General features: G+C 71.7%; 97 protein-coding genes (1 of these 97 running past the window's edge). 47 read left to right on the top strand and 50 right to left on the bottom strand.

Features of this window, described 5'->3' with window-relative positions; translation table 11 throughout:
- Positions 1-152 precede the first annotated feature (152 nt).
- Entirely contained in the window at positions 153-1,319 is a 1,167-nt protein-coding gene (locus JMJ55_RS08650; RefSeq protein WP_328702606.1) for an efflux RND transporter periplasmic adaptor subunit, read from the top strand.
- A gap of 14 nt (positions 1,320-1,333) precedes the next feature.
- Entirely contained in the window at positions 1,334-4,486 is a 3,153-nt protein-coding gene (locus JMJ55_RS08655; RefSeq protein WP_202825548.1) for an efflux RND transporter permease subunit, read from the top strand.
- A 10-nt stretch (positions 4,487-4,496) separates the two neighbouring features.
- Here the strand turns inward: JMJ55_RS08655 and JMJ55_RS08660 are convergent, their stop codons facing one another.
- From JMJ55_RS08660 to JMJ55_RS08680, 5 genes are read right to left on the bottom strand one after another with little or no spacing between them, the layout of a single operon-like run.
- The gene (locus tag JMJ55_RS08660; protein ID WP_202825131.1) at positions 4,497-5,477 is read right to left on the bottom strand and encodes a Bug family tripartite tricarboxylate transporter substrate binding protein; all 981 of its coding nucleotides are present in this window, start codon (positions 5,475-5,477) and stop codon (positions 4,497-4,499) included.
- Positions 5,478-5,527: 50 nt separating this feature from the next.
- Positions 5,528-6,697, bottom strand: a complete 1,170-nt coding sequence (locus JMJ55_RS08665; protein WP_202825132.1) for a mandelate racemase/muconate lactonizing enzyme family protein — start codon at positions 6,695-6,697, stop codon at positions 5,528-5,530.
- Positions 6,694-7,677, bottom strand: a complete 984-nt coding sequence (locus tag JMJ55_RS08670) for a hydroxyacid dehydrogenase (RefSeq protein ID WP_202825133.1) — start codon at positions 7,675-7,677, stop codon at positions 6,694-6,696. Before JMJ55_RS08670 ends, JMJ55_RS08665 begins: the two co-directional genes overlap by 4 nt.
- A gap of 2 nt (positions 7,678-7,679) precedes the next feature.
- The gene (locus JMJ55_RS08675) at positions 7,680-8,819 is read right to left on the bottom strand and encodes a mandelate racemase/muconate lactonizing enzyme family protein (RefSeq protein ID WP_202825134.1); all 1,140 of its coding nucleotides are present in this window, start codon (positions 8,817-8,819) and stop codon (positions 7,680-7,682) included.
- Positions 8,816-9,577 carry a FadR/GntR family transcriptional regulator gene (locus JMJ55_RS08680; RefSeq protein WP_202825135.1) on the bottom strand — a complete coding sequence of 254 codons (762 nt, stop codon included), beginning with the start codon at positions 9,575-9,577 and terminating at the stop codon, positions 8,816-8,818. The genes JMJ55_RS08675 and JMJ55_RS08680 overlap by 4 nt, the downstream gene beginning before the upstream one ends.
- Before the next feature lie 164 nt (positions 9,578-9,741).
- Here JMJ55_RS08680 and JMJ55_RS08685 point away from each other — a divergent pair, with 164 nt between their 5' ends.
- The 3 genes from JMJ55_RS08685 to JMJ55_RS08695 are packed head-to-tail and all read left to right on the top strand — an operon-like array spanning position 9,742 to position 12,880.
- Complete coding sequence (locus JMJ55_RS08685; RefSeq protein ID WP_202825136.1) at positions 9,742-10,200, top strand: (2Fe-2S)-binding protein; 459 nt, start codon at positions 9,742-9,744, stop codon at positions 10,198-10,200.
- Positions 10,197-12,467: a xanthine dehydrogenase family protein molybdopterin-binding subunit gene (locus JMJ55_RS08690; protein ID WP_202825137.1), complete on the top strand. Its 2,271-nt coding sequence runs from the start codon at positions 10,197-10,199 to the stop codon at positions 12,465-12,467. The genes JMJ55_RS08685 and JMJ55_RS08690 overlap by 4 nt, the downstream gene beginning before the upstream one ends.
- 11 nt (positions 12,468-12,478) lie before the next feature.
- Positions 12,479-12,880: a hypothetical protein gene (locus JMJ55_RS08695; RefSeq protein WP_202825138.1), complete on the top strand. Its 402-nt coding sequence runs from the start codon at positions 12,479-12,481 to the stop codon at positions 12,878-12,880.
- Here JMJ55_RS08695 and JMJ55_RS08700 read toward each other — a convergent pair.
- Positions 12,877-14,400 (bottom strand): sensor domain-containing diguanylate cyclase, encoded by a 1,524-nt coding sequence (locus tag JMJ55_RS08700; protein ID WP_202825139.1) that lies wholly within the window; start codon positions 14,398-14,400, stop codon positions 12,877-12,879. The two genes, JMJ55_RS08695 and JMJ55_RS08700, sit on opposite strands and share 4 nt — an antisense overlap.
- 136 nt (positions 14,401-14,536) lie before the next feature.
- Here JMJ55_RS08700 and JMJ55_RS08705 point away from each other — a divergent pair, with 136 nt between their 5' ends.
- The 3 genes from JMJ55_RS08705 to JMJ55_RS08715 all read left to right on the top strand — a co-directional run bounded on the left by JMJ55_RS08705 (position 14,537) and on the right by JMJ55_RS08715 (position 18,244).
- Positions 14,537-16,492 (top strand): molybdopterin biosynthesis protein, encoded by a 1,956-nt coding sequence (locus tag JMJ55_RS08705; RefSeq protein WP_202825140.1) that lies wholly within the window; start codon positions 14,537-14,539, stop codon positions 16,490-16,492.
- Positions 16,493-16,649: 157 nt separating this feature from the next.
- Positions 16,650-17,702 carry a catalase family peroxidase gene (locus JMJ55_RS08710; protein WP_202825141.1) on the top strand — a complete coding sequence of 351 codons (1,053 nt, stop codon included), beginning with the start codon at positions 16,650-16,652 and terminating at the stop codon, positions 17,700-17,702.
- On the top strand, positions 17,699-18,244 hold the full coding sequence (locus tag JMJ55_RS08715; RefSeq protein ID WP_202825142.1) for a cytochrome b: 546 nt from the start codon (positions 17,699-17,701) through the stop codon (positions 18,242-18,244). Before JMJ55_RS08710 ends, JMJ55_RS08715 begins: the two co-directional genes overlap by 4 nt.
- A gap of 1 nt (position 18,245) precedes the next feature.
- Here the strand turns inward: JMJ55_RS08715 and JMJ55_RS08720 are convergent, their stop codons facing one another.
- Genes JMJ55_RS08720 through JMJ55_RS08730 form a run of 3 tightly spaced genes read right to left on the bottom strand, consistent with a single transcriptional unit; the run spans position 18,246 to position 20,638 of the window.
- Entirely contained in the window at positions 18,246-18,806 is a 561-nt protein-coding gene (locus tag JMJ55_RS08720; RefSeq protein WP_202825143.1) for a cob(I)yrinic acid a,c-diamide adenosyltransferase, read from the bottom strand.
- A 12-nt stretch (positions 18,807-18,818) separates the two neighbouring features.
- Entirely contained in the window at positions 18,819-19,718 is a 900-nt protein-coding gene (locus tag JMJ55_RS08725; RefSeq protein WP_202825144.1) for an energy transducer TonB, read from the bottom strand.
- Between the two features lie 32 nt (positions 19,719-19,750).
- Positions 19,751-20,638, bottom strand: coding sequence for a cation diffusion facilitator family transporter (locus JMJ55_RS08730; protein ID WP_202825145.1), 888 nt, complete (start codon positions 20,636-20,638; stop codon positions 19,751-19,753).
- 169 nt (positions 20,639-20,807) lie between these two features.
- On the opposite strand from JMJ55_RS08730, the gene JMJ55_RS08735 reads away from it, so the two are divergent.
- Positions 20,808-21,383 (top strand): DUF2889 domain-containing protein, encoded by a 576-nt coding sequence (locus JMJ55_RS08735; RefSeq protein ID WP_202825146.1) that lies wholly within the window; start codon positions 20,808-20,810, stop codon positions 21,381-21,383.
- Between the two features lie 102 nt (positions 21,384-21,485).
- Positions 21,486-23,048 carry a glycosyltransferase family 39 protein gene (locus JMJ55_RS08740; RefSeq protein ID WP_202825147.1) on the top strand — a complete coding sequence of 521 codons (1,563 nt, stop codon included), beginning with the start codon at positions 21,486-21,488 and terminating at the stop codon, positions 23,046-23,048.
- A gap of 10 nt (positions 23,049-23,058) precedes the next feature.
- On the opposite strand, the gene JMJ55_RS08745 is transcribed toward JMJ55_RS08740, so the two are convergent.
- The 3 genes from JMJ55_RS08745 to JMJ55_RS08755 all read right to left on the bottom strand — a co-directional run bounded on the left by JMJ55_RS08745 (position 23,059) and on the right by JMJ55_RS08755 (position 26,513).
- Positions 23,059-23,451: a response regulator gene (locus JMJ55_RS08745; protein WP_202825148.1), complete on the bottom strand. Its 393-nt coding sequence runs from the start codon at positions 23,449-23,451 to the stop codon at positions 23,059-23,061.
- Positions 23,448-25,274, bottom strand: coding sequence for an MHYT domain-containing protein (locus tag JMJ55_RS08750; RefSeq protein WP_202825149.1), 1,827 nt, complete (start codon positions 25,272-25,274; stop codon positions 23,448-23,450). The genes JMJ55_RS08745 and JMJ55_RS08750 overlap by 4 nt, the downstream gene beginning before the upstream one ends.
- A gap of 96 nt (positions 25,275-25,370) precedes the next feature.
- Positions 25,371-26,513, bottom strand: coding sequence for an anhydro-N-acetylmuramic acid kinase (locus JMJ55_RS08755; RefSeq protein WP_202825150.1), 1,143 nt, complete (start codon positions 26,511-26,513; stop codon positions 25,371-25,373).
- 50 nt (positions 26,514-26,563) lie between these two features.
- Between JMJ55_RS08755 and tyrS the strand changes: the two genes are divergently transcribed.
- Both tyrS and JMJ55_RS08765 read left to right on the top strand, forming a co-directional pair.
- The gene (gene tyrS / locus JMJ55_RS08760; protein WP_202825151.1) at positions 26,564-27,799 is read left to right on the top strand and encodes a tyrosine--tRNA ligase; all 1,236 of its coding nucleotides are present in this window, start codon (positions 26,564-26,566) and stop codon (positions 27,797-27,799) included.
- An 86-nt stretch (positions 27,800-27,885) separates the two neighbouring features.
- Positions 27,886-29,430, top strand: a complete 1,545-nt coding sequence (locus JMJ55_RS08765; protein ID WP_202825152.1) for a sensor domain-containing diguanylate cyclase — start codon at positions 27,886-27,888, stop codon at positions 29,428-29,430.
- 5 nt (positions 29,431-29,435) lie between these two features.
- On the opposite strand, the gene JMJ55_RS08770 is transcribed toward JMJ55_RS08765, so the two are convergent.
- Positions 29,436-33,113: a YhdP family protein gene (locus JMJ55_RS08770; RefSeq protein WP_202825153.1), complete on the bottom strand. Its 3,678-nt coding sequence runs from the start codon at positions 33,111-33,113 to the stop codon at positions 29,436-29,438.
- A 23-nt stretch (positions 33,114-33,136) separates the two neighbouring features.
- Between JMJ55_RS08770 and JMJ55_RS08775 the strand changes: the two genes are divergently transcribed.
- Positions 33,137-36,094, top strand: a complete 2,958-nt coding sequence (locus tag JMJ55_RS08775) for a bifunctional [glutamine synthetase] adenylyltransferase/[glutamine synthetase]-adenylyl-L-tyrosine phosphorylase (protein ID WP_202825154.1) — start codon at positions 33,137-33,139, stop codon at positions 36,092-36,094.
- Positions 36,091-36,564 carry a thioredoxin-dependent thiol peroxidase gene (gene bcp / locus JMJ55_RS08780; protein ID WP_202825155.1) on the top strand — a complete coding sequence of 158 codons (474 nt, stop codon included), beginning with the start codon at positions 36,091-36,093 and terminating at the stop codon, positions 36,562-36,564. Before JMJ55_RS08775 ends, bcp begins: the two co-directional genes overlap by 4 nt.
- 1 nt (position 36,565) lies before the next feature.
- On the opposite strand, the gene JMJ55_RS08785 is transcribed toward bcp, so the two are convergent.
- From JMJ55_RS08785 to JMJ55_RS08795, 3 genes are read right to left on the bottom strand one after another with little or no spacing between them, the layout of a single operon-like run.
- Positions 36,566-36,829, bottom strand: a complete 264-nt coding sequence (locus tag JMJ55_RS08785; protein ID WP_202825156.1) for a hypothetical protein — start codon at positions 36,827-36,829, stop codon at positions 36,566-36,568.
- 31 nt (positions 36,830-36,860) lie between these two features.
- Positions 36,861-37,079 (bottom strand): DUF3126 family protein, encoded by a 219-nt coding sequence (locus JMJ55_RS08790; RefSeq protein WP_202825157.1) that lies wholly within the window; start codon positions 37,077-37,079, stop codon positions 36,861-36,863.
- Between the two features lie 59 nt (positions 37,080-37,138).
- Complete coding sequence (locus JMJ55_RS08795) at positions 37,139-37,423, bottom strand: BolA family protein (RefSeq protein ID WP_202825158.1); 285 nt, start codon at positions 37,421-37,423, stop codon at positions 37,139-37,141.
- Between the two features lie 95 nt (positions 37,424-37,518).
- On the opposite strand from JMJ55_RS08795, the gene JMJ55_RS08800 reads away from it, so the two are divergent.
- The 5 genes from JMJ55_RS08800 to JMJ55_RS08820 all read left to right on the top strand — a co-directional run bounded on the left by JMJ55_RS08800 (position 37,519) and on the right by JMJ55_RS08820 (position 42,943).
- Complete coding sequence (locus JMJ55_RS08800; protein ID WP_202825159.1) at positions 37,519-38,121, top strand: J domain-containing protein; 603 nt, start codon at positions 37,519-37,521, stop codon at positions 38,119-38,121.
- Positions 38,122-38,196: 75 nt separating this feature from the next.
- Positions 38,197-39,204, top strand: a complete 1,008-nt coding sequence (gene cobS, locus JMJ55_RS08805) for a cobaltochelatase subunit CobS (RefSeq protein ID WP_202825160.1) — start codon at positions 38,197-38,199, stop codon at positions 39,202-39,204.
- Between the two features lie 110 nt (positions 39,205-39,314).
- Entirely contained in the window at positions 39,315-41,183 is a 1,869-nt protein-coding gene (cobT, locus tag JMJ55_RS08810) for a cobaltochelatase subunit CobT (protein WP_202825161.1), read from the top strand.
- Between the two features lie 108 nt (positions 41,184-41,291).
- Entirely contained in the window at positions 41,292-42,257 is a 966-nt protein-coding gene (locus tag JMJ55_RS08815; RefSeq protein ID WP_202825162.1) for an esterase-like activity of phytase family protein, read from the top strand.
- A gap of 50 nt (positions 42,258-42,307) precedes the next feature.
- A complete protein-coding gene (locus tag JMJ55_RS08820) occupies positions 42,308-42,943 on the top strand; it encodes a YjbF family lipoprotein (protein WP_202825163.1) in 636 nt (211 codons plus the stop codon).
- Here the strand turns inward: JMJ55_RS08820 and JMJ55_RS08825 are convergent.
- Positions 42,927-43,982, bottom strand: a complete 1,056-nt coding sequence (locus tag JMJ55_RS08825) for a glycosyltransferase family 4 protein (RefSeq protein ID WP_202825164.1) — start codon at positions 43,980-43,982, stop codon at positions 42,927-42,929. The two genes, JMJ55_RS08820 and JMJ55_RS08825, sit on opposite strands and share 17 nt — an antisense overlap.
- 134 nt (positions 43,983-44,116) lie before the next feature.
- Here JMJ55_RS08825 and JMJ55_RS08830 point away from each other — a divergent pair, with 134 nt between their 5' ends.
- Positions 44,117-45,040, top strand: a complete 924-nt coding sequence (locus JMJ55_RS08830; protein WP_202825165.1) for a manganese catalase family protein — start codon at positions 44,117-44,119, stop codon at positions 45,038-45,040.
- Positions 45,041-45,056: 16 nt separating this feature from the next.
- On the opposite strand, the gene JMJ55_RS08835 is transcribed toward JMJ55_RS08830, so the two are convergent.
- Entirely contained in the window at positions 45,057-47,039 is a 1,983-nt protein-coding gene (locus JMJ55_RS08835) for a YjbH domain-containing protein (RefSeq protein ID WP_328702594.1), read from the bottom strand.
- Between the two features lie 190 nt (positions 47,040-47,229).
- Positions 47,230-50,040 carry an SLBB domain-containing protein gene (locus tag JMJ55_RS08840; protein WP_328702595.1) on the bottom strand — a complete coding sequence of 937 codons (2,811 nt, stop codon included), beginning with the start codon at positions 50,038-50,040 and terminating at the stop codon, positions 47,230-47,232.
- A 50-nt stretch (positions 50,041-50,090) separates the two neighbouring features.
- On the opposite strand from JMJ55_RS08840, the gene JMJ55_RS08845 reads away from it, so the two are divergent.
- From JMJ55_RS08845 to JMJ55_RS08860, 4 genes are read left to right on the top strand one after another with little or no spacing between them, the layout of a single operon-like run.
- Positions 50,091-51,800, top strand: coding sequence for a heparinase II/III family protein (locus JMJ55_RS08845; RefSeq protein ID WP_202825166.1), 1,710 nt, complete (start codon positions 50,091-50,093; stop codon positions 51,798-51,800).
- Between the two features lie 41 nt (positions 51,801-51,841).
- A complete protein-coding gene (locus tag JMJ55_RS08850) occupies positions 51,842-52,726 on the top strand; it encodes a hypothetical protein (RefSeq protein ID WP_202825167.1) in 885 nt (294 codons plus the stop codon).
- Positions 52,710-53,936, top strand: a complete 1,227-nt coding sequence (locus tag JMJ55_RS08855; protein WP_202825168.1) for an O-antigen ligase family protein — start codon at positions 52,710-52,712, stop codon at positions 53,934-53,936. The genes JMJ55_RS08850 and JMJ55_RS08855 overlap by 17 nt, the downstream gene beginning before the upstream one ends.
- Positions 53,929-54,516: a sugar transferase gene (locus JMJ55_RS08860; protein ID WP_202825169.1), complete on the top strand. Its 588-nt coding sequence runs from the start codon at positions 53,929-53,931 to the stop codon at positions 54,514-54,516. Before JMJ55_RS08855 ends, JMJ55_RS08860 begins: the two co-directional genes overlap by 8 nt.
- An 11-nt stretch (positions 54,517-54,527) precedes the next feature.
- On the opposite strand, the gene JMJ55_RS08865 is transcribed toward JMJ55_RS08860, so the two are convergent.
- From JMJ55_RS08865 to JMJ55_RS08880, 4 genes are read right to left on the bottom strand one after another with little or no spacing between them, the layout of a single operon-like run.
- Entirely contained in the window at positions 54,528-56,003 is a 1,476-nt protein-coding gene (locus tag JMJ55_RS08865; RefSeq protein ID WP_202825170.1) for a class I adenylate-forming enzyme family protein, read from the bottom strand.
- A complete protein-coding gene (locus JMJ55_RS08870; protein WP_202825171.1) occupies positions 56,000-57,241 on the bottom strand; it encodes an acyl-CoA dehydrogenase family protein in 1,242 nt (413 codons plus the stop codon). The genes JMJ55_RS08865 and JMJ55_RS08870 overlap by 4 nt, the downstream gene beginning before the upstream one ends.
- Before the next feature lies 1 nt (position 57,242).
- Positions 57,243-58,022 (bottom strand): alpha/beta fold hydrolase, encoded by a 780-nt coding sequence (locus JMJ55_RS08875; RefSeq protein WP_202825172.1) that lies wholly within the window; start codon positions 58,020-58,022, stop codon positions 57,243-57,245.
- Complete coding sequence (locus JMJ55_RS08880) at positions 58,019-59,056, bottom strand: M29 family metallopeptidase (protein ID WP_202825173.1); 1,038 nt, start codon at positions 59,054-59,056, stop codon at positions 58,019-58,021. The genes JMJ55_RS08875 and JMJ55_RS08880 overlap by 4 nt, the downstream gene beginning before the upstream one ends.
- Positions 59,057-59,242: 186 nt before the next feature.
- Between JMJ55_RS08880 and JMJ55_RS08885 the strand changes: the two genes are divergently transcribed.
- Positions 59,243-59,656, top strand: a complete 414-nt coding sequence (locus JMJ55_RS08885; protein ID WP_202825174.1) for a MarR family winged helix-turn-helix transcriptional regulator — start codon at positions 59,243-59,245, stop codon at positions 59,654-59,656.
- An 82-nt stretch (positions 59,657-59,738) separates the two neighbouring features.
- On the opposite strand, the gene JMJ55_RS08890 is transcribed toward JMJ55_RS08885, so the two are convergent.
- Positions 59,739-60,779 carry a hypothetical protein gene (locus tag JMJ55_RS08890; protein WP_202825175.1) on the bottom strand — a complete coding sequence of 347 codons (1,041 nt, stop codon included), beginning with the start codon at positions 60,777-60,779 and terminating at the stop codon, positions 59,739-59,741.
- An 89-nt stretch (positions 60,780-60,868) separates the two neighbouring features.
- Here JMJ55_RS08890 and JMJ55_RS08895 point away from each other — a divergent pair, with 89 nt between their 5' ends.
- Together JMJ55_RS08895 and JMJ55_RS08900 are read left to right on the top strand one after the other, a co-directional pair.
- Complete coding sequence (locus JMJ55_RS08895; protein WP_202825176.1) at positions 60,869-61,840, top strand: Bug family tripartite tricarboxylate transporter substrate binding protein; 972 nt, start codon at positions 60,869-60,871, stop codon at positions 61,838-61,840.
- Complete coding sequence (locus JMJ55_RS08900; RefSeq protein ID WP_202825177.1) at positions 61,837-63,006, top strand: MFS transporter; 1,170 nt, start codon at positions 61,837-61,839, stop codon at positions 63,004-63,006. The genes JMJ55_RS08895 and JMJ55_RS08900 overlap by 4 nt, the downstream gene beginning before the upstream one ends.
- On the opposite strand, the gene JMJ55_RS08905 is transcribed toward JMJ55_RS08900, so the two are convergent.
- Positions 62,990-64,597 (bottom strand): GMC family oxidoreductase, encoded by a 1,608-nt coding sequence (locus JMJ55_RS08905; RefSeq protein WP_202825178.1) that lies wholly within the window; start codon positions 64,595-64,597, stop codon positions 62,990-62,992. The genes JMJ55_RS08900 and JMJ55_RS08905 overlap by 17 nt on opposite strands.
- A gap of 107 nt (positions 64,598-64,704) precedes the next feature.
- On the opposite strand from JMJ55_RS08905, the gene JMJ55_RS08910 reads away from it, so the two are divergent.
- From JMJ55_RS08910 to JMJ55_RS08925, 4 genes are all read left to right on the top strand, one after another.
- Positions 64,705-65,673 (top strand): Bug family tripartite tricarboxylate transporter substrate binding protein, encoded by a 969-nt coding sequence (locus JMJ55_RS08910; RefSeq protein ID WP_202825179.1) that lies wholly within the window; start codon positions 64,705-64,707, stop codon positions 65,671-65,673.
- A 50-nt stretch (positions 65,674-65,723) separates the two neighbouring features.
- Complete coding sequence (gene mdoH / locus JMJ55_RS08915; RefSeq protein ID WP_202825180.1) at positions 65,724-67,388, top strand: glucans biosynthesis glucosyltransferase MdoH; 1,665 nt, start codon at positions 65,724-65,726, stop codon at positions 67,386-67,388.
- A gap of 23 nt (positions 67,389-67,411) precedes the next feature.
- Entirely contained in the window at positions 67,412-67,993 is a 582-nt protein-coding gene (locus tag JMJ55_RS08920; protein WP_202825181.1) for a Uma2 family endonuclease, read from the top strand.
- Positions 67,994-68,059: 66 nt separating this feature from the next.
- Positions 68,060-69,343 carry a phospholipase D-like domain-containing protein gene (locus tag JMJ55_RS08925; protein WP_202825182.1) on the top strand — a complete coding sequence of 428 codons (1,284 nt, stop codon included), beginning with the start codon at positions 68,060-68,062 and terminating at the stop codon, positions 69,341-69,343.
- A gap of 3 nt (positions 69,344-69,346) precedes the next feature.
- Here the strand turns inward: JMJ55_RS08925 and JMJ55_RS08930 are convergent, their stop codons facing one another.
- From JMJ55_RS08930 to JMJ55_RS08940, 3 genes are read right to left on the bottom strand one after another with little or no spacing between them, the layout of a single operon-like run.
- Positions 69,347-70,312, bottom strand: a complete 966-nt coding sequence (locus JMJ55_RS08930; RefSeq protein WP_202825183.1) for a Bug family tripartite tricarboxylate transporter substrate binding protein — start codon at positions 70,310-70,312, stop codon at positions 69,347-69,349.
- A 17-nt stretch (positions 70,313-70,329) separates the two neighbouring features.
- Positions 70,330-71,742, bottom strand: coding sequence for an enolase C-terminal domain-like protein (locus JMJ55_RS08935; RefSeq protein ID WP_202825184.1), 1,413 nt, complete (start codon positions 71,740-71,742; stop codon positions 70,330-70,332).
- Positions 71,739-72,560, bottom strand: a complete 822-nt coding sequence (locus JMJ55_RS08940) for a sugar phosphate isomerase/epimerase family protein (RefSeq protein ID WP_202825185.1) — start codon at positions 72,558-72,560, stop codon at positions 71,739-71,741. Before JMJ55_RS08940 ends, JMJ55_RS08935 begins: the two co-directional genes overlap by 4 nt.
- A 110-nt stretch (positions 72,561-72,670) precedes the next feature.
- Between JMJ55_RS08940 and JMJ55_RS08945 the strand changes: the two genes are divergently transcribed.
- From JMJ55_RS08945 to JMJ55_RS08960, 4 genes are read left to right on the top strand one after another with little or no spacing between them, the layout of a single operon-like run.
- Positions 72,671-74,029: an LLM class flavin-dependent oxidoreductase gene (locus JMJ55_RS08945; protein ID WP_202825186.1), complete on the top strand. Its 1,359-nt coding sequence runs from the start codon at positions 72,671-72,673 to the stop codon at positions 74,027-74,029.
- A gap of 2 nt (positions 74,030-74,031) precedes the next feature.
- Positions 74,032-74,676: a CDP-alcohol phosphatidyltransferase family protein gene (locus JMJ55_RS08950; protein WP_202825187.1), complete on the top strand. Its 645-nt coding sequence runs from the start codon at positions 74,032-74,034 to the stop codon at positions 74,674-74,676.
- Positions 74,673-75,647, top strand: coding sequence for a phosphatidate cytidylyltransferase (locus JMJ55_RS08955; RefSeq protein ID WP_202825188.1), 975 nt, complete (start codon positions 74,673-74,675; stop codon positions 75,645-75,647). Before JMJ55_RS08950 ends, JMJ55_RS08955 begins: the two co-directional genes overlap by 4 nt.
- Positions 75,647-76,354, top strand: coding sequence for a lysophospholipid acyltransferase family protein (locus tag JMJ55_RS08960; protein ID WP_202825189.1), 708 nt, complete (start codon positions 75,647-75,649; stop codon positions 76,352-76,354). The genes JMJ55_RS08955 and JMJ55_RS08960 overlap by 1 nt, the downstream gene beginning before the upstream one ends.
- Here JMJ55_RS08960 and JMJ55_RS08965 read toward each other — a convergent pair.
- The 4 genes from JMJ55_RS08965 to JMJ55_RS08980 form a co-directional block, all read right to left on the bottom strand.
- Positions 76,338-77,837, bottom strand: a complete 1,500-nt coding sequence (locus JMJ55_RS08965) for a tripartite tricarboxylate transporter permease (RefSeq protein ID WP_456237069.1) — start codon at positions 77,835-77,837, stop codon at positions 76,338-76,340. The genes JMJ55_RS08960 and JMJ55_RS08965 overlap by 17 nt on opposite strands.
- The gene (locus JMJ55_RS08970) at positions 77,837-78,346 is read right to left on the bottom strand and encodes a tripartite tricarboxylate transporter TctB family protein (protein WP_202825190.1); all 510 of its coding nucleotides are present in this window, start codon (positions 78,344-78,346) and stop codon (positions 77,837-77,839) included. Before JMJ55_RS08970 ends, JMJ55_RS08965 begins: the two co-directional genes overlap by 1 nt.
- Positions 78,343-79,308: a Bug family tripartite tricarboxylate transporter substrate binding protein gene (locus tag JMJ55_RS08975; RefSeq protein ID WP_202825191.1), complete on the bottom strand. Its 966-nt coding sequence runs from the start codon at positions 79,306-79,308 to the stop codon at positions 78,343-78,345. Before JMJ55_RS08975 ends, JMJ55_RS08970 begins: the two co-directional genes overlap by 4 nt.
- 67 nt (positions 79,309-79,375) lie before the next feature.
- Entirely contained in the window at positions 79,376-80,140 is a 765-nt protein-coding gene (locus JMJ55_RS08980; protein ID WP_202825192.1) for a SapC family protein, read from the bottom strand.
- Between the two features lie 102 nt (positions 80,141-80,242).
- Here JMJ55_RS08980 and JMJ55_RS08985 point away from each other — a divergent pair, with 102 nt between their 5' ends.
- Positions 80,243-80,710: a hypothetical protein gene (locus tag JMJ55_RS08985; RefSeq protein WP_202825193.1), complete on the top strand. Its 468-nt coding sequence runs from the start codon at positions 80,243-80,245 to the stop codon at positions 80,708-80,710.
- Positions 80,707-81,873, top strand: coding sequence for a JmjC domain-containing protein (locus JMJ55_RS08990; protein ID WP_202825194.1), 1,167 nt, complete (start codon positions 80,707-80,709; stop codon positions 81,871-81,873). The genes JMJ55_RS08985 and JMJ55_RS08990 overlap by 4 nt, the downstream gene beginning before the upstream one ends.
- Positions 81,874-82,061: 188 nt before the next feature.
- On the opposite strand, the gene JMJ55_RS08995 is transcribed toward JMJ55_RS08990, so the two are convergent.
- From JMJ55_RS08995 to JMJ55_RS09035, 9 genes are all read right to left on the bottom strand, one after another.
- The gene (locus JMJ55_RS08995) at positions 82,062-83,228 is read right to left on the bottom strand and encodes a beta-glucosidase (RefSeq protein WP_202825195.1); all 1,167 of its coding nucleotides are present in this window, start codon (positions 83,226-83,228) and stop codon (positions 82,062-82,064) included.
- A 20-nt stretch (positions 83,229-83,248) separates the two neighbouring features.
- Positions 83,249-84,466: a c-type cytochrome gene (locus tag JMJ55_RS09000; RefSeq protein ID WP_236033539.1), complete on the bottom strand. Its 1,218-nt coding sequence runs from the start codon at positions 84,464-84,466 to the stop codon at positions 83,249-83,251.
- Positions 84,463-86,226 carry a GMC family oxidoreductase gene (locus JMJ55_RS09005; protein ID WP_202825196.1) on the bottom strand — a complete coding sequence of 588 codons (1,764 nt, stop codon included), beginning with the start codon at positions 86,224-86,226 and terminating at the stop codon, positions 84,463-84,465. The genes JMJ55_RS09000 and JMJ55_RS09005 overlap by 4 nt, the downstream gene beginning before the upstream one ends.
- Positions 86,223-86,942, bottom strand: coding sequence for a gluconate 2-dehydrogenase subunit 3 family protein (locus JMJ55_RS09010; RefSeq protein WP_202825197.1), 720 nt, complete (start codon positions 86,940-86,942; stop codon positions 86,223-86,225). Before JMJ55_RS09010 ends, JMJ55_RS09005 begins: the two co-directional genes overlap by 4 nt.
- A 55-nt stretch (positions 86,943-86,997) precedes the next feature.
- On the bottom strand, positions 86,998-88,071 hold the full coding sequence (gene hrcA / locus JMJ55_RS09015; RefSeq protein ID WP_202825198.1) for a heat-inducible transcriptional repressor HrcA: 1,074 nt from the start codon (positions 88,069-88,071) through the stop codon (positions 86,998-87,000).
- Positions 88,072-88,144: 73 nt separating this feature from the next.
- Complete coding sequence (locus tag JMJ55_RS09020; protein WP_328702596.1) at positions 88,145-88,867, bottom strand: transposase; 723 nt, start codon at positions 88,865-88,867, stop codon at positions 88,145-88,147.
- A 182-nt stretch (positions 88,868-89,049) separates the two neighbouring features.
- Complete coding sequence (locus JMJ55_RS09025) at positions 89,050-89,619, bottom strand: cob(I)yrinic acid a,c-diamide adenosyltransferase (protein WP_202825199.1); 570 nt, start codon at positions 89,617-89,619, stop codon at positions 89,050-89,052.
- Positions 89,620-89,820: 201 nt separating this feature from the next.
- Complete coding sequence (locus JMJ55_RS09030; RefSeq protein WP_202825200.1) at positions 89,821-90,465, bottom strand: LysE family translocator; 645 nt, start codon at positions 90,463-90,465, stop codon at positions 89,821-89,823.
- Positions 90,466-90,524: 59 nt separating this feature from the next.
- Entirely contained in the window at positions 90,525-91,418 is an 894-nt protein-coding gene (locus JMJ55_RS09035) for a LysR family transcriptional regulator (RefSeq protein ID WP_202825201.1), read from the bottom strand.
- A 103-nt stretch (positions 91,419-91,521) separates the two neighbouring features.
- Between JMJ55_RS09035 and JMJ55_RS09040 the strand changes: the two genes are divergently transcribed.
- From JMJ55_RS09040 to JMJ55_RS09055, 4 genes are all read left to right on the top strand, one after another.
- Positions 91,522-92,391, top strand: a complete 870-nt coding sequence (locus JMJ55_RS09040) for an NmrA/HSCARG family protein (RefSeq protein ID WP_202825202.1) — start codon at positions 91,522-91,524, stop codon at positions 92,389-92,391.
- Positions 92,392-92,430: 39 nt separating this feature from the next.
- The gene (locus JMJ55_RS09045) at positions 92,431-92,904 is read left to right on the top strand and encodes an AtaL-like protein (RefSeq protein WP_202825203.1); all 474 of its coding nucleotides are present in this window, start codon (positions 92,431-92,433) and stop codon (positions 92,902-92,904) included.
- A gap of 92 nt (positions 92,905-92,996) precedes the next feature.
- A complete protein-coding gene (gene rph, locus JMJ55_RS09050) occupies positions 92,997-93,719 on the top strand; it encodes a ribonuclease PH (RefSeq protein ID WP_202825204.1) in 723 nt (240 codons plus the stop codon).
- Positions 93,712-94,317 (top strand): non-canonical purine NTP pyrophosphatase, encoded by a 606-nt coding sequence (locus tag JMJ55_RS09055; protein ID WP_202825205.1) that lies wholly within the window; start codon positions 93,712-93,714, stop codon positions 94,315-94,317. Before rph ends, JMJ55_RS09055 begins: the two co-directional genes overlap by 8 nt.
- Here the strand turns inward: JMJ55_RS09055 and JMJ55_RS09060 are convergent.
- Positions 94,314-96,341 carry a TonB-dependent receptor gene (locus JMJ55_RS09060; RefSeq protein ID WP_202825206.1) on the bottom strand — a complete coding sequence of 676 codons (2,028 nt, stop codon included), beginning with the start codon at positions 96,339-96,341 and terminating at the stop codon, positions 94,314-94,316. The two genes, JMJ55_RS09055 and JMJ55_RS09060, sit on opposite strands and share 4 nt — an antisense overlap.
- A 79-nt stretch (positions 96,342-96,420) precedes the next feature.
- Between JMJ55_RS09060 and nikR the strand changes: the two genes are divergently transcribed.
- The 3 genes from nikR (at position 96,421) to JMJ55_RS09075 (ending at position 99,168) form a co-directional block, all read left to right on the top strand.
- Positions 96,421-96,831 carry a nickel-responsive transcriptional regulator NikR gene (gene nikR / locus JMJ55_RS09065; protein WP_202825207.1) on the top strand — a complete coding sequence of 137 codons (411 nt, stop codon included), beginning with the start codon at positions 96,421-96,423 and terminating at the stop codon, positions 96,829-96,831.
- Between the two features lie 410 nt (positions 96,832-97,241).
- Positions 97,242-98,219, top strand: coding sequence for a putative molybdenum carrier protein (locus JMJ55_RS09070; RefSeq protein ID WP_202825208.1), 978 nt, complete (start codon positions 97,242-97,244; stop codon positions 98,217-98,219).
- 144 nt (positions 98,220-98,363) lie between these two features.
- A protein-coding gene (locus JMJ55_RS09075; RefSeq protein ID WP_202825209.1) for an IS5 family transposase occupies positions 98,364-99,168 on the top strand; the annotation gives its coding sequence in 2 pieces (ribosomal slippage) (positions 98,364-98,707 and positions 98,706-99,168; 807 coding nt in all).
- A 160-nt stretch (positions 99,169-99,328) separates the two neighbouring features.
- On the opposite strand, the gene JMJ55_RS09080 is transcribed toward JMJ55_RS09075, so the two are convergent.
- From JMJ55_RS09080 to JMJ55_RS09095, 4 genes are all read right to left on the bottom strand, one after another.
- Entirely contained in the window at positions 99,329-100,504 is a 1,176-nt protein-coding gene (locus JMJ55_RS09080; RefSeq protein WP_202825210.1) for a YbfB/YjiJ family MFS transporter, read from the bottom strand.
- Positions 100,505-100,604: 100 nt separating this feature from the next.
- Positions 100,605-101,693, bottom strand: a complete 1,089-nt coding sequence (locus JMJ55_RS09085; protein ID WP_456237072.1) for an alkene reductase — start codon at positions 101,691-101,693, stop codon at positions 100,605-100,607.
- Between the two features lie 119 nt (positions 101,694-101,812).
- Positions 101,813-103,171 carry an AmpG family muropeptide MFS transporter gene (locus JMJ55_RS09090; protein WP_236033540.1) on the bottom strand — a complete coding sequence of 453 codons (1,359 nt, stop codon included), beginning with the start codon at positions 103,169-103,171 and terminating at the stop codon, positions 101,813-101,815.
- Positions 103,172-103,234: 63 nt separating this feature from the next.
- The gene (locus JMJ55_RS09095; RefSeq protein WP_202825212.1) at positions 103,235-103,840 is read right to left on the bottom strand and encodes a hypothetical protein; all 606 of its coding nucleotides are present in this window, start codon (positions 103,838-103,840) and stop codon (positions 103,235-103,237) included.
- Positions 103,841-103,947: 107 nt separating this feature from the next.
- Between JMJ55_RS09095 and JMJ55_RS09100 the strand changes: the two genes are divergently transcribed.
- Positions 103,948-105,177: an alpha-hydroxy acid oxidase gene (locus JMJ55_RS09100; protein ID WP_236033541.1), complete on the top strand. Its 1,230-nt coding sequence runs from the start codon at positions 103,948-103,950 to the stop codon at positions 105,175-105,177.
- A gap of 381 nt (positions 105,178-105,558) precedes the next feature.
- Positions 105,559-107,154 carry an HWE histidine kinase domain-containing protein gene (locus tag JMJ55_RS09105; RefSeq protein ID WP_202825214.1) on the top strand — a complete coding sequence of 532 codons (1,596 nt, stop codon included), beginning with the start codon at positions 105,559-105,561 and terminating at the stop codon, positions 107,152-107,154.
- Between the two features lie 61 nt (positions 107,155-107,215).
- On the opposite strand, the gene JMJ55_RS09110 is transcribed toward JMJ55_RS09105, so the two are convergent.
- Positions 107,216-107,707: a cupin domain-containing protein gene (locus JMJ55_RS09110; RefSeq protein ID WP_202825215.1), complete on the bottom strand. Its 492-nt coding sequence runs from the start codon at positions 107,705-107,707 to the stop codon at positions 107,216-107,218.
- 83 nt (positions 107,708-107,790) lie between these two features.
- Here JMJ55_RS09110 and JMJ55_RS09115 point away from each other — a divergent pair, with 83 nt between their 5' ends.
- The gene (locus JMJ55_RS09115; RefSeq protein WP_202825216.1) at positions 107,791-108,702 is read left to right on the top strand and encodes a LysR substrate-binding domain-containing protein; all 912 of its coding nucleotides are present in this window, start codon (positions 107,791-107,793) and stop codon (positions 108,700-108,702) included.
- Here the strand turns inward: JMJ55_RS09115 and JMJ55_RS09120 are convergent.
- The 3 genes in view from JMJ55_RS09120 to JMJ55_RS09130 are tightly spaced (at most 34 nt apart) and all read right to left on the bottom strand, a layout consistent with a single transcriptional unit that may run on beyond the window.
- On the bottom strand, positions 108,651-109,421 hold the full coding sequence (locus JMJ55_RS09120) for a short-chain dehydrogenase/reductase (protein WP_202825217.1): 771 nt from the start codon (positions 109,419-109,421) through the stop codon (positions 108,651-108,653). The two genes, JMJ55_RS09115 and JMJ55_RS09120, sit on opposite strands and share 52 nt — an antisense overlap.
- A gap of 34 nt (positions 109,422-109,455) precedes the next feature.
- Positions 109,456-110,973 carry a TolC family protein gene (locus tag JMJ55_RS09125; protein WP_202825218.1) on the bottom strand — a complete coding sequence of 506 codons (1,518 nt, stop codon included), beginning with the start codon at positions 110,971-110,973 and terminating at the stop codon, positions 109,456-109,458.
- A protein-coding gene (locus tag JMJ55_RS09130; protein WP_202825219.1) for an efflux RND transporter permease subunit crosses the window boundary here: on the bottom strand, positions 110,970-111,409 show its end. 2,719 nt of this gene lie beyond the right edge of the window; only the last 440 of its 3,159 coding nucleotides appear in the window; its start codon lies off the right edge, out of view; the stop codon is at positions 110,970-110,972. The genes JMJ55_RS09125 and JMJ55_RS09130 overlap by 4 nt, the downstream gene beginning before the upstream one ends.

Here is a 111,409-nt window from a genome sequence, read left to right on the forward strand (position 1 = left end):
CCGCCACGATCTACCCCCAAAGCCTGAAAGGCGGGGAGCCTAGGCGGGGCCGGGCAAGGGCGGCAAGCCGGCCGGGTGGGGGGCAAGCGGGCGGTTGCTGCGCCGCAACGGGGCATGGCAGCCTGCCGCCAACCGGGAACAGGGCATTGGCAGTGCGAACAGGCTGGCGCGCGCGGGGTATCGGCTGGGCAGGCGCCTGCGCCCTGCTGCTGGCGGCCGGCTGCGACAGCCATGAGGAGGAGATGCCGGCCGAGGAACCCACCCCCACCGTCGCCGTCACCCCGGTGCAGCGGCGCGAGGTGGTGGACTGGGACGAGTTCACCGGCCGCTTCGTCAGCATCGAGCGGGTGGAGCTGCGCGCCCGGGTCAGCGGCTACCTGGAATCGGTGGAGTTCACCGGTGGCCAGGTCGTCCGCCGCGGCGACCGGCTGTTCCGGATCGACCCCCGCCCCTTCCAGACCGCCATCACCGATGCCGAGGCGCGGATCCAGTCCGCCCGCTCGCAACTCGTCCTGGCCGAGCAGGAATTCGCCCGGGCCCGCAACCTGCTCTCGGCCCGCGCCGCCTCCGAGGCCAATCTGGAGCAGCGGGCGCAGGCGCTGGAGGCCGCCCGCGCTGCCCTCACCCAGGCCGAGGCTGCCTTGCAGCGGGCCCGGCTGGACCTGGAATTCACCGAGATCCGGGCGCCGCTGACCGGCCGCATCGGCCGGCACCAGGTCAGCCCGGGTAACCTGATCTCCGGCGGCGAGGGCAGCGCCTCGACCCTGCTCGCCACCATCGTCACCATGGACCCGATCGAGGTCAGCTTCGACATCGATCAGGCGGCGGCGCTGCGCTACACGCGCCTCGCGGTCAGCGGCGGGCGCCCCTCCTCCCGCGACATGGCCAATCCGGTGCAACTCGCCCTCGCCGATGAGCAGGGCTTCCCCCATCCCGGCCGGGTGGTCTTCGTGGACAATGAGGCGGATGCCAGCACCGGCACCATCCGGCTGCGGGCCCGCTTCGAGAATCCGCGCGACCTCTTCATCCCCGGCGGCTTCGCCCGGCTGCGGCTGGTGGCGAGCGCCCCCTATCAGGCGCTGCTGGTCCCGGATTCCGCCGTCGCCACCGACCAGTCGCGCCGCGTGGTCTATGTGCTCGGCGAAGGGAACCGGCTGGAGATGCGCCAGGTGCGGCCCGGCCCGCTGCATGAGGGGATGCGGGTGATCCGCGACGGGCTCCGGGGGCATGAGGAGGTGGTGACCAGCGGGCTGACGCGGGTGCGCGCGGGCATGGCGGTGCAGCCCCGGCGCCCCGCCGGCACGGAGGCGCGGCCCTGAGCAATCTCGGCGTCATCTCGGTCCGCCAGCCGGTCCTCGCCTGCGTCCTCTCGCTGGTGCTGCTGATCGTCGGTGGGCTGTCGCTGCTCTCGCTGCCCATTTCGGAATATCCGGATGTGGCGCCGCCCACCGTCGTCGTCGCCACCTCCTATCCCGGCGCCTCGGCCCAGGTGGTGGCGGATACGGTGGCGACGCCGATCGAGCAGGAGGTGAACGGGACCGAGGGCATGCTCTACATGTCCTCCCAGTCCACGGCCGATGGGCGGATGACGCTGACGGTCACCTTCCGCCTCGGCACGGACCCCGACCGGGCGCAGATCCTGGTGCAGGGCGCGGTGGCCGGCGCCCTGCCCCGCCTGCCGGAAGAGGTGCGGCGCTGGGGCGTGACCACGCGCAAGCTCGCCACCGACCGGCTGATGATCATCTACGTGACCTCGCCGGATGCCAGCTACGACCAGCTCTATGTCTCGAACTACGCGCTGCGGCAGGTGCGTGACCAGCTGCTGCGGATCGACGGCATCGGCGATATCGACATGCAGGGCGCGCGCGACTACGCGATGCGGGTCTGGCTCGATCCCGGGCGGATGGCGGCGAACGGCATCATCGCCGAGGACATCGTCGCCGCCGTCCAGGCGCAGAACGCCGAGGTCGCGGGCGGCCAGATCGCCGAGCCGCCCGTCTCCGACCAGGCCTTCCAGCCCAACCTGGTGTTCCGCGGAAGGCTGGACGACCCGGCGGAATTCGAGCGCATCGTGCTGCGCGCCGGCGCCGACGGCCGGCTGCTGCGGATCGAGGATATCGGCCGGGTGGAGCTCGGCGCCGCCTCCTACAGCACCGCGAGCACGCTGGATGGCCGCCCTGCCGTGGCACTCGTGGTGACGCAGCGGCCGGGCTCCAACGCGCTCGCCACCGCGACCGAGATCCGCCAGCGGCTGGCGGTGCTGCGGCGCGACTTCCCGGCCGGCATCACCGCCGAGATCGCCTATGACCCGACCCGCTTCGTGGCCGAGAGCGTGCGGGAACTGGCCTCGACCATCGGCGAGGCGGTCTTCCTCGTCGTGCTGGTGGTGCTGCTGTTCCTGCAGAACTGGCGGGCGGCGACCATCCCGATCCTCGCCATCCCCGTCTCCCTGATCGGCACCTTCGGGGTGATGGTGGCCTTCGGCTTCACCCTGAACGTGCTGACGCTGTTCGGCCTGGTGCTGGCGGTCGGCATCGTCGTCGACGACGCCATCGTCGTGGTCGAGAACGTGGACCGCCACCTGCGGGAGGAGCCGACGGTCGAACAGGCCGCGGCCCGCACCATGCGGGAGGTGGGCGGGGCGCTGGTCTCGATCGCCCTCGTCCTCTGCGCCGTCTTCGTCCCCACCGCCTTCATCGAGGGGATCGCCGGCCGCTTCTTCCGGCAATTCGCCGTCACCATTGCGGTCGCGACCGCCTTGTCCTGCTTCTGCTCCCTCACCCTCAGCCCGGCGCTGGCCACGCTGATCCTGCACCGGGAGGAGGAGGCGAAGCCTGGCCGCCCGCCCGGGGCGCTGCGGCGCCTGATCGGCTGGCTGCTGGCGCGGTTCAATGCCGGCTTCGACGCGCTGGCCGAGGGTTATGGCCGGCTCACCCGCCGCATCGCGCCGCGGGCGGTGCCGATGCTCGGCGTCTATGCGCTGCTGATCGCGGGCGCGGCGGCGCTGCTGGCCACCTCGCCGCAGGGCTTCGTCCCGGCGCAGGATCGCGGCTATGCGACCATCGCCATCGAGCTGCCGGGCGGCGCCTCCCTCGCCCGCACGACCGAGGTGGTGGGGCGGGCGGCGGCCATCGCCCGGACGGTGCCGGGCATCGCCGGCGTCTCGGCGCTCGCCGGCATCTCCGGCGCCACCAATACGGCGGGCGGCAACCAGGGCCTGCTGACGCCGGTCTTCGCCCCCTGGGAGCACCGGCTGCCGGCGGGCCTGACCGCGCCGCGCATCCTGGCCGAGCTGCGGGCGCGGCTCGCGGTGATCGAGGATGCGACGGTGCTGGTGATTCCGCCGCCGGCGGTGCCCGGCCTCGGCGGCGGCGCCGGCTTCGCCCTGCGGCTGGAGGACCGGACCGGGCGCGGGACCGAAGTACTGGCGGATGCGACCGAGATGCTGGTCGCCGCCCTGCGCCGGGCGCCCGGCCTTGCCGGGGTCTATTCGCCCTTCCGGGTCGATTCGCCGATGCTGGCGGTCGATATCGACCGGGCACGGACCGAGATGCTGGGCGTGCCGGTGGCGCGGCTCAGCCAGAGCCTCGAGACCCTGCTCGGTTCGTCCTATGTAAATGACTTCACCGCCTATGGCCGCAACTGGCGGGTGGTGGCGCAGGCGGCCCCCGAATTCCGCCGCCAGGCCGAGGACCTGTCCCGGCTGCACACCCGCAATGCCGAAGGCGCCATGGTGCCACTGGCCAATGTGCTGAGCATCCGCGAGATCAGCGGGCCGGCGCGGGTGCCGCGCTACAACCTCTATCCCGCGGCCGAGGTGGCGGGCGAGATCCTGCCCGGCACCGGCTCCGCCGCCGCGCTCGGCCTGGTCGAGCGGATCGCGCGCCGCACCCTGCCGGACGGCATCGGCTTCGAATGGACCGACCTCTCCTATGAGCAGACCCAGAGCGGCAATTCCGGGCTGCTGATCTTCCCGCTCTGCGTGCTCTTCGTCTATCTCGTGCTGGCGGCGCAGTACGGGTCCTGGAGCCTGCCCTTCGCCGTCATCCTGATCGTGCCGATGTGCCTGCTGACCTCGACCCTCGGCGTGCGGATGCTCGGGCAGGATGTGAACATCCTGACCCAGATCGGCTTCGTCGTGCTGGTCGGGCTGGCGGCGAAGAACGCCATCCTGATCGTGGAATTCGCGCAGGCGCAGGAGGATGAGGGCCGGTCGCCGCTGGATGCGGTGGTGGAGGCCTGCCGGCTCCGGCTGCGGGCGATCCTGATGACCTCGCTCGCCTTCATCCTGGGCGTGCTGCCCCTGGTCGTGGCCGAGGGCGCGGGGGCGGAGATGCGGCGCGCGGTCGGCGCCGCGGTCTTCTTCGGGATGATGGGGGTGACGCTGTTCGGGCTGCTCTTCACCCCCGTCTTCTACCTGGCGATCCGCCGCATCGTCGGGCCGCGGCGGTCGCGCCTGCAGGTCATGAAGCGGCGCAACCGCTGAAGCGCCGGCCCTATTCGGGCCGGATGTTATGCTCGCGGATCACCTTGCCCCATTGCGCGCGGTCGGCGGCGATCTGGCGGATGAACTCCGCCTGGGTGCCGCCCAGCCGCTGCAAGCCGTTCTCGACGAAGCGGCGCTGCACCTCGGGCGCCTGGGTGGCGCGGTTCACCTCCTCGTTCCAGCGGGCGACCAGGGCGGGCGCCATCCGGCCCGGCCCGACGATGCCGAACCAGTTGTGGATGACGAAATCCGGCAGGCCGTCGCGCGACATCACCGGCAGTTCCGGCAGCAGGGGCGAGGCTTCCTGGGCGCCATAGGCGATCGGGCGCAGCCCGCCGCCGCGGATCTGGGCCATGTATTCCGGCATGTTGCCGAACATGAACTCCACCCGGCCCGACATGATATCGAGGATGGCCGGCGCGCCGCCGCGATAGGGCACCTGTTCGAATTGCGCGCCGGTCAGGGACATGAACAGCACGCAGGAGAGCTGCTGGGAGGAGCCTGGGCCGACCGTCGCGCAGCTGAAGCGGCGCGGGTTCTCCTTGCCGAGCCGCGCCAGGTCCTGCCAGGTGCGGACCGGCCCGTTCGGATTGGCGACGAGGATGTTGTAGACCGAGGCGACATTCACCACCGGCGTCAGGTCGGTATCCACGTTGTAGGGCACCTGCTGCATCTGCGGCGTGATCGCCATGATGCCCATCGACCCGAGCAGGATGGTGTGCCCATCCGGCGCCGAGCGCGTCGTCTCCTGCGCCGCGATCACGCCGGCCGCGCCGGTGCGGTTCTCCACCACCACCTTCTGGCCCATCTGCTGCGAGAGCTGGTCGGCCAGGATGCGGCCGAGCAGGTCCGAGGTGCCGCCGGGCGCGAAGGCATTGAGGAAGCGGATCTCCCGCCGGGGGAAATCATCCTGCGCCGCGGCCGGGGCTGCCCATCCGAGGACAGCGGCAAGGCCGAGGGCGGCACGTCTCAGCAGACAGGGCTTGGGCATGGCGGTCTCCTCCTTCTGTCATGGCCGCCCTCTGACGGGGCGGCTCGGGGTCAGGCGGTGCGGGCGTAGCGTTGCAGGAACTCCTCCCGCACGGTGATGCCGAGGCCGGGGCGGTCCGGCACCTCGACCATGCCATCGGCCACGGGGAATTCCTCCTCGACCAGCTCATGCAGCATCGGGTTGTGGCCGAGCGAGTATTCCAGGATGAAGCCCGCGCTCTGGCTCGCCGCCAGGTGCAGCCCGGCGGCAAAGGCCGGCGCGCCGGACCAGAGATGCGGCGCGAGCCGCAGGTTGAAGGCCGAGGCGATGGCGCCGATGCGCATCCCCTCGGTGATGCCGCCGGCGATGGCGAGGTCGGGCTGCAGCACATCGGCGGCGCGCAGCTCCGCCAGCTCGCGGAAGTCGTGGCGGGTGAACTCGCTCTCGCCGCTGCTGATCGGCACGGCGGAGGAGCGACGGACCTCGGCCTGGCCGGCCTTGTCATCGGCCGTCACCGGCTCCTCGAACCACATCAGGTCGCAATCCTCGACCATGCGGCAGAAGGCCTTGGCCTCGGCGACGGTCCAGGTGCCATGCGCATCAGCGGCGAGGCCGATCTCCGGCCCCAGCGCCCGGCGCGCGGCGCGGACCCGGGCGGCGGAACGGGCGGGCGAGCCATCCATGACGCCGACCCGCATCTTCACCGCGCGGAAGCCGGCACGGTCGCAGTAACCCTTGAGTTGGGCGCCAATCCCCGCCTCATCGGCCCAGCCGCCCGAGGCATAGGCGGGCATCCGCTCCGCCCGCCGGCCGCCGAGCAGCCGCCAGACCGGCACGCCGAGCGACTTGCCGAGGATGTCCCAGAGCGCGACATCGACGCCGGCGATGGCCGAGATGGACAGGCCCCGCCGGCCGAGCTGCGGCAGCGCATGGCCGAGCGAGACCGCATAGCCCTCGCGCGGCGTGTTGTACATCACGTCCCAGAGGCGGGAGATGTCGCGCGGGTCCTGCCCGACCAGCAGCGGCGCGTAATCGAGATTGACGATGGCGGCGAGGCCGGCACAGGCGGCGGCACTGCCGACGCCGGCCTTGGCCTCGCCCCAGCCGGTCAGGCCGGTATCGGTCTCGACCCGGATGATGACGGAATCGAAGCTGCCGACCCGACCGAAATCGCTGACATGCTGGCGTTCGGGGGGGATCGGGACATGGCACCAGGTGGCCTGGACGCGGGTGATCCTCATGCGGCGACCTCCAGCGCCCGGCGGCGGGATGCCGTCCAGGCTTCGGGGTTGATGAAATTCTGCGGTCGCTCGCCGCGGAGGATTCGGACGGTCTCCTCCGCCGCGATGCGGCTCATCTCGGCCACGCTCTCCTGCGTCAGCCCGGCGCCGTGCGGCGTCAGCAGCACATTGTCGAAGCCGCGCAGCGGATGGTCCGCCGGCAGCGGCTGCTGCCAGTAGACATCGAGGGCGGCGCCACCGATCCGCCGATCCCGCAGCGCCTCGACCAGCGCCGCCTCCTCGATCACCGGGCCGCGGGCGACATTCAGCAGCCAGGCCGCCGGCTTCATTCGCGCGATCAGCGCCGCCGAGGCGATGCCGCGCGTCTCGGGCGTCAGGGGACAGGCAAGCGCCAGGTAGTCGCTCTCGGCGAACAGCTCTGGCAGCGCGGCATAGGCAATGTGCGGCGGCAGCGCGTTGCGGTCGCGCCGATGGCCGAGCACGCGCATGCGGAAGCCGTGATGCGCGATCTCGGCCAGCCGCATCCCGATGGCACCGACGCCGAGGATGCCGAGGGTCTTGCCGCGCAGCTCGGTCGCCGCATCGGTGCGGGCGCGGGCCGGGCCCCAGCCCTGCGCCAGATGCTCGGCATGCATCGCCTCGGCATGGCGGGCGATGGCGAGCATCTGCGCCACGACGAATTCCGCGACGGCATCGGTATTGGCGCCGGGGACATTGGCGACCAGCACGCCGGCGGCGGTGCAGGCCTCGACGGGGATGAAATCCACGCCGACGCCATGCCGCACCGCGGCCAGCAGCCGGGGCGCATGGTCCAGCAGGTCGTCGGGCAGCTTCTGGCGGACGATCACCGCCTCCGCCTCGCGGCAGAGCTCGCGCAGTGCCGCCGGGCCGGTGCCGCGCGGCGGGATGATCTCATGCCCGGCCTCGCGCAGGATGGCCTCGGCGATGGGTTCGACCGGATCGGTCAGGGCGACGCGCATGGTCAGGCCACCTTCCAGCGCGCCAGCACCTCGCGGTCCACCTCGATGCCGAGGCCGGGGCCGTCCGGGATGCGGACGATGCCGCGCTCCTGCCGGATCGGCTCCCGCGCGAGGTCGTCGCGCAGCGGGTTCGGCGTCTGCTCGAATTCCAGCATGGGCGGGATGGGGCGGAAGGCCGGCGGCATGTCGGGCATCGCCGCCAGCCATTGCAGCGTCGCCGCGAGGCCGATGGCGCTGCCCCAGGCATGGGGCACGCATTCGACGCCATGGGCGGAAGCGAGCGTCGCGATCTTGCGGCATTCGCTGATGCCGCCGGCGGCGCAGACATCGGGCTGAACGATATCCATCGCCTTCCTGGCGATGATGTCGCGGAAGCCCCAGCGGGTGAAGTCGTTCTCCCCGCCGGCCACAGCCATGTCGAGCGCCCGCGTCACCTCGGCATAGCCCTCATGGTCCTCGGGGCTGATCGGCTCCTCGAACCACATCAGGTCCAGCGGTTCCAGCATGCGGCCGAGCTGGATCGCCTGGGGCACGGTGAAGCAGTGATTGGCATCGACCGCGAGCTTGACCTCGGGCCCGATCGCCTCCCGCACCGCCCGCACGCGCTCATAGTCCAGCTTCAGGTCGCCGAGGCCGATCTTCATCTTGATGGCGCGGAAGCCCTGTTCCTTGTATTCCAGCGCCTCCTCCACCGCTTCCTCGACCAGGCGGTTCATGTCGATGAAATAGAGGCCGGTGGCATAGGCCTGCACCTCGGTCCGGTGCGCGCCGCCGATCAGCTTGTGGATCGGCTTTCCGACCGCGCGGCCGATGACATCCCAGAGCGCGATATCGATCCCAGAGAGCGCGGTGATGGCGAAGCCCGAGGCGCCGTAATCCTTGATGCGGTTGTACAGGTCTTCCCACACCACCTCGACATCGAAGGGGTCGCGGCCGATGACGCGCTGGCGGTATTGCGTCTCGATCAGCGCCTTGTTCACCGCGGCCGGACCGTAGCATTCGCCCCAGCCGGTGATGCCGGCATCGGTCGTGATCTCGACCACGCAGGAGGAGCGGGTGGTGTAGAGCCAGCCGCGCGCCGAGGTGAAGGGCCTGTCCACCTTCGATTGCAGCAGGTGGCAGGTGACGTCGGTGACCTTCATGCGGGCGTTTCCCCTCCTGGACCGCGGTTCTGGAGCAGTTCGAGCCAGTAGCTCTCCGCCCCCTTGAGATGCGCGCGCATCAGCGCGACGGCGGCCGGCGCATCGGCGCGCTCGATCGCCTCGGCCATGGCGCGATGCTGCGCCTGCGCCATGCCGGCGCGGCTGCCATCGGCGAAATAGCGCCGGCGCCGGGTGCGCGAGAGCAGGTAGAAGGAGTTGATCAGCCGCAGGAACAGCCGGTTGCGCGTGGCGGCGGCGACGGAAAGGTGGAATTCGGCGTCGCTATCGGCGAAATTCTCGGCCGCCGCGATGCTGCGCGCGCCCACCTCCAGCGCCGCGGCGATGCGCGCCAGATCCTCCGCCTCGCGCCGCTCGCAGGCGAGCTCGGTGCCCTGGAGTTCCAGGATGCGGCGGAGGTCGATCAGCTCCGTCACCTCGCCGGCGGTCAGCGGCACGCCGAGATCGGCCCGCAGCACCAGCGCTTCCAGGCTGCCCTCGCGCTCCACGGCGCGGAGATAGATGCCGGAATTCGGCCGCCGCTCGACCATGCGGACGGTCTCGAGCACGGCGATCGCCTCCCGCACCGCATTGCGGCCAACCGCGAAGCGCTCCGCCAGCTCGCGCTCGGAGGGCAGGCGTTCGCCCGGATGGAGACGCCGCTCGGCGACAAGGCTCAGCAGCCGTCCGACGAGGTCGGAGCGCTCATCCTCCACCCGGCCACGGGCGATCCTGGCCGCCGAGGCGCCCTCTCCATCCACCCTGTTTCCATCCCTGAATTGGTGCTACCAGATTGGTAGGACCAGTTGCGCTGGGCGCGCAAGCGCAAAGGCACGCTGACGCAGCTTCGCGAGGCAGCGCCGTGGCGCATGTGGCCGCGGCCCGGCCTGCACTAGGCTCGGCGCCGCTTCTGGGAGAACCCGCCATGACGACCCTGATCGTGAACGGCACCGAACGCCGTTTCGACGGCGATCCCGACATGCCCCTGCTCTGGTTCCTGCGCGACGAGCTCGGCCTGACGGGCACGAAATTCGGCTGCGGCCAGGCACTCTGCGGCGCCTGCACCGTGCATGTGGACGGCAGCGCGGTGCGCGCCTGCCAGACGCCGGTCTCCGCCATCGACGGCGCCAAGGTCACCACCATCGAGGGCCTGTCGCCCGATGGCGAGCATCCGGTGCAGGTCGCCTGGCGGGCGCTGAACGTTTCCCAATGCGGCTACTGCCAGACCGGCCAGATCATGCAGGCGGCCTCGCTGCTGAAGGACATCCCCGATCCCAGCGATGACGACATCGACACGGCGATGAGCGGCAATCTCTGCCGCTGCGGGACCTATCCGCGCATCCGCGCCGCCATCAAGCAGGCAGCCAAGGGGGGCCGGCCATGATCGCCAATCTCAGCCGCCGCGGGTTGCTGGGCGGCATCGCCGCCGGCGGCCTCGTCCTCGGCATCGGCCTGCCGGCCGCACGGGGGCAACAGCAGCAGCGTTTCGGTGCCGATGGCATGCCGAATGGCTGGCGCGACGACCCGCGCCTTTTCGTCGCCATCGCCGAGGACGGCATCGTCACCATCACCTGCCACCGGCAGGAGATGGGCCAGGGCGTCCGTACCTCCATCCCCATGGTCATCGCCGAGGAGCTGGAGGCGGACTGGTCCAAGGTCCGCGTCACCCAGGCGCCGGGCGATGAGGCGCGCTTCGGCAACCAGGACACCGACGGCTCCCGCAGCCTGCGCCACTTCTTCACGCCGATGCGCCATGCCGGCGCCGCGGCGCGGACCATGCTGGAAGCCGCGGCGGCGAAGCAATGGGGCGTCCCGGCCGAGGAGGTGCGCGCCGCGAACCATGCCGTGCTGCATGAGAAGTCCGGCCGCAGCCTCGGCTTCGGCGCCCTCGCCAGGGCGGCGGCCGAGATGCCGGTGCCGGACCGCACCACACTGCGGCTGAAGGACCCGGCGAGCTTCCGCCTGATCGGCAAGGACACGGTGGGGCTGCTCGACAACCACGACATCACCACCGGCCGTGCCGGCTACGGCATCGATGCCCGGGTCGAGGGCATGCTCCATGCCGTCGTCGCCCGCCCGCCGGTCTTCGGCGGCAAGGTGACCTCCTTCGACGCCGCCGAGGCGCTGGCGGTGCCCGGCGTGGTCAAGGTGGTGGCGATCGACGCGCCGGCGATCCCCTCGGAATTCCAGCCGCTCGGCGGCATCGCTGTCATCGCCCGCAATACCTGGGCGGCGATGCAGGGACGCGACAAGCTGAAGATTACCTGGGATGACGGCCCGCATGCCGTCTATTCCTCCGACACCTACCGGGCGCAGTTGCAGGAAGCGGCGCGCAAGCCGGGCAAGGTCGTGCGCAGTGCCGGCGATGTGGACCGCGCCTTGGCCGGTGCCGCGAAGCGCGTCGAGGCCGAATACTACATCCCGCACCTTGCGCAGACGCCGCTGGAGCCGCCCGCCGCGCTGGTCCGCATCCGGGACGGGCAGTGCGAGGCCTGGGCCTGCACCCAGGCGCCGCAGGCCACGCGCACCCGGCTGGCGCAGCGGCTGAAACTCCCCGAGGACAAGGTCACCGTCCATGTGACCCTGCTCGGCGGCGGCTTCGGCCGGAAGTCGAAGCCCGACTTTGTGCTGGAAGCGGGGCTATGCAGCCAAGCGATGGATGGCGCGCCGGTGAAGCTCACCTGGACCCGCGAGGACGACCTGCATCACGGCTTCTACCACACCGTCTCGGTCGAGCGGCTGGAGGCAGGGCTGGATGCGGATGGCAAGCCGGTCGCATGGCTGCATCGCAGCGTGGCACCCACTATCGGATCGATCTTCGCGCCCGACCCGAAGCATGAGCTGCCGCTCGAGCTCGGCATGGGGATGGTCAACCTGCCCTTCCCCATCCCGAATATCCGGATGGAGAATCCGGAAGCGGTGGCGCATGCGCGGATCGGCTGGTTCCGCTCCGTCTCCAACATCCCGCATGCCTTCGCCATCCAGTCCTTCGTGGCGGAGCTGGCCCATGCGGCGGGCCGCGATCCGAAGGACTATCTGCTGGAGCTGATCGGGCCGCCGCGCCTCTATGACCCGACTGATCTCGGCGATGTCTGGAACCATGGCGAGGATCCGAAGCGCTACCCGATCGATACTGGCCGGCTGCGCCGGGTGGTCGAGGCGGCGGCGGAGGGCATCGGCTGGGGCAGGGCCATGCCCCAGGGCAGCGGGCTGGGCCTCGCCGGGCATTACAGCTTCGTCTCCTATGTCGCCGCGGCGGTGGAGGTGAAGATGGGCAGCCGTGGGGAGATCAGCTTCCCCCGCGTCGACATCGCCATCGATTGCGGGCCGCAGGTGAATCCGGAACGCATCCGCTCGCAGATGGAAGGCGCCGTCGTCATGGGCACCGGCCTCGCCCTCTCGGCCGAGGTCAGCTTCAAGGATGGCCGGGTGCAGCAGAACAACTTCGACGCCTATGAGCTGACCCGCATCGACAGCGCGCCGCGCGAGATTCGCGTCCATCTGCTGCCCTCGCGCGACTACAGCCAGCCGCTCGGCGGCGTCGGCGAACCGGGCGTGCCGCCCGTCGCGCCGGCCATCGCCAATGCGGTCTTCGCCGCCACCGGCAAGCGGATCCGGCAGCTGCCGATCCGCGACCAGCTGACGACGTGAGGAGACGGGCGATGACCGCATTCCGCAGCCTGCTGGCCGCCGCGGCGCTCTGCGCCGGGCCGGCGCTCGCCTCCCCCTGCACCGATCAGGCGGATGCGCTGGATCGGCAGCTCTCCGGCACCGCGGATGCCGCCGTCTCCGCCTCCTCGGGCGGGCAGGGCGTCGCCGCGGCGCGGGAGAGCCAGGCGGTGCAGCCGCCGCCGGGCAACCAGCCCGCCCCGCCGAGCGGCCCCTTCCAGTCCCCGCCGCGCGAGGCCCAGGCGACGCAGCGCGCCGCCGATGCCGGCGCCGCCGGGGACCGGGTGGTCCAGGCCAAGGCGACGGTCAACCGGGCGCGGGAGCTGGCCGGGCGGGGCGACGAGGCGGCCTGCCTCGGCGCCATCGCCGAGGCGCGGCGGCAGATGGGACCCTAGACCGAAACCCGGTCCCGCCGCGCCGCAGCATTCTGCCGCTTCGCCGCATAGAGCGCGGAATCCGCGAGCGCGATCGCCGTCTCGAACCTCTCGGCATCGCGCGGCATCAGCGCGAGGCCGAGGCTGCAGCCGAGGCGGAGCGGCCCGGCCTCGGTCGGCACGCCGGCGCGGAGCATGGCGTTCAGCCGGGCCCCGACCTCCCGCGCCGCGGCTTCCATCCGCTCCGCCGGGCCGGTGAGGCAGATCAGGAACTCGTCGCCGCCCATGCGGATGGCGGCATCCTCGGCGCGCAGATGCTCCCGCAGCCAGAGGCCGATGCCGCGCAGCACCGCATCGCCCGCGGCATGGCCATGGGCATCATTGATCGGCTTGAACCCGTCGAGGTCGAGCGCGACCACGGCGCATCCCACCGGCCGGGCCGGCTGGGCCGCCTGCCAGGCCGCGAAGCCGGCGCGGTTCAGCAGGCCGGTCAGCGGGTCGCGCCAGGCCTGGTCGCGCAATTGCTCGATCTGCCGGGCCATGTCGCTGCCGCCGCTGGCGCCCAGCACGCGCTGGATCGTCGCCCGCACCCGCATCGCATACCAACCTGCCAGCATCCCGCCCAGCACCGCTAGGACGAGGCTGCCGAGGCCGAGCTGAAGCGCGAGACCGCGGAGCGGGGCGAGGACCGCGGCGCGATCCGCCTGCCCCACCACCACCCAGCCGAGGGTCGGGCGATCCGACGCGCCTTCCGCCCGGGCGAAGCCGAAGAGGCCGGGGGACTGGCCAGGCAGGGCCGCCTCCAGCCAGCCGCCATCCTGCCGCGCAATGGGCCAGGGCCGGCCGCGCTCGCCCTCCGGGCCCAGCAACACGATGCCATCGCTGCCGAGCACGCGGAGCTCCGGCGCCGGCTGCCATGGCGCGAGGCCGTTCAGCTCGCGCCGCACGCCCTCCGCCCAGCGCCAGGTCAGGTGGCCCGCAATCACGCCGACCACTTGCCCATCCGCCGCATGGACCGGCGCCGCGGCATCGACGAAATAGGCATCCGCGCCGCCGCCCTGCTCCTCGGGCAGCAGCTTCGCCAGCAGCACGGCGCTATGGACATCGCCCAGATAGGGGCCGGCGAGGCCGGGGCGGAACCAGGGCCGGGCGGAGACATCCATCCCCTCCAGCAAACCGTTCGTGGCCGCGATCACCCGGCCATCGGCGCCGGTGAAGCCGATCCAGGAGAAGGTGGGCGAGCGCGCCTGCAGGTCCTCGAGCAGGCGGCGGGCCATGGGCGGGTCGGCCGGCTGCCGCTCGAAAACCTCGAACCGCGCCAGCATCCCGACATCGCGCGCCCAATCGGCGAGGCCTGATTCGAGCCGCTGGGCCATGACATCGGCATAGCCCGTGAGCCGCATCCCGGTTTCGGCCAGCAGCCGCGCGCGTTCCTGCTGCAGCAGCATGGCGGAGCCGAGGCCGCCCACCAGCGCACAGAGCAGAGCGACGGCAACACCATGGCGCCAACCGGGACCAAGCCGGGACCTGTTCCGATTCATTCCATTCCTGCACGAAAAAGGAGCCGATGCGGATCGAATTTCTAGCATGGGTTGTGATGCATGGCATCTATTTCCCTTTGGTTGCGCTATGGCAGATGCTCCTCTTGCTCCCCGACCCCTGTTAGACGGCTGGCGCATGTCCCTTCTCGACCGCATCCGCCGCGCCGCGCGGCAGGAGCAATTCCTCGATGTGCTGCCGGCCGAGACGGCCATGGCCCGCTTCCAGGCCGCCCTCGACCTCTCCCCCCTCCCGGCCGAGGCGGTGCCGTTGGCCGAGGCGCTCGGCCGCGTCACGGCGGGGCCGGTCACCGCCGCCGCCGATGCGCCGCCCTTCGACCGCGCCTCGGTCGATGGATTCGCGCTGCGCGCTGCCGATACGCTCGGCGCCACCGAGGCCGCGCCGCGCCGGCTGCGGCTGAATGCCGAGCTGCTGGCCTGCGGGGTCGCGCCGGGCCTCACGGTGGAGGCGGGGACGGCCACCGCCATCGCCACCGGCGGCGTCATCCCCCGCGGCGCCGATGCGGTGGTGATGGTCGAGCATACCGAGGCCGAGGAGGGACCGGAGGGTCCGGTGGTGCTGATCCGCCGCCCTGCCCTGCCCGGCCAGGCCATCGCCCATGCCGGCAGTGACATCGCCCGTGGCGAGACCCTGTTGCGCGCCGCCACCTGCATCACCAGCCGGGAGATCGGCATGCTGGCCGCGGCCGGCCTCGCCACCGTGCCGGTGGTGCGGCGACCGCGCATTGCCATCCTCTCCACGGGTGACGAACTGGTGCCGCCCGGCGCGCCGCTGCCGCCGGGCGGCATCTATGACAGCAATGCCGCCATCCTCGCCGCCGCCGTCGCCGAGCATGGCGGCGAGCCGGTGCCGATGGGCATCTTCCGCGACGACGAAGCGGCGCTGGAGGGCGCGCTGCGCCGGGCGCTCGATCTGGCCGATATGGTGGTGATGTCGGGCGGCACCTCGAAGGGCGCCGGCGATGTCTCGCACCGGATCCTCGCCCGGCTGCCGCCGCCCGGCGTGCTGGTGCATGGCGTGGCGCTGAAGCCGGGCAAGCCGCTCTGCCTCGGCGCCGTGGAACGGAAGCCGGTTGTGGTGCTGCCGGGATTCCCGACCAGCGCCGTCTTCACCTTCCAGGAATTCGCCGTGCCGGTGATCCGGGCCATGGCTGGCCTGCCGCCCCGGACCGATGCCACCACCGAGGCCTGGCTGGCCATCCGCACCCCGAGCGAGGCCGGCCGCACCGAATACGTCATGGTCTCGCTCGCCGAGGATGCCGAGGGCGGGCTGGCCGCCTGGCCGCTCGGCAAGGGATCGGGCAGCGTCACCGCCTTCTCCCAGGCGGATGGCTTCTTCGCCATCGACGCTGCCGAGGCCGGCGCCGCGGCCGGCAGCCTGCAGCGCATCCGCCTGATCGGCGGGGCGCATCGCCTGCCGGACCTCACCATCATCGGCAGCCATTGCACCGGGCTGGATGCGGTCCTCGACCTGCTGGCGGCGGAGGGGGTGCGGGCGCGCAGCCTCGCGGTCGGCAGCCTGGGCGGGCTGGCGGCGGCGAAGCGGGGCGAATGCGACTTGGCGCCGGCGCATCTGCTGAAGGCCGAGACGGGGGAGTACAACCGGCCCTTCCTCGCCCCCGGCCTGCGGCTGGTCCCCGGCTGGCGGCGGGTGCAGGGGGTGGTGTTCCGCCCGGGCGATGCCCGCTTCGCCGGGCTATCCGGGCCGGAGGCGGTGCGCCGCGCGGCGGCCGACCCGGCGCTGCTGCTGGTCAACCGCAATGCCGGATCGGGCACCCGCATCCTGCTGGACGGGCTGCTCGGCGGGGCGCGGCCGCCCGGCTATGCCAACCAGCCGAAATCGCACAATGCCGTCGCCGCCGCCGTGGCCCAGGGCCGGGCCGATTGGGGCGTGGCGACCGCCAGCGTGGCGGCGGCCTATGGCCTCGGCGTCGCCCCGCTCGCCGATGAGCATTACGACTTCTTCCTGCCCGAGGCGCGGGCCGAGCGTCCGGCGGTGCGCGCCTTCCTCGCCACCCTGGCCAGTGAGGCGGCGCGGGCGCGGCTCCGGGCACTCGGCTTCACGCCCGCCTGAACTCCCCTCCATGCGGCACCCCGGGCCGCGGATCGGGAGGTGGTTCATGGCGGTCCGAAGGAGTCCGAGGCGGAGTATCCGGCGACGGGCATCCGGCGAAGACACTCCGACCGGGGGCGGATGGCCGCCCGCCGGATCGATAGGAAGGTCTTGACTGGTGCCGCCATCCCCCGCGCAACGATTTCCCCTGGGTTCCCTCATCGTCATCGCGGCCGTCCTGGGCGGCAGTGCGGCGGCCTTCGCCTATACGGCAGGCTGGCTCTCGCCGGAGCGGCTGTCGCGCGAGCGGGTGCTGGCCGGGCTGAGCCCGCCGGGAGGGCCGGCGCCGGGCCGAAGGCGGAACCATGTCAGGGGAATCTGCTTCACCGGCAGCTTCGAGGCCAATGGCGCCGGCGCCGCCCTGTCGCGCGCACGGGTCCTGGCGGCCGGGTCCTACCCCGTCATCGGCCGCTTCAACCTGAGCGGTGCCGATCTCGCGGAGCCCGATGCCAAGGCCCGCGTGCGTGGGCTGAGCCTGCGCATCGCCGCACCCGACGGGTCGGAATGGCGCACCGCCATGATCACCGCGCCGGTCTTCCCGGTGGCGACGCCCGAGGCCTTCTATGCCCTGCTCCAGGCCTCGGCGAGCCGGGAGCCGGGCGCCATGGCGGGCTTCGCCGCGGCGCATCCCGAGATCGCCGCCTTCGGCGCCTGGGCCCGCAGCGCGCCCTGGACCGGCAGCTATGCCGAGGAACGCTACAACGGCCTCAACGCCTTCATCTTCACCGATGCCTCGGGCGGGGAGCATGTCGTCCGCTGGTCCATGCGGCCGGAGGCGCAGCCGGTGCCCGTGCCGCCGGAACAGCTCGCCGGACGGGCGCCGGATTTCCTTGATGAGGAGGTCAAGGCTCGCCTCGCCGCCGGGCCGCTGCGCTGGACCATGGAGGTGATGGTGGCCGAGCCGGGCGACCCGGTGGCCGATCCGAGCAAGGCCTGGCCGGAGGGACGGCGGCGCATCGATGTCGGCACCCTGACCGTGCAGGCGATCCAGGCGGAGCCGGACGGCCCCTGCCGCGACATCAACTACGACCCGACGGTGCTGCCCGAGGGCATGCGCGTCTCGGCAGATCCCTTCCCCGCCGCGCGCTCCTCGGCCTATGCGCTCAGTTATGAGCGGCGGGCGGCGGAGGCCGCGCAATATCCCCGCACCGCGGCGGGAGGCCGGCCATGAGCGGCGCGCGCTTCAGCCCGCTCCAGCGCCTGCTGCACTGGGCGATGGCCGTCTGCATCCTGGCGATGCTCTTCATCGGCGTCGGCATGGTCTCGACCATATCGGCGCGCACCCTGCCGCTGGTCTCCATCCACAAGCCGCTCGGCATCGCCATCCTGGTCTTGGCCCTGCTGCGGCTGGGGCTCCGGCTGCGCCGTGGCGCGCCGCCGCTGCCGGCCGACCTGCCGGAGCCGATGCGGCTGGCGGCGCATCTGTCGCATATCGTGCTCTATGCGCTGATGATCGCCATGCCGCTGCTGGGCTGGGCCATGCTCTCGGCCGAGGGCTATCCGATCCAGCTCTCGCCCGGGCTGCGCCTGCCGCCGATCCTGCCGCAGGATACCGGGCTCTATGCCCTGCTGCGGCAGGCGCATGGGCTGCTCGGCTATGCCTTCTTCGCGGTGATCCTCGCGCATCTCGGCGCCGCGCTCTTCCATGGGCTGGTGCGGCGCGACGGGGTATTCGGCGCGATGGCGCCGGTGCCGGACAGGGCGCTGAATTAGGTTAGCGCGTGGCGCCGGGGGTCCAGAGCACGTCCCCGGCGCCATTCCCGTTCAGCCGGCGGGAGAGGACGAAGAGCAGGTCCGATAGGCGGTTCAGGTAGCGCACCGCCTCCGGGTTCACCGCCTCCTCCGCGCCGAGCGCCACCACCTGCCGCTCCGCCCGCCGCGCCACGGTGCGTGCCAGATGCGCCATGGCCGCGCCCGGCGTGCCGCCCGGCAGGACGAAGCTGCGCAGCGCCGGCAGGGTGGCGTTCAGCGCCGCGATCTCTGCCTCCAGCCGGGCCGATTGCGCGGCGGCGAGGCGCAGCCGGTCGCCGGCCTCGCCCGGCACGCAGAGATCGGCGCCGAGATCGAAGAGGTCGTTCTGGACGCGGGCCAGGATCGCGTCCGGCTCCGCTTCCGCCGCAGTATGCAGGCGGAGCAGGCCGAGCACCGCATTGGCCTCGTCCACCGTGCCGATCGCCTCGATCCGCAGCGCGTCCTTGCGGATGCGGGTCCCGTCGCCGAGCGAGGTTTCCCCGGCATCGCCGCCGCGGGTGGTGATGACGTCGAGCTTGACCATGCGGCGGTGTCCTCAGCGCAGGTTGAAATGGATGGCGGTGCGGATGGTGCCGGAGATGGGCACGCCATCGCGCATCGCCGGGCGGAAGCGCCAGCGCAGCACCGCCTGACGCGCCGCCGCATCCAGCGCCTCATAGCCCGAGCTGCGGAGCACCTCGGCCGCCTCGACGCTGCCATAGGAGGTGATGCGCAGCAGGACGGTGACCACGCCCTGCTCGCCGCGCTGGCGGCTGCTATCGGGGTATTCCGGTTCCGGATTGCGGATGCCCTCGGCGAGGCCGGGCGGGGTGACGGCCCCGAGGGCCGGGGCGGCGCCAGTGGTCGGGGGCTGCGGCGCAGCGGCACCGGCGGGTGCCGCGGCCTGGGCGGCCGGCGGCGCCTCGCTGGGCGGCGCGGCACGCGGAGCGGCGGCGGGCCGGCCGCGGGGCGGCTGGGGAGGTGGCGGCGGCGGGGGCGGCAGCGGGAGCGGCTCCTCCCGCTCCTCCGGCGGCGCCTCGGCCGGCGGGGTCGGTGCCGGCGCCTCCTGGGGCGGCGCCTCGGCCGGGGGTGCCGGCGGGGGTGGCGGGGCCTCCTGCGGCGGGGGCAGGGTGACCTCGGCCGGTCGGTCGGGCGGCGGAGGTGGCAGCAGGGCAGCGAGCACCGGCGGCGCCGGGGCCGCGGGCGGTGGCGGCGGTGCAGCCGTTGGCGGCGGGGGTGGCGGCGGGGCGGCGGCCTCGGGCGGGGCAGGCGGTGCCGGGGCCTCGGCCGGCGGTGCCGGCGCCTCCGGAGCCTCGCCGGTCTGCTCCTGCCAGACCACCTGGACGGATTGCTCGGCCGGCCCCGGCGGCGGCGGGGGGCGGCGCAGCAGCACCAGCACCGCCGCCAGGGCCAGGCCATGCAGGGCCAGCGACGCCCCAGGGGCCCAGGGGGGCAAGAAACGGGGCGGCAGCCCGCGCGGCGCCGCCCTCACAGGACCAGCACGCCCCGATGCTTGGCCTTGCCCTCCGGCTCGACATGGATGGTGATCGTCGCGCCCTCGATCTCGGCCCGCAGCGCGGCCTCGATCCGGTCGCAGATGTCGTGCGCGGACTCCACCGTCATCATCCCCGGCACGACCAGGTGGAATTCGATGAAGGTGAGCTGCCCGGCATGGCGGGTGCGGAGGTCATGCGCCTCGATCGCGCCGCTGCCATTCTCGGCGACGGCGGTGCGGATGCGGGCCAGCAGGCCGGGCTCCACTGCCTCGTCCATCAGCCCGCCGACGCTCTCCCGCACCAGCCGGCCGCCGGACCAGAGGATGTTCAGCGCCGTCAGCCCCGCCAGCAGCGGATCCAGCCAGAGCCTTCCGGTGAGCGCGACCAGCCCCACCCCCACCAGCACGCCGAGCGAGGTGACGACATCGGCGAGCAGATGCCGCGCATCGGCCAGCAGCGCCGGGGAGCGGGCGCGCCGCCCCTGGCGGGTGAGGATCGCCGCCCAGCCGGCATTCAGCGCCGTCGCCGCGGCCGAGACCATCAGGCCGAGGGCGGGCTGGTCCGGCGCCCGCGGCGCCCAGACCGCGCCCCAGGCCTGATGCAGGATGGCGACAGCGGCGATGACGATCAGCGCCCCTTCCAGCACGGCCGAGAAATACTCGGCCTTGGTATGGCCATAGGGGTGGTTCGCATCCGCCGGCATGGCGGCGTAATGGACCGCGACCAGCGCCGCCAGGGCGGCGGCGACATTCACCACGCTCTCCAGCGCATCGGCCAGCAGCGCAACGCTGCCGGTCAGCCCCCAGGCCACCAGCTTCAGGGCGAGCACCGCCGCGGCGAGGATGACGCTGCCGATGGCAAGGCGGATGGTCCGCGTCATCGCGGGCTCCGCGGGGCGGGTGGGGTGGTGGCCAAATAGGGGGCTCCGGAACGGGCGTGTTGTGGCCCGAGCGGCGGCGGGGGGGCAAGCCCCTCTCCGGTAGCCTGCTATCTAGTCCAGGGGGCCCGGTCCGTGGCATCGTGCCGCACTGCACCACGGAACCGCGCCCATGCCCCTTTCCACCCCTGCCCCGCGCGAAGACCTGCACCGCCGCGTCATCGAGATCCATGGCTACCGGCGGGAGGACGGGCTCTACGACATCGAGGGGCATCTCGAGGACACCAAGGCGCATCCCTTCGAGAATGCCGCCCGCGGCTGGGTCCAGCCCGGCCAGCCTTTGCACGGGCTCTGGCTGCGGCTGACGATCCGCGAGGATATGGAGATCGTGGCCTGCGAGGCCGCCTCCGACCACACCCCCTATGAGCAATGCCCGGGCGCGGCGCCGAATTTCAGCCGCCTCGCCGGGCTCCGGATCGGGCCCGGCTTCAACAAGGCCGTGCAGGAGAGGGTCGGCGGCGTCGCCGGCTGCACCCATCTGCGGGAGATGCTGGGGCAGATGGCGACGGTTGCCTACCAGACCCTCTACCCGATCCGCGCCCGGCGCGAGCGGGAGGAGGCGGCGCGGCAGCCCGCGGGGGAGCGCCGCAAGCCGCCGGCCCTGCTCGGGAGCTGCATCGCCTATGCGCCGGACAGCCCCGTCAGCCTCGCCCGCTGGCCCTGGCTGGGCGACGCAGCGGCGGAATAGGGTGGTGACGCAAGCGTAAGCACCCCTCACGCCCAAGTTTAGGGTCAGGCCGGCGCATCCCCGTTAGGCAGGATGGCGAGTGTGCTTGGGTGGGAATCCGGAATGACCCGCTACGCCTATATCGCCGGCGGCGCGACCTTCAGTGGGCGCCGAATGGCCGAGGAACAGGAAGGGCTGGCCGAACGGGGGGCCCTGGCCCTGTTGCTCGGCATCATGCTGCTCGGCCTGCTGGTGCGGCTGATCCATATCGGCGCCGCCTCCTACTGGAGCGACGAGCTGTTCAGCGTGCTCTGGGTCGAGAACAGCTACCGCTTCATCTGGACCGAAGGGCTCTGGCTGGAGACGACGCCGGCGCTGTACTACGCCCTGCTGAAGCCCTGGGTCGCGGTCTTCGGCGGGAGCGAATTCGCGGTGCGCGGCTTCTCCGCCCTGCTCTCGGTCGCCGCCATCCCGGCCGTCTATGCCATCGCCCGGCAATTCGCCCGGCCGTCGACGGCGCTGCTGGCCGCCGCGCTCTTCGCGCTGATGCCGATGCAGGTCCACTACGCGCAGGAGGCGCGGGCCTATGCCCTGCTGCCGCTGCTCTATGCCCTGGCCTGCCTCGCCGCGATCCTGCTGGTCCGCCGCGCCGCGCTGGCGCGGCCGAACCTGGCTTGGCCGCTCGCCCTCTATGGGCTGATGGCGGTGCTGCTGGTCTATGCCCATGCGACTTCGGCCTTCACCCTGGCCGGACTGTCGGCCTGCTGCCTCTGCGGCCTGCTGCTGGTCCGGGCGGAGCGGCGCGCCATCCTCGGCTTCCTCGGCGTCAATGCGCTGGCGGTGCTGCTCTCGGTGCCGGAGATCCTGGTGATCCTGGACCAGTCCGGGCGCTTCGACATCGTCTGGGTGCCGCGGCCGGATGCTGTGAACCTGCTGAATGCGCTGGGCAGCCTGCTGGTCGATCCCTCGACGCCGCTGACGCTGTTCCGCCAGGCCAGCCTGCTGGCCGGCGGGGTGGCGGTGCTGTTCCTGGCGCTGCTGCTGCGGAGCCGGCTGGGCGGCATGGCCTGGCTGCTGCTGGCGGCGCCGGCGGCGCTGTTCCTCGTCTCCACCATCCTGGCGAGCCTCATCGCCTCGCCCTTCTTCATCCCGCGCATCGCGGTCTGGGTCGGCGTGCCCTTCTGCATCCTGGCGGCGCTGGCCCTGGCGGCGCCGCAGCCGGCGCTGCTGCGCGGCGGCTTCCTGGCGCTGCTGCTGGTCGCCTGGGGCGTGGGGCTGGAAGGCGTCTATGTCCGCAGCATCGACACCAAGGAGGATTGGCGCGGGCTGGCAGCCGATCTCGCGCCACGGCTGGCGCCGGGCGATCTGGTGGCGATCGGGCCGGAGACCAATCTGCGCGGCCTCGCCTTCTACCTGGATCGCGGGGTGCAGCAGCATCGCTGGCGGCCGGCGGGGTCGAAGGAATTCCAGCTGCTCTTCCTCCCCGCCGGGGTGCCGCGGCCGCAGCCGATCGCGACCGAGGCGCTGGCTGAGGCCGTGCAGTCCGGCCGGCGGGTCTGGCTGGTGCTGAAGCAGCAGGACTGGGACGCCTTCGGGGCAGCGGCCATGCAGGCGGTGCCCGGCCATGCGCCGACGGTGGAACGCGGCCGGGCGCGGCTGGCGCTGCTGGGGTGGGCCGGGGATTGACCCGTCCGACCTAACCCAGCGCCTGCGCCAGCGCCTCCTCCAGCCGCTCCAGGTCGAAGGGCTTGCGCAGGATCGGCCAGTCCTCGCTGCGATAGGTGCTGTAGCCGGTGACGAAGATCACCTTCAGCGCCGGCCGCAGCGCCAGGGCGCGTTCCACCAGCGCCGGCCCATCGAGCCCGGGCATCCGCACATCGGTCACCAGCACCTCGATCGCCGGATGCGCCTCCACCTGGCGGAGGCCGGACTCGCCATCCTCCGCCTCCAGCACCGCCATGCCGAGCGCAGCGCAGTATTCGGCCAGGATCTCGCGGATCATCGGCTCGTCATCGACGACGAGGACGCGGCGGCCGGCCAGGGGGCGGCCATCGGGCTCCCCCGCCCGGGCGGCTGGAATCGCGGTCATGCCACCTGCTCGGCGGGGCGTGGCCCGGCTTCATCCGCGCCCCGCGCCCGCGGCAGCCAGAGGGTCACGCGCGTTCCCTCGCCCGGCCGGCTCTCCACCGTCGCGGTGCCGCCGGATTGCGCGGCGAAGCCATAGACCTGGGCGAGGCCGAGGCCGGAGCCGCGGCCGACCGGCTTGGTGGTGAAAAAGGGCTCGAAGGCGCGGGCCAGCACCTCCTCCGGCATGCCATGGCCGGTATCGGCCAGGGTCAGCGCCACGTAGTCGCCCTGCGGCAGGCCGCGCACCCGCCCCGGCAGGCCGCCGGCGGGAATATTGGCGGCGGCGAGGGTCAGCCGCCCGCCCTCCGGCATGGCGTCGCGGCTATTGATGGCCAGGTTCAGCACCGCCGCCTCCAGCTCGTCGCGATCGGCCAGCACCGGCCAGAGGCCGGCCGGCAGCGTGGTCTCGATCCGCACCCGGCCGCCGAGCGTCCGCAGCAGGACATTCTCGACGAAATCCGGCAGCAGCTCACCCAGCGCCAGCGGCGCCGGGCGCAGCGGCTGTTCCCGCGCGAAGGCCAGCAGCCGGCGGGTGACGTCGGAGCCACGGCGCACCGCCTCGGCCGCGCTGCGGGCGAAGCGCAGCAGCACCTCGTCCTGAGTGCGACGCATGAGCAATTGCAGATTGCCGGAGACCACCATCAGCAGGTTGTTGAAATCATGCGCGACGCCGCCCGTGAGCTGGCCCATCGCATCCAGCCGCTGGGCCCGGCGCAGCGCCTGCTCCGCCATGACCCGGGCGGTGACATCCTCGAAGCTGGCGATCGCCAGCCCGTCCGGCCCGGCTTCGAGGGCGGCGATGCTGAGTTCGAGGTAGCGGGCGGCACCGTCGGGGCGGCGATGGAGAAGCTGCTCGCGCGTGACCCGGCCGGCGCGGTCCCAGGGCAGATCCAGCCGCTCCGGCCGCAGGCCGAGGATGCGCTCGGCCTCGGGATTGGCAAACAGGATGCGGCCGCTGGCCGGCTCGCCAACCAGGACGCCGACCGGCAGGCGCTCGAGCACCGTCCGCAGCCGCTCCTCGCTGTTGCGCAGCGCCTCGGCCTCGCGCAGCGCCATGCGCTCGATCCGCCGGTCCACCATGGCGGCGACCAGGGCGAGGGCCAGCAGCAGCAGGGTGCAGCCGGCGACGCCGAGCGCCAGTGCCTGAACCGGGAGACCGGCGGTATCTGCCGCGCCCTGCCCCGGCAGCGGCAGGAAATCGACCGCGGCCATGGCGGTGTAGTGCATGCCGGTGATGGCGAGGCCGAGGGCCAGCGCGCCGAGCGCCCGGGCCGGCAGCGACCTCTCGCGCAGGGCGAGCAGCAGGGCGAAGGCCGAGGCGCCGACCGCGATCAGGGCCGAGGCCGCGACCAGGCCACGGTCGTAGGATGGCGTGGCGCCGAGCCGCATCGCCGCCATGCCCATGTAATGCATGAGACAGATGCCGGAGCCCATGGCGAGGCTCGCCAGGCCGATGCGCCAGCCTGCCGGCGCCTGCCGCGACCCGCTCACGGTGGCGAGGCCGGCCCCGGTCGCGCCGATCGCCAGCAGCATCGACAGGATAGTCAGGTCGATGTCGTAGCGGATGGGCAGGCCGAGCTCATAGGCCAGCATGGCGATGAAATGCATCGACCAGATGGCGCCGCCGGTGGCCACCGCCGCGCCGAGCAGCCACCAGAGCCGCACGGAACCGGAATTGGCCCGCACCCGACGAAGCAGATCGAGAGCCGTCCAGGAGCCCAGGACAGCGATCAGGATCGAGAGCGCGACGAGGACCGGATTATGCGTCCCATGGACGTGATGCATCAAAAGGTCCGGCGTTGTTGGCCTGAAACGAGACTTTAGACATTCCTACTATCGGATTGCGAGAGGGCAACCCGACAAGCCGCAAAATGGTGGATCTCACAGGAGGGCGCCGGTCAGCCGGCCGCCCGGCAGCGGCGCCGCGACGCCGGTGGTGCCGGGGAAGGTCAGCGGCAGCCGGCGGACGGTGCGGGCCGCCAGCACGCCGAAGGCCAGGGCCTCCAGCGCATCCCCGTCCCAGCCGGCGCTCTCGGCCGGATGCACCGGCTGCGGCAGGGCGGCAGCGAGCGCCTGCATGATCGCCGGATTGCGCCTTCCGCCTCCGCCGACCAGCCATTGCCGCGGCGGTGCCGGCAGGTGCCGCAGCGCGGCGGCGACGCAGCGGGCACAGAAGGCGGCGAGCGTCGCGGCGCCATCCGCGGGCGAGAGGCGACCAAGGCCGGCCGCGGCGATGGCGCGGGTGAAATCCAGCCGGTCGAGGGATTTGGGCGGCGGCGCCGCCAGATAGGGATGCTCCAGCAGCCGGGCCAGCATCGCCTCATCCGGCCGGCCGGCCAGGGCCAGCCGGCCATTCTCGTCGTAATCGAGCCCGGCGCTGGCACGGACCCAGTCATCGATCGGGCCATTGGCCGGGCCGGTATCGAAGGCGATCAGGCCGCCATCCACACCGATCCAGGTGACATTGCCGACCCCGCCGAGATTGAGCACCGCCAGCGGCTTGGGCAGCGCCGCGGCGAGGGCGGCATGCACCACCGGCACCAGCGGCGCGCCCTGCCCCCCGGCGGCGACATCCGCGCTGCGGAAGTCATGCGCGACCGAAACCCCCGTGAGCCCCGCCAGCAGCCGGGCATCGCCGACCTGCCAGGTGAAGCCGGGCGGCGAGAGGCCCTGATCGGCCCGGGTGGCGTTGCGGCCCGGCCGGGCGGGGGCGGGGCGGTGCAGGATGGTTTGGCCATGGAAGCCGATCAGGTCCACCCCCTCCGGCGTCAGGTCACGCAGCCGCTCCACCGCCTCGGCATGGTGCCGGGTGAGCCGCTCGACGCAGGCGGCGAGGAAGGGGTCCCCCGACAGCAGGCCGGGGGCGAGGTCGAGCAGGCGGCGGAGGTCGCCGCGCAGCGCCGGCGGATAGGGCAGGGTCAGGGCCGGGCCGATCCGGCCGATCGCCTCGCCATCCGTCTCCACCCAGGCGGCATCCACCCCGTCGAGGGAGGTGCCGCTCATCAGCCCGATGGTTCTAAGCATCCCGGTCCTGTGCTACGGGGGCGCCCCCGTCCACAAGCCCGAAGCGACGCATGACCCCCTTCCAGAGCGACTTCCTGCGCGAGGCGTCGGAGCGCGGCTACATTCATCAGGTCACCGACCCGGCCTCGCTGGATGCGCGGCTGCGGGAGGGGGTGGTTGCGGGCTATATCGGCTTCGACTGCACCGCGGACAGCCTGCATGTCGGCAGCCTGATGCAGATCATGCTGCTGCGGCTGATGCAGCGCTGCGGCCACCGGCCGGTGGTGCTGATGGGCGGCGGCACGACCAAGGTCGGCGATCCCTCCTTCCGCGACGAGGCCCGGCCGCTGCTGGACGAGGCGGCGATCGAGCGCAACAAGGCCGGCATCCGGAAGGCGTTCGAGCCCTTCCTCCGCTTCGGCGAGGGGGCGTCGGATGCGATCATGCTCGACAATGCCGAATGGCTGGACCGGCTGCTCTACCTGCCCTTCCTGCGCGATGTGGGCCGGCATTTCTCGGTCAACCGGATGCTGAGCATGGACAGCGTCCGGCTGCGGCTGGACCGCGAGCAGAATCTCTCCTTCCTCGAATTCAACTACATGCTGCTGCAGGCCTACGACTTCGCCGAGCTGCGCCGGCGCTACGGCGTCACGATGCAGATGGGCGGGTCGGATCAGTGGGGCAACATCGTCATGGGCGTCGAGCTTTGCCGCCGCATGGATGCGGCCGAGGCCTTCGGCGTGACGACGCCGCTGCTGACCACCGCCTCCGGCGCCAAGATGGGCAAGACCGCCTCCGGTGCCGTCTGGCTGAATGCCGAGAAGCTCGCCCCCTACGAGTATTGGCAATACTGGCGGAACACCGAGGATGCCGATGTCGGCCGCTTCCTCGGCCTCTTCACCGAGCTGCCGATGGAGGAGGTGCGGCGGCTCGGCGCCCTCCAGGGCTCGGAGGTGAACGAGGCGAAGAAGGTTCTGGCGACCGAGGCGACGGCGCTGCTGCATGGCCGCGCCGCGGCCGAGGCGGCGGCCGAGACGGCGCGGCGCACCTTCGAGGAAGGCGCCACCGCCGCCACCCTGCCGAGCATCACCGCCCCCCTGCCCGCGCCGCTGCTCGACCTGCTGCTGGCGGCGGATTTCGTGAAGAGCAAGGGTGAGGGCCGGCGCCTGGTCGCGCAATCCGGCATCCGGCTGAATGACGAGCCAGTGGCCGACCCGCTGCGCGAGGTGGGGCCCGGGGATCTGCGCGATGGCGCCGCCAAGCTCTCGCTCGGCCGCAAGCGACATATTCTGGTCCGGAACGGTTGACCGCCAGGGGGCGTTTTGCTTGAGCGCAACGGGGGGTTGTCGTAGGCTGCCGGTGATTTCAATCCGGCGGTAGTAGCACAGCCTCCATGTCCCTGGCCCAATCTGCGTCGCAGCCCGAATTCGGGCTGGCGGCGGGCCCGATACGGCGCCCGAACCCCTGGGCCCTGCCCTGGCTGACGACCGGCGGCACCACCCGCCTGGTCCTCGCCAACCTGCTGGTCGCCCTGCTCTATGCCGGGCTCGGCACCGTGGTCGGGCGGTTCTTCGGCGCCTATGGCCTGTTCCCGGCGCCGATCTGGCTGCCGGCCGGCATTGCCTGCATCGCCTGCATGGTCGGGGGCGCAACGCTGCTGCCGGGCATCTTCCTCGGCTCTCTGGTCGTCAACGCCATCGTCTTCGAGACGCCGCTGCCGGTCGCGGCGCTGATCTCGCTGTCCAACGCGCTCGGCCCCTGGGCGGGCATCCAGGTGACGCGGGCGATGCGCCCGGTGACCGGGCTGTTCACCCGCTTCATCGGCGTGCTCGGCTTCATCCTGGGCGGGGTGCTGCTGCATGCGGCGCTCACCGCGGCGGGCGGCACCCTGGCGCTGGCGCTGGCGCATCCGATGACCCTGGCCAAGGCCTATGCGACCTTCTGCGCCTGGTGGCTCTGCGACAGTGGCGGGACCTTCTTCTTCGCTCCGGCCCTGCTGCTCTGGCTCGGCATCGAACACAGCACCGTCTCGGCCGAGCGGCCGCCCTCGCGGCTGGACCGGCTGGTGTTGCTGGGCATGGTGGCCGCGGCGGCCCTGCTCTTCGCCGTGCCGGGCGTCGGGCGGCTGGTGCGGCCGGATGCGGTCTTCCTGCTGACCGTGCCGCTGTCCTGGATCACGCTGCGCATCTCGCTGCGCGCCGCCTATACGCTGCTGACCGCCATCTGCATCGCGGCGACCGTCGGCACGGTGCTGGGCGAGGGCCCCTTCCACGGCCCGAGCGTCTACAACCCGCTGCAATCGGTCGGGCTGATGACCGTGCTCTTCGCCATGGATGCGCTGACGCTGATCGCCCTGACCAGCGAGGGGCGCGAAGCGCGGGCGCGGCTGGCCGAGGCGCGCGGCAGCCTGGCCCGGGCCATGGCCCGCACCGAACACCTGACGCGGGAGGCGCTGACCGACCCGCTGACCGGCGCCGGCAACCGCCGCCACTTCACCGGCGCCGGCCGCGCCGCCTTCGACCTGGCCTGGACCGAGGGCGCGCCCTTCGCCCTGGTGCTGCTCGACCTCGACCATTTCAAGCGGCTGAACGACACGGCGGGGCATGAGGCGGGGGATACGGCGCTGCGCGCCATCGCCGAGACCTGCCGCAATACGCTGCGCGAGCAGGACATGCTGTTCCGCCTGGGCGGCGAGGAATTCGCCATCATCCTGCCGGGCGTGACCCTGGCCGGCGCGCGCGAGGTGGCCGAGCGGATGCGCCAGGCGATCGGCTATGTGGCGGTGGCGGGCGGCATCCGCCTCAGCGCCAGCTTCGGCGTCACCGCCTGCGCCCCGCGCGACCGGTCGCTGGAGGATCTGCTGCGTCGGGCCGACCAGGCCGTCTATGCCGCCAAGGGCAAGGGGCGGAACCGGGTCGAGGTTTCGGCGGGGGACTAGCCCTCTTACCGCGGCGGCGGCCCACGGCCGTCCCAGGGTTCCGTCGGGCGGTTGGCCGTGGCCTCCCGCCCATTCTCGAACAGGCCGAACAGCCCGCGCAGGAAGCCCGGCGTCAGCGCCGCCAGCGGGTTCACCACCACCGCCGGATCGGCCAGCGGCCCCTGCACCCGGTAGGTGGCGGCGAAGACCCCGCCCCCGGCCTCCGGGCTGAACAGCCGCCCGACCAGCGGCAGGTTGCCGAGCAGGGTGTTGAAGACATAGGCCGGGACGATGGTGCCCTCGATCTCGGCCACCGCCCGCTCGCGCAGGATGCGCCCCTTGGCGGTGACGCCGAGCGAGGCGGAGAAGGCCCGGGCATCGGCCAGGACCAGCGCCTCCGGCGTCAGGGTGAAGGGCGCGACGAGGCGGCTGAACACCATCCCCCGCCCGCCCCGCATCGCCTCCACCACCCCGTAGAGCGTCATCGCCTGCAGCAGCTTCGCCGCCGCCGGCGCGTCGCGCAGCACGAAGCCCTCCAGCTCGGCAGTGCCGGAGAGCGGCGCGCCCGGCCGCGCCTCGGCATAGCTCGCACTCACGCTGAGCCGCCCGCCCTGGATGACATTGACCAGGTCGAGCGCATGCAGCAGCGCGCCGCCATCCTCGGCGGCCAGGCGCAGCAGGCGCTGCTCGCCGCGTGGCGTCAGGCTGAACTCGAAGGGCGCCGGCCGCGGCGCCATGCCGCTGCCGGCGGTCCGCCCGGTGGCGCGCGCCTCGCGCAGCACCCCGCGGGCATCGGTGCGGCCACGGGCCTGGAGGCCGAGCAGGTCCCGCTCCTCGCCCATCGTCACCCGGTCGAAGCGGAGGTCGAGCAGGATCGGCGGGCCGCTTTCCGCGCTCGCGGGGCCCGGCTGCGATGGCCGGGCGCCGCCGCCCTCGGCATGGCCGGCCGGCCCGAGCACCGGCCGCAGATCGAGCAGGGGGCCGCGCAGCCCGATGGACCAGGGCGCGCCGCCCCGCTCTGGCGGCCGCACCTCGCCGATGAAGCGGGAGCCGCCGAACAGGCTCTCGGTGAACTCCACCCGCTCAAGCCGGGAGGCGCGGCCGAAGCGGGCATTGCCGCGCAGCGAGAGCTCCAGCGCCTCCACCCGGAACCCCTCGACCGCCACCAGGGAGTCGCCCTGGATGCGGAGCGTCGCCTCGGCGGTGCCGGCCGTGCCGGGCTGCTTGGCCCAGTTCAGCGCCTCCAGCCCAAGCCGGGCATCGGTCAGGTCGCCGCGCAGCGCCACCTGGCCCCCGCCATTCCGCCGCCGCTCGCTGCGCGCCTCCACCGCCACCGGGCCTTCCAGCACCCGGGTCGCGTCGAAGCCGAGCAACGCCACCTGCTTCGCATCCAGCCGCCCGGTCAGCGTCGCCCGCTCCACCACCTGCGTCGCCGGGCCGCGGCGGAAATCGAGTTCCACTGCCAGCTTCACGGGAGAGCCCAGCAGCAGCGCCTGGCCGGAGGCCTTGAGGGCATCGGTATCGACGGTCAGGTCGAAGCCGGCGCGGTCGAGGTCGCGGTCGAGCAGGATGCCGGGCAGCCGCGCCTCTGTCACGCGGGCGCTGGCCTTGATCTTCAGCTCCTCCACCGGAAGATCATCGAGCAGCGGGAAGGCGATGGAGAGCCGCGCATCCGCCTGTCCCTCGGCGACCTGGAGGGTCAGCGGCCGGCGCTCGAACAGCTTCAGCCGGGGATGCTTCAGCAGGGTCACCGCATCGGCCAGCGGTCCCGCGACCTGGAGCTGGATGTCGGCATTGCCCGGATCGCCGTCGAGATTGAAGAAGCGCACCACCCCCTCGCGCAGGTCGAGCCCGGCGCGACCGCCTTCCACGACGCCCTGCCTTCCGCCACGGGCGCGCAGCGTGATCTCGGTGAGGGAGAATTCCGCCGTGCCGGCGACGCCGGTGGCCGGCGGCACCGGGCGCAGCCAATGGACCGTCGCATCGCTCGCCTCGGCCGTGCCGGAGAGGGCGGTGACCCGCAGCGAGTCCAGCGCCTCGGCCGGCGCCTCGGCCTCGACATGCCAGCGCCCGTTGCGGATCTCGCCGGTGGTGATGTTGCGGGTGATCCAGTCCCGCTCGCCGCCCGTCGGACTGCCGAGGCCGCGCGGCCAGTAGCCGGGCAGGTCGGCGAAGGCGACCGCATCGATCCCGAGATCGAGCGCCCCGCGCCAGATCCCGTCCCGGCGCTCGGCCGCCCCCTTGGCCTCGATCACCGGGCCCCTGGGGCGGGAGGCGCGCGGCAGGCGGAGCCGGATGCGGTCCAGCCGCAGCCGGTCGGGCGTGAGGGAGAGGGCGATCTCGGCGCCCTCGGCCGCGATCCGCCGGTTGCGGCCGAGATCGAAGACCGCGCCGGTGGCGGCGAGGCCGAGATGCGCCTCCTCCAGCTGCAAGCCGTCGAGGGCTTCCGGCAGCCGGGCGCGGGCCGTGAGGCGGGCATCGCGCAGAAGCCCGGCCGGGAGGGAACCGAGCGCGGCGGCACGGGCCTCGGGCGCCAGCCCCTCGGGCCAGTAGCGCGGCAGGTCGCGCGCCTCGATCGGCTCGGCGCCAAGGTCGAGGGCGACCGCCCAGCCATCGCCCCTCCGGGTCAGCCGGCCGGTGACATCGAGCGACGGGCCCGGCGCGCCGCCATTGCCGGGCAGCTGCATGCGCGCCTCGCGCAGCTCCACATCCTGGCCGAGGATGGTGGCGGCGATGGCGAGGCCGGCGAAGGGCAGGCGGCGCGGCCGGCCCTCCTGCGGACCGAGATCGAAGGCGCCGGCGCCGGCGGTCAGCCGCGCCTCGACATGCTGCGGCTGGCCGGCGGCATCGAATTCCGCCCCCGCCCGCAGCGCCACCGGCGCATCCAGCAGGCCGAGCGGCGCGAGCGGCGGCCAGACGGTGGCAAGTTCCGATGGGCGCAGGGCGGGCAGGCTCATCGCCGCGCTGAAGCGGGGCGGCGTCCCCTCCGCCCGGCCTTCCAGCCGCACCGGCACCACAACCGCGCCGGAGCGGAACACCGCCGAGCCCTCGCCCTGCACCCCGCCGGCCTCGGCGCGGCGGAGATCGAGTTGTGTCGCCTCCAGGCTCCAGCGCCGGCCGGTCGCCGCTTCGGTCAGGTTCAGCCGCCCATCGATGAGGCGCAGGCGCCGCAGCGCGGCGGCCGGGCTGCGATCCGAGGCCGGACGCATGAGGTCGTTCAGCAGGGCGAGGGACTCCTCATCCCCTCCCCCGCCGAAATCGAGGCCGATTCCGCCATCCGGGGCGAGGATTGCCTGCACCTCCAGCCCGCGCAGGCTGATGGTCGCCGGCGCCAGGGTGCCGCGCAGCAGCGCACGGAGCGAGAGCGTCGCCGCCGCATCCGGCAATTCGAGCTGCGGCCCGCCCGCCTGCGTGGCCAGCCGCACCCCTTCCAGCCGGATGTCGAGCGGCGCGGCGGTGCCGCCGCGGAACCCCTCCCAGGCGATGGCGGCGCGGCCGATCGACAGGCGCGGGCCATCCGGCCGGGTATTCACCCCGGCCTCGATCTGCCGCGCCAGGAAGGGAATCTCGAGCGGCGCCTCGGCCAGCCGCCAGGCGAGGCCACCGAGGGCGAGCGCCAGCACCAACAGCGTGGCCATGCAGGCATGGCCGAAGGGGCCGAGCCAGCGCCAGCGCCGCCGCGCTTGACCTTCGGCCTCGGTCACGCCTTCCCTCCCCTATCATGGCCATGACCGAACCGAGGATCGCCTCGGACCACCTGCCCCGTCCCTTCGACTCCGAGGCCGCCGCCCGGCTGCTCGAACGCTTCGGCGAGCGCGACGCCGCCGCCCGCGCCTTCGCCGCCAGCGCCGAGGGCGCGGCGCTGCTCGGCGCGCTGGGCGGGCACAGTTCCTATCTCGCGGATCTGGCGGTGCGGGAAGCCCCGGCGCTGCTGCGCCTGGCGGAGCGCGGGCCGGACGAGGCCTTCGCCCTCGCCCTCGACCCGCTCGGCCGCGCCGATCCGGCGGCGGCGCGGGAGGCGGTGGGGGTGCTGCTGCGGCAGGCGAAGCGGCAGGCGGCGCTGATCGCCGCCGCGGCCGATATCGCCGGGCTCTGGAGCCTCGACCAGGTCACCGGTGCGCTCTCGACCGTCGCCGAGCAGACGATCGACTTCGCCTGCAACCACCTGCTGCTGGCCGCCGCGACGCGCGGGGAGCTGAAGATCAGTGCCAAGTCGCCCGCCACCGGCAGCGGCCTCATCCTGCTCGGCATGGGCAAGCTGGGCGGGCGGGAGCTGAACTACTCCTCCGATGTGGACCTCATGGTGCTGTACGACCCGGAGGCGGCAACCTATCACAGCGACCGGGCGGGCGCCGCCTATGTCCGGCTCGCCCGCGACCTCGTGCGATTGCTCGAGGAGCGGACGGCCGAGGGCTATGTCTTCCGAACCGATCTCCGCCTCCGCCCGGATCCGGCGGCGACGCCGCTCGCCGTCTCGGTCAATGCCGCCATCGTCTACTACGAGAGCATGGGCCAGAACTGGGAACGCGCCGCCATGATCAAGGCGCGGCCGGTGGCCGGCGACCGGGCGCTCGGCGAGCATTTCCTGCGCGAGATCCGGCCCTTCGTCTGGCGCCGCCACCTGGATTTCGCCGCCGTCACCGACATCCATTCGATCAAGCGGCAGATCCACGCGCATAAGGGCACCAAGGGCGCCGGCGCCACCATCCCGACGCCGGAGGCGCTGGCCGGGCATGACGTGAAGCTCGGCCGCGGCGGCATCCGCGAAATCGAGTTCACCGCCCAGGTGCTGCAATTGATCTGGGGCGGGCGCGATCCCGGGCTGCGCGACCCGACCACGCTCGGCGCGCTGGCGGCGCTGGCGGCGGCGGGGCGGATCGAGCGGCGGGCGGCCGCCGACCTCGCCGATGCCTATGTCTTCCTGCGGAATCTGGAGCACCGGTTGCAGATGGTGGCAGACCGGCAGACGCACAGGCTGCCGGAGGATGCGACCGGCCTCGCCCGCATCGCCTCCTTCATGGGCTTCGACAGCTTCGAGGGTTTCGCCGCTGCCTTCCTCGGCCATTTGGAGCGGGTGGAGCGCCACTACGGCAATTTCTTCGAGACCGCCCCCTCCCTCTCCCTGCCCGAGGCGCAGGGCAACCTGGTCTTCACCGGGGTGGAGGATGATCCGGCGACGCTCGCCACGCTGAAGCGGCTGGGCTTCGCCGACCCATCTTCCGTCGCCGCCATGATCCGGTCCTGGCACCATGGCCGGCCGCGCGCCACCCGCAGCGAGCGGGCGCGGGAGCTGCTGACCGAGCTGGTGCCGACCTTGCTCGCCGCCTTCGCCCGCCAGCCGCATCCCGACCAGGCGCTGGCGCGGTTCGACGGCATGCTCTCCCGCCTGCAGGCCGGCGTGCAGATGCTCAGCCTGTTCCGCCGCAACCCGGCGCTGCTCGACCGGGTGGCGGGGATCCTCGGCGCGGCGCCGCAGCTTGCGAACCATCTGGCACACAACGCGGCGGCGCTGGACGGGCTGCTGGCCGGCAGCCTTTCCCCCGCCGCGGCCGATCCGGCGGCCGGCCTGCCGGCGCTGGTGAAGGATGCCCGCCACCTCGAGGAAGCGCTGGAGGCGGCGCGGCGCCTGGCGACGGAGCGGAAATTCGAGATCGATGCGGCGGCGCTGGAAGGCCAGCTCGATGCCGACACCGCCGGGGAGCTGCGGGCGGATCTGGCCGATGCCGCCATCGCCGCGCTGCTGCCCCGCGTCGCCGCCGATTTCGCCGAACGCTATGGCCGGGTGCCCGGCGGGGCGCTGGCCGTCGTCGCCTTCGGCAAGCTGGGGGGCCGGGAGATGCTGCCCGGCTCCGATCTCGACCTGGTCCTGGTCTATGACCACGACCCGGAGGCGACCGAGAGCAGCGGCGGGCGGAAGGCCCTGGCGCCCTCCGAGTATTTCATCCGCCTGGCGCCGCAGGTGGTGGGCGCCATCACCGCGCCCGGGGCCGAGGGACGGCTCTGGGAGGTGGATATGCGGCTCCGCCCCTCGGGCAATAAGGGACCGGTGGCGATCCGCCTCGCCTCGCTGGAGCAATATCACCGGGAGAATGCCTGGACCTGGGAGCGGATGGCGCTGACCCGGGCGCGGCCGGTGGCCGGGCCGCCGGCGCTGAAGCGTCGCATCAATGAGGTGCTGCGCGCCGCGATCCTGAAGCCGGGCGCCGCCGAGGTGGCGCTGGCCGATGCCACCGCCATGCGGGCGCGGATGCTGCGGGAGCTGCCCTCCGAGGGTCCCTGGGACGTGAAGGCGATGCCGGGCGGGTTGATCGAGGTGGAGTTCATCGCCCAGGCCCTGCAACTGGCCCATGCGCCGGCCGAGCCCCGCATCCTGGCGACCACCACCCGCACCGCCCTTGCCCGGCTCGGCCAATACGGGATGCTGCCGCGGGAGGAAGCGGCGGCGCTGATCGCGGCCGACCGGCTGTGGCGGACCATCATCGGCTTGGTGCGGCTGACCATCGGCAAGTCGCGGGAGGCCAACCTGCCGGCGCCGGGCGCGGCGGCGCTGCTGCGCGTCGCGGCGCCGCTGCTCGACCCGGCCCCGGTTGACCTCCCCGCGCTGCGCGCTCAGATGCAGGACGTGGCCGGAACGGTCCGCGCGATCTTCGAGCGGCGGGTCGGCAGCCTGGGGGGCACAGCATGAGCGAGACGGGACCAGCGGAGGGGCAGCCGGCCCCGGAGTTCAGCATGCCGGCGAGCGGCGGGCGGACCGTCAGCCTGGATGGGCTGAAGGGAGGGCCCTTCCTTCTCTATTTCTATCCGAAGGCGGATACGCCCGGCTGCACCAAGCAGGCCTGCGGCATCCAGGAAGCGCTGCCGCAGCTTGGCAAGCTCGGCCTGACGGTGATCGGGGTGAGCCCGGACAAGATCCCGCCGATCGAGAAATTCGCCCAGAAATTCGGCCTGGAATTCCCGCTCGCCTCGGATGTCGACCACAAGGTGGCCGAGGCCTATGGCACCTGGGTCGAGAAATCCATGTACGGCAAGAAATACATGGGGATGGAGCGGAGCAGCTTCCTCGTCGCCGCCGACGGCACCATCGCCCGCATCTGGCGCAAGGTGAAGCCGGAGGCGCATGCGGCCGAGGTGCTGAGGGCGGCCGCTGCCCTCTAGCCTACATCCGCTTGTAGTCCTCGGTCGCGATATCCTCGCCGAACTGGCCGTGGTCCTCGGGCAGAGGACCGCGCTTTTCCTGGGCGGTGTCCATCGGCGCCGCCAGCGGCTCCTCGCCCGGCCCGGCCGGGATCGCCCGCTCGGCGGTGCAGGAGCAGACCGTGCTGCCATCCGGCAGCCGGTTCGGCATCGTCACCTCATCGCAATGCGGGCATTGGATGGCTTCGAGCCGCGGGGAGGCGGGCGGGGGGGCGCTGTCGCTCATGCCCGCCTCAATGCGCAGGATGGGTGCGGGTTCAGTTGATCTGGGACAGATCCTCGGCCAGCACGACGATCTGGATGGCGTAGGAGACCTCGCCATCCTCGGTGTCGCGGTGGACGGTGCCGACGAATTCCGAGCCGACGAAGAGCTCGACCGAGGCGTTCTTGCGCTGCGGGGTGCTGAGCTTGATCCGGTCGTTGCCCAGCAGCCGGCGAAGATGCGCCTGCACCGCGGCGAGTTCGGCTGGGGTCATGGGTCTTGATCCTGAAACTTGCGGGAGCGCGGAGGCATAACCCGCAGGGCGCCGCAGGGCTACCCTTTTGGTCCGGCCTCCTCCGGCGCCAGCAGCCGGAGCGCGAGGGCATGCATCCCGCCCTCGAATTCCGCCGCCAGCGCGGCATGGACGGCGCGCGACCGGGCGAGCCGGCCCATCCCGGCGAAGGCCGGGCTGACCATCAGGACGCTGTAATGCGTCTCGCCCCCCGGCTGGGCGCCGGCATGGCCGGCATGGCGGTGGCTGTCGTCCTCGATCTCGATCCGGGAACCGGGGAAGGCGGCGTCGAGGGCGGCTTGGATGCGGCTGGCGCGGGTCTGCATGGCGCGTTCATGCCCCTGATCCGCGGTCCCTGCCAAGTCATTCCCCAGGTCCCGCTCGGCTTGCAGAGGCGCAGGGGGACGCCCATAACTGGCCGATGCCCCCCCGCCGTGGAGCCAAACCCGAACCCCAGAGCCCGTCCCGTCCCTGCGACGCCCCGGGCTGCGCCGACCCGGGCGAATACCGGGCCCCGAAATCCCGCACCAGCCTCAACGAATACCGCTGGTTCTGCCTGCCGCATGTCCGGGAGTACAACGCCTCCTGGGATTATTACAAAGGCATGGGCCCGAACGAGATCGAGGCCAATCTCCGGCACGACACCTCCTGGCAGCGGCCGACCTGGCCGCTCGGCCGGCTCGGCGGCAGCCAGCGCTTCGACCCGGAATTCCTGCGCGATCCGCTCGGCCTGCTCTATACGACGCCGCTGCATGCGCGGCGGACCCGGCCGGCCGAAGCAAAGCCGAAGGCCCCGCCCGAACTGCGGGCCGCGCTCGACGTTCTGGGCCTTGAGTGGCCGCTCGACCAGGGAACCCTCAGGGCGCGCTACCATGAGCTGGCGAAGCAGCTCCACCCGGATGTGAATGGCGGCGACCGCGGCGCGGAGGACCGTCTGAAGGATGTGAACCGCGCCTATAGCCTGTTGCGCCAGCGGGCCGGCCAGTCCGGCCTGGCCGCGGAAGCGGCCGCCGCCCCAGGCTAGGAATTCGCCCCGAGGCGGGTAGCCTGCCGCCTGTCCCTGCCCTAAACTTTCCAGCAAGAACCTGAGCGGATGCCGATGAACAAGGTCGCCAACCTCGCCGAAATCCGTCCCACTTCGGCGATCGAATCCCCGGACACGAGCGTGAACGCGCGCGAGGCCTTCGGCCTCGACATCGACATGCAGGTCCCGGCCTTCTCCCTGCGCACCGAGCATGTGCCGGAGATCGACGAGAGCTATCGCTTCGACCGCGAGACGACGCTGGCGATCCTGGCCGGCTTCGCCAACAACCGCCGCGTGATGGTCCAGGGCTATCACGGCACCGGCAAATCCACCCATATCGAGCAGGTGGCGGCGCGGCTGAACTGGCCCTGCATCCGCGTCAACCTCGACAGCCATATCAGCCGCATCGACCTGATCGGGAAGGACGCGATCGTCCTGAAGGACGGCAAGCAGGTGACGGAGTTCCGCGAGGGCATCCTGCCCTGGGCGCTCCAGCATCCCTGCGCGCTGGTCTTCGACGAATATGATGCGGGCCGGCCGGACGTGATGTTCGTCATCCAGCGCGTGCTGGAGGTCGAGGGCAGGCTGACCCTGCTGGACCAGAACCGGGTGATCCGGCCGAACCCCTGGTTCCGCCTGTTTGCCACGGCGAACACGGTGGGCCTGGGCGACACCACGGGGCTCTATCACGGCACCCAGCAGATCAACCAGGGCCAGATGGACCGCTGGAACATCGTCGCCACGCTGAACTACCTGCCGCATACGCAGGAGACGCAGATCGTGATGGCGAAGCTCGGCATCGACCCGTCCGACGCCAAGATGAAGAAGCGCGTCGAGGCGATGGTGGCGCTGGCCGACCTGACCCGCGCGGGCTTCATCGCGGGCGACATCAGCACCGTCATGTCGCCCCGCACCGTCATCACCTGGGCCGAAAATACCCGGATCTTCGGCGATGTCGGCTTCGCCTTCCGCCTCACCTTCCTCAACAAGTGCGACGAGGCGGAGCGCAGCACGGTGGCCGAATACTACCAGCGCTGCTTCAACGAGGACCTGCCGACGGGCCTGCTGAAGAAGGCCGGGTAGGACTCCTCCGCACCGCATGCGCCCGCGGCTGTCCCGATGCCGCGGGCGCATCGCCTTGAGGAGACTCGTTGCAATCGGGCCGGCGGCCGGAACGAAGCGGAAGCCATAGCATGTCGAAGCAAGACCTGACCCGCCAGGAAGAGTTCAAGCGCGCCACCGCCGGGACCCTGCGCGCCGTCGCCCATGCCAATGCCGAGGTGCAGGTGGCCTTCCAGCCCGGCCCCGGCGGCGTTGCCGGCAAGCGGGTGCGGCTGCCGTTGCCGACCCGCGCCCTGCCGCCGGCCGAGATGGCGAAGCTGCGCGGCGCCGCCGATGCCGCGGCGCTCCGGCTCCGCCACCATTCGGAATCGGTCCATGCCTCCCGCCTGCCCCAGCGCCGCGAGGCGAAGGAGGTCTATGACGCGCTGGAGGATGTCCGGGTCGAGGCCGTGGGCAGCCGGCACATGGCCGGCGTCGCCGCCAATCTCCGCGCCCGGCTGAACGACCTCTGCGAGACCGAGGGCTATGACCGGATGACCCGGAAGGACCAGCTGCCGCTGCCCGCGGCGCTGTCCCTCCTGGCGCGCGAGCGCATCTCCGGCGAGCCGGCGCCGGCCGCGGCGCATCGCGTGCTCGATCTCTGGCGCGACACGCTCGGCGAGCGGGCCGATGCGGCGCTGCAGGAGATGGCCCACAATACCGAGGACCAGGATGCCTTCGCCCGCGCCGCCCGCAAGCTGCTGACCGCGCTCGACCTGGCCGAAGCCGAGGTGGAGTCCGAGGCCGAGGACCAGGAGGACGGCGAGGAGAGCGGCGAGCAGTCCAGCCAGCAGGACCAGTCCGGCGAGGGCGAGGCCCAGTCGCAGGACCAGGAGAGCATGCTCGGCGCCCAGCCCGAGACCATGCAGGGCGAGGCCGCCGAGGAAGAGGCCGAGGAGACCGAGGACGAAGGCGCCGCCGCCGAGGGCGACGACAAGCCCGGCGGCCCGCAGCAGCGCCGCGAGGTGCCGCAGACCGACGATTCCAGCCGCTACCACCCCTTCACCACCCAGTTCGACGAGATCATCGAGGCCGACGAGCTCTGCGACCCGGAGGAGCTGGGCCGGCTGCGCCAGCAGCTCGACCAGCAGCTCTCCCACCTCCAGGGCGTCGTCTCGAAGCTCGCCAACCGGCTGCAGCGGCGGCTGCTGGCGCAGCAGCAGCGCGCCTGGGAATTCGACCTGGAGGAGGGGATGCTGGATGCGGCGCGCCTCGCCCGCATCGTCGCCAATCCCATGCTCTCGCTGAGCTACAAGCGGGAGCGCGAGGCGGATTTCCGCGACACCGTCGTCAGTCTGCTGATCGACAATTCCGGCTCCATGCGCGGCCGGCCGATCACGGTCGCCGCCATGTGCTCGGACATCCTGGCCCGCACGCTCGAGCGCTGCGCGGTGAAGACCGAGATCCTCGGCTTCACCACCCGCGCCTGGAAGGGCGGCCAGAGCCGCGAGCGCTGGGTGCAGGAAGGCAAGCCGCGCAATCCGGGCCGGCTGAACGACCTGCGCCATGTCGTCTACAAGGCAGCCGATGCGCCCTGGCGGCGCGCGCGCAAGAATCTCGGCCTGATGCTGCGCGAGGGGCTGCTGAAGGAGAATATCGACGGCGAGGCGCTGGAATGGGCCTATAAGCGCCTCCGCGGGCGGCCGGAGCACCGGCGCATCCTGATGGTGATCTCGGACGGCGCGCCGGTCGATGACAGCACCCTCTCGGTCAATCCGGGCAACTACCTGGAACGCCACCTGCGCAAGGTGATCGGCGATATCGAAGGCCGCGGCGATGTCGAGCTGATCGCGATCGGCATCGGCCATGACGTGACCCGCTACTATCGCCGCGCCGTCACCATCGTGGATGCCGAGGAGCTGGGCGGCACCATGATGAAGAAGCTGGCCGAGCTCTTCGACGAGGATGCGGCCGAGGCCTGGCAGCGAGCCGCCACGGAACGCTCCGCCGTCCTCGTCTAGAGCGGGTTCCGTTCGCGTTGGCTCACGAAACCCACTCCAGCTCTTTGTTCGAGCGAGCAAATTACTCCAATCAGGTGATGTCACCTGATTGGAGTTTGCTCTAGCCGCTTGCCCCGCCTCTCCCGCCGGGCGTTGCTGGCCGCGCTGGCGACCAGCGGCTGCGTCCCCGGCGGGGCCGGCCAGGCCCAGGGCGCGGTTGCACGGCCGCTGGCGCTCGATCCGCTGCCGCCCGGCAGCCGGCTGGAGGCGCTGGGCGGCCTCGTGCTCGACGATGCCGTGCTCGGCTTCGGCGGCCTCTCCGGTATCTGGATCGATAACGACCTCCAGCTCACCGCCGTCAGCGACGTCGCGCATTGGCTGACGGCGCGGCTGGTCCTGCGGGATGGTCGGCCGGCGGCGCTGACGGAGCTGCGGACGGGGCTGCTGAAGGACGGCTCGGGCCAGCCCTTGCGACGCGGCTTCGGCGGCGATGCGGAATCCCTTGCCCGGCTGCCGAACGGCACCTTCCTTGTCGGCTTCGAGCGCTGGCACCGCATCCGCGCCTTCCGCCCGATCAGCGGCCCCGGCGCCTATGTCGAAGCGCCGCCGCGGCTGGAGCTGGCGCAGCGCAATGGCGGCCTCGAATCCCTCGCCGTGCTGCCGGATGGGCGCTGGCTCGCCATCGCCGAGCAATTGCGGACGCATCAGGGGCCGCAATACCGCCAGGCCTGGATCGGCGGGCCGGGGCGCTGGCGCCCCTTCGCCTATGGCCCGGGCGAGGGCTATGACCCGGCCGATTGCGCCGCGCTGCCGGATGGCGGGGCGCTGGTGCTGGAACGCAGCTTCTCCATCTTCGGCGGCTTCACCGGCCGGCTGGTGCGGCTCTCGGCGGCGCAGCTCCGCGCTGCGGAGGGGGATGTGGCGCTGGTGGGAGACGAGATCCTGACCCTCAGCGGCCCGATACCGCGCGACAATTACGAAGGCGTGGCGGTGTTCCAGCATGGTGGCCGGACGCTGGTGGCGCTGATCTCCGACGACAACGAGAACATGCTGCAGCGGACGCTGCTGCTGCTCTTTGCCTTGCAGGACGACTGAGCGGCGAGATGCCTCTCGATTCGTTGCGTTAACGGCACTATCCTGGCGCGATGCGCGCCCTGCCCCTGCTTCTCCTCGCCCTCGCCGGCTGCGGCGACACGCTCTGGGCCCGGAGCGTCGATGCTGCCTGGACCGCCGCGGTGGACCGCGTCGCGCCGGCCATCGCCCCGCTGGAGGATCTGCCGGAGCCGGATGGGCCGGCGCTGCGCCTCTGGCTGCGCGGCCAGCCCACCGCCGCCGTGCTGCTCCAGGAAACCGGGGAGAGGCGGCTCTGGCGCACCGCGGGCGGCGTGGTGGTGGCAACCGAGGGCGGGCGCGTCACCGCCACCGCCGGGCTGCGGCAATATGTCGCCGCCACCCGGTTCGAGGGGCCGGACCCGCTGGCCGATCCCGCTGCGCTGCTCGATCGCCCGGCCGGGGCGCGGCGGCTCGTGGACCTGATGGAGGGGGATCGCTCGGCCGCCGGGATGCGCTTCGGCGTCGCGCTGGATTGCCGGCTGCGCGCCGAACGCACCGAAGCGGCGGAGATCCTGCTGGTGCAGGAACGCTGCCGTACCTCCGGCAGCCTCGGCTTCACCAACCGCTTCTGGGTGGAGGCCGAGGGCGGCGCCGTGCTGCGGGCCGAGCAATGGGTCGGCCCCGCCATGCCGATGCTGGTGATGGAATTCCTCAGCCCCGCCAGCTGAGCCCCGCCTGCCGCACCCGCGCCGCGACCAGGCCGAGCCAGACGAGCTGGAGGCCGAGCGCCGGCAGCACGATCAGCGGCTTCAGCCCCGGCGGCAGGCGCAGGAACAGCGCCGCCAGCCCGGCATGGAACAGCGCGAAGCCCCAATGCGTGGCGGCCACGGTCCAGGTGCCCATGCCCGCGCGCTGCGCCATCTGATACAGGTGGGTCCGGTGCGGCGCGCCCACCTTGTCGCCCATCCAGCCGCGCCGCAGCAGCGTGAAGCCCGCATCGAAGAGCAGGCCGAACAGCAGCAGCGGCACGATCAGGAAGCTGAGCTGGTTGGAATCGAAGCGTGACGCCGCCACCGCCAGCACCGCCAGCATGAAGCCGGCGAATTGGCTGCCGACATCGCCCATGAAGATGCGCGCCGGATGCAGGTTGAAGGGCAGGAAGCCGGCAAAGCCCGCCGCCAGCATCAGCGAGGCGAGATAGACGAAGCGCCCGCCCTCCCCCGCCGCGATAGCGGCCAGTGCCGCGCAGGCGATCAGCAGCGTCCCGCCGACCAGCCCGTCCAGCCCATCCATGAAATTCACTGCATTGGTGCAGCCCAGGATCCAGAAGACCGTCAGCGGCACCCCGATCCAGCCCAGCTCCACCACGCCGATCCAGGGCAGCGCCAGGCGCGAAAGCACGAGGCCGGTGCCGATCGCCACCAGCGCCGCCGCGAGCTGCGCCAGCAGCCGCAGCCGGGCCGGGAGGTTGCGGATATCGTCCACCAGCGCGACCGCAGCGATGGCGCAGGCCGCCAGGATGACGCCGAGGAATTGCCGCTCCTCCAGCCGGGCGAAATCGGCCAGGCGATAGAGGGCCAGCACGCCGATCACGAAGGCGGCGACCACGCCGGCCCCGCCCCCGCGCGGCGTCGCCACCCGATGCGCGCTGCGGCCATTCGGGATGTCGAGGATCGGCCAGCGGATCATGGCCCGCACCACCGCCGCCGAGAACAGCGCCAGGGCCAGGGCAAAGAGGAGATGTTGCGAAAGGGCGCCGAGGGTCATGCGCCGGGGGGTGTGGCCGAACCGGCGCGCGACCGCAAGCGCCAGCCGCTATTCCGCCTCCGTCCCGAAAACCCCGACCTTTCCGGCCTGTTACCCCACAGTCCGTCACCGTACCGGGAAGGAAGCCACCCCCCATGTTCATGCGCATCGACAAGCTGCAGGCCGAGCTCCCGGCACCGAAGAAGCAGGACCCCAATGCCGCCGCGGCCCTGCAAGAATTGCTGGGCGGCAAGTATGGCGAGATGTCGACCCTCGGGAACTACATGTTCCAGAGCTTCAACTTCAAGAGCAAGGAGAAGCTCCGCCCCTTCTACGGCCTGGTCGCCAGCATCACCGCCGAGGAGCTGGGCCATGTCGAACTGGTCAGCAACGGCGTCGCCATGCTGAACAACGGCCCTGACACCAATGCCGACCAGAAGGATGGCGGCGACATCTCGAAGGCGCCCTTCGAGGCGATGAAGGACATCCGCTCCTTCGCCAGCTTCGCCTCCAATGGCGGCGGGGCGCTGCCGGTGAACAGCAATTCCATGTCCTGGAACGCCGACATGGTGACCACCACGGGCAATGTGGTGGTGGACCTGCTGCATAACTTCCACCTGGAATGCGGCGCCCGGCTGCACAAGCTGCGCGTCTACGAGACGCTGTCGGACCCGACGGGGCGCGAGGTCTGCGGCTATCTGCTGGTGCGCGGCTCGGTCCATGCGCATGCCTATGCGCTGGCGCTGAAGCAGATCACCGGCGTCGAGCTGGAGAAGTTCCTCCCCACGCCGAACATCCCGCTCAGCAAGATTCCCGAGTGCCAGAAATACCTGGACGAGGGCTCGCACCGCCGCCTCTATACCTGGAGCCCGAGCGACTACAAGGAAATCGCCGGCGTCTGGGGCAATGGCGAGATGGCGCTGCCGGGTGACCCGCCGGGCCAGCTCGAGGTGGTGGACGGCATGCCGGAAGGCGGCAAGATCCACCAGCTGACCGGCATCCCCTCGGCCTTCGCCCCGGACTATGCGCCGGAGGAGATGTTCGAGATCGCCACCAAGCTCTACAAGGCGTCGAAGTAACGCGCCCGGGGCGGGGCTATCTCAACAGCCCGAGATAGTCCCGCCCCAGCGGCTCCGCCCGGCCTTCCCGCGTCACCTCGTACAGCGGGTTCTCCACCGCCAGCCGCTGCCCGCCATCGCGCACGACCGGACGGATCAGCGCCGTCGCCCGCGCCGCCGTCTCCGGCCCCAGCAGTTGCAGGGGGATGCGGATGAAGATGCCCTTGTCGAAGCTGCCCTCGCCGAAGCGGCGGGCGGAGACATCGGTGCGGGTGGCGAAGCCGCCCACCTCGATCCCGCTGTCGAAGCGCCGGCTCAGCTCCAGCGTCGCGCCCCAGTCGCCGGCGAGGTAGCGCCCCGCCCGCAGCACCGCGCCCAGGTTCCAGACCGGCAGGTCGGCATAGACCGAGAGATGCCCGGTCGTGACCGAATAGCCGAGCATGCCCAGCCGCTGCCGGTACTCCCGCTGCGCCACCCAGGCGAGGTCGAGCCCGACCGCGAAGGCGCGGCCCTGCGGCCGCCACAGCACCTCGCCCGAGGCCCCGGCGAACATCGGCTCCAGCAGCCCGGCCGAGACCCTGGCGAACAGGTCGGGCGCCGGGCTCCAGAGCCGCTCGGCATACAGGGCCGGGATCGCCGTTCGCCCCTCCCGCGCATAACGCCCGAGATCGCTGCGGACATGCGGCAGCCGGCTGTCGGAGGGCAGGCCCTTGCCGAGATTGCCCGCCACCGCCTGCGCCAGGCTGCCCGACAGGGCAAAGCCCTCGCCGAGGCCGAGCCGCGCCCCCGCCGCCCCGCCCGCCTGCCACAGCACTCCGCGCTTCGGATCACCGAGCTGCAGCGCGATCCGCGGCTCCAGCGCCCAGCTGAGGTCCGGGGCGAAGCCGGGCAGCGGTTCGGCCGGCAGCAGGGCGGCGCTGGCCAGCACCTCCTCGGCGCTGCCGGCGCCGGTGGCCGCACCTTCCATCGCCTCACGCAGCAGGACCAGCCGGGCGATGGGCAGGCCGGCGCGGTGCCATTCGACGGCGATCCGTTCCACGTCCGGCGGCAGCGCCCCCTGCACCGCGCGGGCGACCCGGCCGGCGACCCGCGCCAGGGTCGGATAGCGGCCGCCGGCGACGGCGACCCGCGCCTCCGCCCCCGCCACCTCGATCGCCAGCGGCCGGAAGCCCGCGGCCCGCAGCGCCGCCGCCGCATCCCCCGGCGCCTCCGGCCGCGGCGGCAGGGCGGGCGGCGGCGGGCGCGGCAGGCTCGGCGGGTGCGCGGGGTCGAGCCGGAGCGAGACCCGCACCAGCGCATCCGTGCCATGGACGAAGTGGAACCCGGCATCCAGCCAGGGATTGGGCTGCCAGGTCAGGCCGAAATTGAGCCGCGAGGCTGCCTCGCCGCGCAGCCCGGTCAGCCGCGCCGGATAGCCGCCCCGCTCGTCCCGCAGCGCATCGCCCGACCATTCGAGCTTGGCCCGCAGCCCCTCCACCCAGGGCAGCGACCATTCGATCCCGCCGAAGACCGAGGCTTCCCGCCCGCGGAACAGGCTGGTCAGCGCCGGCGTGCCGCCCACCCCCACCTTGCGCGGCCGCACCTCATAGCGTGAGGAAAGCAGCCCCAGCGGATTGCCGAGATCCCCGCCTGTGCCGAGCCGCCCCCAGCCGAGCCCGAGCGTCAGATCCACATCCCAGACCCGCTTTGAGGCCACCAGATATTCCCCGGCATAGAGCCCGGTGCCGATCACGTCCTGCGCCCCGATCGCCAGGGCCGGGCGCCAGGCGCCTTCCTCCCAGAGCCGCGCCTTGAGGTCGAAGGCGCGGTCGGTCGCGGTGCCGCGCCCGGCCGTCGCATCCAGCCGGTCGGTCAGGCGGAAGGTGGCCTCCAGGAATGGCAGCGCCTGGAAGGAGAGGAACCAGAATTGCCGCTGCCGCCGCCAGGCCGTCCCCGCCTCCAGCATGCCATCCGGCCGGAAGCGGGCATTGCGCATCTCGATCAGCCCGACGCCGCCGAAACTGGAGCCCGTCGCGGGCACGTCCTCGGCGCGGGCGGGACAGGCCAGGAGGAGAAGCAGGCCAAGGAGGGCTCTGCCCTCCCTGGACCCTCCCGCCAAGGGCCGAAGGGCCCTTGGAACCCATGGGTTAAACCCACACCGGGGTCCGGGGACCGGTTCGGTCCCCGGCGGGGGTCCAGGGGGCAGCGCCCCCTGGGTCCACCCCCACCGCCTAGCGCGCACCCGTGCGCACGATGACGGCGAGCGCCGCGCTGGACAGGGCGACCTGGGACAGGACCTGGGTCAGGTCGCGCAGGATGCCCCAATTCTCATAGGGCGAGGGGTCCTGCGGCACGACCACGGTGCTGCCGGGCGGGATGGGCGGCCCGCCCATCTGCCAGGCGCCGAGCCCGGCCGGGCTGCTCTGCCCGTTGGGCAGGACGACGAAGGCGCGGCTGCCATCGGCGAAGCGCTGCTCGCCCCCGGCGGCGCGGACATAGTCATTGGCCCGCCAGCCGGTGGCGAATTGCAGGCTGCCGGGATTGAGCACCGAGCCGACCACGGTGACCTCGTTCGGCCGCTTCGGCATGGCGATCAGGTCGCCCGGTTCCAGCAGCACATCGAGGTCCGGCCGGCCGGCGAGGATGACCGGGTTGGCCTCCACCACCATCCGCCCGGCGGCGCGCGCCTGGCGGAGGGAATTGGCCAACTCCCGCCCCGCCTGGATGGCACCGCCGAGATCGGAGGAACCGCGCAGCCCCGCCACCGCCTGCCCGGCCGCCACCTGCATCAGCCCCTGCTCCAGCTCCCGCGCGCTGCGCTGGAAGCCGTCCTGCTGGCGTTCGCGCACGCTGTCGCGGGTGAAGACGGCGCCATAGGGATAGGCCTGGGGCGTCAGCCCGCCGGCTCGGGCGATGATCTCGGACAGCCGCTCGCCGCGCCGGATGTCGTAGATGCCGGGGCGGACGAATTCGCCAGCGAGCGTCACCGGCCCGATATCGCGGTCGCCGAAGCCGCGGGGCAGGCGGAGGGCATCGCGCGGCGAGAGGCGCACCGCGGCGAAATTGCGCGACCGCAGGTCGAGCAGCGTGCGGGTCAGCGGCAGGGCGCCGTTCTGCTCGGAGGGCTCGCGCGCCAGTTCGACCGAGGCGAGGTCGGCCGTATCAGTCGCCCCGCCCGCCGCGGCCAGCACCAGGTCGAGCCCGGTATCGTCGAGGATGGGATAGAGGCCGGGCAGCTTCACCTCCCCGGTCAGCAGCACGGTCTGATCGACCAGCGCCGGCAGCAGGGTCGGGTAGTCGAGGAAGAGCTGCGGGCAGGGCATGCGGCCGAAATCGGGGAAGCCGGCGCTGCGGGCATGGGCGAAGCGCCCGCGCGAGGCCTGGGCGGCGACGGTCAGCAGCACCAGCGCCGGGCAGTCGGCGGTATCGGCCGGCTGGGTCGCGGCCTGCGGCGGCGCGATCGGCGCGGCGCCAGCCACCGTCTGGCCGGGCATGCCGGCCGCAGCGGGCAGGCCGGGCGTGGCTGGGGGCGTCGGCTGGGCCGGCGCCTCGCCGCGCAGCGCCTGCTGCACGCTCGGGCTCGAGAGGAAGAGGATGTCGGGCAGGCCGAGCAGGATCACCTCATCGCCCTCGGCCAACGGCAGGTCGGCCCCGCCTTGCAGGACGCGAGCGAGGTCGAAGGGGATGAAGCGCCGCGCCCGGCTGCGCGGATCGGTGCGCCAGACCATGCCGAGCCGCGGATAGGGATCGGGCCGCACCAGCCGCGGATCGGCCAGCAGCCCGCGCAGCGTCTGGCCGCGGCCGCCGGAGGCGCGGACCAGCGGCGCCCCGACATGGCCGGCGAGGCGGATCTGCCCCGCCAGCACGTCGGAGCCCGGCTGGACCAGCAGCATGTCGCCCCGCCGCAGCGCGTCGCGCGGGCCGATCTCGCGCCAGCTCCGCCGCCCCTCGGCATCGGTGGTCTGCACCAGGAAGCGGTTGCCGCTCGGCCGCATCGGGTCGCCTGCCAGGCGCAGCAGGGTGGCGAGGGGCGCCTGCCCGGCCCCGGCCGGCAGCTCGTAGAGGCCGGGCCGCGTCACTTCGCCACCCACCGCGACGACGCTGCCGAGCGGCGGGACCAGGATGCGTTCGCCCTCGCGCAGGCGGAGATCGGGTGCGTCTCCCTCGCCGGCCAGGACCGGGTAGAGATCGACCGTGCGGCGGCCCTGCGGCCCCTCGATGCGGATGGCGCGGAGGCTGCCGGTGCGGCGGATGCCGCCCGCGGCCATGATCGCGTCCAGCACGCTCGCCATGGCCGTCAGCTGTTGCAGGCCGGGGCGCAGCACCTCGCCGCCGACGAAGATATTGGCCTGGCGGATCTGGCCGATCGAGAGGAAGACCTCCGACCCGCCGAGCTCCCGCGCCGCGCGGGTTTCGAGATCGGCGCGCAGGTCGCGCAGCATGCGCCCGGCGGCGGGGATCGGGGCGAGGTCGGGCAGCAGCAGCATGCCATCGCGGCCGATGCGGAGGCTGAGGGTCTGCCGCGCCCGGCCGCGGAAGGCCAGCACCACCTCATCGTCGCGGCCGATCAGGTAGTCGTCGGGCAGGGTGCCGAAACCGGGCGCCGGGGCGGGCGCGCCGGGTGGGCTGCGCAGGCTCTCGATGCCGAAGAGGCGAAGCGGCGGGGCGGGGCGGCCGGCGGGATCGGCGCGGCCGGTGAAGAAGGCCTCGGCCGGTGAGAGTGGCTCCTCCGGCAGAGGCGTCGGGGCCGGCATGGCGGCAGGCGGTGGGGCATAGGCCGGCGCCGGAAGCGGGGTGGCCGGGACCGGCACCCGCCCCGTCCCGGCATCGAGGATGCGCTGGAGGATATCCGCCTGCGCCCCCTGCGGCAGGCTCGGCAGCGGCAGCCCGCCCGGCAGCGCCCCCGGCAGGGCGGGCGGCGAGAGGAAGGGCCCGCCCGGCGCCGTCTGCGCCAGCCCCGCCACGGGCAGCAGCGCCAGCAGGGCACCCAGCAGGCGGCGCGGGGCGGATCGGCCAGGAACCGGCGTGGAAATGGGAAACACCCGCGAGTGGTCTTGATTTGTTGTTAAATCAAATCAGAATCGTTCTCGCAATGGAATATCTCAGGCAGTTGGCGCTGCGGGCCGATGCGGCCTGGCGGCTGGGGCCGCGGCCGGTGCTGCTGGCCACCTGGGACCGCTCCCTGCCGGCCCGTGCCCTGGCGTGCCGGGCGCTGGCCGATGCGCCGGTGCCGGGCGGCCCCTGGTGGCCGGATACGGCGCCGCCCCCGCCGCCGCTGCCCGCCGCTCACTGCGCCGAGTTGCTGGCCTGCGCCACCGCTCTCGGCCCCGCCGATTGGCATGGCCCCTTTCCGCCGACCGCGCCAGCCTTCGGGATGGATCTCTTCGGTCCCGGTGATATCCGCCCGGTCTGGGAACGCAATCGCTGGGCGGAGCTGCCGCTGCTAGCCCAGGCGGCACGGCTGGCCCCCGCCGCCGGCCATGGCGCCCGGGCGGCGGCGCTGCTGGCGGATTGGGCGGCGCGCAACTCGCCCTTCCGCGGCCCGAACTGGGCCTCGGGGCAGGAGGCGGCGTTGCGCGCCTTGCATGCCGCGCTGGCGCTCGGCCTGCTCGGGGCTCCGCCGCCCGCCGGGCTGCGGGCGCTGCTGGGGCTGCATGGCCGCCGCATCGCCGCGACGCCGGCCTATGCCATGGCGCAGGACAACAACCACGCGATCTCGGAACCTGCCGGGCTGCTCGCCTGCGGCCTGCTGCTGGGGGAGTCCGACTGGATCGCGCTGGGCGAGCGCCGGCTGGCGGCGGCGCGGCGCCGGCTGGTCGGCGCGGATGGCGGCTTCGCCCAGCTCTCGCCCGGCTATCACCGGCTACTGCTGGACGTGCTGGCGGTGACCGCCTGGCTGCGCCGCCGCCATGGTCTGCCGCCCTGGCCGGAGGACCCGGCGCCGGTGCTCTGGCTGCACCGCCTGACCGATCCCGCGACCGGCGCCACCCCGCGCATCGGCCACCAGGACGGCTCCGCCTTCGCCGACCTCGCCTTGGCCGGCCCCGCCGATGCCCGGCCGAGCCTGGAACGCGCCGCCCGGCTGCTCGCCGGCCGCTCCGCCGACCTCCCGGACGATTCCGGCTGCGCCTGGCTCGGCCTCGCCGCCGGGCCGGCGCTGCCCGCGGCGCCCGCGCGCTGGCAGGCCGGCGGCATCGCCGCCTGGCAGGAAGGCCCGGCCCGCGCCCTCCTGCGGATCGGCCCGCTGCGCTTCCGCCCGGCCCATGCCGACCTGCTGCATTGCGATCTCTGGGACGGGCCGCTGAACCTGCTACGGGATGGCGGGACCGGCGCCTATAATCCCTGGCACCGCGCCCTGGCCGCCACCGCCGCCCACAACACGGTGGAATTCGACGGCGCGGACCAGATGCCTGCCCTCTCCCGCTTCCTGCACGCCCGCTGGCCGCGCTGCGGCCCGCTGCCGGATGGCGGCTGGCTGCAGGACCATCGCGGCAACCGGCAGGAACGCCACATTGCCGTGGCGGGCCGGCGCTGGCGGATCCAGGACCGGCTCTCCGGCCCCTGGCGGGAGGCGGCGCTGCGCTGGCGCCTCGCCCCCGGCGAGTGGCGGCTGACAGCGGATGGCCTCGCCGGCCCCCTTGCCCGGTTCCGCCTCTCGGCCGATGCGCCCCTGGCGCTCAGCCTCGAAGCCGGCGAGGAAAGCCCCGCCTATGGCGAGGTGCGGCCCGCCCCGGTCGTGGTCGCCCGTCTCCGCGCCCCGGCCAGCCGGATCGAGACGCTCATCACGCTTCCGGACCGATAGCGGAGTGAAACGTATCCGTATCGTCCTGTAGCCTTCGCCCCATGCCGCTCGAGGAATTGCTGCAGGGGATCTGGGCACGACGCTGGCCGGTGGCGCTGGCGGCGGCACTCCTGCTCGGCTTCGGTGCGGCGCTGATCCTGGTCTGGCCGCGGTACTATGTCGCCCAGGCCATGGTCGCCCCGGCCGAGACCAGCGGCGTCGCCACCTCCACCCTGATGTCGCCGACGCCGCTGCTGCAGGGCGGGCTGCTGGACAACCGGCCGGGCGGCAATTTCGGCATCTATCTCGATGCCCTCCGCGCCCCCGAGGCGGCGGCCATGCTGGCGCGCGACACGGACCTCCTGGCGCATCTGACCGAGCTGCGCGGCGCCGGCCCGTTCGGCGCCCTGCGGCGCGCCTTCGGCTGGCGGATCGAGGCCGATCTCGACGATGCCGAGACCTGGCTGGAACGCCGCTTCGCCGCCACCCAGGGCATCGCCACCACCACCGTCACCCTGACGCTGGAACACCGCGGCCGCGCCGCCGCCCTCGACGCGCTGCGCCGCCTGCACGCCCTCGCCGAGGCCAAGGTCCGCGCCGACCTCACGGATCAGGCGCGGCAGCGCATTGCCGCCATCCAGGCGCGGCTCGCCGCCGAGCGCGACCTGTTCCAGCGCAACGCCCTGTTCGAGCTGCTGGCGGCGCAGCAGCGCATCGCCTTGGTCCTTGCGGCGGAGGAGGCGGTGGCGGCGCGGCTGGTCTCGGCGCCGATGGTCGAGATCCGGCCCTCGCTGCCCAACCGGCCGCTGCTGCTGGTGCTGCTGGCGGTGGCGGCGCCGCTTGCCGCCCTGCTCGGCGCCGCCTGCCTGGTGCTGCTGCGCGGACCGGTGCGAAGCTGGCAATACGAACTGCCGATCGGCCGCCAGGGCTATGGCGCGGCGGATTGAGGCCGGCACGCTGGCAGCCGGCACCGGCCTGCTCGCCGCCACGCTGCAATTCGCCGGGGCGCTGAAATCCCTGCCCGGGCTGGCTGCCCTTCCCTTCGACCTGACCCTGCTGGCGGCGCTGCTGCTGCTGCCCTCGCTGCTCCTGCTGCTGGCGTTGCGGCGCTGGCATCTGGGGCGCGGGCTCGCCCTGCCGCTCGCCGGGCTCGCCGGATTGCTGCCCTGGCTGGTGCTGGCCGGAAGCTGGAGCGCCTCCCGCACCGTGCTGGCGGAGAAGCTGCCGCAGGTGGTGCTGCTCGGCCCGGCCATGCTGGGGGCGGGGCTGCTGGTCGGGGCCGATCCGCCGACGCTCCGCCGCTTCGCCGCGGCGGTGGTGGCGATCGGGCTGCTGGTCGGTGCCGGCATCGCCTGGGGCCTGGCGACCGATCAGGTGGTGCTGGGGGGCGAGGTCGGCGCCGATCCGGGCCGGGTGCGGGTGCAGTATCAGATCGCCGGCCTCGCCATCGCCTGCGCCGGCGGGCTGGCGGCGCTGCGACTGACCGAAGCCCGGGGCAGTGCCCGGCTCGGCTGGACGGCGGCGCTGCTGGCGCTCGCCGCCGCCTCCCTCATCCCCGGCGGGCGGGCGGCGGCGCTGGGCCTCGGCCTTGGCATTGCGGCGGCGCCGGCGCTGCGCTTCGCGCTGCTGGGCCGGGCGGGCACGGCGCTGCTCTGGCTGGCCGGCGCGGCGGCGCTGGGCGGCGCGGCGCTGGCCCTGCTGCTCGCCCTGCCGGCGGAGATGGCGGCACTCCGCACCCTCGACCGCTTCTTCGGCGACCCGGCCGAGGCAGTGCCGGCGCGGGTGATCCTCTGGCGCGAGGCGCTGGACTGGGCCGGGCGGGCGGCGCCCTGGGGGCTCGGCACCGGCGGCTTTACGCTTGCCGCCGGCAGCGGCGACGACCGCAGCCTGCACCCGCATAACCATGCGCTGGAGATGCTGGCCGAGGCCGGACTGCCGGGCTTCGGGCTCTGGCTGCTGGCCTTCGGCGGCGGGGTGGCGCTGGCCCTGGCGCAGGCAAGGCGGGTGGCGCCGGGCCGGGCGGCGCGGATCGCGGCGCTGACCCTGCCGGTGGCGCTGACCGCGATGGTCTCCACCGATACCGGCAATCGCATGGCCTGGTTCGCCCTCGGCCTGCTGCTCTCCCTCGCGGTGGAGGCGCGGCCGCGGCATGTATGAGGCGGGCGGCAAGCGCCTGATGGACCTTGCCGGCGCCGCCTTGCTGCTGGTCCTGCTGGCGCCGTTGCTGCTGGGCGTGGCGCTGGCCGTCCGCCTCGCCCTCGGCCGGCCGGTGCTGTTCCGCCAGGTCCGGGCCGGGCGGGATGGCCGGCCCTTCACCCTGCTGAAATTCCGCAGCATGGCCGAAGGCCCGGGCGAGGATGCCGCGCGTCTCTCGCGCTTCGGACGGAAGCTCCGCGCCAGTGCCCTGGATGAGCTGCCGCAACTGCTGAACGTGCTGCGCGGGGAGATGAGCCTGGTCGGCCCGCGGCCGCTGCCGCCGGACTACACGCCGCTGTTCAGCCCTGGGCAGGCGGCGCGGCTGCGGGTCCGGCCGGGGCTCGCCGGGCTGGCCCAGGCGGCGGGGCGCAATGCCCTTCCCTGGGGACCGCGCCTCGCGCTCGATGCCGCCTATGCGGCACGCCCGAGCTTCCTCGGCGATCTGCGGCTGATCCTCCGCTGCGCCCTGCTGGCGCTGCGCGGCCAGGGCGCCACGGCGCCCGGCCACGCCACCATGCCGGCCTTCCGCGGCGAGGACTGACCGCCCTGCCCCTACCGGTCGTTGGCTCTGGCCGCGATCTGCCGCAGCGCCTGCAGCTCCACCTTGCCGAGGGCGGTGCGCGGCAGCGCCGTCACCGTCACCACCGCGCGCGGGTGCTTGAAGCGGGCCAGCCGTCCCTCGCAATAGGCCAGCATCGCGGCCGGGTCGAAGCCCGGCCCCGGCACCACCACCGCCACCGGCACCTCGCCCCAGCGCGGATCGGGCCGGCCGCAGACCGCGACCTCGCGCACGCCCGGCACCTCGCGCAGCACCCGCTCCACCTCCAGCGGTGCGATATTCTCGCCGCCCGAGATGATCAGGTGCTTGAGCCGGTCGGTGAACCAGAAGCGCCCCTCGGCATCGCGGTGCCCGACATCGCCGGTGGCGAACCAGCCATCGCGCCAGGCGGCCTCGCTCTCCTCCGCCCCGTTCCAGTAGCTGCGGGCAATGTGGTGGCCGCGCAGCTCGATCTCGCCCGCCTTGCCGGGCGGCAGCGGCCGGCCCCGCGCATCCACCACCCGGGCACTGCCATAGAGCGCCTGACGCCCGATCGATCCGGGATGGGCCAGCGCCTCCTCCCGGGTCTGGTAGATCGCGATCGGCCCGGTCTCGGTCGCGCCATAGACCTGCTGCACCGGGATGCCCCGCGCATGGAAGGCCTCGATCAGCGGCAGCGGCACTTCGGAGGAGCCGGCGCTGACTGCGCGCAGGCTGGACAGATCGGCGGTCGCCCAGGCGGGATGGGTGACCAGCGCCTGCATCACCGCCGGCACCATCACCGTCAGGGTCGGGCGGAAGCTGGCGCAGGCCGCGAAGAAGGCCTCCGGCTCGAAGCGGGGCAGCAGCATCACCTCGGCCCCGAAGAGCAGCGCCGGCAGGGTCTGGATATTGAGCCCGCCGACATGGAACATCGGCAGCATCGTCAGCACCCGGTCCGTGGGGCCGAGCCCATGCATGTGCTGGCTGTTGAGCGCGTTGGTGAACAGCATGCGGTGGTTGAGCGGCACGCCACGCGGCCGGCCGGTGGTGCCGCTGGTATAGACCAGCAGCAGCATGTCCTCGAGTTCGAGCTGGAGCCGGGACGGATCCTCCTTCCGCTCCGCCCAGGCCGCCGTCGCATCCCGCACCGGGCAGTCGGCGGGCGCGGCCTGGCGCGCCAGCGCCTCCATCTCCGGCATGGCGAACAGCAGGGCGGCGCCGGAATCCTCGAGAATCTCGTGCAGCTCCGGCGCCGCCAGGCGCCAGTTCAGCGGCAGGTGCAGGCAGCCGATCCCGGCGCAGGCCAGCAGCAGCACGATCTGGCTGGGATGGTTGGGGCCGAGGAAGGCGATGCAGTCGCCATGGTCAATGCCCTCCCTCTCCAGCATGGCCATCGCGGCGCGGACCTGCCGGCCGAGCGCGCCATAGGTGATGAGCTCCTCGCCGTGGCGCAGCGCCAGCTTGTCCGGGCTGTGCTCGGCATGGCGCTGAATCGTCCGGTAGATCAATCGGTCTCGCCTTTGTCGTAGAGCGCTTCCCGGCCGATGCGGTCGATGCAGAGTTCCGCCGTCCAGGGCAGCATCAGGGAACCGCAGCGCGCATCGCGGTAGATGCGCTCCAGCGGCAGGGATTTCAGCATCGCCTGGCCGCCGCAGGTGCGAACCGCCTTGGCGGCGATGGCGGCGGCATTCTCCATCACGCTGTGCTGCGCCGCCCAGGCGCGCAGCACCTGTTCCTTCGTCGGGTCGGGCCCCGCCTCGGTGATCGCCTGGAACCACAGCGCCTTGGTCTGCTCCAGCATGACGCGCATCTCGGCGACGGCGATCTGCTTGGTCGGATACATCCGGCGCTTCACCGGTGGCGTGCCGGGATATTCGCCGCGCAGATAGGCGATGGTGAAGTCATAGGCCGCCTGGGCGAGGCCCATATAAGTCGGGCTCAGGGTGAGGAACATGTGCGGCCAGCGGCTGGCCGCCTGGAAATAGAGGCCGGGCGGCATCAGCGCCGCATCCTCGCCGACGACGACATCGCGGAAGACGAGGTTGCGCGAGACGGTGCCGCGCATGCCGAGCGGATCCCACTCGCCCTCGACCGAGACGCCCGGCGCCTCGCGCGGCACCGCGAGATAGAGCGTGTCGCGCCGCGACAGCCGATCCTCCCCCTCGCGCGCCTCGGTGCAGAGGATGCCGTAGTAATCGGCATGTCCGGCGAGGCTGGCAAAGATCTTCCGGCCCGAGATGCGCCAGCCGCCAGGGACTCGCTGCGCCGTGGTGCCGAAGGCGGCGCCGCCCGCCGCCGCCGCCCCGCCCTCGGAGAAGGGCTGCGAGAAGACCGCGCCGTCGCGCAGGATGCGGTCGTAATGCAGCCGCCGCCGGCGGCGATGCTCCACCCGCACCGCCTCCGGCATGTCCAGATCCTCGGTCAGCGGCCCGCTCCAGAGGGTGGAGCAGACATGCATGTTCCAGGTCAGCGCTGTCGCGCCGCAATAGCGGCCGAGTTCCGCCGCGGTCAGGCAATAGGCCCGGAAGCCGGCGCCGAGCCCGCCTTCCGCCGCCGGGATGCCGATGCCGAGCAGGCCGTTCCCGTGCATGTCGCGGTAATTCTCGGTCGGGAAGGATGCCTCGCGGTCCCAGCGGGCGGCACGCGGGGCCAGCACGGCCTGGCCGAATTCCCGCGCCAGGGCCGTGAGCCGCGCTTCCTGCTCGGTCAGGCGGAAGGCCGCGGGGTCGAAGAGCGGCGAGTCCAACTCAGTCCTCCGCCACCCGGTCGAGGAAGCTGCACAGCATGGCGTTGAACTCCGTCGGCCGTTCGAGATGCGCGAGATGCCCCGCATAGGCGATGATCGCCATCCGCGCCCCGGGGATCGCGCCCGCCATCCCATGCATCACGGGGAAAGGCGCCAGCGCATCGGCCTCGCCCACCAGCACCAGGGTCGGCACCTCGACCCGGCCGAGATCGGCGCGGCGGTCGAAGGTGACGAGGGTGGCGAGCGCGGCGCGATAGCCACTCTCCGGCACCGCGGCCATGCTGGCGATGGCGGCCGGCGCCGCCTCGGGATCGGGGTCGTCGCCCAGCAGCCCCTCCACCACCTCCGGCGCCAGCGCCGCCATGCCCCGCCCGGCATCGAGCGGTGCGAGCCGCGCGGCGAGGAAGCGGTCGCGGAAGTCGGGGCCGCGGCCGCCGAAGGCCGGCGGGCTGGCATAGAGGACGAGGCTGCGTACCCGGTCGGGATAGGTGAGGGCGAATTCCAGCGCCACCATGCCGCCGATCGAATGGCCGACCAGGTCGGCGCGGTCGAGCTCCGCCGCATCCAGCATCCGCCCCAGCGCAGCGGCCAGCGCCGGGAAGCCCGGCTCCACCGGCGGCGAGGCGCCATAGCCCGGCATGTCCCAGGCCAGGACGCGGTAATCTTCCAGCGCCGGCAGGGTCGGGCCCCAGAGGCCGGAACCGCCGCCGATGCCGTGCAGCAGCACCAGGCCGCGCCGGCCCTCGCCGCTCTCGCGCCAAGTGGGAATGGCGTCGGTCATGGCAGCAGCTTTCCCTCATGGACCACCGGCTCGCCATCCAGGGTGATGGTGCAGCCGCGGACGGGGATGTCGAAATGCCCCTCGGTGAAGCGGCCGGCGAATTCATTGGCGCCGGTGGAGAACAGGAAATTGCCGGCGAAGGCGCGCAGCTCGGTGCCGTTGAAGTCGCGCCCGTCATACATCGCCAGCGCCTCGTAGCGGGCGCGGGGATTGAGGCCCCAGCCGACATGCGAGACGGCATAGGCGGCGCGGTCACCCCAGGCGTCCAGGTAGCGGCGCATCATTTCGGCATCGGCTCCTTCCCCTTCGATGGTGACGATATGGTCCTCCGCAAGGGTCAGCCGCACCGGCCGTTCGAGGTAGCGCTTGAAGGTCAGGTTCACGTCGCCCGCATCGAGCACCAGCCGGCCCTCGACGCTGCCGGCGCGTGGGAAGGAGACAACGACGCCGCCCGGCCAATGCGCGACGGTGCCGGGCCGGTCGGTCCAGCCCCAGACGCCGGCGGTGGCCGCGCCCTCCATCACCACATGCAGGTCGGTCCCGGCAGCGGAGGTCACATGCATCCGCCGCGCGGCGCGGGCCCGCTTCACCGCCGCCCGCACCGGCGCCTCGTCCTCCGGCCGGGGGACCAGCCGGGCCAGCGCCTCCGGATGCTCGTTCGAGACCATCATGACGCGGCTGCCGGCCTTCAGGATGGCGGGTAGTTCCGGCGCATGCAGCAGCCCCTCCAGCGTCAGGTCGAGGATGAGCGGCGCCGCGGCCAGCGCCGCCAGCACCGCCGGATGGCCGGCGATGGCGCGCGAGGCGCCGGTGGAGCGCACCGGCACCGGGGCGGTCGATGGCGGCGTCGGCAGGATGCAGCGGAAGGGCCGGCAGCCGAGGCGGAGCGCGGCCAGTTCGGCCAGGTCGATGTTCAGGGCGCGGGACTGGCTTTCGCCGAGCAGGCAGACCGGCAGGCCGGGCGCCGCTCCGCAGAGCCGCAATACCGTCTCGAAGGCATCGATCCAGGGCGCCTCGATCCGATCCATCAGCATGGTCCTCTCCGGCGGGTGATCCCGCTGTCCGATTCGTGTGACAATCTACCGGAGTTGAGATGCAGGAATATCGCGCAACCGAACGGATTTTTTGATATGATAGCGAATGTTTTCGCATCCCGTTGCGTGATCGTGATGAAACCGCGCCCTCCCCCCGAAGCTACCCGCTTCATTGATGATTATCTATTGTATTTGCTCGCGCGGGCGTCGCACCGCGTCGCCGAGGAATTCCACGCCCAGCTCCGCCGGCGCGGCGTTCCGGTGCCCGTCTGGCGGGTGCTCAGCGGCCTGCTCGGCAGCAGCAGCGAGACAGTCACCGGCCTGGCCGAGATCTGCCTGTTGCAGCAGCCGACCATGACCAAATTGCTCGACCGCATGGTGCGCGACGGGCTCGTCACCCGCACCCAGGATGCCCGGGACCGCCGCGTCGTCCGCGTCGCCCTCACCGAGCGGGGCCAGACCATGGCCGAGACCCTGGCCGAAGCCGCCCGCCAGCATGAGGCCGAGGTGCTGAGCCGTCACCCCGAGGCCGAGGCCGCCGCCATCAAGGGGCTGCTGCGCGCCATCCTGGACCGGCACGACCGGCCGCGGCGCGGCTGAGTGCGCCTGCCGCCGATGCCCCTGCTGTGGCGGATCGCCATGGCGCTGATCCTGCTGACCGTCCTGGTGCGGATCACCCTGCTTATTGCGCGGGGATCGTGAGCACCGCCCCCGGCTGCGCCCGCCCGCCTTCGGCCAGCACCTGCAGGATGAAGACGAAGGTGAAGCTGGTCTTCGAAGGGTAGTCGCTGCCCTCGATCCAGAACCAGCGGTCGCGATACTCCACCGCGGCGAAGGCATCGCCCGGCGCCCGCCTTCCCTGCCGCACCCGCATCAGCCGCTCGCCCAGGCCCAGATCCGTCGCCCGCGTTTCCCCGGCGCGGATATCCGCCTCCTCGACCTCGATCTGCGCGCCCATCTCATAGAGGATCTGCAGCACGGAGCGGGTGAGGATCGCCACCTGCCCGTGGCCGGCTGGGCCGCGGCCATAGATCACCTCCGCCTCCCGCACCCTCGGGGCGAGGCCGAGCAGGCGCCGTGCCTCGGCCAGGCCCGGGGCATCGCCTTCCAGCAGCAGGAAGACCCGGCCGCCACCGCCCTGCCGCTCGAAGCGGAGGCCGAGCCCGCCCGCCGCCTGGCTCCGCCGCAGCGCCGCCATCAGCGCCAGGAAGCCGCCCGAGGCCAGCTGCGCCTCCCCGCCACGGGTTGCGCCATTCGGCATGCCGTTCATCGATTGCACGCCGAGCCGGAACAGCAGGTCGATCGGTGCCCCGCTCTGCGCCAGGGAGAGCAGCTCCGCCGCCGCCATGGGGCGGAGATAGGATTGCGCGAATTGCTCGCCGGTCACCGGGGTGAAGGTGAAGGTCGGGCGCGTCGTATACTGCATGGTGCCGGAGACGGTGGCGTAGTTCCCGGGATTGGCGGTCGGATAAGCGTTCAGCCCGACCTGGCCGGTGGTCTGCAGCGTGTAGCCGGTGATGACCTGGCTGACCGACAGGAAGGTCGGCACATCCGCATAGCGCAGCCGCACCATGTTCAGCAGCATCTGCCGCTTCAGCCCGTCGCCGAGCGCCTGGGCATAGCCCACCTGGTCGGTATCGAGCTGCTGCGGCCCATTGCCGGTGCAGCCCACGAGCAGCAGGAGGACCAGCCAGGCGCGGCGGAGGGGGGCGAGGCGGGTCATCGGTGGGCGGCAAGGCAGCATCCGGGCGGGGCGGCGTCAACCGGCGCCATGGATGCTATGCTCGCCGGCAAAATCGGGGAGGACGCATCATGCATCTCGGAAAGCGGACGCTGCTCGGCCTGCTGGCCATGCCGGCCCTGGCGCGAGCTCAAGGGACCGGCACCTGGCCGGAACGGCCCCTGCGCTTCATCATCGGCGCCGCGGCGGGCGGCGTCTCCGACATCTTCCTCCGGCTGATGGAGAACCGGCTGCGCGAAAGGCTTGGCCAGCCGCTGGTGATCGATCCGCGGCCGGGCGCCGGCGGCATGCTGGGCGCCGAGGTCGCTGCCCGCAGCGCGCCCGATGGCTATACCTTCTTCGTCAACCACATCGCCTCGCACGGCATCGGGCCGACGCTGTACAAACGCCTGTCCTTCGATCCGCTGAAGGACCTGCCGGGCGTCTGCCGCCTGGCGCAGATGCCGAATGTGCTGATCGTGAAGGGCGACAGCCCGCATCGCGACCTTGCCTCGCTGCTCGCCTTCATGCGCGCCAATCCGGGGGCGGCGACCTTCGCCTCGGCCGGCACCGGCACGTCCTCGCATCTCTCGGGCGTGCTGTTCGGCCTGCGCACGGGGATCGAGACCACCCATGTCCCCTATCGCGGCACCGCGCCCAGCATGGCGGCGGTGATGAATGGCGAGGTGCTCTTCGCCATCGACAATGCGCCGGCGAGCCGGCAGCAGGTGCTGGGCGGGCTGCTGCGCGCGCTCGCCGTCTCCACCGCCGCGCGCGCCAGCACCATGCCGGACCTGCCGAGCTTGCAGGAAAGCGGCATCGCCGATTTCGACGTTGCCTCCTGGTACGGCATCGCCGCGCCGGCGGGCGTGCCGCGGCCGATCCTGGATCGCCTGGGCGGTGAGATCCTGGCGGCGCTGGCCGATCCCGGCATCGCCGCCCGCATCCGCGAATTCGGCGCCGAGCCGGCGCCGCTGCCGGCCGCCGCCTATGACGAATACATGCGCCAGCAGGTCGCCGCCTGGGCGCCGGTGGTGAAGGCCTCCGGGGCTTCGGTGGATTGAGCGGCAAGCCGGCCAATCTCGCGCTGATCACCCTGGCGCAGGTCCTCGCCCTCTCGCTCTGGTTCTCTGGCACCGTGGCGGGGCCGGGCATGGCGCGGGAGGCGGCGCTGCCGCCCGGCTTCCTCGCCTGGCTGACCGGCGGGGTGCAGGCCGGCTTCGTGCTGGGGACGCTGGTGAGCGCGGCGCTCGCCCTGCCGGACCGGCTGGACCCGCGCCGCCTGATCGCCGGGGCCTGCCTGCTGGGCGCGCTCGCCAATGCGGCGATCCTGCTGCTGCCGCCGGGCGATGCGTGGGTGATCGCGGCGCGGGGCGTGACGGGGCTGGCGCTGGCCTGCGTCTATCCGATCGGGATGAAACTCGCAGCGGGCTGGGCGGGCCTGCGCGACGCAGGATTGGTCGTCGGCCTGCTGGTCGGTGGGGTGACGCTCGGCTCCGCCTCGCCGCATCTCGCCAATGCGCTGGGCGGGTTCGATTGGCGGAGCGCGGTCGGCGCCGCCTCTCTCGCCGCGCTGCTGGCATCGGGCCTGATCCTGCTGGCGCGTCCCGGCCCGCGCCATGTGAAGGCGCCGCCCTTCCGCCCCGGCCTGGCGCTGGAGCTGTTCCGCCATCGCGGCACGCGGCTCGCGACGCTCGGCTATCTCGGCCATATGTGGGAGCTGTACGCGATGTGGGCCTGGATCGGCGCCTATCTCGCAGCGAGCTTCGCCGCGGCCGGCCGCCCCGGCGGCGCGGCGCTGGCCAGCTTCGCGGTGATGGCGGCGGGCGCCCTGGGCTGCGTCGCCGGCGGCTGGCTGGCGGACCGCATCGGCCGGGCGCAGCTGACCATCGGCGCCATGGCGATCAGCGGCGCCTGCTGCCTGCTGGCCGGCCCCGCCTTCGGCGCCGCGCCGGCCCTGGTGCTGGCGCTCGGCCTGGTCTGGGGGCTCACTGTCGTCGCGGACTCAGCCCAGTTCTCCGCCGCCGTGGCCGAAGCCGCGCCGCCCGGCCTCGCCGGCACCATGCTGACGGTGCAGACCTGCCTCGGCTTCGCGCTGACCCTGCCGGCGATCCACCTGATGCCGCTGGCGCAGGCCTCGCTTGGCTGGGGCGGGGCCTTCGCGCTGCTGGCGCCGGGCCCGGCGCTGGGCTGCCTGGCGATGGCGCGGCTGGTCAGGCAGCCCGCCTGATCATCTCCGCCGCCTTCTCCGCCGTCATCAGCACCGCCGGATGGATGTTCGAGGAGGGCACCAGCGGAAAGACCGAGGCATCCACCACGCGCAGGCCTTGCACCCCACGCACCCGCAGATCGGGATCGACCACGCTGCGGTCATCCGATCCCATGCGGTTGGTGCCGCAGGGGTGGTACACCGTGGTGCCGGCAGCGCGGATGTAGTCGAGCATCGCCTCGTCGCCCTCGGTCGCGGGACCGGGCGATTCCTCCTCGAGGATCAGCCCGGCGAAGGGCTGGGTCGCGGAGATGCGCCGCGCCAGCTTCGCTGCCTCCTGCATCACATGCACGTCGGATGGCGCGGTCAGGTAGCGCGCCTCGATCCGCGGCTTGTCCTCGACGCGCGGCGAACGCAGCGCGAGCTCGCCCCGGCTGTCCGGCCGGCACTGGCAGAAATTGAAGGTGAAGCCCGGGTATTTCGACAGCGCCGCGGCCGAGGCCGCCTGGTTGCTGAGGCTGTAATTGACGTATTGGAACTGCACCTCCGGCTCCTCCGAGCCCGGCAGGACGCGGGCGAAGAGGCTTGCCTCCGAGGCGCCGATCGCCATCTGCCCGCGGCGGCGGATCGCCCAGTCGAGGCCGAGCTGCGCCGTCTTCAGCGGGTTCGCCATGAACTCGTTCAGCGTCCCGCAGGGCCTGGTGCGGAAGGCGAAGCGGATCATGAAGTGGTCCTGCAGGTTTTTGCCCACCTCCGGCGCATGCACCCGCGTCTCGATCCCGAGCGCCTGCAAGGCGGCGCCGTCGCCGATGCCGGAGAGCATCAGCATCTTCGGGCTCTCGATGGCACCGGCCGAGAGGATCACCTCGCGCTTGGCGCGATGGATGCGCTCCACCCCGTCAGGCCCGCGCACCGCGACGCCGACGGCGCGGTTGCCCTCCAGGATGATGCGCTGGCCGACCTGCTCGGTATGCACCTTGAGGTTCGGTCGGCCGAGCGCCGGGCGCAGATAGGCGACGGCCGGGCTCCAGCGCCGGCCGCGATGGACATTGAGCTGGTTCGGGGCGACGCCCTCGTACCAGGCGCCGTTGTTGTCGACATTGCGCGGGAAGCCGAGCGATTCGCAGGCGGCGACGAAGGCGCGGCAGCCGGGCGAGGGATCGGGCACCTCGCCGACCCGCACCGGGCCTTCCTTGCCGCGATACTCGCTGTCGGGTCCGGCGAAGGTCTCGAGCTTGCGGAAATAGGGCAGGCAGTCCTCATGCGACCAGCCGCGCGCGCCGGACTGCGCCCAGCGGTCATAGTCGCGCGGCGAACCGCGCAGGAAGACCAGCCCATTCACGCTGCCCGAGCCGCCGATGACGCGGCCACGCGGCCAGTAGACGCTGCGACCCTTCAGCTCCGCCTCGGCCTCGGTCTGGTAGTTCCAGTCGAATTTGCGGGTGACGTAGAGCCGGGCGAAGCCCATCGGGATATGGATCCAGGGGTTGCGGTCCCAGGGCCCGGCTTCCAGCAGCACCACCTTCACCGCCGGGTCCTCCGACAGCCGCGCCGCCAGCACGCAGCCGGCCGAGCCGCCGCCGAGGATCACGTAATCCGCCGCTTCATCCATGCCGCATTTCCCCCAATCCTTGCCGCCATGAGGCCATGCGGGAACGGGGGCGGCAAGCCGGCACGGCGCTTGCCTGCGATCCGGCCGAGCATCCAGGATTCCTGCCGATGAAGCGCCGCCCCCTGCTGCTGGCCGCCAGCAGCCTCGCCCTGCCCCGCCTCGGCCGCGCCCAGCCCGCCTGGCCGAGCCGGCCCGTCACCATCCTCGTGCCCTATGTCGCCGGCGGCCCCTCCGACACGCTGGCCCGCGCCACCGCCGCCGCCCTGCAACCCGCCATCGGCCAGCCCGTGGTGGTCGAGAACCGCCCGGGCGCCAATGGCGCCGTCGCCGCCGGCCTCACCGCCCGGGCCGCGCCGGATGGGCATACGCTGTTCATCGCGGCGAGCGGCATCCTGACCATCAACCCCCATCTGATGCCGAACCTGCCCTATGACCCGATGCGCGACTTCGCGCCGCTGACCATCGCGATCAGCGCGCCAAACCTGCTGGTCGCCAACCCGCGCTTCCCGCCGCACGACCTGCCGGGTCTGGTCGCCTGGCTGCGGGCCAATCCCAACCGGGCGAGCTATGGCACCAGCGGCATCGGCTCCTCCGAGCATCTGACGATGGAGCTCTTTGCCCAGCGCACCGGCACGCGGCTGACGCATGTGCCCTATGGCGGCGGCGCGGCGGCGGTGACCGACCTCATCGCCGGCACGACCGAGCTGTCCTTCCTCAATGTCTCGACCGTCGCCCCGCATGTGCAGTCCGGCGCGCTGCGGGCGCTGGCGGTCAGCAGCCTGGCGCGGCACCCTCTCTTCCCCGATGTGCCGACCGTCGATGAGAGCGGCGTGCCCGGCTTCGAGGGCGGGAGCTGGCACAGCTTCGTCGCCCCGCGCGCGACGCCGGAGCCCCTGCTGGAGGCGCTCCATGCCGCCCTCGTCGCCGCGCTGCGCCAGCCGGAGACCGAGGCGCGCCTCACCCGCATCGGCTTCAGCGTGACGGCGACCAGCCGCGCCGCCTTCGCCGCGCGGATGGAGCGTGAATACGGCGAATGGCGCGAGGTGATCCGCACCGCCGGCATCGCCCCCGGGTAATCTGCCAAGGCCTCCGCAATTCCGCCACGCTGGCGGAATAGAGGGCGGCCATGCCGCTCCGCCGCCTTGCCTTCGCCCTGCTCGGCCTCGCCTGCACTGGCCTGTTGCTCTGGCTCGCCGCGCGGGTGATGGCGCCGGGCGGCTGGACGGTGTGGGAGGTGCTGGCCTTCCTCTGCTTCGCCGGTACCGCGCCCTGGACCGCGCTCTGCGCCGCCAATGCGGTGGTCGGGTTGCTGATCCTGTTGCGGGCGCCAGACCCGCCTTCCGCGGTGCTGCCGGCCCTCACCCGCATCCGGCCCGGCGCCGGCCGGCTGCACACCGCCATCGCCGTCTGCATCCGCAACGAGGCGATGGATCAGGTCCTCCCGCCCCTCGCCCGGCTGCTGGATGGGCTGGCCGAGGCCGGCGCGGCCGGGCGCTTCACCCTCTGGTTCCTCTCCGATACCCAGGACCCGGTGCTGGCCGCAGCCGAGGAGGCCGCCATCGCCGGCTTCCGCGCCCGCTATCCCGCGGCCCGCTACCGCCGCCGCGCCGGCAATGCCGGCTTCAAGGCCGGCAATGTCATGGACTTCCTCGACCACCATGCCGGCGGCGCGGAGCTGATGCTCTGCCTCGACGCCGATAGCGAGATGACGGCGCCGGCCGTGCTGCGCCTGGTGGCCTGCATGGAGGCCGATCCGCGCATCGCCATCCTGCAGCAGCTCATTGTCGGGAGGCCGGCCGATGCCGCCTTCCCGCGGCTGTTCCAATTCGGCATGCGCGCCGGGATGCGCGCCTGGGCCACCGGCCAGGCCTGGTGGCAGGGGCCCGAGGGGCCCTATTGGGGCCATAACGCCGCGATCCGCATCGAGCCCTTCCGCCGCCATTGCCGGCTGGAGGCGTTGCCCGATGGCAGCCCCATCCTGAGCCACGACCAAGTGGAGGCGGTCCGCCTGCACGCGGCCGGCTGGAAGGTCTGCTGCCTGCCGGTGGAGGAGGGCAGCCTCGAGGGCAATCCGCCGGCCCTGCCTGAATTCATGGCGCGCGACCTGCGCTGGGCGGCCGGGAACATGCAGTATTTCGCCCTGCTGCGCCTGCCGGGGATGACCTGGATGGGGCGCTGGCAGCTGGCCCAGGCGATCCTGCTCTTCCTCGGCGCACCGCTCTGGACCGGCCTCCTGGTCTTCGCCGCGCTGAATGCGGCGACGGGCGGGGCGGCGGAGACGCCGGCCAGCGCGCTGCTGGCGCTGATGGCCACGACCTGGGCGATGCTTCATGCGCCGAAGCTCTGCGGCTATGCCGAGCTGCTCCTGCGTCCGGCCCGTGCCGCGGGTTATGGCGGGCGGCGGGCCTTCCTGCGCGGCGCGGCGGCGGAGATCGCCTTCACCACCCTGCTCGACCCGGTCAGCATCCTGAACAAGGCGATGTTCCTGGCGCGGCTGCCCTTCGGCGCGCGGCAGGGCTGGGCGCCGCAGAACCGCAGCGCGCGCGGCATTGCCTGGGCGGATGCGGCGCGGCTGCTCTGGCCGCATACGCTCTTCGGCCTCGCGGTCTTCGGCCTGCTGGCGGTGGCGGCGCCGGGGGCCCTGGCCTGGGCCCTGCCCCCGGCGGGCGGGTTGCTGCTCGCCATCCCCTTCTGCGTGGCGACGGCCGCGCCGCGCCTCTCGGCCAGCCTCCGCCGCCGTGGCTTGGCGGCGACGCCCGAGGAACTGGCGATGGCCGGGGCCGCGCCCTAGATTGGGATGAGGAGGGCCACGGCATGAGCGAGGCCGGACTGCTGCACCACCCCTGGATTCCCCGCTTCAAGCTGGATGTCCACGACTTCCACCGCATGGGCGAGGCCGGCATCCTCGGCCCCGAGGACCGGGTCGAGCTGATCGACGGAGAGTTGGTGGAGATGACGCCGATCGGGGCAGCGCATGCCGGGGCGACGCTCGGCCTCAACCGCCGGCTCTCCCTGGCGCTCGGCGAGCGGGCCTTCGTCGCCGTGCAGAACCCGGTCCGGCTGGGCGAGGGATCCGAGCCGCAGCCGGACATCACCGTCCTCCGCCCGCGCGCCGATGACTACCGCAGCGAACACCCCACCCCGGCCGATATCCTGCTACTGATCGAGGTCGCCGATAGCAGCCTCCGCCTCGACCGCCAAGTGAAGCTGCCGCTCTATGCCCGGCACGGCATCCCGGAAGTCTGGATCGTCGATCTCGCCGGCGGCGCGGTCGAGCTCTGCCGCGCCCCCGGCCCCGGCGGCTATGCCCGCGTCACCCGCGCCGGCCGCGGCGAGACCATCGGGCCGGAAGCCTTGCCCGGGATCGCCTTGCAGGTCTCCGACATCCTGGGCTGACCCGCTCGCGCCAAGCTGATCCGGAACGACGCGCTTCCGAAACCGCCTGGGCGCGTTACGGCCCTCATGAATCAGGCACAGATCGGACGTCGCGGCCTTGGGCTGCTGACGGTGGCAGGGCTGGCGGGATGCGCCTCGATTCCGGTCCTGCCGGACGGGCCCGCCGATCCGATGGAACGCCAGTCCCTGCTGGCGGAGGCGCTGGATGGCGCGCCGCTGCATGCGGGCAACCGGGTCGAGGTGCTGGACAACGGCCCCGCCATGTTCGAGGCCGCCTTCCGCGCCATCGCCACGGCGCGGGACCATGTGAACCTGGAATTCTACATCCTCCAGGACATCCGCATCCCCGGCACCGACGGCCCCTCGCTGTTCGAGCTGCTGCTGATGAAGCTCGCCCAGGGCGTCGCCGTCACCATCATCCATGACGGCTACGGCTCCTCCGGGACCGATTTCGGCCCGTTGCGCCAGGCCGGCGCCCGGACGCTGGAATTCCACCCGCTCGACCCGACCGCGGCGAAGCGCGGCTGGCAGCCGAATGACCGCGACCATCGCAAGCTGCTGGTGGTCGATGGCCGCATCGGCATCATCGGCGGGATCAATCTCGACCGCGTCTACCAGAATCCCTGCGGCACCGGCGCACCGGCGACCGACCCGGACACCGCCTGCTGGCACGACACCTCCATCCGCATCGAGGGGCCGGCGGTCGGGTCCCTGCAACGCCTCTTCTTCGAGACCTGGACCAAGGAACACGGCGACCCGCTGCCGCCGCGCAACTGGTTCCCCCGGCTGACGGAGGCGGGCCCGGCGCGCATCCGCATCCTGGGCAGCGCGCCGGGCGAGCGGAAGCCGCGCTACTACGTCACGCTGGTCACGGCGCTGGAGGCGGCGCGGGAGAGGATCTGGCTCTGCACCGGCTATTTCGTGCCGACCTGGCAGCAACGCCTGGTGCTGCGCGCCGCCGCGCGACGCGGCGTCCAGGTGCGGCTGCTGCTGCCGAGCGTCAGCGACAGCCAGGAGGCGCTGAACGCCCAGCACGCCGCCTATGACGACATGCTGGAGGCCGGGGTGCAGATCCATGAGGTCACCGACGGCGTGCTGCACGGCAAGGTCGCGGTGGTGGATGGCGTCTGGTCGGCGGTCGGCTCCTCCAATTTCGACCGGCGCAGCGTCGCCTGGAACAACGAGGCGGATGCGATCGTGCTCGGCCGCGACACCGCGGCGGCGCTGGAGCGCATCCTGGCGCGGGAATTCGCCCGCGCCCGCCCGGTGACGCTCGCGGAGTGGGAACGCCGCGGCCTCGGCGCCCGCATCCGCGAGCAATCCTCGCGGCTGATACTGGACCTGCTGTAGGGCTCAGCTCCGCGCCAGCCCCAGCTCCCGCAGCAGCGTCCCGGAGGTCTCGGCGAATTGCCCGACGAAGCCGGGGAAGGCCTCCGGCCCGTCCCAGACCGGGACGATGCCGCGGCCCTGCATCATCTCCCGCACCTCCGGCCGGGCATGCGCCCGTTCGGCGGCCGCCAGCAGCGCCGCCCGCACCGGCGCCGGGATGCCACGCGGCGCGACCAGCGAGAACCAATTGGCATAGACCCAGTCGAGCCCGCTCTCCTTCAGCGTCGGCACATCGGGCAGGGTCGTCATCCGCTGCTCGCCCATCACGGCTAGCACGCGCACCCGCCCGGCCGCGGCGAGCGACTGCGCTTCGACCGGGGAGCCGGTGAAGACGCCGATGCCGCCCGCCACCAGATCCTGCAAGGCGGGGGCGCCGCCATTGCTCGGGATCCAGCGGATGCGGTCCGCCTCCAGCCCCAGCTTCCGCGCCATGCCCGCCGCGGCCAGGTGCCAGGACCCGCCCGCGCCGACGCCGGAGCCGGTGACGGCGCCCTTGCGACCTTCCTTCAGCGCCGCCGCGAAGCCCGCGAAGTCGCGCCAGGGCCCCTCCGCCCGCACCGTGACGCCGGCCGGGATGGTGGCAAGGCGCGAAAGCAGGTCGAGATTTTCCGGCCCAAAATCCGCGAGGCCGAGGGTGCGGAAATTGGCGAATTCCGAGGTGCCGGTGCCGATGGTGTAGCCATCCGGCGCCGCATTGGCGATCGCCGCATGGCCGGTGACGCCACTGCCGCCGGTGCGGTTCACCACATTGACCGGCTGGTTCAGCTCCCGCTCCAGCCCCTGGACGAAGATGCGGGTCACGGTATCGGCGCCGCCGCCGGCGGCCCAGGGCACGATGAAGGTGACCGGCCGCGCCGGCCAGGCTTGCGCCCGGGCCAAGCCCGGCGCGGCAAGCAGCGGCAGCGCCGCCAGATGGCGTCTCGTGAGCATGGACCTTCTCCCCTTTCTCAGCCGGGCCATTCGGCCTTCGGCATCACCTGCATCGCCGTGAAATCCGGCTCCTCCCGCGCGCCGAGCCCCGGCACGTCGAGTGAGCCGAGCTCCAGCTGCCCATCGCGGATGCGCAGGCGCGGCCCGCGCGGCGTATCGGCATAGAGATCCGGATGCGCCTCCATGAAGCGCACCGCCTCCGTCTTCGGGCGGCCGTTGAAGCCGTCGATGAAATGGTGCCCGTTGCGCTCGACATGGCCAAGGCCGAGCAGCGCCACCAGCGCCAGATCCTGCTGCACCGAGAGGCCGGCGAGGGTCGTCAGATCCTCCCCGGTCATGAAATAGCTGGGGCCCCATTGCCGGCAGCGGGCGAAGTTGATCAGCGAGCGCCAGACGCCCTTGCAGGCCTTGGAGGAGACGCCGGCATAGCCGAGCCCGCGCGCCTGGACGAAGGCATCGAGCGCGCCGTCGCTCTCATCGATGATGACGGGCCGCGCCGCGGCCAGCGCCGCCATCCCCGTCTCCAGCGCCCGCGCCCGCTTCACCGGCTGTTCGATATAGGCGACGCCGGCGCAAAGCTGCCGCAGCCGCGGCTCTCCCTCCATCGCCCGCCAGAGTTCGGCGGCACCCTCGGCATCGGCATATTGCTCATTGCCGTCGAGCGAGACCCGGTAGCCTGGCCGCCGGTCCAGCACCGCGGCGATGCGGCAGAGCCGGTCGAGATCGGCCGCAGCATCCCCGCCGACCTTCAGCTTCCACCAGCGATGGCCATAGGTCGCGGCCACCTCCTCCAGCGTTTCCGGCAGGCCGTCGCCGACGCGCCGGTCCTGGTCGGCGGCGTTGATGGGATCGACGAGGCCGACCGTATGCCGCGCCTCGATCCGCCGCGCCGGGGCGAGCCCCGCCAGCATCGCGCCGAAATCGAAGCCGGCGAGGTCCGGCGCCACCGCATGCGGGGCCATGCCGCCAATATTCGCGCGCATGCCGGCGAAGAAGGAAGTGCCGTGCAGCTTCAGCAGCGCGTCCAACGCGGCGCGGTCGACCAGGGAGCGGCCGTAGCTGGCGACCAGCGGGTTCAGCCCCTCGCGGCCACAGGCATCGACATGGGCCGCATAGGTGTCGGCGAAATGGCCGAAGGCGGTGGCGTCGCCGACGGCCAGCGAGGCGTCGCCCGCGAGTTCCAGGGCGCGGCGGAGCTGGTGCTCGTTCTGCGCGTCGCTGAGCGCGGGGTCCTTGTCGAACCATTTGGCGGCGAGGGATTCGGCGGCGACGCCCCAGCCCTCGCGGCCGGACTGGTCGCGGATGCGGGCGCGGACGACCGCCTGCCGCCCCTCGGTCACGGTGATGACGCCGAAGCGGAAGGGCAGGCGCAGGCGGAAGGGCCATTCGCGCCGTTCGATCCCGAGGATGCGGAAGCGGGGGCCGATCATGCCAGTCCTTCCAGCACGCCTTGGAGATAGCCGGCGGCGAAGGCGGCGGCGCCGGGTCCGTCCGGCAGGTAGTCGAAGGGCTCGACGCCGCACCAGCCGGCATAGCCTTGCCGGCGCAGTACGGCGAGGATCGGTGCGAAGCGGTCCCTCCCCTGCCCCGGTGCGCGGCGGTTGCGGTCGTTCAGGTGGATATGGGCGAGGAGGCCGGTCGGCAGCCAGCGTTCCAGCAGGGCATCGGCGGGCTCGACCTCGCCATTCCCGGCGGCCGAGACGTCGAGCATGGTGCGGAGCGCCGGGTTGCCGATGCGCTCGACGATGGCGGCCGCCTCGGCGACGGTCGTCGCCCAGTTGGCCTCGCGCGCTGCCAACGGCTCCAGGCAGTAGGTCAGGTTGGCGGCGGTGGCCCAGGCGGCGATGCGGGCCATGGCGTCCTCGGCCCGGGCCGCGTCGCCCTCGGCCTCGACCCGGCGTTGCGCCGGGGAGCCGTGCACGAGATAGGCGCAGCCGAGATCGGCGGCGAGGGCGATCAGCCGCTCGATGACGTCGAGGGTGCGGGCCCGGGTCGCCGGGTCGGCGGTGGTGATGGAGAGGCCCGCGGGCGCCACCAGCAGCCAGTGCAGCCCGCTGAGGGCGATGCCGGCCTCGGCTGCCGCGCGGCGCAGCTCCGCGCGGCGCGGGGCCGACAGGAGGTGCGGTGCCTCGGCGTCCAGGGTGAAGGGGGCCACTTCCAGCCCGGCATAGCCGAGCGCCGCCGCCCGCGCGCATTGCGCGGCGAAAGGCAGCTCGCGCAGGACCTCGTTGCACAGGGCCAATCGCATGCCGGACATCTCCACCCGGGCGGGATGCTATCACCCTCGCCCCGGGGCGCCAGCATTGACCGACGGCCGCCCGGGCGCGAGGCTTCCGCCAACCACAGAGGGAATGGTCCATGCGCCAGATGCATCTCGTCGGCTTCCTGCAGGCGCAGAACTGCACCAACCTCGCCTCGTCCTGGCGGCATCCGGAGAGCCGGACGGATTTCCTCCGCGCCGACTACTACCAGGAGATCGGGCGCATTCTGGAGGCAGGGAAATTCGACCTCGCCTTCTTCGACGACCGGCTCTCCATGCCGGATCGCTATGGCTCCGACCACCATCACACGATCGAGCACGGCATCCGCTGCGTGAAACTCGACCCGGTGGTGGTGCTGACGATGATGGCGGCGGCGACGCGACGCCTTGGCCTCGGCTCTACCGCATCGACCACCTATTTCGAGCCCTATCACGTCGCCCGCGCCTTCCAGACGCTCGACCTGATGAGCGATGGCCGCGCGGCCTGGAATATCGTCACCTCGTTGAATGACGGCGAGGCGGCGAATATGGGCCATGCGGAGATGATGGCGCATGATGCGCGCTACGACCGTGCGGACGAGTTCGTCGAGGTCGTGCTCGGGCATTGGGATGCCTGGGAGGACGATGCGCTGATCGTCGACAAGGCGAGCGGCCGCTTCGGCGACGGCAACAAGGTGCACCGGCTGGATTACCGGGGGAAGTTCCTGCAGTCCCGTGGGCCCTTCACCGTACCGCGTTCGCCGCAGGGCCGGCCGGTGATGATCCAGGCGGGCAGCAGCGGGCGCGGCAAGAAATTCTCAGCGCGCTGGGCGGAACTGGTCTTCGTCGCCTATCACGACATCGCCTCCGGCAAGCGCGACTACGATGCGTTCAAGGCGATGGTTGCGGCCACGGGGCGCGATCCCTCCTCGGTGAAGGTGGCGACGCTCTGCAACCCGATCTGCGCCGCGACGCGGGCCGAGGCGGAGGACCGTGCGGCGCTGATCGAGAAGCTGCCGCTCGAGATCGACGCGCTTTCGCTGCTCTCCGAGGCGCTCAACTTTGACTTCGCCAGCAAGGGCATGGACGAGCCCTTCACCGATGAGGAGATGGCCGGCATCCAGGGCCTGCAGGCGATCCGCGATCGCGTGGTGGAGGCGACGGGGAAGAAGAACCCGACGGTGCGCGACTTCATCACCGGCAGCGGGCGCGGCCGGCCGAAGATGGACATGGTCGGCGGGCCGAAGGAGGTGGCGGACAAGCTGGAGGCCTGGTTCGCGGGCGGTGCCTGCGACGGTTTCGTCATCTCGGCGACGCACGTTCCCGGCACCTATGCCGAGTTCGTGCAATTCGTCGTCCCGGAGTTGCAACGCCGCGGCTTGTTCCGCAAAGACTATTCCGGCCCGACGCTGCGCGACCATCTCGGTCTGGAGCGCGCGGCGCATGGCGACTGGAAAATGGCGCAGGCGGCGGAGTAGCGATGCAGAGCGGGGACCGAAGGCCGATCGCGGCGCGTGAGACGGCGCCGGCCGCGCGCATCGCGGGCTGGCTGATCCGGCGTGGGGCCTCGCCGAATGGCATCTCGCTGGCGGGCATGGCGGCGGGGATCGGTGCCGGGCTGGCTCTGGCGGGCGTCGCCTGGTGGCCGGAGGCGGCGCGGGTGCTCTGGCTGCTGGCGGCGCTGTTGGTGCAGGCGCGGCTCGTCGCCAACCTGCTGGACGGCATGGTCGCGATCAGCCGCGGCATCGCCTCACCGGTGGGCGAGCTCTACAACGAGGTGCCGGACCGGGTTTCCGACACGGCCGTGCTGCTCGGGCTCGGCATCGCCGCCGACGGCGCCGCGGCGCTCGGCCTCGCCGCGGCGCTGGCGGCCATGGCGACGGCCTATGTGCGCGTCACCGCCCGCAGCGCCGGGGCGCCGAGCGATTTCGGCGGGCCGATGGCGAAGCAGCATCGCATGGCGGTGGTGACGGGGCTCGCCCTCTTCTGCGCCGTCACGCCGCTCGGCTGGCAGCGCATCGGCGAGACGCATCTGGCGGTCGTCGTGCTCGCTGGCATCACCTTGCTCTCGGCGTTGACGGCCTGGCTGCGCCTGCGTCGTGCCGCGCTCCGGCTCGCCGCATGAGCACGGCCTTCGCCCATCCCGTGACGGTCTGGATCGTCGGCGCGACGCTCGGCCTGCTGCTGCTGGCGGCAGCGGTGATCGGGCTGCTGAGCGCGACCGGGCGCGCTTCGCCCGCCTTGCAACGCGAGTTGTGGCTGCGCCTCGGCTCCTGGTGCATCCTGCTGCCGCTGATGCTGGGGCCGGTGCTGCTTGGGCGGGTCTGGACCATCGGCGCCGTCACCCTGCTCGGCCTCGCCTGCCTGCGCGAGTATGACCGGGCGACGGGGCTGTTCCGCGAATACCTGATCGTCGGCGTCGTCGTGCTCGGCATCCTGCTGGTCAACTTCGCGGCGCTCGACCATTGGTACGGCTTCTTCGTGGCGCTCTGGCCGCTGACGGTGGGCGTCATCGCCATCGCCTCGCTGCCGCTCGACCGGCCTTCGGGCTATGTGCAGCGGACGGCACTCGGCATCTTCGCCTTCATGCTGTTCGGCGCCGGGCTCGCGCATCTCGGCTACATGGCGAATGATCCGGGTTACCGGCCGATCGTGCTGCTGCTGCTGACGGCGGTGGCGCTGAACGACGTCGCCGCCTTCACCTTCGGCAAGCTGATCGGCGGGCGGAAGCTGCTGCCGGCGACCAGCCCGAACAAGACGCTCTCCGGTGCGCTCGGGGCGCTCGTCACCACCTCGGTCGTCGTCGCGCTGCTGGCGGGGGCGATTTTCGCCGATACGCCGATGGGGCATCCGGCGCTGCTGCTGCTCTTCGGCGCCATCGTCAGCATCGCCGGGCAGTGTGGCGACCTGATGCTGTCCTCCATCAAGCGCGACCTCGGCATCAAGGACATGGGCGTGCTGCTGCCGGGCCATGGCGGGGTGCTGGACCGGTTCAACAGCCTGCTGCTGGTGGCGCCGGCGGCCTTCCACTTCATCGGCTACTATGTGGGCTTCGGGCTGGCCGGGCCGACGCGCCTCATCACCGGTGGCGGCTGATGGAGTTCCGCCTCCGCCCGGCCCGCGATCTCGGCCTCGCTCCCGGTGAGCGGCTGCGGAGCCATGCGCGGGAGGCCGGGCTCGGCAGCCTGGCGCTGCGGTCGCTCTGGCGGGGTGGCGTCGGCGCCTATCTGCGGCTGGCGCATCGGCTGGAGGTGACAGGCCAGCAGAACCTGCCGGCGGAGCCGCCCTTCATCCTCATCGCCAATCATTGCAGCCATCTGGATACGCTGGCGCTCGGCAGCATCCTGCAGGGCGAGGCCGGGCGGCGGGCGCATGCGCTGGCGGCGGGGGATGTGTTCTTCCGCACCGGCGCCACCGCCCTGTTTGCCGCCTATGCGGTGAATGCGTTGCCGGTCTGGCGCAAGCGGACCCGCGCCGGGGAGATCGCCACGCTGCGCGAGCGGCTGGTGGAGGACCGGCTGGTCTACATCCTCTTCCCCGAGGGCACCCGCAGCCGCGACGGAGCGATGGCGCCCTTTCAGCCCGGCATCGGCACCCTGGTGGCGGGGTTGCCGGTGCCGGTGGTGCCTTGCCGGCTGGAGGGGTGCCATGCCGCCTGGCCCGCCGAGCGCCGCCTGCCGCGGCCGGGGAAGGTCAGGCTGGCGATCGGCCGGCCGCTCGACTTCGCCGGCTTGCCCAACGCACGGGCCGGATGGGTGGAGGCGGCTTCGGCCTGCGAGGCGGCGGTCAAGGCGCTCGGCTGACCAAGCGCCCGTAAAGTCGTGGCCCCACCAGCGCCGCCAGCGCCAGCAGCAGGATGGCCAGCGAGACCGGGCGGGTGAGGAAGGTGGTCCAGTCGCCCTCGCTGATGGTCAGGGCCTGGCGCATCGCCTGCTCCGCCATCGGCCCGAGGATCATACCGATGACCACCGGCGCCGTCGGGAAGTCGAAGCGCCGCATGAACATGCCGATGATTCCTATGACATAGAGCAGCACCAGGTCGGTCACGCTGTTGCTGATGCCGTAGGTGCCGATGGTCGCGAAGACCAGGATGCCGGCGTAGAGCTGCGGCTGGGGAATCTTCAGGATGCGCGCCCAGAGCCCGACCAGCGGCAGGTTCAGCACCACCAGCATGATGTTGGCGACATAGAGGCTGGCGATCAGCGTCCAGACCAGCGCGCCCTGCTGCTCGAAGAGCATCGGTCCCGGATTGATGCCGTAGCTCTGGAAGGCGCTCAGCATGATCGCCGCTGTCGCCGAGGTCGGCAGGCCAAGCGTCAGCATCGGCACGAGGATACCGGCCGCCGCCGCATTGTTCGCGGCTTCCGGCCCTGCCACGCCCTCGATGGCGCCGGTGGTGCCGAACTCCTTCGCATGCTCCGGCTTCACCAGCTTCCGCTCGGCGTAATAGCTGAGCATGGTCGGCATCTCGGTGCCGCCCGCCGGCATCACGCCGAAGGGGAAGCCGAGCAGCGAGCCGCGGAACCAGGGGCCGATGCTGCGCCGCCAGTCCTCGCGTGACATCATGATGCTGCCGACCTGGCGCACCTGCGGCGCCGCATTCGTATGGCGCCAGGCCAGGAACAGCGTCTCGCCGACGGCGAAGAGCGCGACGGCGACGAGGACCACGTTCACCCCGTCCAGCAGTTCCGGCACGCCGAGCGTCATGCGCGGCTGGCCGGTCTGCAGATCGATGCCGACGAGGCCGAGCAGCAGGCCGAAGAAGAGGCTCGTCAGCCCGCGCAGCGCCGAGCCGCCGAGCACCGCGGAGACGGTGACGAAGCAGAGCAGCATCAGCGAGAAATACTCGGCGGGCCCGAGCTTCAGCGCGAGATCCACGACGACCGGGCCGAGGAAGCTGATGCCCAGCGTGCCGATGGTGCCGGCGATGAAGCTGCCGATGGCGGCCGTCGCCAGCGCAGGCCCCGCGCGGCCGTTCCGCGCCATCTTGGCGCCCTCGAGCGCGGTGATGATGGAGCCGCTCTCGCCCGGCGTGTTCAGCAGGATCGAGGTGGTGGAGCCGCCATACATCGCGCCATAGAAGACGCCGCAGAACAGGATGAAGGCCCCCGTCGCCTCCACCTTGAAGGTGATCGGCAGCAGCAGCGCGATGGTCAGCGCCGGGCCGATGCCCGGCAGCACGCCGATCGCGGTGCCGAGGAAGCAGCCGAGCAGCGCCCAGCCGAGATTGCCGAGCGTCAGCGCATGGGAGAAGCCGAGCTGGAGGCCGGCGATGGACTCCATCATCACATCACGTCCCGGCCGAGGGCACGCAGCACAAGCCCTTCGAGAACGCCCGCGCCGATATTCACACCCAGCACCTCGACGAAGAGGAACCAGACCAGCAGGGTCAGCACCAGCGCCAGCACCAGGTCCCGCAGCAGATGGCGGGAGCCGAAAGCGGCGGCCACCAGCACGAATTGCACGCTGGCGGCGATGGAGAAGCCAAACGGCCCGATCAGCACCAGATTGGCCGCGAGCCCCGCCAGCAGCAGGCCGAGCGAGCGCCAATTGGTCGGCGGCGCCTCCCGCACCTCCTCCAGATCATCCGACCAGCCGCCGCGCAGCGCGCTGGCAACCAGCCCGGCGCCGAGCGCCAGCAGCCCGGCCCCGACCGCGAAGGGCACCGCCTTCGGTCCGACCTGGGCATAGATCGGCGAGGTGGGGATGATCGCGGCCTGCCAGAGCGCCAGCGCGCCCAGCAGCAGGACGAAGCCCCCGACCGCGAGGTCGGGTCCGGTGCCGGGCCGGGTCACGCGAGCCCGATCTCCTTCAGCACCGCCTCGGTCTTCTGCACGTCCTCGGTGAGGAAGGCGCTGAAGGCATCGCCGGTCAGGAAGGCATCGTCCCAGTCCCGGGTCTTCAGCATCTCCTTCCAGGCCGGCAGGTCGTGCAGTTCCGTGATCAGCGCCACCAGCTTGTCGCGCGCATCGGGGCGGATGCCAGGGGGCGCGAAGACGCCGCGCCAATTGGTCATCACCACATCGATGCCGCTTTCCTTCAGCGTCGGAATGGCAGGGTCGCTGCGCGTCTCGCCGGTGGTCGCCAGCGCCCGCATGCGGCCGGACTTGATCTGCTCGGCGAATTCCGAAAGGCCGGAGATGCCCGCCTTCACCTGCGCCCCGAGGATCGCCGCCTGGGCCGGCCCGCCGCCGGCGAAGGCGACATAGGACCCCTCCTTCGCCGAACGCCCGAGCGCCTTCAGGATCAGCCCGAGGGTGATGTGGTCCGTCCCGCCGGCTGAGCCGCCGGCGATGGAAGTGCCGCCCGGATTGGCCTTCAGCGCATCGAGCAGCCCCTTCAGGTCCTTGATCTCGGAACTCGCTGGGACGACGACGACGCCCGCTTCCTCGGTCATCCGGGCGATCGGCGTGACATCCTTCAGCCCGACCGGCGTCTTGTTGGTCAGCGTCGCGCCGACCATGATCGAGCCCGCGACCATCAGCGCATCCGGCCGGCCGCGCCGCTGGCCGACGAAGCGCGGCAGCCCCACCGAGCCGCCGGCACCGCCCACATTCTCGAATTGGAAGCTGCCGACCAAGCTGCCCTGCCGGGCCACCTGCTCGATCGCCCGGCCGAGCCCGTCCCAGCCCCCGCCCGGCCCGGCGGGGATGAACATATAGAGGCTCGCCAGGCGCTGCTGCGCCCGGGCCTCGCCGATCCGGGAAGCGGCGAGCAGGCCGGCGGCGGCGGCCAGCAGGTGACGGCGTCCGGGCATCGGGTCCTCCCCAGGGGATTTCCCGCGTCTCTAGCCCCGGACCACCGCCCCGTCCATCGCGCCGCCGCTAACCCTGAATGCTGCGCGCCAATTCCGGCATGCCGCCGATCGAGAGGAGATGCGCGTAGATCACTTCCAGCCAGCCGCGGTCGCGCAACTCGGCCAGCTGCTCCGGCGCCAGGGCGGCGAGCGCCGGCCGGTCCACCGCGAAGAAGCCGTCGACGCGGAGCGGCTTGCCATGATGCTCGAACTGCACCACCGATGATTTCAGCAGCCCGAGCTCGGCCAGGCGGAGCGTCATGGTCCGGGTGCGGAGCATCGCCTCCTCGACCGATTTGGTGAAGGCGAAGGCGCGCTCGAGCTGCGGCGCCGGCTTGCCGTCCTCGGCAAACAGCGGCTCGCCGGTCGTCTCGCTCACCTGCGGCGCGGAGGGGTCGATGCAGAGCGCCAGTTCCTCGGAGTCCGGCGCCACGCGCAGCAGGAAGAAGGGGAAGCGGCGCAGATAGGCCGGGACATAGGCCCCCGCCTTCCAGGCCCCGCCGGCATCGACATAGAGGTTGGTCCCGGCGGACAGGCCGGTGATCACCACCGGCATATGCGGCGCGGTCGCCGCGAAGACGATCGGCAGGCTGCGGGCGGCGACGGTGAATTCCTCAGCCGCCAGCGGGATGGCGCTGGCCCCGGCGGCGAAGCCATAGCCGGCATCATGGAGCCGAAGGGCGGCGTGGCGCTCGGCGGTCAGCCCCTCCAGCGCGCGATAGAGCGGGGGCAGGCTCGGCGCGCTCTGGGCGGCACCATTCACCACGCCATGGGACACTGCAATCTCGGACATGTGATCGGCTCCTTCGCCGAGGGCTTGTGACTCGCTCCCTAAGGCTTTCGCAAGCACTCATGCGCAACATCCCCTTCCGTTCCGCCCACGGGTGGAAAGCTGTTGCGTCCAGTTCGGGCCGCAGCCGAAACTTCAGCCCCGAGGCGAGGGAGGACAGGCATAGATCGACCGGAAGGGGATGGGTGGCTCGGACGCAGGCTGCTGGTCCTCCGTGTCGCCACCCTCGGCCTCGCCGCGGCGGGCACCGAGGCCGGGGCCGCGAGCCTCACCCCCGCCCCTGCCGCACCCGGCGGCGCCGAGCCGGTCAGGACGGATAACGACCCCTATGATGCCCCGGGCTATGGCCGCCGCGGCTATGGCGGCGGTGGCGGCCGGACCGATAATGATCCGCGCGATTCCGCCGGCTATGGCCGCGGCGGCTATGGCTATGCCCCGCCGGCCCGCCGCAGCGTCACTGACAACGACCCGAGCGATGCCGAAGGGCGCGGCCGCGGCTATGCCCCGCCCCGCCGCAGCGTGACCGACAACGACCCGCGCGATGCGGAGGGCCGCGGCCGGGGCTGGCGGTGACCCTCGCCGCCACCGCGCTCGGCCTCGCCTTCCCCGGCCTTGGCCTGGCGGAGGTGCTGGCGCTGCGCGAGGACACCGGCTGGCGCCATTGGCCCGCCACCGCGCCCGACCGCTTCGCGGATCTGCTCTCGGTCCCGGTGCTGGATGCGCTGCTCGCCACCGACCTCGCCCGCGCGCCGCGGGTCAGCATGGCCGATGCCGGGCGCGCGGGCGGGGCCGGCGTGCCGGAGGCGGAATTCTGCCTGCCCGATGGCCGGGTCGATCCGCTGCGGCTGCTGGCCCGGTTCGATGCCGGCGCCACCCTCGTCGTTTCCCAGATGCAGGAGGCGCATGCGCCGCTGGCCGGCTTCTGCCGCGGGCTGGAACGGGTCTTCCTGCATCCGGTCCAGGCCAATGTCTATCTGACCCCGCCGGGCGCCCAGGGCTTCCGCCGCCACTACGATACGCATGACGTGCTGGTCCTGCAGGTGGAAGGCGAGAAAGCCTGGCGCGTCTGGCCCGGCCAGCCCCTGCCCCATCCCACACGCCATACCCCCTGGACCGGCGCGACGGAGCCGGAGGGCGAGCCTGCGACCCTGACCCTTCGCCCCGGCGCCGCGCTCTATCTGCCGCGCGGCACGCTGCATGAGGCCCGGGGCGGCGAGGCCGCCGCCTCGCTCCACCTCACCATCGGCCTGCTCGAACCCTGCTGGGCCGAGGCGCTGCGCCTCCTGCTCGATGAGATGGAGGCGACGGAACCGGCGCTGCGCGCCCCCTTCCCAAGCTGGCGCCTGACCGAGCCCGAGGCGCGGCCGGCCCTGCTGGCTGGGCTGCGGGGACAGCTGGCCGGCCTCGGCGGGGAGGCGGCGTTCGACCAGCTCTCCCTCGCCCTGCTGGACGGGCTGGCGGCCCAGCGCATGCCCCTGCCGGCGCGCGGCCTGCTAAGCCCGGTGCCCGGGCCGGAGACCCGGCTCCGCCTCACCGACCGCATGCTGCACCATGTCGCCGCCCTGCCGGAGGGCAGGGCGGAGCTGCGCTGGGCCGGCGGCCGGATGCCGTTCGGGCCACGGGAGCTGGGCTGGCTGGAACGTTTGGCGGAAGGAAGCTCGGCCGCCGCCCTTGGCGAGGATGCGCTGCCGCTATGCCGGACCCTGGCCGCGGCCGGGTTGCTGGAGATCCTGTAGCCCGATCGCACCCACCAGGGCTGCGGCGGGAAGGAATGGCACAGGGTGCCGAGAGGGGCGCCGCCCCTCTCGGGCTCGCCCCGCCAAAGGCCGAAAGGCCTTTGGAAACCAAATGTTTAACTCAGGGCCTCCAAGGGCCTTTCGGCCCTGGTGGGGGGAGTGAGGGGGCAACGCCCCCTCGCCCCTTCTCAGGCCGCCGCGTCCTGCGACAGCTCGGCGAAGAACTCGGCGAAATCCTGCTGCTGCCGGCGCAGCTCCCGCGCCAGGGGCGCATGCACCGGCCGGCGGCCATGCTTCGGGTCCATCTCCAGCAAGCCGTTCGGGCAGTAGCGGTCGTCGTCCCAGCCCGGATGGCTCAGCACGGGGTAGAGGCAGATGCCCTCCACCGGCACGCCGGCGCGGATTGCCTCGCGCACCTCATCGGCGACATAGCGCAGCCAGAGCGCGCGGCGGTCGCCCTCGATGCTGGTCTCGGCGACGAAGATCGGGCGCTTGAAGTGATCGTGCACCTTGGCCAGCAGCACGCGCAGCGGCACCCAGCGCTCGTCGAAGACCGAGAGCGGGGCGGCGTCGCGGCCTTCATGCAGCCACCACTGGTTGTTCCAGTAGAAATTCACCCCGATGGCGTCGAGCACGTCCTCGCTGCCGCCCAGCTCCGGCTCCTGCCGGCCGAGCAGCATGTCCCAGGCCTCCCACATGCCGGCATTGCGCGCCTCGGAGGGGGCAACATCCACTTCGACATGCGGGCGGCCGACGGTGTTGATCAGCGGCTCCACCGCGAAGACGCGGGTGCCGGGCACCGCCTGGCGCATGGCCCGCGTCCCGGCGAGCGTCGCGGCGACGGCCTGGCGCTTCACCTCCGGCCCGCGGCCGCGGGTGCAGGGGTTGAAATGGCCGGTCTCGCCGCCCGCCCAGGCAAGGAAGGAGATCTCGTTCAGCGGACAGACGGTCGGCGCCTGCCCGGTCTCGGACCGCGCCAGCTCGGCGAAGCGGGTGGCGAATTCGGCGAAGCGCGGCGCGAAATCCGCCGAGAAGAAGTCCAGCCAGTCCGGCCAGCCGTAATGACACAGGTCCCAGACCACCTGCGTGCCGGTCCGGACCGAGGCCTGCAGCATGGGCTGCACCGCCGACCAGTCGTACTGGCCGGGGCCGGCGGCCTGCACCAGGTGCCAGCGCACCCCGTCCCGCACCGCGCGGATGCCGTGTTCCGCGACCTGCCGGTAATCCTCCTCGGCAAGGAGGTCGTGCCGCGTCGCCGCGATGAGGTCGAGCCGACGCCCATCATTGCGGCGATGCGTCGAACACTCGAAGCCGCCGAGGAAGAAGCTGCGGAACAGGCTGGGTCGGAAGGTCACGGTCGCTCCTGTTGCAGTGGTCAGTGCGGCGCCGCGGCCACCAGGCCGCGCAGGCGGGTGGCATCCGCGGCGCTCGCGGCCGGGGCCTGGTTGCCCCAGCTGTTGCGGATATAGGTGACCACATCGGCCACCTGCTGGTCGTTCAGCCGCCAGCCGAAGGCCGGCATGCCGGGGCTGGTCGGCGCACCGTCCGTCGCCACGCTGCGGACGCCGCTGATGATGATGCGCATCAAGGTGTCGGTGCCCGGCTGCTGCACGACCTGGCTGCCGGCGAGGATGGGGAAGATACCCTCGACACCCTGGCCGTCGCGCCGGTGGCAGGCCATGCAATTGTCGACGTACAGCGCCTCGCCCGTCCGCATCGCCGGATCGGAGGTCGCCAGCGCGGCCGGCGGCGTCGGGGCCGCGGCGGGCAGGTCCTTCAGATAGACGGCGATGGCGCGCAAATCGGCCTCGTTCATCAGGCTGGTGGAATAGCCGACCACCTCCGCCATCGGCCCGCTGGCGCGGCTGCGCGCATTGGCCCCGGTGCGGAGATAGGCGACGATATCTTCCACGGACCAGTTGCCCACTCCTTGACGGGCATCATTGGTGAGGTTGGGCGCGAACCAGCCCTGCAGCGGCCCGCCTTGCCAGGCGGCGCTGCTGTCGCCGCCGAGCGCATTGCGCGCGGTATGGCAGGCGCTGCAATGGCCGAGACCCTCGACCAGATAGGCGCCGCGATTCCATTCGGCCGAGCGGTCGGCGCGCGGCTCGTAATATCCCGGCGAGAAGAACAGCAGGTTCCAGCCCCGCATCACCGTGCGGACGGAAAAGGGAAAGGGCAGCGTGTCGCGATCGACGGTATTGCGGACCGCGGGCAGGGTGCGGAGGAAGGCGAAGATCGCATCCGTGTCCTCCCGCGTGACCTTGGTGTACCAGGGATAGGGAAAGGCCGGATAGAGCCGGTCGCCATTCGGCCGCACGCCCTCATGCATGGCGCGGGCGAAATCCGCCTCGGACCACTGGCCGATGCCGGTGTCGGAATCGGGTGTCAGGTTGGGCGCGTTGATCAGGCCGAAGGGCGTCTCGATCCCGCGCCCGCCGGCATACTGGCCGTTCGGGCCGGTATGGCAGGCGATGCAATCGCCGACGGTGGCGAGGTAGCGGCCGCGCAGAATCTTCGTGATGTCGGCGCTGTCCGCCATGGCGCGCGGCGCCGCGAGCAGGAGCGCGAGGAGAAGCAGCGCGCGCATCATGCATCCACCAGCCGGCCGGGGTTCTTCAGGTAGCGGTCGCGGATCGCCTCCACCGCCCAATAGGCCAGCGCGCCCACCGTGCCGGTCGGGTTGTAGCCGGCATTCTGCGGGAAGAGCGAAGCGCCGGAGACGAAGACATTGGGCACGTCCCAGCTCTGCGTGTAGCGGTTGACGACGCTGGTCTTCGGGTCGTTGCCCATCACCGTGCCGCCGGTATTGTGCGTAGTCTGGTAGGGCACCACCGAATAGGGGCCCTGCCGGTAGCCGACCTGCATGCTCTTCGCACCCATCGCGCGGGCGATCTCCACCGCGCGGTCGGTGCAGTAGCGCGACATCTTCAGCTCGTTCTCGTGGAAGTCGAAGGTGAGCCGCATCAGCGGCAGGCCAAACTGGTCCTTGTAGGTGGGGTCGAGATCGAGATAGCTGCCCCGGTAGCTCATCACGCTGCCATGGGTGCCGACATTGGCGGTGCGGTTGTAGCTCTCGGCCGTCACCTTCTTCCATTGCGCGCCCCAGCGCGGCGTGCCGGGCGGCGTCGGCCGCGCGGTGATCGGCCGCGCATTGGTCGCATAGCCGGCGAGATAGGCGCCGCCGACGAAGCCATGCGGCGCGTGGTCGAAATTATCGCCGTTGAAGTCGTCGATGATCATCCCGTGCGCGCCGGCGCCGGCCCAGAGATTCATCTCGACATTGTCGAAGAAGCCATTGACGCCCGTGGTGATCTGATAGGCATAGTTGCGGCCGACCACGCCCTCATTCCGCACGGGGTCGTAGGGCTGGCCGATGCCCGAGAGCAGCAGCAGCCGCGTGTTGAACAGGCCATAGGCGCAGACCAGCACCAGCTCCGCCGGCTGTTCCCATTCCTGGCCCTGGAGATCGACATAGGTGACGCCGGTGGCGCGCTTGCGGTCGGGCGTCAGGTTGATCTTCGTCACCTGGCAATCGGTCCGCCCCTCGAAGCCGGGATGGCGGATGAGCGCCGGCAGCACGCAGCTCTGCGGCGAGGACTTGCTGTAGTTGCCGCAGCCGAAGCGCTCGCAGAAGCCGCAATAGGTGCAGGGCGCGAGGCGCATGCCATAAGGGTTGGTATAGGCCTGCGACATATTGGCCGAGGGGCAGGGAAAGGGGTGGAAGCCCAGCTCGGCCGCGGCCTTGGCGAACATGCCGGGCGCCTGGCCCTGGCGCATCGGCGGCGTCGGGTAGTCGCGCTGGCGCGCGCCCTCGAAGGGATTGCCGCCCTCCTGCCGCTCGCCCTTCAGGTTGCCGGCCTTGCCGGAGATGCCGCAGACATATTCGAAGCGGTCGTAATAAGGCTCCATCTCCTCATAGGACATGGGCCAGTCCTGGATGGTGTTGTCGGGCGGCAGGAAGCCCTCGCCATAGCGCTCGATCAGGTGGCTGCGGGCGCGGAAATCGGTCGGCAGGAAGCGCCAGGTCTGGCCGTTCCAATGCACGCCCGACCCGCCGACGCCATTGCCGAGGAGGAAGCTGCCGAAGCGGCGGATCGGCAGCGCGGTCTGCTCCAGGCTGTTGCGGAAGGTCAGCGTCTCCTGTGCCGGGCGCAGGAAGATGTCCTGGCGGATGGAGTTGCGCAGCTCGTCCGGCGCCACATTGGGCGGGAAGTCGGTCGGCGTGTCGCGCCAGGGCCCGCGCTCGATCGCCACCACATCGAGACCGGCGCGGCAGAGCTCCAGCGCCATGATCGAGCCGGTCCAGCCGAGGCCGATGACGACGACATCCTTCGCGGGCAGGCGTCTCATCGCATCCACTCCGGCCGGCCCGTCAAGGCGACGGGGGGCAGTGTATATTTCTGGTTCGGGGCCGCGATCACCTCGCGGTAGTCGTAGCGGGTGCCGGGGAAGCCGAGCAGCCGCCAGCCGCACATGTCCTTGTTGCCGCCATAGATCGGGTCGGCGAAGAAGCCCTCGGTCATGTTGTTCAGCAGCTGCTCGAAGAAGCCGCGGAGGTCGGCGCCGGGATCCTTCGCCTCCCCCTTCTCCATCGCCGTCAGCACCTCGTCCTGCTGCTGCGGCGTCAGCGCCTCGAACCGCCGGCCGCCATAGCGGCCGGTGCAGTAGCTGGTCAGCGCCCCTAGGCCCTTGCGATACTGCACCGCCGGCGGGTCCTCATCCTGCAGGCCCTGGGACGGGGTGCCGCGGGCGAAGGGCGGGCGCATATAGAGCCAGGCGCTGGTGCCATAGGGCCCGGCGAGCTGGCGGTCGATGAAGACCGCGCAGCCAGCCTCCTTCCCCCCGGGGCCGAGCTCATCGGCCGGGATCACCCGGTCGGCGATCGCCTCGACCGTCGCCGCTTCCCCGGCGGTGAAGAAGACCCAGGGGCCGGGCACCACCCGCTCGGGCGGGTAGGCCTCGTTCGGGCTCCAGGGCAGGGCTTCCTTGAGGGTGCGGGCGGTGGCCGGGATGGCCAGGCCAAAGAGGGCAGAGGCGGCCAGAAGCCGTCGTCTCGTGCTGGGCATGCGCGGTCACCCCGGAAACCGCTGCCCTCAATGCGTGACTAGCGCCGGCGTTCCCTTAGCCGAGCAGACGTCCGATGACCCGGGCGGTGTAGTCGACAACCGGGATGACACGTCCGTAATTGATGCGGCTCGGCCCGATGACGCCGATGGCGCCTACGATCTTCTCCTGACCATTGCGGAAGGGGGCCACCACCATCGAGAGCCCGGCGCTGTCGAACAGCCCGCTTTCGGCCCCGATGAAAATTTGCACACCTTCGCCGCGCTGGGCGAGGTCCAGCAGCCGCAGTACGGTTTCCTGCGCTTCCAGCCGCTCGAACAGCGCCTGGATCTCCGCCAGCCGCGCCGCCTGGTCGAGATGCTGGAGCAGCTTGGCCTGGCCGCGGATGATGAGGCTGCCGCCGCCGCCGCCCGCCCAGGTGGCGAGCCCGGCCTCCACCACCTGGTTGGTCAGGGCATCGAGGGCGGTGCGGTTGGCGGCGATCTCCTCGGAGACGCGGCTCCGCGCATCATCCAGCGACCGGCCGGCGAGGCGGGCATTCAGGTAGTTGCTGGCCTGCATCAGGGCCGAGGGCGGCAGGCCGGGCGGGACATCGATGACCCGGTTCTCCACCCGCCCATCGGCGGTGACCAGCACCACCAGCGCCCGGCCGGGGCCGAGGCCGACGAATTCGATATGCCGCACCGTGCCTTCCGACTTGGGCGCGACGACAAGGCCGGCGGCGCCGGCGAGGCCGGAGAGCATCTGCCCGGCCTCGGCCAGCGTCTCCTGCATCGAGCGGCCGGAGGCGGCGCAGCGGGCGGCGATCTCGCTCCGCTCCTCCTCGCCCAGGTCGCCGAATTCCAGCAGCCCATCGACGAAGAGGCGCAGCCCCCGCTCGGTCGGCAGGCGGCCGGCCGAGGTATGGGGGGCGTAGAGCAGCCCGGCTTCCTCGAGATCCGCCATGACGTTGCGGATCGACGCGGGCGAGAGGCCGAGGGGCAGGCGGCGCGAGAGGGTGCGCGAGCCGACGGGTTCGCCGGTGGTGACGTAGAGTTCGACCAGTTCCCGCAGGATGGTCGCGCTGCGGGTATCGAGGCCGGCGAAGGAGGCACCCGCCGCCGCGCCCGGCGGCAGTTTCGGCGGATACATCAACGGCGTGAGCCCTTGCACATACTGAGAACAAGGTAGGGACCGGGGGAGGCCGCCGTCAATGCGCGCCGCATCACGCTGGCTCCATCCACCTTGGAATCCTGGCCCTGCCGCCGGCGATGCGGTGCATGGAGCGGAGCAGACGGAAGAGGCGGGCGGGCGGGAACCAGAGGCGCTTCAGCATGGAGTCGGCGAAGGCCAGATGGATGGGACGGTAGATTTCGGACAAATCCGGATCGGGGAGGACTTGCGAGGGCGCGGGCAGGGCGGAGAAGAGCTTCAGGCGCCTCGCCAGCACGATCGAGCGCAGGCTGCCCATGATGCGGATGGCGCGACGGAAGGCGCAGCAGAGGCGGTGGGCGAGGCTGGCCAGCGCCTCGCGCTTGAGCGCCAGCTCGACCAGCAGCCGGGCCCAGAGCCCCTGCCTGGCCCAGCGTCGATAGCTCCGGCTGACGGTGTCGGGCTTGCCGAACTCCTCCGGCAGCATTCGCCAGGGTGCGCGACCGCCGCGATGCTTGGTGGTGGCCCAGCGGAAGATGGCATCCAGGCGCTCGCGCGGCGTGCAGTCGAGCGGGCGCCCGCGGTCATGCAGGCCACAGCCCATGCCGGCCAGCACCGGCTCCAGCGCGGCCCACTCATTGTCGGTCATCGGCGCCCAGGGCCGGGGCGGGGTCAGTCCGGTGATCGGGTCGAGGCAGAGCCGGCGCAGCAGGTCGTGCCGGACCACGAAGTCCTTGGGGATGATGCCGGCGGGGATGGGGTCGGCGCGGCGGCGCCTGCGGCGGCGGAGGAGCATGGGGGCGGGCTCCGGTTGCAGGACCGGAACATAACTGGAACGCAGCGAAAAAGCAAGCCTTTGCCAGACCCGGTGTGGGCCTGGCGCCTGGGGACTGAGGAGCCCGCTTCAGAAGGAGTTCGGAATAGCCGGGAGGGGCGGCGGGCGAAGGATTGCAGCGATCCACCAACCGCCCCCCTCGTTCACCCTTCTCGACTGGCGCCGGGGCTCCACAACGTGTCTTTGCGGCCGTCGTCGTTCTCGACGCGAGCAAGGACGAAGAGGAGGTCGGAAAGCCGGTTCACATAGCGCAGGGCGGCGGGTGTCACCGGCTCCTGATAGGCGATCTCTGTTACCTCGCGTTCCGCACGCCGCACCACGCTGCGCGCGACATGCAGCAGGGCCGCGCCCTCCGACCCACCCGGCAGCACGAACGACGTCAGCCCGCCGAGCCTCCTGTTGGCACCTTCGATCGCCTCCTCCAGCCAAGCCACCTGCTTGTCGATCACCCGGAGCGGCTCGGCCTTGAGGCCGGATCGCTCGGGCTTGCAGAGGTCGGCGCCGACGTCGAACAGGTCATTCTGGATGCGCGCCAAGAGGTGGCCCGTCTCCTGGCTGACATGCAGGCGAGCCAGACCGATGAAGGAGTTTGCCTCGTCAAGGGAGCCATAGGCGGCGATGCGCGGGTGGAATTTGGGAAGACGCGCGCCATCACCGAGGACCGTGCGACCATCGTCGCCGGTACGGGTGGTGACCCTGTCGATCTTGACCATGTCTGATGCTGTGTGGCTCCCCGACGGGTGGACTTCCCGATCGGCTGCCGACCCGATGATGCGGGTAGGCTCGTCCCGGCGCAAGGGAGTTGTCCTTGGGCCCGCTTCGGGGCGGCAGCGCCCATTCGCCTTCGTTCCGAAGCGGGGTGTGGGCCTGGGCAGTTCCTGCCTGCAGCGTGTCGAAACGGCCTGGCCCAGCGATCAGGAAGCGGGACGCCTGACCAGGGCAAGGCCGCAGCCCAGCGCGATCATCGCCGCGCCCGAGGCCTCCCGCAGACGGCGGATCAGGGCGGGGCGTGCCGCCGCGCCATCCCGGATGCGGCTGGCCGCCAGGGCGACCAGGATATCGGCCAGGGTGTTGAGCGCGACCGAGACGAAGCCCAGCACCACGAATTGCAGGGCGATGCCGCCTGCCGCCGGATCGACGAATTGCGGGATGAAGGCCAGGAAGAAGCCCGCCGTCTTGGGATTCAGCGCCTCGACCAGCACGCCTTCGCGGAAGGCCCGCGCCGGCCCGACCGGTGGTGCCGCGGCGGCGCCCCCGAGGCCCGTCGCCATGCGGGCGGATTGGATCGTGCGCAGGCCGAGCCAGACCAGATAGGCGGCACCGGCCAGCTTCAGCACCGTGAACAGTTCCGCGCTGGCGAGCACGAGGGCGGAGACGCCGAGGCTGCCCGCCAGGACATGGACCATGCCGCCCAGGCCGGTGCCGAAGCTGGAGGCGACGCCCTCCGCCCGGCCACCGGCCAGGCTGCGCGCCGCGACATAGAAGATGCCCGGACCGGGCGTGATGGCGAGCACGAGGGCCGCCGCGACATAAAGGGCGAATTGGGTCAGGTCTGGCATGGCGCCGGCTCTACCGGATCACGGGCGAGGTGCCCAGGCCGATACCCGGCCCAGGGCGATCAGCCGTCGATATAGGCCGCCAGCTCGTCGGGGCTCCCCTTCGGGAAGGCCTCCTTCAGATGGTCGAGGAAGGCGGAGACCCGCGCGCTCAGCAGCCGCCGCGAGGGGTAGAGCGTCCAGAGCGCGATCTCCGGCCCCTCCGCATCGCCCCAGAGCACGAGACGGCCGGCCGCCAGGTCATGGCCGACGAGCGAGACCGGCAGCCGCCCGGCGCCGACGCCGGCCCGGACGGCGTCGCGGACCATGACCAGCGAGGAGAGCGAGAGGACCGGGTCGACGGCGATGCGGGATGGCCCGGCCAGCGTCGTCACCGCCCAGGCCGCGATCCGGTCCGCCGGGCCGCGCACCACGGCCGGAACGGCCGCCCCCTCCGCCGGCCGGATCAGGGCCGGATTGGCCACGACGACCAGCCGGTCGCGCAGGAAGACCCGCCCGACCAGGGTCTCGTCCGGGTCCGGGTTGACCCGGATCACCAGGTCATACCCTTCCTCCACCATGTCGACGGCGCGGTCCTCCGTCGTGACCTCGAGCCGGACTTCCGGGAATTTCAGCGCGAAGCCGGCGGCCAGCTTGCCCATCGCGGTCTGCGAGAAGAGCAGCGGCGCGCTGATCCGCAGCCGGCCGCGCGGCCGGTCCAGGCCGGAGGCGATCGCCGCCGCCGCCTCGTCGAGTTCGGTGAGCAGGGCCGCCGTCCGCTCATGGAGCGCCCGCCCCTCCTGGGTGAGCTTGAGGGCGCGGGCCCCGCGCTCGAACAGGCGCAGGTCGAGGCTGCCCTCCAGCTCCGCGACCCGGCGGGACAGGGTCGCCTTCGGCCGGCCGGAGGCGCGCGCGGCCCGGCCGAACCCCTCATGCCGGGCGACGAGATTGAAATCGGCCAGGGCGAGCAGGTCCATGTGTTCCACCAGCGAGACACCGCGTCCAAGGATAGCGTCTACTGGCTTGCAGGTGGATCGATAATCTCTGGGACGCCCCGTTGGCATCCCAGGAGTGATCCCCATGACCATCCTCATCACCGGCGCAACCGGCACGGTCGGCCGCCAGGTCGTCGAACACCTCGTCAAGTGCGGCGCCGATCTCCGTGCCCTGGTCCGCGACCCGGCGAAGGCGAATCTCCCGGCCGGCGTCGCGACCGTGCAGGGCGACCTGCTCGACATCGACTCCCTGCGCGGCGCGCTGTCGGGCGCCTCGACCCTGTTCCTGCTCAATGCCGTGGTGCCCGATGAATTCACCCAAGGCCTGACCGCGCTGAACCTGGCGCGGGAAGCCGGCATCGAGCGGATCGTCTATCTCTCCGTCATCCACAGCGACATCTATGTGAACGTGCCGCATTTCGCGGGCAAGTTCGGCGTCGAGCGGATGATCGAGCGGATGGGCTTCAACGCCACCATCCTGCGCCCCGCCTACTTCATGCAGAACGATCTCATGATCAAGGATGTGGTGCTGGGCCACGGCGTCTATCCGATGCCGATCGGCGACAAGGGGCTCGCCATGATCGATGCGCGCGACATCGGCGAGATCGCGGCGATCGAGCTGCTCCGCCGCGAGAAGTCCGCCACGCCGCTGCCGCTCACCCGCATCAACCTCACCGGTCCCGACACGCTGACCGGCGCGGAGGTCGCGGCGATCTGGACGCAGGTGCTGGGGCGTCCGGTCGCCTATGGCGGCGACGACACCGCCCGGTTCGAGCGGAACCTCCGGGCCTTCATGCCGGGCTGGATGGCCTACGACATGCGCCTGATGGGCGAGCGCTTCCTCACCGATGGGATGCTGCCCGAAGCCGGCGATGTCGCGCGCCTGACCACGCTGCTGGGGCGCCCCCTGCGCTCCTACCGCGACTTCGCCGCCGGGATCGCGGCCCAGGCCTGACGGCCGGGCGACACCCAACCCAGGAGAAGGACCACCCTCATGATCTATTCAACTGCCACCGTCCCGGTGAACCCGAAGGGCGAGACCCGGCTGAGCCGCGAGCAGGCCTGGGAGGGCCTGGTCCGCAAGGCCCGCGATGCCCGCCTCTTCCTGCCCCCGGGCCTCTGCACCCGCTGCGATGTCGTGGAGGAGAGTGCGACGCATATCGTGCGGGACGCCAGGATCGGCGGCATCGACCTGCGGGAGATCATCGCCTTCGAGCCAGGCCGCAAGGTCACCTTCTTCCAGGCGACCGGCCCGCGCGAAGGCGCCATCGTCAACGAGCTGTTCGAGGACGAGGCCGGCGAGCTCCAGCTCCGCTTCTATTGCTATCTCGGCCTGCGCGGGAAGGCGCCGGGCGGCCCGGAGGAACAGGCCGAGCAGGCGCAGTTCGACAGCGACACGGGCTACAAGGCCGCCCTGCTATCCACGCTGAACCGCACCCGCGAGCTGCTGGCCGAGGGCCGGCTCTGACCTCGGCGGGCAATAGGGATGGCGAGGCTGCCCTCCGGCTCCGGAGAAGCACCCCCTCGCCTTCCCCCGTCCCCGATGCTACCCCCGCCCGCATGACCCGTCCCTCCGGCCGCGCCCCCGATGCGCTGCGCACCGTCCTCCTCGAACCCGGCGTGGCCCGCCATGCGGAGGGTTCCTGCCGCATCCGCATGGGCAATACCGAGGTGCTCTGCACCGCCTCGGTCGAAAGCCGGGTGCCGCCCTTCCTGCGCGGCACCGGCCAGGGCTGGGTGACGGCGGAATACGGCATGCTGCCACGGGCGACGCATACCCGTTCGGACCGCGAGGCGGCGCGGGGCAAGCAGTCCGGCCGCACGCAGGAGATCCAGCGGCTGATCGGGCGCAGCCTGCGCGCCGTCACCGACCTCAAGGCAATGGGCGAGATGTCCATCACCGTCGATTGCGACGTGCTGACCGCCGATGGCGGCACGCGCTGCGCCAGCATCACCGGCGCCTGGGTGGCGCTGCATCTCGCCTTCCGCCACTGCATGAAGATGAACGTGCTGACCACTGTGCCGCTGCGCGACCAGGTGGCGGCGGTGTCCTGCGGGATCTGGCAGGGCGTGCCGGTGCTCGACCTCGATTATGACGAGGACAGCAAGGCGCAGACCGATGCCAATTTCGTCCTCACCGGCCGCGGCGGCCTGGTCGAGGTGCAGGGCACGGCGGAGGGCGAGCCCTTCTCCGAGGCGGAGCTGCTGGCGCTGCTGACGCTGGCACGGCAGGGCACGGACGAGCTGTTCCGCCGGCAGCGGGCGGCTGTCGGCATTGGCTAGGCGCCTTGAGCGCGGGCGGCTGGTGATCGCCACCCATAACGAGGGCAAGCGGCGCGAGGTCGCGGAGCTGCTGGCGCCCTATGGCCTGGATGTCGTGGCCGCCGGCGCGCTCGGCCTGCCGGTGCCGGAGGAGAGCGAGGACAGCTTCCTCGGCAATGCGCGCATCAAGGCGCTGGCCGCGGCGCGGGCCACCGGCCTGCCGGCGCTGGCGGATGACAGCGGCTTCTCGGTCGCCGCGCTCGGCGGCGATCCGGGCGTGCGCACCGCCGATTGGGCGGAGCTGCCGGGCGGCGGGCGCGACTATGCCATGGCCATGGCGAAGGTCGCGGCCCTGGCCGAGCCCTCCCCCGACCGGCATGCCTGGTTCTCCTGCGCCCTCGTCCTCGCCTGGCCGGATGGCCATACCGAGGGCTTCCTCGGCGAGGTGCATGGGCGCTGGGTCCATCCGCCGCGGGGCGACCGGGGCTTCGGCTACGACCCGATGTTCATCGCCGAGGGTGGAGACGAGACCTTCGGCGAGATGGAGCCGGCGGCGAAGCACGCCATCAGCCACCGGGCGCGGGCCTTCGCGCAGCTGCGGGCCGCCTGCCTCGACTAAAGACTGGCGGCGAGGGTGAAGCGCAGCGCCAGCGGCTCGGCCGGATGGGTGTGGCGGTCGGGGACGCCCTCGGCCGGCTCCCCCGGCAGGCGCGAGGCGTAGAAATAGTCGATCTGGCTCGCCTTGCTGTCGAAGAGGTTGAAGGCCTCGAGCTGCATCCGGAGCCCGTTCGCGAAGCGGTAGCCGAGCCGGGCATTGACCAGCGCCGTCGCCCGCGACCGCTGGCTGTTATCCTCGGTTAAAGGACGGGCGCCGAAATAGCGCAGTCGCGCGCCGCCGAACCAGCCCACCCCCTCGTCATAGGTGAGGCCGGCGGCGAGGACGAGGTTCGGCGCGCCGGGGATATAGGGGCCGGCGGGATCACGCTCGGTGAAGCGGGCGCGGGTCGCGGCGAGATCGGCATCGAAGGCCAGGCGCGGCGTCGCCTGCCAGCGGTTCAGCCATTCGAGGCCGATGCGGCGGCTGGCGCGGCTCGGCTCGGTGGTGCCGGCATCGCCGAGGAAGAGGATCTCCGACCCCAGCTCCAGCACGAAGAGGGCGAGGCGGGATTCGAACCCCTCGGCCGGGCGGGTCAGCACCCCGATCTCCGCCCCCTTGGCGCGCACGAGGAGCGGCACGCGCGAGAGCGGCGTCAGCCGGTCCGTGGGGTCGAGCCGGATGGTGGCGCCGCGCAGGTCGTTGGAATGGTAGCCGCTGGCGGCGTTGAGGAAGAATTCCGTCCCCCACCAGGGGCCGAGCGCCAGGCCGCCCTTGGGCGAGGCGATCCACTGGCCGGCGCTGCCCGAATTCTCGGCCGTGTCGCTGCGGACGCGGCCGCCCACCCAATCGGCCCGGGCGCCGGCGGTGAGACGAAGCCAGGGCACCGGCCGCCAGGCTGTGTCGGTGAAGAGGCCGAGGCTGTGCTCCTCGACCCGGTCGGCGCGGATGGTCGAGAGCGGCGCGCGGCCAGCCGTGCGCAGCAGGGCGAGCCGGATATCGTCGTGGCGGGTCTGCAGGCCGAAGCGGGTGGTGGCCGCGCCATCCAGCAGCCTCCAGGGCACGGACTGGATGATCGCGCCGCCCAGGATCCAGCGGCGGTCCTGCTGCTGGAACTGGTCGCCATTCACCGGATCGTCGAGCCGGTAGGTGAAGTTGTTCCAGAGATCGAGCGTCGAGCGGATCGCATAGGCGGTGACGCTGGTGGTGCCGAGCGCCCCGGTGCGGGCCCAGCGGGTGGAGAGGGAATAGCGCTCGGCGCGCCCGCCATCGGTCGGGTCGAGCGTGCCGAAGCGGGAGAGCAGCCCCTCGGAGACGCCGCGGGCCGGGATCTGGTCGGTGGCGTGCCAGCGATTGGCATAGCCCATGGCCGTCAGGCTGAACCCGTCCCCCTCCGTGCCCTCCGTATAGCGCAGCATCCCGTTCAGGCGGCGCAGCGCATCGGGCCGCTGCCAGGGGCCGTCATAGGTCGCGACCTCCCCGGCGCCGAGCAGCGTGCCGCGCCCCAGCGCCACGGAGCCGGCGGCGAGGCCGCGCCAATAGCCGAAGCTGCCCCCCGTCGCCTGGAGATAGGGCCGCTCCACCCGGTCGAGCAGCGAGAGGCGGAGCGAGCCGGCGGTGGCGAAGTCGCCGTCATCGGCGGCATAGGGGCCCTTCCGCACCTCCATCCCGCCGAGCATCTCCGGGATCAGGAAATTCAGGTCGGCATAGCCCTGGCCATGCGCATGGGTCGGCAGGTTGACCGGCATCCCATCGACCGAGATCGCCAGGTCGGTCCCGTGGTCGAGGTTGAAGCCGCGCAGGAAATACTGGTTCGCCTTCCCCTCCCCGCTGTGCTGGGTGACGACGAGGCCGGGGGCGGCCTCCAGCGCCTCCCCGATGCGGGCGATGGGGCGGGCGGCGAGGGTGCCGGCGGTGACGCGGACCTCGCTGGCGGCGGCGGGCGGGGCGGGCGCCGGGGCGGTGACGGTCAGGGGCGGCAGCTCGGCCTCCTGCGCCCAGGCGGCGGTGCCGGTCAGCAGGATCGCCGTGGCGAGCCGCCGGGCCATGCGGTGATCCTCATACCTTTGCGGCGGAAGATCATACTATCCTTGCCGCGCGCGCAAGCCGGCGCGGGAGGGGTGCGGGATGGAGCGGGTGACGATCACCATCGATGCGGCGCTGCTGGAGGCGATCGACCGGCTAGCCGCGCGGCGCGGCTATGCCAGCCGGTCCGAGGCGGTGCGCGACCTGGTGCGGGAGGGGGTGGACCGCGAGGCCGCGCTGGAGGAGGCGACGCCCTGCCTCGGCACGCTCACCTATGTCTATGACCATGCGGTGCGCGACCTGGCGCGGCGGCTGGTGCAGTCCCAGCACGACCACCATGCGCTGAGCGTCGCCAGCCTGCATGTGCATCTGGATGCCGAGGCCTGCCTGGAGGTGGCGGTGCTGCGCGGGCCCTCCGGCGCGGTGCGGCGGTTTGCGGATGCGGTGACCAGCCAGCGGGGGGTGCGGCAGCATGGGCTGCATCTGGTGCCGGTGGGGGGTGGGCGGGGGTAGGGGATGGTTGTTGGAGGCTGGAATAGCACAAAATAAAGCTGGCAGTCCGCGAACGGCGGAAAGCGGACATTGCCCGACCAATCGCCACCGGCGGCTATGCGCCCATATCGGTCATCTAGATGTCGCGATCGGGCTCCTAAAAGCGGACGTTTCCAGACAGCAAGCTGACCGCCAAAGTGGGTGTGTTCGCTGCATAATGCTCACCGATGGCTGGATGCCTCGGTAAGTATTCTAGCTGGGCTTCCGTTGTATGTGGTCGAGAACTGACGATCCGGATCTAAGAAGCAAGCGGTGCTCGAATGCAGCCACGGATCGGAGGACATAAAATTTTCGCTCCGCAGTGGATAGTGTTTGACGAATGGCGGCCTAAACGGCGCCGCTTTCTTTGATACAATGGGAGAGGGCAAGGGATGAGGATCATCTCCGGAGGGCAAACCGGCGCCGATCGAGCCGCTTTGGACGTAGCGCTCGCAACGGGTCTACCGCATGGGGGGAAAGTGCCCAGAGGCCGTTGGTCTGAGGACGGTCCGATTCCGGATCGCTACACCGTCGAAGCCCTGGAGAGCACGTCTCCGGAACAGCGCACCGAACGCAACGTCGTTGAATCGGACGCAACGCTAGTCGTCACGCGTGGTCCCCCGGATAATTCCGAGGGAACAAAACTGACTTGCGCCTTGGCAGAACAGCACGGAAAGCCATTCCTACACATCGATCTCAAAACATTAAATGAGGATGCCGCAATAGGTCGGGTGGTCAACTGGCTCCGATTGATCCGCTGCAACACCCTGAACGTCGCTGGACCGCGGAAATCGGAGGATGAGTACATTTATGATGCAACCTTCGGTTTGCTACTGGCAGTTTTGGCTAGAGCAGAAGTCGGCCCTCCGCCTTTACGAGAGAAACGAGAGTTCACCCTGAAAATCTACGAGCAGTTTTGCAATAATTTTCGCCATTGGGACCAGATCCGCTGGACTGGTTCTGGCGTGTTGATGGCGTTCCTCGGAACTTCCTACGCAGCTCTACTGACCGCTATTAATGACCACCCACTTGTCGTGCGCGGCTCCATGGCAGCAATTTCGGCGACGTCTATCCTCTGGATCTGGCTACTTATTCGGCTAATAATATACCACAACAGCAATCTGAAAAACCTGGAAAAATTAGTAAAAACTTCTCATACTGACACAGAAGAAGCTGGCGCATTGGTGGCAGGGCTTCCATTTGTATTTAGTTTCCCAAAAATTTTTCGAACTGCCAGCTTCTGGTTTTTGTTAGTTTTTTTTGGTCTTGCGGTACTCGGTTTTTTTGGCGCCTTTTATTTTGACTGGATAAAATCATTGACCTCGACAGCACCAAAAGACCCCAGCGTTTGTTATTTTGGAGCAACATGAACTTTACTAGCAAGCAAGTGCGGTCGCCGAAGATCTGAAACCTTCAGGCCATTTACATCGACGATACTAAAAACGGTTTACGCGCTTTGGCTCGGGAACTGCTAAGAGCGTCTAACGAAACCTGGTTTGGCGCGTTTTGGGGGCATGAGCAGGCCTCTTGTCTCTGATGCGCTTTGGACGGTCGTGGAGCCGCTGCTGCCGCCTGAGCCGCCGAAGCCGAAGGGCGGTCGGCCTCGTCTGCCCGACCGCGCGGCCCTGACCGGCATCTTCTTCGTGCTGCAGTCGGGGATCCCGTGGGAGATGCTGCCCCAGGAGATGGGCTGCGGGTCCGGCATGACGTGCTGGCGCCGGTTGCGCGACTGGCAGGAGGCTGGCGTGTGGGACCGCCTCCAGCGTGCAGTCCTCGACCGCCTGGGGCGGCGCAACGCCATCGACTTTCGCCGCGCCGCCCTCGACAGCGCGTCGGTTGCGGCAAAAAGGGGGGGCGCAGACGGGGCCGAACCCGACCGACCGGGGCAAGCCGGGCTCGAAGCGCCACGTCCTCACCGATGCCAACGGCATCCCGCTCGCGGTTCGCCTGACCGCAGCCAACCTGCACGACAGCATGATGCTGGAGGAGGTGGTTGATGCCGTGCCGCCAATCCAGCAGTCCTGGGGCAGGCCCCGACAGCGACCGGCCAAGCTGCATGCCGACAAGGCCTACGATCACCGCCGCTGCCGTAGGACCCTGACCCGCCGCCGCATCGAGCCCCGGATCGCACGCCGCGGCATCGAGAGCAGCGCCAGGCTGGGACGGCACCGGTGGGTTGTGGAGCGCACCCTGGCCTGGTTCAGCCAGTTCCGGCGCCTGGCGATCCGCTACGAGCGCCGCGCCGACATCCACTTCGCCTTCCTCACCCTCGCCTCAGCCATCATCGCTTGGCGCTTCGTCCAACGGTGGTTCTGTTAGGCGTTCTAAGAGTGACACGCTACCGGATGTCCGCTTTGCTGGATGGCGCCGTGAAATGCAGACAGGCTGCATTCGGCCAAACTTGGCCTTTCGGCCAGCTGTTGAGAGATTCCGCTAAGGGTCAAAAGCGGCTGCTCATCCGATAATCTGAAGCGCCCTCCTACCCCCTCGGCAACCGCACCCCCAACGCCAACCCCGCCGCCGCCAGCAACGCCCCGGCCGCCAGCAGGCTCGGCAACCGGAAATCGCCCGTCCAGTCATGCAGCCACCCCGCCACCGCAGGTCCGACGATCTGCCCGACGCCGAAGGCCGCCGTCAGCAACGCGAACAGCCGCGTCGGATCCGCCCCCGCCAGCCGCCGCCCGCCGGCCAGGCCCAGCGCGGTGATCCCCATGAAGGTCCCGCCGAGCAGCACCGCGGCCAGCAGCGCCCCCGCCGCGCCGGGCCAGAGCACGCTGGCGGCAACCCCCACCGCCTCGATCCCGCAGGCCGCGGCCAGGCTGGCCTCGAGCCCCCGCCGGGCGGCGATCCAGCCCCAGAGCGCGACCGAAGGCGCCGCAGCCAGGCCGACGAGGAGCCAGACCACCGCCTCCAGCGGGCGGAGCGCCGGTGAGGCGCGCAGGATGGCGATGAGGAAGGTGGCGGTGACGACATAGCCGAAGCCGAACAGCCCATAGGCCACCGCCCAGCCCGCCGCTGGCCCGGCCGGGACCGGCGCCGCCGGGCGGGCGGCCCGCGCCGCCGGCGGGGGCGGCGCCTCGGCCGGGACCAGCCAGGCGGTGCCGAGGAGCCCCGCCGCCGCCGCGGCGCCGGTGGCCAGCCAAGCGCGGCGCCAGTCCCCGCCCTCCAGCGCCGCCGGCACCAGCAGGGCCGAGAGCGCGATGCCGCAGCCGACCCCGGCGAAATGCAGCGCCGAAAGCCCCGGCCGCCCGGCCCGCGCCAGCCGGTCCAGCACGACGGAGGAGGAGAGGACGAGCACGAAGGCGCTCGCCGCCCCGCCGAGGCCGCGCAGCAGCAGGAAGGCCGGCAGCGTCGTGACAAGACCCATCGCCGCCGTGGTCGCGGCGCCGAGGCCGAGCGCGGCCAGCAGCCAGGCCCGGCGCGATCCCGGCAGGCGCGGCGCCGCGGCCAGCAGCGCCCCCAGCAGGTAGCCGATGAAATTGGCCGAGGCGATCAGCCCCGCCTCCCCCTTGGAGAGGCCGAGGCCCTCCGCCATGGCGGGCAGGATGGGGGTATAGGCGAAGCGGCCGATGCCGATGGCCGAGGCGAGGGCGATCAGCCCGCCGATCGCCAGCGCTACGGGCTGCGGCCGGGTCGGTCGGGAAGAGGGCAACATGGTGACGTCCGGCAAGGGGGATGCCGGGCAGCATCCCCCCAGGTCGCCATCACCGGAAGCGAGAAGGCATGATCGGAGCCATCTCGGCTGAAGATGGCCTTCAGGCTGCGGCGCTCTGCGCCAGGGCCGGGTAGTCGGTGTAGCCGCGGGCGTCGCCGCCGTAGAAGGTCGTCTTGTCCGGCTCGGCCAGCGGGGCGCCGGTGCGGAAGCGCTCGACCAGGTCGGGGTTGGCGATGAAGGGGCGGCCGAAGGCCACCGCATCGGCCCGGCCCTCGCGGATCGCCGCCTCGGCCAGCGCCTGGTCGTAGCCGTTATTCGCCAGATAGGGGCCGCGGAAGCTGCGACGGAGCGCGGCGAAATCGAAGCCCTGGGCATCGCGGGAGCCGCCGGTCGCGCCCTCGACCACATGGAGATAGGCGAGGCCGAAGGGGGCGAGCCCCGCCACCGCATGGTCGAACAGCGCCTGCGGATTGCTGTCCCGCATGTCGTTGGCCGGCGAGACGGGGGAGAGGCGCAGCCCGACGCGGTCGCCGCCCCAGACCTCGGTCACGGCCCGGGTCACCTCCAGCAGGAAGCGGATGCGGTTCTCGATGCTGCCGCCATAGGCGTCCGTGCGCTGGTTGGTGCCGTCGCGGAGGAACTGGTCGATCAGGTAGCCATTGGCGCCATGGATCTCGACGCCATCGAAGCCGGCCTGCTGGGCGCGATGCGCCGCCTGGCGGTAATCCTCGACGATGCCGGCGATCTCCGCCGTCTCCAGCGCGCGGGGGATGACGAAGGGCTGGAAGCCGGTTTCGGTGAAGGCCTGGCCCTCGGGCTTGATGGCCGAGGGGCCGACGGGCAGCGCGCCCTCCGGCTGCAGGCTGGGATGGGAGATCCGGCCGACATGCCAGAGCTGGAGCACGATGCGGCCGCGGGCGCGATGCACCGCCTCGGTCACGGTGTGCCAGCCGGCGACCTGGTTCTCGTCATGGATGCCGGGGGTGAAGGCATAGCCCTGGCCCTGGCGGGAGATCTGCGTCGCCTCGGCGATGATGAGGCCGGCGCCCGCGCGCTGGGCATAGTAGGTGGCGTTCAGCGGGCCCTGGACGCCGGCATGGCCGGCGCGGCTGCGCGTCAGCGGCGCCATGACGATGCGGTTCGGGAGGGACAGGGCGCCGAGGCGCACGGGATCGAAGAGGGAAGGCAGGCCGATGCGCACGGGATCGGAAAGGGAAGGCATAGGGGGAATCACTCTTTTGCTGCGTTGCAGCAAGAGCTAGGCCCGGCCGCGGTTCCCGGCCAATCGACGGCGTGAATGGGATCTATTTACGCGGTGGATCGAACCGATGCCGTCCCGGGCGGCAGGCGCCTTAGCAGCCAGAGCATGATGGCCATCGCCGGCAGGGCCGCCAGCGTCGTCATCAGGAAGAAGCCGGTCCAGCCCATCCAGCCGGCGAGGTAGCCGGAGGCGGAGCCGATGGTGCGGCTGGCGAAGGCCGCCAGCGAGGAGAGCAGCGCATATTGCGTCGCGCTGAAGGCCCGGTTGGTCAGGCCCGAGAGATAGGCGAGGAAGGCCGAATCGGCCATGCCATCGGTGAAATTCTCGATCCCGACCTGGGCCCAGAGCAGCGGGATGTCATGCCCCGACTGCGCCACCGCGACATACATCAGGTTGGACAGCATCTGGCCGAAGCCGGTCAGCACCAGGGCGCGGGCGATGCCGAGGCGGCGGATCAGCCAGCCGCCGGCCAGCGCCCCGGCCAGGATTGCCAGCAGGCCGAAGACATTGTTGATCGCCGCCAGCTCCAGCCGGGTGAAGCCGAGCGCGGCGTAGAAGGGCTGGGTCATCACCCCCGCCAGCGCCTCGCCCAGCTTGAACAGCACGACGAAGAGCAGGATCGCCAGCCAGTGGCGCCGGCCCATGAAGTCGAGGAAGGGGTCGACCAGCGCGGCGCGGACCCGCTCGGCCGGGGTCATCGCCAGGCGCTCGGGCGAGGGCGGCTCCGACCCCAGCAGCACGGCGAGCAGCCCGATGCCGAGCAGCCCGGCGCAGATGCCATAGCCCAGCGCCCAGCCGCCCCATTCCGTCACCGCCAGCGCGCCGGCGCCGGCCGCCAGCAGCGCGCCGCGATAGCCCCAGACATAGAGGGCGAGGCCATAGCCCTGCTCCCGCTCCTCCAGCAGGTCGATGCGGTAGGCATCGACTACCACATCCTGGCTGGCCGAGAGGAAGGCGACGAGGCCAGCGAGGGCGAAGGTGGCGGCATAGCTCTCCGGCCCCGGGCTGGTGAGGCCGAGGGCCAGGATCGAGGCGATCAGGACCGGCTGGATGCAGGCCAGCCAGCCGCGGCGGCGGCCGAGCCAGCGGAAGAGCGGCGGCGGCACCTGGTCCAGCGCCGGGGCCCAGAGGAATTTCAGCGTGTACGCCAAGCCGAGGGAGGCGGTGAGGCCGATCACCTCGACCGACAGCCCTTCCTCCGACAGCCAGCGGCGCAGCGTGGCGGCGGTGAGCGGCAGGGGAATGCCGGAGGCGAAGCCGAGGGCGAGAAGGACCAGATAGCGGCGGTCCCGCCACCAGGCGGTGCGGGTGGCGGGGACAGTGTCGAACATCGGGGTGGCGAGGTAGCAGAGCCCGAGGGGCCGCGCTATCGGAAGCGTGAGGTCGGCGCCACTCGCGGGTTCCAAGGGCCCTTCGGCCCTTGGCGGGTGGAGCCCGAGGAGGGCAGCGCCCTCCTTGGAACGCCCGGCTTAGGGCCGCCCGCCCCCTCCCCCGCCGCCACCGCCGACCCCGCGCGGGGAGCCGAGCCGGTCCTGCCGGTCCAGTTCCTGCGCCGCATGCGCCGTCGCCGCGGCGACGCGCGGCATGGCCGGCAGGCTGGCCAGGCGTTGCAGCGTGGCCGGCCCTCCTCGGGTGAAGATCGGGCCCGAAAGGCTGCGCTCGGCCGCCGCCTGGTCGCCGGCATTGAAGGCGCGGGAGGCAGCGTAGAGCGCCTCCACCACTGGCTGGGCCGGGGCATTGGGGGCGATGCCGAGGGTGCCGCGCAGCTCGGTCAGGCCGGCGGCGAATTCAGGGCCGATGGTGCCGGCGAAGCCGCGCCAGCGCGGGCCATAGGGCAGCTCGGTCGCCAGGTATTCGTAATTGGCGACGGCGCGGGCGGCGGCGGCGGGGTTGCCGGCCAGGCTGGCCGGATTGCCGAAGGCATAGGCGGTGCCGATGATGGCGGCGCGGGTCGGGTCGCCGGCGCCCTGCACGGCGTCATTGGGCAGGGTGGCATAGCCCTGGGGCGGCAGGTCGGGGGTGACGCAGCCGGCGAGCAGCAGCAGCAGGGCGAGTCGCGGAAGGCGGGGGAGCATCGGCGGTTCCTCGTTTGGCCTTGAAGCGCGGGGTATGGCCCTGGGTTGCCATCCGCCACGATGCCGCGAAGATGGGCTTCCGAAAAGAGCTTGGGGAGGGGATGCGCATGGCCACCACCGTCGCGGAAACGCCGGCCGCGCGGCTGCGGCGCCGCTATCCCAGCTTCAACGACCTCCAGCACCGGGCGAGGCGGCGGGTCGCGCGCTTCGCCTATGATTTCGTGGCGGGCGGCGTCGGCGACGGGGCGCCGAATGTGGCGCATAACCGGGCGGCGATGGATGCGGTGCGGATCGTGCCGCGCTATGCGCTGGATGTCTCCGCCGTCTCGATCCGGACGGAGCTGTTCGGGCGGGACTATGCCGCGCCAGTCGGTGTCGCGCCGATGGGCAATATCGGCATGGTCTGGCCGGAGGCGGATGCGATCCTGGCCGCCGCGGCGCAGCGGGCGCGCATCCCCTATGTCTCCTCGACAGTCGCCAATGTGGCGATGGAGGAGCTGGCGCGGATCGCGCCGGATGTCTTCTGGTTCCAGCTCTATGGCCTGCCGGGGGACAAGCACGCCCTCTCCTTCGACCTGATCCGCCGGGCGGAGGCGGTGGGCGCGCATGCGCTGGTGGTCACGCTGGATGTCCCGGCGCGGCAGAAGCGGGTGCAGGACGTGCGCAACGGGCTGGTGATGCCCTTCCGCTACCGGCCGCGCACCTTCCTCGACATCGCCCGCGCCCCCTTCTGGGCGCTGGAGATGCTGACCAAGGGGCAGCCGACCTTCCCCAACATGCGGCAATATGTCGGCGAGACGGCGGGGCTGGCGGAGATGGCCGGCTTCGTCCAGGCCAACATGATCACCGGCGTGACCTGGGAGGATATCGCCCGCTTCCGCGAGGCCTGGCCGCGCGCGCTGGTGCTGAAGGGCATCCAGCACCCGGAGGATGCCGAGCGGGCGGTGCAGCTCGGCGTGGATGGGATCTGGGTCTCGAACCATGGGGGCCGGCAATTCGATGCCGCGCCGGCCTCGATCGACACCGTGCCGGCGATCGCGGCGCAGGTCGCGGGGCGGGCCAAGCTTCTCTACGACGGCTCCATCCGCTCGGGGCTCGATGTGCTGCGGAGCCTGGCCGTTGGCGTCGACATGTGCTTCGCCGGGCGGGCCTTCCTCTATGCCGTGGCGGCGCTGGGCGCGGCCGGGGGCGACCATGCGGCCGCCGCCTTCATGGAGGAAGTGCGCGGCACCTTCGCCCAGGCCGGCGTGCTGAGCGTGGCGGATGCACCGCGGGCGACGGTGCTGCACCCGAATGCGGTGCGGTTCGAGCCGCCGCGGAACGCGCCGGGCGGCTAGAGCAAGCTCCGATCAGGTAGAACCACGCGACCCAAGCTTGCTTGCTCGAACAAAAGCTTGGAGCGGGGTCCGTGAGCCAAGGCGACCGGACATCGCTCTAACGGCCAGCCCAGGCGGGGCGGCGCCTGCGCGCGCCGAGCGAAGCTGGCACGCCACGACGAGCGCTGGCCGGCAAACCGTGATCCATGGGGCGGCGTTCCACCTCATGCTCCGGCATATTACGGCCTGATCCGCCCCGCCATGCCATCGTTCCTGACCGCCAACCAACTATGTTACCCTGAACGACTTCATTCAGAGTTCATTATGTCCCCCTCAACGCCAGAAAATAGAAACAAGAACACCGATGTAACGCATCACAGCCGTCCTGGATGGTTTTACACCATGCTTGCGCTATCCGTCGTGCTCCCGATGGGTTTGCTGGGAGCCGTGAGCGCGCTCGACAGGCATTTGACCTATTCTGCAGCAAGGCGGGAAGTGCAGACCACGCTGGATCTGGTGGCAGGCCATGCCCGCAATGTTCTTCAGATGCAGAATGTTGTCCTGGGTGCTGCCGACCGCCATTTCTTTGGCCAGCCCGATCACCAGATTTTGGACAATGCTTCAGCCAACCATGGATATGCGCGCCTTCTGCGCAAATACGCGGGCGAGACACTGCGCCTGATCGTTTTCAATGCCGATGGCCTGGCCCTTGTGGATTCGGATCTCGAACATGCAGATCCCTCATTCGACGTCAGCGACCGAGAGTTTTTCAGGGTTCACCGGACGTCTGCAGTATCCGACATCTATATCTCCGGACCCTCGAACAGCCGTGCCGACGGCAAACCGGTATTTTTTGTCTCGTTGCGACGGTCCTCGCCCGATGGGCAATTCGTCGGGGTGATCGTCATTGGCGTCGAGCACAGGATAATGTTCGACTTCTGGGGCAGTGACCTCCCTGATCCGAATGCAGCCGCAGCCTTAATCAAGGCGGACGGCACCTATCTGGTCAGAAAACCAGCGATCAGCCTGAATAATGGAAAATCCGTATCAGCAAAGGGTCAGCTGGAGTTTCTTATAGACTCACGCCAGGAGCGCAAAGTCCAGCAGGGGGTTTCCCCCTTGGATCAGGTCACTCGCCTGTTTGCCTACCGCCATGTGAATGCTTTCCCGGTACTGGTGACATATGGCGTGCCGCTTGACTCGGTCCTGGCGTCCTGGCGCCTGAGACTTGGGATTCATCTCGCCATCGGCGCTACCGTCAGCCTTGTCCTCGTATTGGTGGTCCTGCATGTCAGGCGGCGCGCGATCGAGCTGCAGGATCTCAACCTGTCCCTGGAAAGACGGGTCGAGGAGCGAACGGCTGAAATCAGGGCGAATGACAAACGCATCCGGCTCCTGGCGCGCGAAGTGGACCATCGCGCGAAAAATGCCCTCGCCGTTGTTCAGTCGATCCTGCGGATGACGCCCAAGAAAGATGTGAACCGTTATGCCAGGGAGGTGGAGGGGAGAGTGCGAGCCCTGGCTCACGCTCAAACACTGCTGTCCAAGGCCAAATGGAAAGGCGTGAATCTACGCGATATCCTGACCGCGGAATTCAACGCGTTCATCAGCGATGAGGGGCGGTTCCATCATCAGGTTACCCTGACGGGTGCGGAGGTCATGCTGCCGGCTGTCGCAACACAGCCAGTCGCCATGATTTTTCATGAACTCGCAACGAACGCCATGAAATACGGTGCGCTGTCCACGACAGCCGGACGTCTGGCGGTCAGCTGGTGGATCCGGATCGAGCGGCCACCCAACGCATCAACGCTGCTGGTCCAATGGGACGAGAGCGGCGGACCGCGTCTTGATGGCGCGCCACGGTCTCACGGTTTCGGATGGCGCATGCTCAAATCCCTGATCCAGACGCAGCTCCATGGAAGCTTCACGGCGCGGTGGGAGAGTGACGGCGTCAAATACGACATCCAGATTCCCTTGGAGACACAGCGCGATCACTGAAGCCCCAAGAAGGCTTATCGTGCCGTGACAACACTCCAGGCCTGAACGCCGGGGCGACGCCCTACCAGGGGCGCCCATCCTTATGCGCGTAGCGGCGGCGTCCGGTGGCGGGGTCGGGCACCAGCGCCAGGTCGTCCAGCGGGTATTCCACCGGATCATCCGCGCTGCGGTCGCCGATCTCGAGGTAGAGCACCTCCCCGCTGCCGCGATTCTCCAGGTGGTGCGCCGTGCCGCCGGCCGGGAAGCCGGCGCAGTGGCCGGGGCGAAGCTGCACCTCGCCGGTATCCGTCACCAGCACCGGCTCGCCTTCCAGCACATAGATGAACTCATCCTGCCGGCCATGGCGGTGATGCAGGGAGGAGCTGTCGCCCGGCCCGAGCCGCGTCAGGTTCACCCCGAAATTGCGGAGGCCGAAGAGGTCGCCCAGCACGCGCTTCCGCCGCCCGGCGACGCGGGGCAGGAAGGGCGCCGGGTAGTTGGACACCGTTGCCCGCACCGGCACCGACAGGGCCTCCACCGCGACGGGGATCTGCTGAGCGGATTGCGTCGTCATGGCCTGTCCTCCTCCGCGCCAGGATGGCGGCACGCCGCAACGGGCGGTAGTGAGATGTGGCCCGGCCATGCTGAGATTTCCTCATGACCGCCCTGCCCTCCCTCCGCGCGCTCCGCGCCTTCGCCGAGGTCGCCGCCGCCGGCGGCCGCATCGCCCCGGCGGCCCGCCGGCTGGGCGTCACCCCCTCCGCCGTGTCGCATCTGCTGCGGGAGCTGGAGCGGAGCCTGGGTGCACCGCTGCTGGCCGGGCGCGGCGCGCCGGAGCCGCTGACCGAGGCCGGCAAGCGCCTGGCCGGGGGCCTTGCCGGCGGCTTCGCCGCGATCGAGGCGGCGGTGGCGGAGGCACGCCGGCGCCGCGACCCGGGCGAGGTGCGCGTCTCGGCGCTCACGACCTTCGCCACGCTCTGGCTGGTGCCGCGCCTGCCGCGCTTCCGCGCCGCCCGGCCGGCGACGCAGCTCCTGCTCGCCACCGACACCCGGCCGGTGGACCTGACGACCGAGCCCTTCGACTGCGCCATCCGCTATGGCCTCGGCCCCTGGCCGGGGCTCGACTGCCGCCTGCTGTTCCGCGAGCGCATGGTGGTGGTCGCCAATCCGCGCCTGTTGGCGACGGCGCCGCTGGCCCGGCTGCCGCGCATCGGGGCGCGGTCGCGGCGGGAGGACTGGCCGATGATGCTGCCTGCCCTCGGCCTGCCGGAGGCACCGATCGCGGCGGAATTCCCCAATCGGGGCCTGGCGGTGCAGGCGGCGCTGGCCGGGCTGGGGGCGACGGTGGTGGACCGCGTCCTGGTCGGGGACCTATTGGCGGCGGGGCTGCTGGCCGAGGCGGCGCCGGGCCGCTGGGTGGAGCGGGCCGAGGGCCATCATGTCGTCGCCACCCCGGTGGCCCTGCAGAACCCGCATCTGCGGGCGCTGCGGGACTGGCTGCTGGCGGAAGTGGCGCCTCAGCGGAACTGCGCGCCCGCATCCACCTCGATGGTGGTGCCGGAGAGATAGCCGCCACGCGGGCTGGCGCAGAAGACGGCGAGGTCGGCGATCTCCTCCGGCTTCCCCGCCCGACCGAGGGGGAGGCCGGCCAGCATCTCCTCCCAGCGGGACTCGTCGCCGAATTTCGTCTTCGCCCGGGATTTGGAGAGGGTGATGATCCGGTCCGTCATGGTGGCGCCGGGGGCGATGCCGACCACGCGCACGCCGCTATCGGGCGCCTTGCCGCCAAGCGCGGCGGTGAAGGCGATCAGCGCCGCATTGCCCGAGGCGCCGCAGATATAGTCGGCGCGCGGGGCGCGGCCGGCCATGCCGATGATGTTGACGATGGTGCCGGCCCGCTTCGCCTCCAGCCGCGGCAGATAGAGCTGGCAGAGATGGATGTAGCCGAAGACCTTGAGCGCCCAGGCCTCCTGCCAGCGATCGAGGCTGATATCGGCCAGCGTCCCGCCGGGGATGGCGCCGGCATTGTTCACCAGCACGTCGATCTCGGGGAAGGCCTCGGCCAGCGCGGTGCGGGCGCCGGCCTGGGACAGGTCGGCGGCATGGGTGGTGACGGCGACATTGTGCCGGGCGCGGATGCCCTCCGCCGCCTGGTCCAGCGCCGCGCCGTCGCGCGAGACGAGGACGATGTCGCAGCCCTCGGCGGCGAAGGCCGCGGCGCAGGCAAGGCCGATGCCCTTCGAGCCGCCGGTGACCAGCACCCGGCGTCCGGCGAGTTCCATCTCCATGGTCGTTTCCCCCGTTGTCGTCTCGGGGGCGAGCCTACAGCCTCGGCGCCACCCCGGACACCCCGCTCGCCAGTTCGAGCTGGGACAGCGCCAGGAGATAGGCATAGCGCGCCTGGTTGGCCTGGATGCGGGTCGCGTTCAGAACGCGCAGCGCATCGAGCACGTCGAGCAGCGTGCGGCCGCCGGCGACATAGGCTTGTTCGGTGCTGCGATAGGCTTCCTCGGCCCGGCCGAGCGCGCCGCCGGCATAGAGGTTCAGCAGCGCGCGGGCCTGCTCCATCGTCGCCCAGGCCACGGCGAAATCGGCGCGGGCCTGCAGCAGCGTGGCGCGCGCCACCGCATCGGCCTGGCCCTGCTGCGCGGCGGCGGCGGCGACATTGCCCTCGACGATGCGGGAGGTGAAGATCGGCACCGAGAGCTGCACGCCGAAGCTGTTCAGCGCATTCAGCCGGTCCCGCGAATCCGGCAGGTCCTGCGAGAGCGAGGAGCGGCCCCAATTGGTAGCCACCGTCACGTCGCGCGACCGCGTGGCCTCGACCAGCTGGCGGTTGGCGGCGGCGGCGGCGGCCTGACGTTCGGCCGCCACCACATCCGGCCGGGTGGCGACGCCCTGGGCCAGCTCGTCCCGGCCGATGCCGAGATCGGGGATGGCGTCGAACCGGCCCTGCACGTCGAAGGCGACCGGGGAGAGGATGGTCCGCACCGCGGTCGGCGCGCTGGCCGGGCCGGCGGGGGCGGCGGTGCGGCCCGCCTGGCCTGGCGGCGGGGCGAGCGCGCCGGTGACCTGCGGATTGATGCCGAGCGAGGAGAGCTGGCCGGCGCCGGGCTGGAAGGCGGCCGGATCGGCCGAGAGCAGGGCCGCGACGGCGGCGATGCCGGCGGCATAGGCCTGGGCATTGCTGGTCACGTCGCCCTCGAATTGCAGCCGGCTCGCCTGGAAGCGCAGCAGGTCGCCTTCCGGGATGGCGCCGTCGCGGAACTGGCGCCGCAGCAGTTGCTCGGTGCGGTCGAGGCTGGCGCGGTTGCCGAGTGCCACTTCGAGATTGGCCCGCGCCAGCAGCGCGCCGAGAAAGGCCTGGCGCAACGCGTAGAGCTGGGTGCGCAGCGCATCCAGCACCTGCGCCTCGGCGCCCTCGATCTGCCGGTCGGCGAAGCGGGTGCGGAGCGTGCGCTTGTTGCCGCGCTCGACCAGGACGCTGAGCCCGACATTGATGTTCTTGCCGGGGCTGAGATAGCGGGCCCCGCGCAGCGCGCCGTTCTGCGTCTCGCCGAACTGGAAGAAGTTGTTGCCGACCGAGACGGTGGACGCCGGCCGGGAGGAGGCGACGAGGCGCTGGGCCCGCGCCACATCCACGCCGCGCCGGGCGGCGATGACGGCGAGGTTGCGCTCGACCAGCGCCGCCTCGGCCTCGGCCAGGGTCAGCGGCCGGGCGCCGGGGCCGATCGGCAGCGGCATGGTGCCCGTCCCCGGCGGGGCGGGCGGCTGGGCCCAAGCCGGGAGGGCAGCGAGCAGGGCGCAGCCGAGCAGGGCCGCGCGGAGGGAAACCCTCATGCCCGCACCGCCGCACCGCCGGCCGCGCCCTGGGCGGCGATTTCCGCCCGGCGGATATGCCGCGGCTTGCCGAAGAGGTCGATCATGGCCGGGAACACCACCAGGATGAACAGCGGGACGAGGCCGATGCCGCCCACCACCACCAGGGCGAGCGGCTTCTGCACATCGGCGCCGATGCCGGTCGCCAGCGCCATGGGCAGGAGGCCGGTGAAGCTGGCGAAGCAGGTCATGAAGACCGGCCGCATGCGGTCCCGCCCCGCCTGGTCGAGCGCCATGCGCCAGGGCATCCCCTCCAGCCGGAGATGGTTGAAATGGGAGAGCATGATGATGCCTTCCATCACGGTGATGCCGAAGAGCGCGAGGAAGCCGATGGCGGCGGGGACGCTGAAATTCAGCCCGGCCACGGCGAGTGCCGCGATGCCGCCGGTGATCGACA

Source organism: Belnapia mucosa (assembly GCF_016775475.1).
GTDB lineage: Bacteria > Pseudomonadota > Alphaproteobacteria > Acetobacterales > Acetobacteraceae > Belnapia > Belnapia mucosa.

What these genes read in the sequence shown, in the direction of transcription:
- JMJ55_RS08660 (WP_202825131.1), bottom strand. Translation starts at nt 5,477, where the DNA reads ATGCCCAAGCCCTGTCTGCTGAGACGTGCCGCCCTCGGCCTTGCCGCT.
- JMJ55_RS08665 (WP_202825132.1), bottom strand. Translation starts at nt 6,697, where the DNA reads ATGAGGATCACCCGCGTCCAGGCCACCTGGTGCCATGTCCCGATCCCC.
- JMJ55_RS08670 (WP_202825133.1), bottom strand. Translation starts at nt 7,677, where the DNA reads ATGCGCGTCGCCCTGACCGATCCGGTCGAACCCATCGCCGAGGCCATC.
- JMJ55_RS08675 (WP_202825134.1), bottom strand. Translation starts at nt 8,819, where the DNA reads ATGAAGGTCACCGACGTCACCTGCCACCTGCTGCAATCGAAGGTGGAC.
- JMJ55_RS08685 (WP_202825136.1), top strand. Translation starts at nt 9,742, where the DNA reads ATGACGACCCTGATCGTGAACGGCACCGAACGCCGTTTCGACGGCGAT.
- JMJ55_RS08690 (WP_202825137.1), top strand. Translation starts at nt 10,197, where the DNA reads ATGATCGCCAATCTCAGCCGCCGCGGGTTGCTGGGCGGCATCGCCGCC.
- JMJ55_RS08695 (WP_202825138.1), top strand. Translation starts at nt 12,479, where the DNA reads ATGACCGCATTCCGCAGCCTGCTGGCCGCCGCGGCGCTCTGCGCCGGG.
- JMJ55_RS08700 (WP_202825139.1), bottom strand. Translation starts at nt 14,400, where the DNA reads ATGAATCGGAACAGGTCCCGGCTTGGTCCCGGTTGGCGCCATGGTGTT.
- JMJ55_RS08705 (WP_202825140.1), top strand. Translation starts at nt 14,537, where the DNA reads ATGTCCCTTCTCGACCGCATCCGCCGCGCCGCGCGGCAGGAGCAATTC.
- JMJ55_RS08715 (WP_202825142.1), top strand. Translation starts at nt 17,699, where the DNA reads ATGAGCGGCGCGCGCTTCAGCCCGCTCCAGCGCCTGCTGCACTGGGCG.
- JMJ55_RS08720 (WP_202825143.1), bottom strand. Translation starts at nt 18,806, where the DNA reads ATGGTCAAGCTCGACGTCATCACCACCCGCGGCGGCGATGCCGGGGAA.
- JMJ55_RS08730 (WP_202825145.1), bottom strand. Translation starts at nt 20,638, where the DNA reads ATGACGCGGACCATCCGCCTTGCCATCGGCAGCGTCATCCTCGCCGCG.
- JMJ55_RS08735 (WP_202825146.1), top strand. Translation starts at nt 20,808, where the DNA reads ATGCCCCTTTCCACCCCTGCCCCGCGCGAAGACCTGCACCGCCGCGTC.
- JMJ55_RS08740 (WP_202825147.1), top strand. Translation starts at nt 21,486, where the DNA reads ATGACCCGCTACGCCTATATCGCCGGCGGCGCGACCTTCAGTGGGCGC.
- JMJ55_RS08745 (WP_202825148.1), bottom strand. Translation starts at nt 23,451, where the DNA reads ATGACCGCGATTCCAGCCGCCCGGGCGGGGGAGCCCGATGGCCGCCCC.
- JMJ55_RS08750 (WP_202825149.1), bottom strand. Translation starts at nt 25,274, where the DNA reads ATGCATCACGTCCATGGGACGCATAATCCGGTCCTCGTCGCGCTCTCG.
- JMJ55_RS08755 (WP_202825150.1), bottom strand. Translation starts at nt 26,513, where the DNA reads ATGCTTAGAACCATCGGGCTGATGAGCGGCACCTCCCTCGACGGGGTG.
- tyrS (WP_202825151.1), top strand. Translation starts at nt 26,564, where the DNA reads ATGACCCCCTTCCAGAGCGACTTCCTGCGCGAGGCGTCGGAGCGCGGC.
- JMJ55_RS08765 (WP_202825152.1), top strand. Translation starts at nt 27,886, where the DNA reads ATGTCCCTGGCCCAATCTGCGTCGCAGCCCGAATTCGGGCTGGCGGCG.
- JMJ55_RS08775 (WP_202825154.1), top strand. Translation starts at nt 33,137, where the DNA reads ATGACCGAACCGAGGATCGCCTCGGACCACCTGCCCCGTCCCTTCGAC.
- bcp (WP_202825155.1), top strand. Translation starts at nt 36,091, where the DNA reads ATGAGCGAGACGGGACCAGCGGAGGGGCAGCCGGCCCCGGAGTTCAGC.
- JMJ55_RS08785 (WP_202825156.1), bottom strand. Translation starts at nt 36,829, where the DNA reads ATGAGCGACAGCGCCCCCCCGCCCGCCTCCCCGCGGCTCGAAGCCATC.
- JMJ55_RS08790 (WP_202825157.1), bottom strand. Translation starts at nt 37,079, where the DNA reads ATGACCCCAGCCGAACTCGCCGCGGTGCAGGCGCATCTTCGCCGGCTG.
- JMJ55_RS08795 (WP_202825158.1), bottom strand. Translation starts at nt 37,423, where the DNA reads ATGCAGACCCGCGCCAGCCGCATCCAAGCCGCCCTCGACGCCGCCTTC.
- JMJ55_RS08800 (WP_202825159.1), top strand. Translation starts at nt 37,519, where the DNA reads ATGCCCCCCCGCCGTGGAGCCAAACCCGAACCCCAGAGCCCGTCCCGT.
- cobS (WP_202825160.1), top strand. Translation starts at nt 38,197, where the DNA reads ATGAACAAGGTCGCCAACCTCGCCGAAATCCGTCCCACTTCGGCGATC.
- cobT (WP_202825161.1), top strand. Translation starts at nt 39,315, where the DNA reads ATGTCGAAGCAAGACCTGACCCGCCAGGAAGAGTTCAAGCGCGCCACC.
- JMJ55_RS08820 (WP_202825163.1), top strand. Translation starts at nt 42,308, where the DNA reads ATGCGCGCCCTGCCCCTGCTTCTCCTCGCCCTCGCCGGCTGCGGCGAC.
- JMJ55_RS08825 (WP_202825164.1), bottom strand. Translation starts at nt 43,982, where the DNA reads ATGACCCTCGGCGCCCTTTCGCAACATCTCCTCTTTGCCCTGGCCCTG.
- JMJ55_RS08830 (WP_202825165.1), top strand. Translation starts at nt 44,117, where the DNA reads ATGTTCATGCGCATCGACAAGCTGCAGGCCGAGCTCCCGGCACCGAAG.
- JMJ55_RS08845 (WP_202825166.1), top strand. Translation starts at nt 50,091, where the DNA reads ATGGAATATCTCAGGCAGTTGGCGCTGCGGGCCGATGCGGCCTGGCGG.
- JMJ55_RS08850 (WP_202825167.1), top strand. Translation starts at nt 51,842, where the DNA reads ATGCCGCTCGAGGAATTGCTGCAGGGGATCTGGGCACGACGCTGGCCG.
- JMJ55_RS08855 (WP_202825168.1), top strand. Translation starts at nt 52,710, where the DNA reads ATGGCGCGGCGGATTGAGGCCGGCACGCTGGCAGCCGGCACCGGCCTG.
- JMJ55_RS08860 (WP_202825169.1), top strand. Translation starts at nt 53,929, where the DNA reads ATGTATGAGGCGGGCGGCAAGCGCCTGATGGACCTTGCCGGCGCCGCC.
- JMJ55_RS08875 (WP_202825172.1), bottom strand. Translation starts at nt 58,022, where the DNA reads ATGACCGACGCCATTCCCACTTGGCGCGAGAGCGGCGAGGGCCGGCGC.
- JMJ55_RS08880 (WP_202825173.1), bottom strand. Translation starts at nt 59,056, where the DNA reads ATGCTGATGGATCGGATCGAGGCGCCCTGGATCGATGCCTTCGAGACG.
- JMJ55_RS08890 (WP_202825175.1), bottom strand. Translation starts at nt 60,779, where the DNA reads ATGACCCGCCTCGCCCCCCTCCGCCGCGCCTGGCTGGTCCTCCTGCTG.
- JMJ55_RS08895 (WP_202825176.1), top strand. Translation starts at nt 60,869, where the DNA reads ATGCATCTCGGAAAGCGGACGCTGCTCGGCCTGCTGGCCATGCCGGCC.
- JMJ55_RS08905 (WP_202825178.1), bottom strand. Translation starts at nt 64,597, where the DNA reads ATGGATGAAGCGGCGGATTACGTGATCCTCGGCGGCGGCTCGGCCGGC.
- JMJ55_RS08910 (WP_202825179.1), top strand. Translation starts at nt 64,705, where the DNA reads ATGAAGCGCCGCCCCCTGCTGCTGGCCGCCAGCAGCCTCGCCCTGCCC.
- mdoH (WP_202825180.1), top strand. Translation starts at nt 65,724, where the DNA reads ATGCCGCTCCGCCGCCTTGCCTTCGCCCTGCTCGGCCTCGCCTGCACT.
- JMJ55_RS08920 (WP_202825181.1), top strand. Translation starts at nt 67,412, where the DNA reads ATGAGCGAGGCCGGACTGCTGCACCACCCCTGGATTCCCCGCTTCAAG.
- JMJ55_RS08925 (WP_202825182.1), top strand. Translation starts at nt 68,060, where the DNA reads ATGAATCAGGCACAGATCGGACGTCGCGGCCTTGGGCTGCTGACGGTG.
- JMJ55_RS08930 (WP_202825183.1), bottom strand. Translation starts at nt 70,312, where the DNA reads ATGCTCACGAGACGCCATCTGGCGGCGCTGCCGCTGCTTGCCGCGCCG.
- JMJ55_RS08935 (WP_202825184.1), bottom strand. Translation starts at nt 71,742, where the DNA reads ATGATCGGCCCCCGCTTCCGCATCCTCGGGATCGAACGGCGCGAATGG.
- JMJ55_RS08940 (WP_202825185.1), bottom strand. Translation starts at nt 72,560, where the DNA reads ATGCGATTGGCCCTGTGCAACGAGGTCCTGCGCGAGCTGCCTTTCGCC.
- JMJ55_RS08945 (WP_202825186.1), top strand. Translation starts at nt 72,671, where the DNA reads ATGCGCCAGATGCATCTCGTCGGCTTCCTGCAGGCGCAGAACTGCACC.
- JMJ55_RS08950 (WP_202825187.1), top strand. Translation starts at nt 74,032, where the DNA reads ATGCAGAGCGGGGACCGAAGGCCGATCGCGGCGCGTGAGACGGCGCCG.
- JMJ55_RS08955 (WP_202825188.1), top strand. Translation starts at nt 74,673, where the DNA reads ATGAGCACGGCCTTCGCCCATCCCGTGACGGTCTGGATCGTCGGCGCG.
- JMJ55_RS08960 (WP_202825189.1), top strand. Translation starts at nt 75,647, where the DNA reads ATGGAGTTCCGCCTCCGCCCGGCCCGCGATCTCGGCCTCGCTCCCGGT.
- JMJ55_RS08965 (WP_456237069.1), bottom strand. Translation starts at nt 77,837, where the DNA reads ATGATGGAGTCCATCGCCGGCCTCCAGCTCGGCTTCTCCCATGCGCTG.
- JMJ55_RS08975 (WP_202825191.1), bottom strand. Translation starts at nt 79,308, where the DNA reads ATGCCCGGACGCCGTCACCTGCTGGCCGCCGCCGCCGGCCTGCTCGCC.
- JMJ55_RS08980 (WP_202825192.1), bottom strand. Translation starts at nt 80,140, where the DNA reads ATGTCCGAGATTGCAGTGTCCCATGGCGTGGTGAATGGTGCCGCCCAG.
- JMJ55_RS09000 (WP_236033539.1), bottom strand. Translation starts at nt 84,466, where the DNA reads ATGATGCGCGCGCTGCTTCTCCTCGCGCTCCTGCTCGCGGCGCCGCGC.
- JMJ55_RS09005 (WP_202825196.1), bottom strand. Translation starts at nt 86,226, where the DNA reads ATGAGACGCCTGCCCGCGAAGGATGTCGTCGTCATCGGCCTCGGCTGG.
- JMJ55_RS09010 (WP_202825197.1), bottom strand. Translation starts at nt 86,942, where the DNA reads ATGCCCAGCACGAGACGACGGCTTCTGGCCGCCTCTGCCCTCTTTGGC.
- hrcA (WP_202825198.1), bottom strand. Translation starts at nt 88,071, where the DNA reads ATGTATCCGCCGAAACTGCCGCCGGGCGCGGCGGCGGGTGCCTCCTTC.
- JMJ55_RS09020 (WP_328702596.1), bottom strand. Translation starts at nt 88,867, where the DNA reads ATGCTCCTCCGCCGCCGCAGGCGCCGCCGCGCCGACCCCATCCCCGCC.
- JMJ55_RS09025 (WP_202825199.1), bottom strand. Translation starts at nt 89,619, where the DNA reads ATGGTCAAGATCGACAGGGTCACCACCCGTACCGGCGACGATGGTCGC.
- JMJ55_RS09030 (WP_202825200.1), bottom strand. Translation starts at nt 90,465, where the DNA reads ATGCCAGACCTGACCCAATTCGCCCTTTATGTCGCGGCGGCCCTCGTG.
- JMJ55_RS09035 (WP_202825201.1), bottom strand. Translation starts at nt 91,418, where the DNA reads ATGGACCTGCTCGCCCTGGCCGATTTCAATCTCGTCGCCCGGCATGAG.
- JMJ55_RS09040 (WP_202825202.1), top strand. Translation starts at nt 91,522, where the DNA reads ATGACCATCCTCATCACCGGCGCAACCGGCACGGTCGGCCGCCAGGTC.
- JMJ55_RS09045 (WP_202825203.1), top strand. Translation starts at nt 92,431, where the DNA reads ATGATCTATTCAACTGCCACCGTCCCGGTGAACCCGAAGGGCGAGACC.
- rph (WP_202825204.1), top strand. Translation starts at nt 92,997, where the DNA reads ATGACCCGTCCCTCCGGCCGCGCCCCCGATGCGCTGCGCACCGTCCTC.
- JMJ55_RS09060 (WP_202825206.1), bottom strand. Translation starts at nt 96,341, where the DNA reads ATGGCCCGGCGGCTCGCCACGGCGATCCTGCTGACCGGCACCGCCGCC.
- nikR (WP_202825207.1), top strand. Translation starts at nt 96,421, where the DNA reads ATGGAGCGGGTGACGATCACCATCGATGCGGCGCTGCTGGAGGCGATC.
- JMJ55_RS09070 (WP_202825208.1), top strand. Translation starts at nt 97,242, where the DNA reads ATGAGGATCATCTCCGGAGGGCAAACCGGCGCCGATCGAGCCGCTTTG.
- JMJ55_RS09080 (WP_202825210.1), bottom strand. Translation starts at nt 100,504, where the DNA reads ATGTTGCCCTCTTCCCGACCGACCCGGCCGCAGCCCGTAGCGCTGGCG.
- JMJ55_RS09095 (WP_202825212.1), bottom strand. Translation starts at nt 103,840, where the DNA reads ATGCTCCCCCGCCTTCCGCGACTCGCCCTGCTGCTGCTGCTCGCCGGC.
- JMJ55_RS09100 (WP_236033541.1), top strand. Translation starts at nt 103,948, where the DNA reads ATGGCCACCACCGTCGCGGAAACGCCGGCCGCGCGGCTGCGGCGCCGC.
- JMJ55_RS09105 (WP_202825214.1), top strand. Translation starts at nt 105,559, where the DNA reads ATGCTTGCGCTATCCGTCGTGCTCCCGATGGGTTTGCTGGGAGCCGTG.
- JMJ55_RS09110 (WP_202825215.1), bottom strand. Translation starts at nt 107,707, where the DNA reads ATGACGACGCAATCCGCTCAGCAGATCCCCGTCGCGGTGGAGGCCCTG.
- JMJ55_RS09115 (WP_202825216.1), top strand. Translation starts at nt 107,791, where the DNA reads ATGACCGCCCTGCCCTCCCTCCGCGCGCTCCGCGCCTTCGCCGAGGTC.
- JMJ55_RS09120 (WP_202825217.1), bottom strand. Translation starts at nt 109,421, where the DNA reads ATGGAGATGGAACTCGCCGGACGCCGGGTGCTGGTCACCGGCGGCTCG.
- JMJ55_RS09125 (WP_202825218.1), bottom strand. Translation starts at nt 110,973, where the DNA reads ATGAGGGTTTCCCTCCGCGCGGCCCTGCTCGGCTGCGCCCTGCTCGCT.